The 99,082-nt window shown below is 74.9% G+C and carries 89 protein-coding genes, 1 tRNA gene, 1 pseudogene and 1 riboswitch (1 of these 92 cut by a window edge); of the genes and pseudogenes, 57 read left to right on the top strand and 34 right to left on the bottom strand.

Going from position 1 to position 99,082, the window contains the following annotated elements; all coding sequences use genetic code 11:
• Both ACZ5NJ_RS24640 and ACZ5NJ_RS24645 read left to right on the top strand, forming a co-directional pair.
• Positions 1–4, top strand: the end of a protein-coding gene (locus ACZ5NJ_RS24640; protein ID WP_468767355.1) for a beta-N-acetylhexosaminidase. Its footprint begins 1,628 nt before the window's first position; 4 of the gene's 1,632 nt are visible here — the last part of the coding sequence; the start codon falls outside the window, past its left edge; its stop codon occupies positions 2–4.
• Between the two features lie 165 nt (positions 5–169).
• Complete coding sequence (locus ACZ5NJ_RS24645; protein WP_468767356.1) at positions 170–769, top strand: hypothetical protein; 600 nt, start codon at positions 170–172, stop codon at positions 767–769.
• Between the two features lie 21 nt (positions 770–790).
• Here ACZ5NJ_RS24645 and ACZ5NJ_RS24650 read toward each other — a convergent pair whose 3' ends face one another.
• Positions 791–1,606 (bottom strand): endonuclease I family protein, encoded by an 816-nt coding sequence (locus ACZ5NJ_RS24650; RefSeq protein ID WP_468767357.1) that lies wholly within the window; start codon positions 1,604–1,606, stop codon positions 791–793.
• A gap of 217 nt (positions 1,607–1,823) precedes the next feature.
• Between ACZ5NJ_RS24650 and ACZ5NJ_RS24655 the strand changes: the two genes are divergently transcribed.
• Positions 1,824–2,390, top strand: a complete 567-nt coding sequence (locus tag ACZ5NJ_RS24655) for a DJ-1/PfpI family protein (RefSeq protein ID WP_468767358.1) — start codon at positions 1,824–1,826, stop codon at positions 2,388–2,390.
• Between the two features lie 75 nt (positions 2,391–2,465).
• On the opposite strand, the gene ACZ5NJ_RS24660 is transcribed toward ACZ5NJ_RS24655, so the two are convergent.
• Positions 2,466–3,278, bottom strand: coding sequence for a glutamate ABC transporter substrate-binding protein (locus tag ACZ5NJ_RS24660; protein ID WP_468767359.1), 813 nt, complete (start codon positions 3,276–3,278; stop codon positions 2,466–2,468).
• A 221-nt stretch (positions 3,279–3,499) separates the two neighbouring features.
• Between ACZ5NJ_RS24660 and ACZ5NJ_RS24665 the strand changes: the two genes are divergently transcribed.
• The 7 genes from ACZ5NJ_RS24665 to ACZ5NJ_RS24695 all read left to right on the top strand — a co-directional run bounded on the left by ACZ5NJ_RS24665 (position 3,500) and on the right by ACZ5NJ_RS24695 (position 10,924).
• Positions 3,500–4,603, top strand: coding sequence for a hypothetical protein (locus tag ACZ5NJ_RS24665; protein ID WP_468767360.1), 1,104 nt, complete (start codon positions 3,500–3,502; stop codon positions 4,601–4,603).
• Between the two features lie 75 nt (positions 4,604–4,678).
• A tRNA-Arg gene (locus ACZ5NJ_RS24670) sits at positions 4,679–4,751 on the top strand.
• 108 nt (positions 4,752–4,859) lie between these two features.
• On the top strand, positions 4,860–6,011 hold the full coding sequence (locus tag ACZ5NJ_RS24675) for a leucine-rich repeat domain-containing protein (protein ID WP_468767361.1): 1,152 nt from the start codon (positions 4,860–4,862) through the stop codon (positions 6,009–6,011).
• The gene (locus tag ACZ5NJ_RS24680) at positions 6,008–7,843 is read left to right on the top strand and encodes an ankyrin repeat domain-containing protein (RefSeq protein ID WP_468767362.1); all 1,836 of its coding nucleotides are present in this window, start codon (positions 6,008–6,010) and stop codon (positions 7,841–7,843) included. The genes ACZ5NJ_RS24675 and ACZ5NJ_RS24680 overlap by 4 nt, the downstream gene beginning before the upstream one ends.
• Positions 7,840–9,039 carry an AAA family ATPase gene (locus ACZ5NJ_RS24685; protein WP_468767363.1) on the top strand — a complete coding sequence of 400 codons (1,200 nt, stop codon included), beginning with the start codon at positions 7,840–7,842 and terminating at the stop codon, positions 9,037–9,039. Before ACZ5NJ_RS24680 ends, ACZ5NJ_RS24685 begins: the two co-directional genes overlap by 4 nt.
• A gap of 16 nt (positions 9,040–9,055) precedes the next feature.
• A complete protein-coding gene (locus ACZ5NJ_RS24690; RefSeq protein ID WP_468767364.1) occupies positions 9,056–10,261 on the top strand; it encodes a vWA domain-containing protein in 1,206 nt (401 codons plus the stop codon).
• 117 nt (positions 10,262–10,378) lie between these two features.
• The gene (locus ACZ5NJ_RS24695; protein ID WP_468767365.1) at positions 10,379–10,924 is read left to right on the top strand and encodes a TerD family protein; all 546 of its coding nucleotides are present in this window, start codon (positions 10,379–10,381) and stop codon (positions 10,922–10,924) included.
• Positions 10,925–11,146: 222 nt separating this feature from the next.
• On the opposite strand, the gene ACZ5NJ_RS24700 is transcribed toward ACZ5NJ_RS24695, so the two are convergent.
• Positions 11,147–11,776 carry a TetR/AcrR family transcriptional regulator gene (locus ACZ5NJ_RS24700; protein WP_395511828.1) on the bottom strand — a complete coding sequence of 210 codons (630 nt, stop codon included), beginning with the start codon at positions 11,774–11,776 and terminating at the stop codon, positions 11,147–11,149.
• A gap of 193 nt (positions 11,777–11,969) precedes the next feature.
• Here ACZ5NJ_RS24700 and ACZ5NJ_RS24705 point away from each other — a divergent pair, with 193 nt between their 5' ends.
• The 11 genes from ACZ5NJ_RS24705 to nadE all read left to right on the top strand — a co-directional run bounded on the left by ACZ5NJ_RS24705 (position 11,970) and on the right by nadE (position 22,385).
• Positions 11,970–12,920, top strand: a complete 951-nt coding sequence (locus tag ACZ5NJ_RS24705; protein ID WP_468767366.1) for a phosphatase PAP2 family protein — start codon at positions 11,970–11,972, stop codon at positions 12,918–12,920.
• Positions 12,917–13,792 carry a DMT family transporter gene (locus ACZ5NJ_RS24710; protein WP_468767367.1) on the top strand — a complete coding sequence of 292 codons (876 nt, stop codon included), beginning with the start codon at positions 12,917–12,919 and terminating at the stop codon, positions 13,790–13,792. The genes ACZ5NJ_RS24705 and ACZ5NJ_RS24710 overlap by 4 nt, the downstream gene beginning before the upstream one ends.
• 5 nt (positions 13,793–13,797) lie before the next feature.
• Positions 13,798–14,094, top strand: a complete 297-nt coding sequence (locus ACZ5NJ_RS24715) for a hypothetical protein (RefSeq protein WP_468767368.1) — start codon at positions 13,798–13,800, stop codon at positions 14,092–14,094.
• 69 nt (positions 14,095–14,163) lie between these two features.
• Positions 14,164–14,430, top strand: coding sequence for a GlsB/YeaQ/YmgE family stress response membrane protein (locus ACZ5NJ_RS24720; RefSeq protein WP_358893215.1), 267 nt, complete (start codon positions 14,164–14,166; stop codon positions 14,428–14,430).
• 72 nt (positions 14,431–14,502) lie between these two features.
• The gene (rraA, locus tag ACZ5NJ_RS24725) at positions 14,503–14,982 is read left to right on the top strand and encodes a ribonuclease E activity regulator RraA (protein ID WP_468767369.1); all 480 of its coding nucleotides are present in this window, start codon (positions 14,503–14,505) and stop codon (positions 14,980–14,982) included.
• Between the two features lie 77 nt (positions 14,983–15,059).
• Positions 15,060–16,706: a peptide-N4-asparagine amidase gene (locus tag ACZ5NJ_RS24730; RefSeq protein ID WP_468767370.1), complete on the top strand. Its 1,647-nt coding sequence runs from the start codon at positions 15,060–15,062 to the stop codon at positions 16,704–16,706.
• A 27-nt stretch (positions 16,707–16,733) separates the two neighbouring features.
• Positions 16,734–18,419: a serine/threonine-protein kinase gene (locus ACZ5NJ_RS24735; protein WP_468767371.1), complete on the top strand. Its 1,686-nt coding sequence runs from the start codon at positions 16,734–16,736 to the stop codon at positions 18,417–18,419.
• A 61-nt stretch (positions 18,420–18,480) separates the two neighbouring features.
• On the top strand, positions 18,481–19,392 hold the full coding sequence (locus ACZ5NJ_RS24740) for a phytoene/squalene synthase family protein (protein ID WP_468767372.1): 912 nt from the start codon (positions 18,481–18,483) through the stop codon (positions 19,390–19,392).
• Between the two features lie 70 nt (positions 19,393–19,462).
• Positions 19,463–20,806, top strand: coding sequence for a sensor histidine kinase (locus tag ACZ5NJ_RS24745; RefSeq protein ID WP_468767373.1), 1,344 nt, complete (start codon positions 19,463–19,465; stop codon positions 20,804–20,806).
• Positions 20,803–21,408: a response regulator gene (locus ACZ5NJ_RS24750; protein ID WP_468767374.1), complete on the top strand. Its 606-nt coding sequence runs from the start codon at positions 20,803–20,805 to the stop codon at positions 21,406–21,408. Before ACZ5NJ_RS24745 ends, ACZ5NJ_RS24750 begins: the two co-directional genes overlap by 4 nt.
• A gap of 128 nt (positions 21,409–21,536) precedes the next feature.
• The gene (nadE, locus tag ACZ5NJ_RS24755) at positions 21,537–22,385 is read left to right on the top strand and encodes an ammonia-dependent NAD(+) synthetase (RefSeq protein WP_468767375.1); all 849 of its coding nucleotides are present in this window, start codon (positions 21,537–21,539) and stop codon (positions 22,383–22,385) included.
• On the opposite strand, the gene ACZ5NJ_RS24760 is transcribed toward nadE, so the two are convergent.
• On the bottom strand, positions 22,379–23,143 hold the full coding sequence (locus ACZ5NJ_RS24760; protein ID WP_468767376.1) for a transglycosylase SLT domain-containing protein: 765 nt from the start codon (positions 23,141–23,143) through the stop codon (positions 22,379–22,381). The genes nadE and ACZ5NJ_RS24760 overlap by 7 nt on opposite strands.
• Positions 23,144–23,535: 392 nt before the next feature.
• The gene (locus tag ACZ5NJ_RS24765) at positions 23,536–24,543 is read right to left on the bottom strand and encodes a dihydrodipicolinate synthase family protein (RefSeq protein ID WP_468767377.1); all 1,008 of its coding nucleotides are present in this window, start codon (positions 24,541–24,543) and stop codon (positions 23,536–23,538) included.
• Between the two features lie 71 nt (positions 24,544–24,614).
• On the opposite strand from ACZ5NJ_RS24765, the gene ACZ5NJ_RS24770 reads away from it, so the two are divergent.
• The 7 genes from ACZ5NJ_RS24770 to ACZ5NJ_RS24800 all read left to right on the top strand — a co-directional run bounded on the left by ACZ5NJ_RS24770 (position 24,615) and on the right by ACZ5NJ_RS24800 (position 31,081).
• Positions 24,615–25,580, top strand: a complete 966-nt coding sequence (locus ACZ5NJ_RS24770; RefSeq protein WP_468767378.1) for a LysR family transcriptional regulator — start codon at positions 24,615–24,617, stop codon at positions 25,578–25,580.
• A gap of 73 nt (positions 25,581–25,653) precedes the next feature.
• Positions 25,654–26,739, top strand: a complete 1,086-nt coding sequence (locus ACZ5NJ_RS24775) for an S-(hydroxymethyl)mycothiol dehydrogenase (RefSeq protein ID WP_468767379.1) — start codon at positions 25,654–25,656, stop codon at positions 26,737–26,739.
• Positions 26,740–26,855: 116 nt separating this feature from the next.
• The gene (locus tag ACZ5NJ_RS24780; protein WP_468767380.1) at positions 26,856–28,166 is read left to right on the top strand and encodes an alpha/beta fold hydrolase; all 1,311 of its coding nucleotides are present in this window, start codon (positions 26,856–26,858) and stop codon (positions 28,164–28,166) included.
• Positions 28,167–28,223: 57 nt separating this feature from the next.
• Entirely contained in the window at positions 28,224–28,859 is a 636-nt protein-coding gene (locus ACZ5NJ_RS24785; RefSeq protein ID WP_468767381.1) for a VOC family protein, read from the top strand.
• 40 nt (positions 28,860–28,899) lie between these two features.
• The gene (locus tag ACZ5NJ_RS24790; protein WP_468767382.1) at positions 28,900–29,664 is read left to right on the top strand and encodes a PIG-L deacetylase family protein; all 765 of its coding nucleotides are present in this window, start codon (positions 28,900–28,902) and stop codon (positions 29,662–29,664) included.
• Between the two features lie 57 nt (positions 29,665–29,721).
• Complete coding sequence (locus ACZ5NJ_RS24795; RefSeq protein ID WP_468767383.1) at positions 29,722–30,555, top strand: enoyl-CoA hydratase/isomerase family protein; 834 nt, start codon at positions 29,722–29,724, stop codon at positions 30,553–30,555.
• A gap of 37 nt (positions 30,556–30,592) precedes the next feature.
• Positions 30,593–31,081, top strand: coding sequence for a ribosomal maturation YjgA family protein (locus ACZ5NJ_RS24800; protein ID WP_468767384.1), 489 nt, complete (start codon positions 30,593–30,595; stop codon positions 31,079–31,081).
• On the opposite strand, the gene ACZ5NJ_RS24805 is transcribed toward ACZ5NJ_RS24800, so the two are convergent.
• Positions 31,012–31,581, bottom strand: a complete 570-nt coding sequence (locus ACZ5NJ_RS24805; protein ID WP_468767385.1) for a MepB family protein — start codon at positions 31,579–31,581, stop codon at positions 31,012–31,014. The two genes, ACZ5NJ_RS24800 and ACZ5NJ_RS24805, sit on opposite strands and share 70 nt — an antisense overlap.
• Before the next feature lie 84 nt (positions 31,582–31,665).
• Here ACZ5NJ_RS24805 and ACZ5NJ_RS24810 point away from each other — a divergent pair.
• Positions 31,666–32,044 (top strand): annotated as a pseudogene (locus tag ACZ5NJ_RS24810) (transposase family protein); the annotation flags it as partial.
• Positions 32,045–32,063: 19 nt separating this feature from the next.
• Here ACZ5NJ_RS24810 and ACZ5NJ_RS24815 read toward each other — a convergent pair.
• From ACZ5NJ_RS24815 to ACZ5NJ_RS24825, 3 genes are all read right to left on the bottom strand, one after another.
• Positions 32,064–32,687 (bottom strand): SMI1/KNR4 family protein, encoded by a 624-nt coding sequence (locus tag ACZ5NJ_RS24815; protein ID WP_468767386.1) that lies wholly within the window; start codon positions 32,685–32,687, stop codon positions 32,064–32,066.
• 66 nt (positions 32,688–32,753) lie between these two features.
• Positions 32,754–33,653: an SDR family oxidoreductase gene (locus ACZ5NJ_RS24820; RefSeq protein WP_468767387.1), complete on the bottom strand. Its 900-nt coding sequence runs from the start codon at positions 33,651–33,653 to the stop codon at positions 32,754–32,756.
• 53 nt (positions 33,654–33,706) lie between these two features.
• The gene (locus ACZ5NJ_RS24825) at positions 33,707–34,858 is read right to left on the bottom strand and encodes a hypothetical protein (RefSeq protein WP_468767388.1); all 1,152 of its coding nucleotides are present in this window, start codon (positions 34,856–34,858) and stop codon (positions 33,707–33,709) included.
• A 269-nt stretch (positions 34,859–35,127) separates the two neighbouring features.
• On the opposite strand from ACZ5NJ_RS24825, the gene ACZ5NJ_RS24830 reads away from it, so the two are divergent.
• From ACZ5NJ_RS24830 to ACZ5NJ_RS24850, 5 genes are all read left to right on the top strand, one after another.
• Complete coding sequence (locus ACZ5NJ_RS24830) at positions 35,128–36,105, top strand: NADPH:quinone oxidoreductase family protein (RefSeq protein ID WP_468767389.1); 978 nt, start codon at positions 35,128–35,130, stop codon at positions 36,103–36,105.
• On the top strand, positions 36,102–37,292 hold the full coding sequence (locus ACZ5NJ_RS24835; RefSeq protein ID WP_468767390.1) for an acyl-CoA dehydrogenase family protein: 1,191 nt from the start codon (positions 36,102–36,104) through the stop codon (positions 37,290–37,292). Before ACZ5NJ_RS24830 ends, ACZ5NJ_RS24835 begins: the two co-directional genes overlap by 4 nt.
• A complete protein-coding gene (locus ACZ5NJ_RS24840; protein ID WP_468767391.1) occupies positions 37,289–38,437 on the top strand; it encodes an acyl-CoA dehydrogenase family protein in 1,149 nt (382 codons plus the stop codon). The genes ACZ5NJ_RS24835 and ACZ5NJ_RS24840 overlap by 4 nt, the downstream gene beginning before the upstream one ends.
• Before the next feature lie 159 nt (positions 38,438–38,596).
• Positions 38,597–38,965: a tyrosinase family oxidase copper chaperone gene (locus tag ACZ5NJ_RS24845; protein ID WP_468767392.1), complete on the top strand. Its 369-nt coding sequence runs from the start codon at positions 38,597–38,599 to the stop codon at positions 38,963–38,965.
• Positions 38,966–38,992: 27 nt separating this feature from the next.
• Complete coding sequence (locus ACZ5NJ_RS24850; protein ID WP_468767393.1) at positions 38,993–39,856, top strand: tyrosinase family protein; 864 nt, start codon at positions 38,993–38,995, stop codon at positions 39,854–39,856.
• A gap of 90 nt (positions 39,857–39,946) precedes the next feature.
• On the opposite strand, the gene ACZ5NJ_RS24855 is transcribed toward ACZ5NJ_RS24850, so the two are convergent.
• The gene (locus tag ACZ5NJ_RS24855) at positions 39,947–40,234 is read right to left on the bottom strand and encodes a chaplin (RefSeq protein WP_468767394.1); all 288 of its coding nucleotides are present in this window, start codon (positions 40,232–40,234) and stop codon (positions 39,947–39,949) included.
• 94 nt (positions 40,235–40,328) lie between these two features.
• Entirely contained in the window at positions 40,329–40,652 is a 324-nt protein-coding gene (locus ACZ5NJ_RS24860) for a hypothetical protein (RefSeq protein ID WP_468767395.1), read from the bottom strand.
• A 145-nt stretch (positions 40,653–40,797) separates the two neighbouring features.
• Between ACZ5NJ_RS24860 and ACZ5NJ_RS24865 the strand changes: the two genes are divergently transcribed.
• Positions 40,798–42,252, top strand: a complete 1,455-nt coding sequence (locus ACZ5NJ_RS24865) for a carboxylesterase/lipase family protein (protein ID WP_468767396.1) — start codon at positions 40,798–40,800, stop codon at positions 42,250–42,252.
• On the opposite strand, the gene ACZ5NJ_RS24870 is transcribed toward ACZ5NJ_RS24865, so the two are convergent.
• Positions 42,230–43,645: an alpha/beta hydrolase gene (locus ACZ5NJ_RS24870; RefSeq protein WP_468767397.1), complete on the bottom strand. Its 1,416-nt coding sequence runs from the start codon at positions 43,643–43,645 to the stop codon at positions 42,230–42,232. The genes ACZ5NJ_RS24865 and ACZ5NJ_RS24870 overlap by 23 nt on opposite strands.
• 275 nt (positions 43,646–43,920) lie before the next feature.
• Between ACZ5NJ_RS24870 and ACZ5NJ_RS24875 the strand changes: the two genes are divergently transcribed.
• From ACZ5NJ_RS24875 to ACZ5NJ_RS24885, 3 genes are read left to right on the top strand one after another with little or no spacing between them, the layout of a single operon-like run.
• Entirely contained in the window at positions 43,921–44,802 is an 882-nt protein-coding gene (locus ACZ5NJ_RS24875) for an alkaline phosphatase family protein (RefSeq protein ID WP_468767398.1), read from the top strand.
• Positions 44,803–44,804: 2 nt separating this feature from the next.
• On the top strand, positions 44,805–46,067 hold the full coding sequence (locus ACZ5NJ_RS24880) for an MFS transporter (RefSeq protein ID WP_468767399.1): 1,263 nt from the start codon (positions 44,805–44,807) through the stop codon (positions 46,065–46,067).
• 56 nt (positions 46,068–46,123) lie between these two features.
• A complete protein-coding gene (locus ACZ5NJ_RS24885; RefSeq protein ID WP_468767400.1) occupies positions 46,124–47,152 on the top strand; it encodes a TolB family protein in 1,029 nt (342 codons plus the stop codon).
• A gap of 96 nt (positions 47,153–47,248) precedes the next feature.
• Here the strand turns inward: ACZ5NJ_RS24885 and ACZ5NJ_RS24890 are convergent, their stop codons facing one another.
• Positions 47,249–47,935: a GNAT family N-acetyltransferase gene (locus ACZ5NJ_RS24890; RefSeq protein ID WP_468767401.1), complete on the bottom strand. Its 687-nt coding sequence runs from the start codon at positions 47,933–47,935 to the stop codon at positions 47,249–47,251.
• 698 nt (positions 47,936–48,633) lie between these two features.
• On the opposite strand from ACZ5NJ_RS24890, the gene ACZ5NJ_RS24895 reads away from it, so the two are divergent.
• Together ACZ5NJ_RS24895 and ACZ5NJ_RS24900 are read left to right on the top strand one after the other, a co-directional pair.
• Positions 48,634–49,887 (top strand): MFS transporter, encoded by a 1,254-nt coding sequence (locus ACZ5NJ_RS24895; RefSeq protein WP_468767402.1) that lies wholly within the window; start codon positions 48,634–48,636, stop codon positions 49,885–49,887.
• Between the two features lie 48 nt (positions 49,888–49,935).
• The gene (locus ACZ5NJ_RS24900) at positions 49,936–50,613 is read left to right on the top strand and encodes a (2Fe-2S)-binding protein (RefSeq protein WP_468767403.1); all 678 of its coding nucleotides are present in this window, start codon (positions 49,936–49,938) and stop codon (positions 50,611–50,613) included.
• A gap of 59 nt (positions 50,614–50,672) precedes the next feature.
• On the opposite strand, the gene ACZ5NJ_RS24905 is transcribed toward ACZ5NJ_RS24900, so the two are convergent.
• Both ACZ5NJ_RS24905 and ACZ5NJ_RS24910 read right to left on the bottom strand, forming a co-directional pair.
• The gene (locus ACZ5NJ_RS24905; RefSeq protein ID WP_468767404.1) at positions 50,673–52,442 is read right to left on the bottom strand and encodes a S8 family peptidase; all 1,770 of its coding nucleotides are present in this window, start codon (positions 52,440–52,442) and stop codon (positions 50,673–50,675) included.
• Positions 52,443–52,807: 365 nt separating this feature from the next.
• Entirely contained in the window at positions 52,808–54,166 is a 1,359-nt protein-coding gene (locus ACZ5NJ_RS24910) for a cation:dicarboxylate symporter family transporter (protein WP_468767405.1), read from the bottom strand.
• A gap of 155 nt (positions 54,167–54,321) precedes the next feature.
• Between ACZ5NJ_RS24910 and ACZ5NJ_RS24915 the strand changes: the two genes are divergently transcribed.
• Positions 54,322–55,956: a sensor histidine kinase gene (locus ACZ5NJ_RS24915; protein WP_468767444.1), complete on the top strand. Its 1,635-nt coding sequence runs from the start codon at positions 54,322–54,324 to the stop codon at positions 55,954–55,956.
• Entirely contained in the window at positions 55,953–56,654 is a 702-nt protein-coding gene (locus ACZ5NJ_RS24920; protein ID WP_468767406.1) for a response regulator, read from the top strand. The genes ACZ5NJ_RS24915 and ACZ5NJ_RS24920 overlap by 4 nt, the downstream gene beginning before the upstream one ends.
• On the opposite strand, the gene melC2 is transcribed toward ACZ5NJ_RS24920, so the two are convergent.
• The gene (melC2, locus tag ACZ5NJ_RS24925; RefSeq protein WP_468767407.1) at positions 56,609–57,457 is read right to left on the bottom strand and encodes a tyrosinase MelC2; all 849 of its coding nucleotides are present in this window, start codon (positions 57,455–57,457) and stop codon (positions 56,609–56,611) included. The two genes, ACZ5NJ_RS24920 and melC2, sit on opposite strands and share 46 nt — an antisense overlap.
• Positions 57,457–57,849, bottom strand: a complete 393-nt coding sequence (gene melC1 / locus ACZ5NJ_RS24930) for an apotyrosinase chaperone MelC1 (RefSeq protein WP_468767408.1) — start codon at positions 57,847–57,849, stop codon at positions 57,457–57,459. Before melC1 ends, melC2 begins: the two co-directional genes overlap by 1 nt.
• Before the next feature lie 297 nt (positions 57,850–58,146).
• On the opposite strand from melC1, the gene ACZ5NJ_RS24935 reads away from it, so the two are divergent.
• Positions 58,147–59,538: a glutamate decarboxylase gene (locus ACZ5NJ_RS24935; RefSeq protein WP_468767409.1), complete on the top strand. Its 1,392-nt coding sequence runs from the start codon at positions 58,147–58,149 to the stop codon at positions 59,536–59,538.
• Positions 59,539–59,584: 46 nt separating this feature from the next.
• On the opposite strand, the gene ACZ5NJ_RS24940 is transcribed toward ACZ5NJ_RS24935, so the two are convergent.
• Both ACZ5NJ_RS24940 and ACZ5NJ_RS24945 read right to left on the bottom strand, forming a co-directional pair.
• On the bottom strand, positions 59,585–62,029 hold the full coding sequence (locus ACZ5NJ_RS24940; protein ID WP_468767410.1) for a helicase associated domain-containing protein: 2,445 nt from the start codon (positions 62,027–62,029) through the stop codon (positions 59,585–59,587).
• Positions 62,030–62,124: 95 nt separating this feature from the next.
• Positions 62,125–63,789 carry a sigma-70 family RNA polymerase sigma factor gene (locus tag ACZ5NJ_RS24945; RefSeq protein WP_468767411.1) on the bottom strand — a complete coding sequence of 555 codons (1,665 nt, stop codon included), beginning with the start codon at positions 63,787–63,789 and terminating at the stop codon, positions 62,125–62,127.
• Between the two features lie 209 nt (positions 63,790–63,998).
• Here ACZ5NJ_RS24945 and ACZ5NJ_RS24950 point away from each other — a divergent pair, with 209 nt between their 5' ends.
• Positions 63,999–65,807, top strand: a complete 1,809-nt coding sequence (locus tag ACZ5NJ_RS24950) for a PfkB family carbohydrate kinase (protein WP_468767412.1) — start codon at positions 63,999–64,001, stop codon at positions 65,805–65,807.
• Here the strand turns inward: ACZ5NJ_RS24950 and ACZ5NJ_RS24955 are convergent.
• Positions 65,716–66,978 carry a serpin family protein gene (locus tag ACZ5NJ_RS24955; RefSeq protein WP_468767413.1) on the bottom strand — a complete coding sequence of 421 codons (1,263 nt, stop codon included), beginning with the start codon at positions 66,976–66,978 and terminating at the stop codon, positions 65,716–65,718. The two genes, ACZ5NJ_RS24950 and ACZ5NJ_RS24955, sit on opposite strands and share 92 nt — an antisense overlap.
• Positions 66,979–67,113: 135 nt before the next feature.
• On the opposite strand from ACZ5NJ_RS24955, the gene ACZ5NJ_RS24960 reads away from it, so the two are divergent.
• Positions 67,114–68,196, top strand: a complete 1,083-nt coding sequence (locus ACZ5NJ_RS24960) for an NAD(P)H-dependent amine dehydrogenase family protein (RefSeq protein WP_468767414.1) — start codon at positions 67,114–67,116, stop codon at positions 68,194–68,196.
• A complete protein-coding gene (locus tag ACZ5NJ_RS24965) occupies positions 68,193–68,672 on the top strand; it encodes a carboxymuconolactone decarboxylase family protein (RefSeq protein ID WP_468767415.1) in 480 nt (159 codons plus the stop codon). Before ACZ5NJ_RS24960 ends, ACZ5NJ_RS24965 begins: the two co-directional genes overlap by 4 nt.
• A 61-nt stretch (positions 68,673–68,733) precedes the next feature.
• On the opposite strand, the gene ACZ5NJ_RS24970 is transcribed toward ACZ5NJ_RS24965, so the two are convergent.
• Together ACZ5NJ_RS24970 and ACZ5NJ_RS24975 are read right to left on the bottom strand one after the other, a co-directional pair.
• Positions 68,734–70,389, bottom strand: a complete 1,656-nt coding sequence (locus ACZ5NJ_RS24970) for a GMC oxidoreductase (RefSeq protein WP_468767416.1) — start codon at positions 70,387–70,389, stop codon at positions 68,734–68,736.
• A 104-nt stretch (positions 70,390–70,493) separates the two neighbouring features.
• Positions 70,494–71,003, bottom strand: coding sequence for a DUF4352 domain-containing protein (locus tag ACZ5NJ_RS24975; protein WP_468767417.1), 510 nt, complete (start codon positions 71,001–71,003; stop codon positions 70,494–70,496).
• 96 nt (positions 71,004–71,099) lie between these two features.
• Positions 71,100–71,241, top strand: a riboswitch (cobalamin riboswitch).
• A 35-nt stretch (positions 71,242–71,276) separates the two neighbouring features.
• Here ACZ5NJ_RS24975 and ACZ5NJ_RS24980 point away from each other — a divergent pair.
• Genes ACZ5NJ_RS24980 through ACZ5NJ_RS24990 form a run of 3 tightly spaced genes read left to right on the top strand, consistent with a single transcriptional unit; the run spans position 71,277 to position 74,142 of the window.
• Positions 71,277–72,275, top strand: coding sequence for an ABC transporter substrate-binding protein (locus ACZ5NJ_RS24980; RefSeq protein ID WP_468767418.1), 999 nt, complete (start codon positions 71,277–71,279; stop codon positions 72,273–72,275).
• Positions 72,272–73,294 carry a FecCD family ABC transporter permease gene (locus ACZ5NJ_RS24985; protein WP_468767419.1) on the top strand — a complete coding sequence of 341 codons (1,023 nt, stop codon included), beginning with the start codon at positions 72,272–72,274 and terminating at the stop codon, positions 73,292–73,294. The genes ACZ5NJ_RS24980 and ACZ5NJ_RS24985 overlap by 4 nt, the downstream gene beginning before the upstream one ends.
• Entirely contained in the window at positions 73,291–74,142 is an 852-nt protein-coding gene (locus ACZ5NJ_RS24990; RefSeq protein WP_468767420.1) for an ABC transporter ATP-binding protein, read from the top strand. Before ACZ5NJ_RS24985 ends, ACZ5NJ_RS24990 begins: the two co-directional genes overlap by 4 nt.
• On the opposite strand, the gene ACZ5NJ_RS24995 is transcribed toward ACZ5NJ_RS24990, so the two are convergent.
• The 7 genes from ACZ5NJ_RS24995 to ACZ5NJ_RS25025 form a co-directional block, all read right to left on the bottom strand.
• A complete protein-coding gene (locus ACZ5NJ_RS24995; RefSeq protein ID WP_468767421.1) occupies positions 74,114–74,542 on the bottom strand; it encodes a MarR family winged helix-turn-helix transcriptional regulator in 429 nt (142 codons plus the stop codon). The genes ACZ5NJ_RS24990 and ACZ5NJ_RS24995 overlap by 29 nt on opposite strands.
• On the bottom strand, positions 74,542–74,958 hold the full coding sequence (locus ACZ5NJ_RS25000; protein WP_468767422.1) for an SRPBCC family protein: 417 nt from the start codon (positions 74,956–74,958) through the stop codon (positions 74,542–74,544). Before ACZ5NJ_RS25000 ends, ACZ5NJ_RS24995 begins: the two co-directional genes overlap by 1 nt.
• A gap of 158 nt (positions 74,959–75,116) precedes the next feature.
• On the bottom strand, positions 75,117–75,497 hold the full coding sequence (locus tag ACZ5NJ_RS25005; protein ID WP_468767423.1) for a VOC family protein: 381 nt from the start codon (positions 75,495–75,497) through the stop codon (positions 75,117–75,119).
• 135 nt (positions 75,498–75,632) lie between these two features.
• A complete protein-coding gene (locus ACZ5NJ_RS25010) occupies positions 75,633–77,246 on the bottom strand; it encodes a N,N-dimethylformamidase beta subunit family domain-containing protein (RefSeq protein ID WP_468767424.1) in 1,614 nt (537 codons plus the stop codon).
• Between the two features lie 101 nt (positions 77,247–77,347).
• Positions 77,348–78,187, bottom strand: a complete 840-nt coding sequence (locus ACZ5NJ_RS25015; RefSeq protein WP_468767425.1) for a sugar phosphate isomerase/epimerase family protein — start codon at positions 78,185–78,187, stop codon at positions 77,348–77,350.
• On the bottom strand, positions 78,184–79,344 hold the full coding sequence (locus ACZ5NJ_RS25020; RefSeq protein ID WP_468767426.1) for a DUF993 family protein: 1,161 nt from the start codon (positions 79,342–79,344) through the stop codon (positions 78,184–78,186). The genes ACZ5NJ_RS25015 and ACZ5NJ_RS25020 overlap by 4 nt, the downstream gene beginning before the upstream one ends.
• Positions 79,341–80,492: a Gfo/Idh/MocA family protein gene (locus tag ACZ5NJ_RS25025; RefSeq protein WP_468767427.1), complete on the bottom strand. Its 1,152-nt coding sequence runs from the start codon at positions 80,490–80,492 to the stop codon at positions 79,341–79,343. Before ACZ5NJ_RS25025 ends, ACZ5NJ_RS25020 begins: the two co-directional genes overlap by 4 nt.
• 207 nt (positions 80,493–80,699) lie before the next feature.
• Between ACZ5NJ_RS25025 and ACZ5NJ_RS25030 the strand changes: the two genes are divergently transcribed.
• Both ACZ5NJ_RS25030 and ACZ5NJ_RS25035 read left to right on the top strand, forming a co-directional pair.
• Entirely contained in the window at positions 80,700–81,776 is a 1,077-nt protein-coding gene (locus ACZ5NJ_RS25030) for a LacI family DNA-binding transcriptional regulator (protein WP_468767428.1), read from the top strand.
• Positions 81,773–82,573: a sugar phosphate isomerase/epimerase family protein gene (locus tag ACZ5NJ_RS25035; protein WP_468767429.1), complete on the top strand. Its 801-nt coding sequence runs from the start codon at positions 81,773–81,775 to the stop codon at positions 82,571–82,573. The genes ACZ5NJ_RS25030 and ACZ5NJ_RS25035 overlap by 4 nt, the downstream gene beginning before the upstream one ends.
• On the opposite strand, the gene ACZ5NJ_RS25040 is transcribed toward ACZ5NJ_RS25035, so the two are convergent.
• From ACZ5NJ_RS25040 to ACZ5NJ_RS25050, 3 genes are all read right to left on the bottom strand, one after another.
• Positions 82,561–83,547 carry a hydroxyacid dehydrogenase gene (locus ACZ5NJ_RS25040; RefSeq protein WP_468767445.1) on the bottom strand — a complete coding sequence of 329 codons (987 nt, stop codon included), beginning with the start codon at positions 83,545–83,547 and terminating at the stop codon, positions 82,561–82,563. The genes ACZ5NJ_RS25035 and ACZ5NJ_RS25040 overlap by 13 nt on opposite strands.
• 314 nt (positions 83,548–83,861) lie before the next feature.
• On the bottom strand, positions 83,862–87,065 hold the full coding sequence (locus tag ACZ5NJ_RS25045; protein ID WP_468767430.1) for an AfsR/SARP family transcriptional regulator: 3,204 nt from the start codon (positions 87,063–87,065) through the stop codon (positions 83,862–83,864).
• A 136-nt stretch (positions 87,066–87,201) separates the two neighbouring features.
• Positions 87,202–87,660, bottom strand: coding sequence for a hypothetical protein (locus ACZ5NJ_RS25050; RefSeq protein WP_468767431.1), 459 nt, complete (start codon positions 87,658–87,660; stop codon positions 87,202–87,204).
• Positions 87,661–88,415: 755 nt separating this feature from the next.
• Here ACZ5NJ_RS25050 and ACZ5NJ_RS25055 point away from each other — a divergent pair.
• The 4 genes from ACZ5NJ_RS25055 (at position 88,416) to ACZ5NJ_RS25070 (ending at position 92,772) form a co-directional block, all read left to right on the top strand.
• A complete protein-coding gene (locus ACZ5NJ_RS25055) occupies positions 88,416–89,396 on the top strand; it encodes a tetratricopeptide repeat protein (RefSeq protein WP_468767432.1) in 981 nt (326 codons plus the stop codon).
• Between the two features lie 97 nt (positions 89,397–89,493).
• A complete protein-coding gene (locus ACZ5NJ_RS25060) occupies positions 89,494–90,669 on the top strand; it encodes a UDP-N-acetylglucosamine--N-acetylmuramyl-(pentapeptide) pyrophosphoryl-undecaprenol N-acetylglucosamine transferase (protein ID WP_389611886.1) in 1,176 nt (391 codons plus the stop codon).
• Between the two features lie 184 nt (positions 90,670–90,853).
• Positions 90,854–91,804, top strand: coding sequence for an aldo/keto reductase (locus ACZ5NJ_RS25065; RefSeq protein WP_468767433.1), 951 nt, complete (start codon positions 90,854–90,856; stop codon positions 91,802–91,804).
• Positions 91,801–92,772: a D-2-hydroxyacid dehydrogenase family protein gene (locus tag ACZ5NJ_RS25070; protein WP_468767434.1), complete on the top strand. Its 972-nt coding sequence runs from the start codon at positions 91,801–91,803 to the stop codon at positions 92,770–92,772. The genes ACZ5NJ_RS25065 and ACZ5NJ_RS25070 overlap by 4 nt, the downstream gene beginning before the upstream one ends.
• 100 nt (positions 92,773–92,872) lie before the next feature.
• Here the strand turns inward: ACZ5NJ_RS25070 and ACZ5NJ_RS25075 are convergent, their stop codons facing one another.
• Together ACZ5NJ_RS25075 and ACZ5NJ_RS25080 are read right to left on the bottom strand one after the other, a co-directional pair.
• A complete protein-coding gene (locus tag ACZ5NJ_RS25075; RefSeq protein ID WP_468767435.1) occupies positions 92,873–93,754 on the bottom strand; it encodes an ABC transporter permease in 882 nt (293 codons plus the stop codon).
• The gene (locus ACZ5NJ_RS25080; protein ID WP_468767436.1) at positions 93,751–96,474 is read right to left on the bottom strand and encodes an alpha/beta fold hydrolase; all 2,724 of its coding nucleotides are present in this window, start codon (positions 96,472–96,474) and stop codon (positions 93,751–93,753) included. Before ACZ5NJ_RS25080 ends, ACZ5NJ_RS25075 begins: the two co-directional genes overlap by 4 nt.
• 242 nt (positions 96,475–96,716) lie before the next feature.
• Between ACZ5NJ_RS25080 and ACZ5NJ_RS25085 the strand changes: the two genes are divergently transcribed.
• The gene (locus ACZ5NJ_RS25085; protein ID WP_468767437.1) at positions 96,717–98,249 is read left to right on the top strand and encodes an ATP-dependent DNA ligase; all 1,533 of its coding nucleotides are present in this window, start codon (positions 96,717–96,719) and stop codon (positions 98,247–98,249) included.
• Between the two features lie 60 nt (positions 98,250–98,309).
• A complete protein-coding gene (locus ACZ5NJ_RS25090) occupies positions 98,310–98,969 on the top strand; it encodes a helix-turn-helix domain-containing protein (RefSeq protein ID WP_468767438.1) in 660 nt (219 codons plus the stop codon).
• Positions 98,970–99,082 lie beyond the last annotated feature (113 nt).

Genomic DNA, 99,082 nt, shown 5'->3' on the forward strand with positions numbered 1-99,082 from the left:
CTGACCGGCGACCGCCGGGCGAACGCCGGTGTCCGCCGCGCGGGGCGGAGGTCCGCACTCCGCAACAACGGGATCCCGGCCCGGTGACGAAGCGCCTCCGGCCGTCGCCCCGGCCGGTTCCCGGGGGTTACGGTGCGGCGACGCCGGAATCCGGGAGAGGGAGAAGACCATGAGAGCGGTACGGGGGCGGGCGGCCATGGCCGCCCTGGTGGTGTGCGGCGTGCTGGCGCTCACCGCCTGTCAGAACGGCGACGACCCGGCGGGGGCGCCGTCCGCGAAGCCCACCGCGCCCGCACCGCCCCCGCCCACCGCCTCCGCCACGGCCGCCGCGCCGGCCCCCTCGAAGACCGGCGCGGCGCCCAAGGCCTCGGCGACGGCCACCCCGGCGGGGAAGAAGCCCCCCGCCCCGGCCCCGCCGCCCGCGCCGACCTGCGGCGCCGACGGCAGGATGCCGGTCTCGCCCGACACGATCGCCGTCCACCGCTACACGCCCGAGGGCGGGATGACCAGTCTCATCGTCCAGCACGGCACGTACGGCTGCCCCGGGCGCTTCGAACCGTCGGGCCCGTGGACGTACATCCCGATCTCGGAGACCGCCAAGATCACCGCGACGGCGCCCATCCTGCCCTCGGAGGTGATGGGCAAGCCCATTTCCACCAGCGAGCTGACCGGCTGGCTGGACACCCACCCGGACAAGGGCCTGCCCTTCCGCTACCACCTGAACGCGGCGGGGGTCATCGACACCCTCAACGAGATCTACGTCAAGTAGCCGCCGCGCCCACCGGGGTTCCTACCAGATGGAGTTGACCCACTCCGGGTGGTCGATGAACGGGTTGCGGTTGTGCTGGTAGGTGTCGAAGATGACCTGGTTGCGCCGCTTCTCGAAGGCGTCCGGCGGGTCCATCTGGTTCCACTGCTTCAGCAGGCTGAGCCGGCCGAAGAGCGGGGCCGTGCCGTTGTTGACCTTGTCGTTCATCTCCAGGTCGGGGAAGCCGTCGCCGCCCTCGTAGCGCACGGCCATGTAGAGCAGCATGCGCGCGACGTCGCCCTTGACCGCGTCGCGCGGCTCGAAGGAGTCGGCGTCGGTGTAGCTGCCGGGCGCCTCGGCGACGGGGCTGCCGCCCATGTCGAAGTCCTTGTTGCCGCGGGTGCTGTTGACCGTGACGTCCTCGGGACGCAGGTGGTGCAGGTCGGTGCCCGGGCCGGTGGCGGTGCCGAAGTCGCCGTGGCTCTTGGCCCAGACGTGCTCGCGGTTCCAGTCGTCGACCCCGCCGCCGTTGGTGTTCTTGGACTGGGAGCGGCCCGAGTACACCAGGATGACGTTGTTCGGGTTGGCGGGGTCCTGGTCGGTGACCTTCAGCGCGTTCCACACGCCGTCGTACGTCACCGTCGACTGGTTCTTGATGATGTCGTGCAGCGCCGACTTCAGCGCGGCGCCGGTCTTGCCCGCGGCGGGCGCGTAGTAGTCGTCGACGCTGGTCGCGGCGGCCGCGGCGCGGGGAGCCGCCGCCGTCCGCTGGGGGCCCGCCGTGGCGGTGGCCGGTATGAGGAACAGCGCGGCGGCCGCGAGGCCGGCGGCCCAGGGGGCCGTACGGGAGATTCTCATGATGTGGGGGACACCTCTTCACAAGCACCGCCCCCGCCCTGGCAGTTGGCGGGGTGTCAGGTGGCAGGCCGAGGCTCACATTGTCATGTATCGAACAGGTTAAAACCATGTGTCGGGCGGGCTCGCCGAGGAGTTTGCCGCCGGACGGCCGTGGGCACGGTAGGCCATGCCCCGGACGGTCCCCACCGGCCGTCGACAGCGCCCCCTGGAGCAGCCCATGGCAGTGAAGATCCTCATCGTGACCGGCGACGCGGCGGAGTCCCTGGAGGTCCTCTACCCCTACCAGCGCCTCCAGGAGGAGGGGTACGAGGTCCACATCGCGGCCCCGTCGCGCAAGAAGCTCCGCTTCGTCGTGCACGACTTCGAGGAGGGCTTCGACACCTACACCGAGAAGCCCGGCTACACCTGGCCCGCCGACATCGCCTTCGCCGAGGTGGTCCCCGAGGAGTACGCGGCGGTGGTCGTGCCGGGCGGGCGGGCCCCCGAGTACCTGCGCAACGATCCCGAGGTGCGCCGGATCCTCGCCGCCTTCGCCGGGGCCGACAAGCCCATCGCCCAGATCTGCCACGGCCCGCTGATCACCGCCGCGAGCGGCTCCCTCGGCGGGCGCCGGGTGACGGCCTATCCGGCGCTGGAGCCCGACATGCGGGCCGCCGGGGCCGAGTTCCAGGACTCCGAGGCCGTCGTCGACGGCACCCTGGTCTCCGCCCGGGCCTGGCCCGACCACTCCGCCTGGATGCGGGAGTTCCTGACGGTGCTGCGCGCCAAGGCGCCGCTGGCATAGCGGCGTACGGGTGCGGCCGAGGGGCCCCGCCGGATCCGGCGGGGCCCCTCGGCGCGCGGCTGCGGGACGGCGGCGTCAGCTGCCCGTCGTGACGCGCGGGGCCGGCTCGTACTTGTAGTTCGCCTGGCCGAAGTTCTTCTTCACGGCCGCCTCCCAGGAGCCGTCCGAGACCATCTTGGTGAGCGCCGCGTTGATCTTCTTCTGGAGGTCGGAGGCGCCCTTCTTGAGACCGATGCCGTAGTTCTCGTTGCTCAGGTTCAGCCCGACCAGCTTGAACTTGCCCTCGTTGCCCTTGCGCGCCGCGTAGCCGGCGAGGATGGAGTTGTCGGTGGTCATGGCGTCGACCAGGTTGTCCTGGAGGGCGACCAGGCACTCCGAGTACCCGCCGAGCTCCAGCACGCTCGCCTTCGGGGCCAGATTTTTGCGCACGTTCTCGGCGGAGGTGGAGCCGGTCACCGAGCACAGCCGCTTGGTGTTGAGGTCCTCCGGCTTGGTGATCGTGTTGTCGTCGGCGCGGACCAGCAGGTCCTGGTGGGCGACGAAGTAGGGGCCGGCGAAGTCGACCTGCGCGCGGCGCTTGTCGTTGATCGTGTAGCTGGCCGCGACGAACTTGACCTCGTTGTACTGGATCAGCAGTTCCCGGTCGTTGCTGTAGACCTGCTTGAACTCGATCTCGTTCGCCTTGTACCCGAGCTCCTTGGCGACGTACGTGGCCACGTCGACGTCGAAGCCGGTGAACGTGCCGTCGGGCTCGCGCATGCCGATGCCCGGCTGGTCGAACTTGATGCCGACCGCGATTGGCTCCTTCTTGGCTTCGCCACCACAGCCGGAGGCGGTGGCGGCGAGGGCGATCACTGCGGCGACCGCACCGGCCTTGGGAACCTTCATGTGCTGCTCTTTCCTCGGGGAACGCGGATCCGCGCGGGGAGTGTCGCGGGAAACGTGGGGGGACGTGCGGAACCGCGGGGGCGCGAGGGCACGTGTATGAGGAAGCTAGGAAGGCGACGGGCGCAGCGTCACTAGATCTGAGGAAAACTTGAGGATAACGATCCGGTTCCGCCGGAGATCCTCCGGTGACGGCGTTCCGGCACGGAAGAAGGGGCCGGTGGATGGCGACGGGCGGAACGATCGGCGCGGCGCGGATCGAGGGGAACACCCTGCTGCTGGGCGACGGGGTGCGTATCAGGTTCATCCGGACATTGCGCCTCCCCGAATCGGGGACGCACGCACTGCCGCCGGGGCTGGGGGAGTTCCCGCTGCGCCGGGTCGAGGACTACCCGGACACCGTCCCCGCGGAGTGGCGGACCAGGGGCGGCGTGATGCTGCCGGTGTACCTGCGCGAGGCGATGTGGCTGGCCTTCGGCGGGTCGACGGAGCCGGCGGCGCTCCAGGTCGGCGTCGGCAAGGTGTGCGCCGTCTCCGGGAGGCCGTGGACGGGCCGGCTCGCGCGCGACCCGCAGAACTACGTGGTGCTGCCCCGCCAGCCCTGGCTCGACGGGATCAACTCGGGAGACGGGACGGTGCGCCAGTTCGTGGCCGTACCGCTCGGCCTCGGTGCCACCGTCGAGGGGCAGGTCACCGGTGCGGAGACCACGGGCGGGGTGCAGCTCCAGGCGTTCCCGCTGGAGCCCGGCGCCCTGGCCGCCTGGCGCGACGCGCAGCGGCTCCGGCCCCCGCGCCCCGGGTTCGGCGGCGCGGCGCCGGGCGCCTACGGCGCCGCCCCCGGCGCCCCCTCGGGGGGCTACGGGGGGCCGCCGCCCCCGCCGATGGCGATGGCCGCCCCCGGCGCCGCGCCGGCCGCGCCCGCCGCCCGGCGGCCCCCGGCCCCCGCGATGGGGCTCGGGGCCGGCGGGGCGATGCGCCAGGAGGTCTACCGGGACGACCGCCCGCTGTCGGCCTGGGCGGACACCCCGGCCGCGCGGGTCTTCGTCCACCTGGCGACCCCGCCCGAGTGGCGCCGCATCACCGGCGAGGACGCCCCGCCCTCACCCGTGGACCGGGCCGCCTACACCCGGGCCGGACTGCCCTGGTACGACTACTACGACGAAAGCGGAACCGACCTGCCGGCCGCGGACCCGCTCGCACGGGTGAAGCCCGTGGGCGACTGGCTGGGCGAGGACCACACGCCCTGGACGCCCCCGGCCCCGGGCCAGGTCACCCACCTGGGGAAGGCCCCGCGCCCCGGTGACCCGGTGCGGGACGGGGACTGGTAGCCGGCCGGCGCAGCGCCCGAGAGAATCAAACTGGTGATCGATTTCTGGCCACCCAGCCGCTATGATCACCGCAGCAAGGCCGTAGCGCAGAGGTCGTCGCGCCCAAGCATCGAGCTGGAGGACGTCGGTTCGAATCCGACCGGTCTTGCGTCTTCTTTCCCGCCGTGACGGCGCGGCGCCCCGCCGTGCCGTCACGGCGGTCGTACCCGATGTTGCTCGGTCGCCGGAAGCCGGCGAAGGAACCGGTGGAGTGGTGATGACACGGCCGACGCCCGTACGGTGCCCCGCGATCGAGCACCCTGACCTGCCGCTCGCCGACCCGGCGGCCCTGGACCCGCTGCTCGCCCGCCTCGCGCGGGAGCACCCTGTCGAGGCCGACGAGACCTTCCCCCTCGGCACCCTGCGCGCCGACGGCCGCGTCGACCTGTGCAAGCAGGGCCTCGGCCCCGCCGGCGCGGCGCGCCTGCTGCCCGCCGCCACCGCCTCCCCGCACGCCGCGCACCTGCTCCTCGGCACCAACTCCATCGCCGACGAAGGCGCCCGCACCCTCGCATCCGCCCTCACCGCGGCCGGCCCGGAGCACGGCCTGCACACCCTCTACCTCGGCTGCAACCGCATCGGCCCCGACGGCCTCCTCGCCCTCGCCGGAGCCCTCGCCGAGGACACGACCGTCCGCGCCCTCTGGCTCAAGCGGAACCCGCTCCACGAGGACGGCGCCCGCACCCTCGCGGCCCTGCTGCGCCGCAACACCGCGCTGCGCACCCTCGACCTGGTCAACACCGGCGTCACCACCGACGCCCTGCGCCACCTCCTGGACGCCCTGCGCACCCGCGAGACCCCGCTCGAACGCGTCTACCTCGGCGGCAACGGCCTCACCGCCGAAGCCGCCCCGCTGCTGGCCGCCCTGATCCGCGAGGCCGGCGTCCGCGAGCTGTACGTCCCCGCCAACCACCTCGGGGACGAGGGCGCCGCGGTCCTCGCGGCCGCCGCCGCCGAAGCCGGACCCGCCCGCCCGGTGCGCCTGGGCCTCGGCGGCAACGGCATCGGCGTGCCCGGAGCCCGCGCCCTGGCCGCCGCCCTCGGCGGGATCGAGTCCCTCGACCTCGGCCGGGTCATGTCCGAGCGCAGCCTCGGCTCCACCGGCAACGCCACCGGCGACGAAGGCGCGTACGCCCTGGCCGACGCGCTGCCCGGCAGCCCGCTGCGCCGCCTGGAACTGCGCCACACCGGCATCACCGGCCGCGGCGCCAAGCGCCTGCTGGCCGCACTGCCCGACGGCGGTCCCCTGGAGCACGTCGGCCTCGGCCCCGGCACCCCCCGCCGCCTCAAGCGCTCCTTCGCCGAACGGCTGCGCCCCGCCCGGCCCGGCCACCCCGACCTGCGCGCCATCGGCAGCGTGTACCGGTGAGCGCACGCGAGGACAACCGGCTCGCCGGCCTGCCGCCCGGCGCCCTGCCGGACGACGACGCCGCCGCCTGGCAGCGCGTGCGCCGCTACGCCGTGCCCCGCTGGATGATCGAGCGGGCCACCGCGCACCGCCTGGCCGGGGACTGGCGCGCCGCCTGCGCCGCCGCCGGCGTCGAGGTCGCCTTCGACCTGCCCGCGCTCGCCTCCGCGTACGGCACCGGCATCGCCGGCCGGGCGGAGGCCGACCTGCTGCACCTCGTCCCCGAGCTGCTGCGCTGGCACCTGCCCCGCGTCCTGGGCGGCCGCACCGTCCTCGCCCCCAACCGGCGCGTCCTCCTGGCCCGTTACGGCCGGGACGAGACCGCGCCCGTCCTGTACGCGACCACCCGCGCCATGGTGGACGGACCACAGCGGCTGCGGCTGCACTGCGCGCCGGTCGACCCGGCCCGCAAACGCCACGCCTATGCGCGCTGGGTCACCGAGGACTGGACCCTCGCCCCCTGGTTCTGGGACTCCCGGCACACCGCGGGCCTGCGCACCTGCGCCGGCCCCGCCGGCCGGCTCCCCTTCTTCCACGCCGACGGCACCCCGCTCGGCGCCGACGCGCTGCCCTGCGCCGAACCCGCCGCCGGCGACCGCGCCGCCCGCACCGAATGGGCCGCCGAGCTCCACCGGCGCGGCGACCTGCCGGAGGCCTTCGCCACGGCCGGGATCGAGCTGGACCTCTCGCCCTTCGAGCGGCGCGGCCGCCTCTACCCCACCCACGAGGCCCGGGAGGCGCTGGAGTCCGTCCCGCTGGAGCCGGTCCGGCTCGCCGACGGGTACCGCCGCCTGGCCGCGGCCGGCGCGGGGGAGCGGTTCCGCTTCGACCCGCACTGGCGGGCCCGCCTGCTCCTGGAGCCGGCGGCGGGCGGCGGGCTGCGGCTGCGGGTCGTCGACCCCGAGTCGGTGAGGGACGTCCCCCGGCTGCCCGAGTACGCCTGGCAGCCGCTGCCCGACCCGTACCTCGTGCGCTCCGGCCGGACCGCCCCGCACGCCCTGCACCCGCTCGTCGCCGACGCGCTGTTCCCCGGAGCCGGCCCGGCCGAGGGGCCGCCCGGCCCCGCCGCGCCACGGCCCGTCCGGGTGCGCTGCTTCGGCGCATGGCACGAGGTCGGCTCGCGGGGCGGCGTACTCGAACTCCCGCACACCGCCGAGGAGCAGCGGCGCGAGCGCGCCCTGCGCGCCTTCGGCGGCGCCGTCGCCGGCTGCTTCGCCGTCCAGGAGGCCTGGACCGGCGGCGAGGGCCGACTCCCGCGCGCCCTGCGCGCCGAGCGGCGCGAGCTGTTCGAACGCGTCCAGCACGGCGACACCCCCGGGGTGCTCGCGCTGCTCGACGCGGGCCTCGACCCCCGGGTGCGCAACGGCCGCGGCCAGGGCCTGCTGCACCTGCTGCCCTTCGTCCGCCACGAGGAGCTGCTGCCCCGGCTGCTGGAGGCCGGACTCGACCTGGAGCAGAAGGACGACGCCGATCGCACGCCGCTCCAGTGCGCCGTCCAGAACGGCGGGACCGCCGCCCTGGTCCGCGCGCTCCTGGCGGCCGGCGCCCGCACCGACGTGGTCGACGAGCTGGACCTGTCGCTGGCCCAGGTGGTGCGCCGCTACAAGCGCGGCGACCTCTCCTTCCTCAAGCAGCTGGTGGAGGAACGCCACCCCGACCTCGGCTCCGGCGAGTACGAGGAGTTCATGGACGAGCGCGAGGAGTGGGAAGAGGAGCAGGACTACGACGACGACGGCTACGCGGCCATCGGCGACCCCACGGGTCCCGTCGGCGGCGGGGCAGGGGAGGCATGACCACCGCACCGGCGGGGCCCGCGCCCGCGCTGGCGGCCGCCGACGCCCTCGGCGCCCGCCTGGGCGCGACCCGCACCGAGCCCGCGGCCAACCCCCAACTGGAGGCCCTGGCCCTGGCGGTGACGGCCAATCAGCCCGTCCTGCTGTGGGGCGAGCCCGGCATCGGCAAGTCCGCCGGCATGGAGCGGCTCGCGGCCGCCCTCGGGGTCCGGCTGGAGACCGTCATCGCCAGCGTCCACGAACCCTCGGACTTCTCTGGCCTGCCCGTCGTCGGCGACGACCCCGCCACCACCGGCGTGCCCATGGCGCCGCCGGACTGGGCGGTGCGCCTGGCCCGCACCGGACACGGACTGCTGTTCTTCGACGAACTGTCCTCCGCCCCGCCCGCCGTCCAGGCCGCGCTGCTGCGCGTGGTCCTCGAACGCCGCGTCGGAAGCCTCGGACTGCCCCCGTCCGTACGGATCGTCGCCGCGGCCAACCCGCCCTCCAGCGCGGCCGACGGCTGGCACCTCAGCCCGCCGCTCGCCAACCGCTTCGTCCACCTCGACTGGACCCACGACGCCCGCACGGTCACCCGCGGCATGGCCGGCGTCTGGCCCGAGACGGCCCTGCCCGTGGTCGACCCCGCCCGGGCCGCCGGCGCGGCCGCCCGCGCCCGCGGCGTGGTCTCCGGCTTCCTCACCGCCCGCCCCGGCCTGGTCCACCACATGCCGGACGACGCCGAGGGCCGCGGCCGGGCCTGGCCCTCCCCGCGCACCTGGGAGATGGCGCTGCGCCTGCTGGCCACCGGATACGCGTCCGGCGCGGGCCGGGAGGCGCTGTCCGCCGCGCTCACCGGGGCCGTCGGCGACGGCGCGGGCCTGGAGCTGCTGGCCTACCTGGAGAACCTCGACCTGCCCGACCCGGAGAAGGTACTGGCCGACCCCGACGCCTTCGCCCTCCCCCAGCGCGGGGACCGCCAGCTGGCCTTCCTCATCGCGGTGGTGGCCGCCGTCCGGGCCGACTGCACCCGGCCCCGCTGGGAGGCCGGCTGGACGGTGCTCGCCAAGGCCGTCGACGCGGGCGTGCCCGACGTGGCCGCCCGGGCCGCCGCCGACCTGGCCGCGATGCGCGATCCGTCCTGGCCCGTACCCGCCGGGATCGACGCCTTCGTGGAACTGCTCCAGCTGGCCGGGGCCCTCCCCGGCGCCCGCTGACGGGCGGTCCGCACCGGTGGACCGCCCCCTGGACCGGGCCAAGCTGCTCGCCGCCCGCTACGCGGCCGCCGAGGCACGGCCCTACCTGGCCTCCGCCCTGTACGCGCTGACCGTCGTCCCCTCCCCGGGGCCGGCGGGGGTGCGCACGATGGGCGTCGACCGGCACTGGCGCTGCTACGTCGCGCCCGAGTTCGTCGACCGGACCCCCGTCCCCGAGCTCGCCGGGGTGTGGATCCACGAGGTGGCCCACCTGCTGCGCGACCACCACGGCCGGGCCGACCGGCTCCCCGCCGCCGACCAGCGCGATCCGCTGCGGACCAACATCGCCCAGGACTGCGAGATCAACGACGACCTCCTCGCCGACGGGCTGCGGCTGCCCGAGGGCCGGATGGAGCCGCGCCGTTTCGGCCTCCCCGCGGGCGGCCTGTTCGAGAGCTACCTGCCCGGCATCCCGCGCACGCCCCCGCACGCGCACGTGGACTGCGGCTCCGGCGCGCACGGCGTGCCGGCGCCCTGGGAACTCGGCGGCTGCGACGGCACCGCTCGCATCGGCCCGGTCGAGGCGGAGGCCCTGCGCCGGACCACCGCCCAGGCCGTGCGCGCCCACCGGCGCACCCGGGGCCGGGGCAGTGTCCCGGCCGGCTGGGAACGCTGGGCGGAGCAGGTCCTGCAGCCCGTCGTGGACTGGCGGCGAGCCCTGACGGGGGCGGTACGGGAGGCCGCGGCCTGGGCGGCCGGTGCGGTGGACTACACCTACCGCCGCCCCTCGCGGCGCACCCCCGCCCTGGGCGGCCGCGTGGTGCTGCCGAGCCTGCGCCGGCCGCTGCCGCGGGTCGCGATCGTCGTCGACACCTCCGGCTCGATGGGGGACGAGGAGCTCGGCGCCGCGCTCGGCGAGGTGACCGGGGTGCTGCGGGAGGTCGGCGTCGGCGGGAACCGGGTCGCGGTGCTGGCCTGCGACGCCGACGTCCAGGCCGTGAACCGGGTGACCAGCGCCCGGGAGGTGACCCTGGCCGGGGGCGGGGGCACCGACATGCGGGTGGGCATCGCGGCGGCGCTGGCCGCGCCGGAGCCCCCGGGCATCGTCGTGGTCCTGACCGACGGGTACACCCCCTGGCCGGAGGCCGCCCCGCCGTGCCGGGTGATCGCCGCGCTGATCGGAGCGGACGCGCCGCAGCCGCCGGCCTGGGTCGAGACCGTACGGGTGCCCCCGGCGGGCTGACCGGGGAACTGGCCGGTTGTGTGCGGTGGCCCGCCCGGTGATCACCCGCGCGTGGCAGCATGGCCGGCTGGACGCGGAAGACACGGCCCACGGTGGCCGAGCGAGGGGGGCGGTCCGGTGACCGGAGTACGCAAGAGCCTGGCCAAGGTGGAGATAGCGCTGCGCTGGGACCCCAGTCCCGCCGGGACGCCCCCGCACGACCTGGACCTCGTCGCCGGCGTCTTCGGGGCCGACGACCCGTACGGCGAGCCCGTGTACCTCGTGCACTTCGGCAGCCGCGCCCCCGACGGCACGATCACCCTCGACCGGGACAGCCGCAACGGGCAGGGCTTCGGCTGGGACGAGGTGATGACCCTCGAACTGGACCGGCTGGCACCCGCGCTGGGCCGGGTCGTGGTCGGCGTGGTGATCCAGGACCCGGGTCCGGCGGGCGCGCCCGGCCGCACGGTGTTCTCCTCCGTCGCGGGGACCGGCCTGCGCATCCGCGAGGGCCACACCGACCTCGCCGCCCACGACTTCGGCGGGCTCGCCGGCGCCACGGCCGCCACCGTCGCCGTGTTCGTCCGGGACGGGGAGGGCGGCTGGTCCCTGGACGCCCGGGCCCACGGCGTCGACGCGGACCCGCAGGAGTACACCCGGCTGATGGGCGCGGCCCGGGACTGACGCGGGCCCGGAGTGAGGCGGCCCGGGACTGACGCGGCCTGGGACTGACGCGGTGCGGACGGTCGCGGGCCGCCGTCGGGGTGGTGGTCCGGACCGGACGGGGCGGCGGTCCCCCCTGCTCGGGAGGGCCGCCGACCCGTCCGGGTGGCGCGCTGCCGCCGTCCCCACGAGGCAGCGCGAAGCGGGTCGCCGTCCGGTCATCGTGAACGGCGGCCCACCGGTTCAGGTGGCCGGTCGGTCTCCCGGCCCGATGCCCAGGGCGGGCAGCAGGGCCGCGTCGACGAACCGGACCAGGTAGTCGGCGTCCGCGTAACGGCCCTCCAGCACCGGCCGGATCCGCAGGACGCCCATCAGCTGCGCCGGCAGGAACTCCACGGCCGGATGGTCCGCGGCGATCTCGCCGCGCGCCACGGCCCGCGCCACGATCGCGCCGAAGGCCGCCAGCTCGGGCTCGACCAGCGCCTCGCGCAGCGCGCGCTGGAGTTCCTCGTCACTGAGCACGGCGTTGCCGAGGGCCTGGGTGAGGCGGGTGTCGCGCCCGGAGGTGCCGGCCGCGATCCGGGCGGCCTCGCGCAGGTCCTCCGCCAGGTTCCCGGTGTCCACGTCGGCCAGCGTCCGCTCGCCGCGCCGCGCCCGGCTCGCGCGCAGGGCGGCGGCGACCAGCTGGGGCTTGGTCTTCCACTGCCGGTAGAGCGTCGACTTGCCGCAGCAGGCCCGCGCGGCCACGCCCTCCATGGTCAGGGCCTCGTACCCGTGCTCGCGCAGCTGGTCCAGGACGGCGTCGTAGAACTCCTGCTCGCGCTCCGGGCTGATCTTGGAGCGGCGCGCGGCGGTCTGCGGCGTGGACGTCATGGCGTGCGGCTCTCCTCGTGAGCTCACGGGCGGTGGGTCGTGCTCCCGAGTGTAAGGCCCCCGGAGCTTATCGCTACACCATCGTATCGATACGCGAATGTATCGATACACTGGTGTGTCGATCGGAAACGGTCCGACCGAAGCGACCGAAGCGACCGAAAGCCGCTCCACCCGAAAGAAGTGAGACCGGGGGATGACGTCCCACACCACACCCGGCCGGCCACCCGCCCCCGCGGGCGCGGCCCGGCGCCGGCTCATACGCGAGCTGCTGCTCGTCGCGGGCCTGTTCGCCGTGTACAAGGCGGGCCGGCTGCTCTCGACGGGCCGCACCGAAGAGGCCCACCACAACGCCGCCCGGGTCTGGGACGCCGAACGCGTCCTGCACCTGCCCGGCGAAGGGGCCGTACAGCGGCTGCTGCTCCACTCGGACGCAGCCGTCCACGCCGCGAACACCTACTACGCGGCCGTGCACTTCCCCGCGACCGTGCTGTTCCTGGTCTGGCTGTACCTGCGCCGCCCCGGGCACTACCTGTGGACCCGCCGGGTGCTCGCCGTGCTCACCGGCGCCGCCCTCGCCCTGCACCTGTCCTTCCCCCTCGCGCCGCCCCGGATGCTGGAGGCCGCGCACCTGGTGGACACCGGCCAGGTCTACGGTCCGACCGTCTACCGGGCCGCCCCGGCCGCCGACACCATGGCCAACCAGTTCGCCGCGATGCCCTCGCTGCACTTCGGCTGGGCGCTGATGCTGGCTCTCGGGATGATCGCCGCGACCCGCTCCCGGTGGCGGGCCCTGTGGCTGCTCCACCCCCTCGCCACGCTGCTGGTGGTCGTGGGCACCGCGAACCACTACTGGGTCGACGCGATCGTGGCGGCCCTGCTCCTGGGCGCGGCCCTCCTGGTCGTCCCCCGCCCGGCGGCCTCCGCCGCGCCCGACCGCCCCGCGGTTCCGGCGCCGACCACCGGCGCGGTACCGCCCCTCCCGCACCCCCGCCGAACCCCGGACCCGGCCGCCGCTTCCGTCCCGGCCCCGGTCCCGGCCGCCGCTCCCGCCCCGAAGCCGAAGCCGAAGCCGAAGCCGGTCGCCGCGGGCGGCCCGGGCAGGCCCGCCGTGCCCCGGCCCGCCGCCGCCGGAGGCGAGCGGTGAACGCCACCCTGCTCGCCGTCGCGCTCTGCCTCGCCTCCGCCGTCACCTACGCGGCCGCCGCCGTCGCCCAGGAGCGGCTCGCCCGCCGGGCCGTCGCCCGCAGCGCCCGCGACCTGCTCGGCAACGGCGCCTGGTGGTGGTCGGCAGGGCTGAACGCCGCCGCCGCGCTGCTGCACGCCGCCGCCCTGCGCTACGGCCCGCTCACCCTGGTCCAGCCCCTCGGCGCGCTCACCCTCGTCGCCGCCGTCCCGCTGGGCGCGCGCGGCGCCGGCCGGCGGGTCGCCGCCACCGAGTGGCGGGGCACCCTCGCCACCGTCGCCGGGCTCGGCCTGCTGCTGCTCCCCGCCTCCGGCCCGGCCCCCGACGACACCCTCAGCGTCGCCGAGGCCCTCACCGTCTCCGGAGCCACCCTGGCCGTGATCGCCCTGCTCACCGCCCGCAAGGACCCCGGCCCGGGCCTGCGCCACGCCACCGCCTCCGGCCTGGCCTCCGCCGTCGCCTCCGCCCTGACCCAGACCGTCGCCGTCGCGGGCGGCCGGGGCGGCTCCCTGCTCAGCGCCCGGGTGGTCACCGTCGCGCTGCTCGTCGTGGTCTTCGCGGTCGGCGGCATGCTGCTCTCGCAGCGGGCCTACCGGGGCGGCCTCGGGGCCCCGCTCGCCGTGGTCAACCTCGCCAACCCGCTCGCCGCCGCCGTCATCGGCATGGTCCTGCTCGGCGAACGCCTCCAGGGCGGGGCCCTGGGCGTCGTCCTCGCCGTCGCCGGGGCCCTCGCCGCGGCCCGGGGGGTGCTCCTGCTGACCCGGACCGCGCCGCCCGGATCCGTCCCGAGCGGCGAAAGCCACCCCGTACCGGCCGGCCACGTGACAGCATGACCGCCATGGCCGACCGCTCGTACCTCTCCCTGTGGTCCAGGAACTCCGTGCTGTCCATCGGCTCCGTGGGCTCGGTGCTCTCCGTCGGCTCGGTGGGCAGCGTGCTGTCCATCGGCTCCCTCGGCTCCGCCCTCTCCGCCGGATCGGCGGCCTCCTGGCTGAGCGCCGGCTCCGCCTTCTCGGCCCGCTCCGCCCTCTCCCTCTTCTCCTACCGCTCCCGCGGCGGCCTCGCGGTGGCCGGAATCGGCGCCGTGACGGCCGCCGCCCTGGCCACCGCACTGCGGCGAACCCGCCACGGCTGAGAACCGCCGGGCCGCCGCGCGCGTCCTCCCCACCGTAGAGACGCGGACCAACGAGCGGAGTGAACTTCCATGGGCATCATCGGCTGGATCGTCCTGGGCCTGCTGGCCGGAGGCATCGCCAAGATCCTGCTGCCCGGCCGGGACCCCGGGGGCCTCATCGGCACCACCCTCATCGGCGTCGCCGGCGCCTTCATCGGCGGCTGGCTCTCCGCCAAGTTCCTGGACCGCCCCATCCAGAACCACTTCTTCGACCTCGCCACCTGGGGCTCCGCCATCGCGGGCTCCCTCGTCCTGCTCATCGGCTACCGCATCCTCTTCGGCAACTCCCGCGACTGAGCCCCGAGTACCCGCCGCCTACGCTGGGCCGTGCACGGTGCGACGTACGAGATGCGAGGAGCCCACAGCCAGATGAGCGTCACCCCCACCCCCACCGCCGACCTCTACGACGAGCACGGCGAGAGCCTCGGCATCTGCACCACCGCCTTCCGCCCCCTCGGCGGCCGCCGGCTCTTCGCCGGGCCGGTGCGCACCGTCCGCTGCCACGAGGACAACGCCCTGCTGCGCGAACTCCTCCACACCCCCGGCGAAGGCGCCGTCCTCGTCATCGACGGCGGCGGCTCGCTGCGCACCGCCCTCGTCGGCGACCTCATCGCCGGCGCCGCCGAGCGCTCCGGCTGGGCCGGACTGATCGTCAACGGGGCCGTCCGCGACAGCGTCGCCCTCGGCGGTCTCGACCTCGGCGTCCAGGCACTCGGCACCTGCCCCCGCAAGAGCGGGAAGACCGGCGCGGGCGCCGTCGACGAGCCCGTCACCATCGGCGGGGTCACCTTCCGGCCCGGCGACACCGTCCACGTGGACGACGACGGCGTCGTGGTCCTGCCGGCCTGAGCCGTAGGCGAGATCGCGCCAGACCGGGAGCACCGGCCCTGGCGGACGGCGCCGGGGTGGCGCTTCACTGCGGGCCCATGAGACGACACAGGATCATGGGCCTGCTCGGCGCGCTCACCCTCGCCGCGGGCACCCTGGCCGGCGCCGCGGGACCCGCGGCGGCCGCCCCCGCCCCGGCCCCGGCCCGCGCGGCCGCGGACACCCCGCCCGCCGAGTTCGGCACCGACTGGCACGACCCCCTCACCCCCGCCCCGCCCGTCGCGCACCCCGACACCACCTCCTGCCGCGTCACCCTCGCCGAGGCGCAGTTCCGCGACTTCACCCCCTACCGCGGCGACTACACCCCACCCACCGGCTGCGGCCGCGCCGACTGGGCGAGCGTGGTGCTGCGCCTCGACGGCAAGGTCAAGGGCCGCCAGTACGACCGCCTCGGCCACCTCGCCGTGGGCGGAGTGGAGATCCTGAGCACCTCCACCCCCGAACCCTCGCCCGAGGGCATCGCATGGTCCGTGGAGAAGGACGTCACCCGCTACCGGGACACCCTCAGCCGCCCGCAGCCCGTCGAGATGCTCATCGGCAACGTCGTCGACGACACCTACACCGGGGTCATCGACGTCAAGGTCACCCTGACCTTCTACGCCGCCGAGGGCCGCACCCGCCCCGCCCCCGCCCCCGACCGGGTCCTCCCGCTCACCACCCCCGCCGTCACCACCCCGCGCAACACCGAGCGGATCCTCGCCGAGGTCTACGCCACCGGCTCCGGCGGCGGCTGCGAGGAGTTCTGGTACCTGACCGTCCCCGACGCCGCCCCCTACTCCTGCAAGGCCGCCGACGGCCCCTACCGCGAGGTCCGCGTCTCCGTCGACGGACAGCTCGCCGGGCTCGCCGCACCCTTCCCGACCGTCTGGACCGGCGGCTGGTCCAACCCCTTCCTCTGGTACGTCACCCCCGGCCCGCGCGCCTTCGACGTCCAGCCCGTCGTCTACGACCTCACCCCCTACGCCGGCCTCCTCAACGACGGCCGCCCGCACCGCGTCGAGGTGGCCGTCGCCGGGGTCCCGGCCGGCCAGAGCGGCTGGAGCACCCCCGCCAACCTGCTGCTCTGGCAGGACCGGGGCCGGGGGGTCGTCACCGGGGCGCTGACCCGCCACGAGGAGACGGCCCCCACCGGATCCTCCCGCTGGACACCCGCCGCCCCCGGCGGCGAACACCGCCTCGACACCGACGGCGCGCACCGCCTCACCGTCGCCGGATACCTCGACACCTCGCACGGCCGCGTCACCACCACCGTCACCCGGGCCGTGGACCACACCTCGGCCCACCGCTGGACGGACGGCGAGAACCGCGACGCCCTCACCGCCACCTGGAACGACGAGGAGAGCGTCACCCGGGGCGCCGCCACCACCCGCACCACCCGGACCTACACCATGGACGGCGAGACCACCCTCGGCGCCGGCGACCGGCTGCGCACCGTCCTCTCCCTGGGCGACCGCGCCGACACCGTCACCCTGCGCGGCGGCCACCGGACCGGCCGGACCCTCCTCGACGACCGGTACACGGGCGACGCCTCGTACACGGCGAACGTCCCGCGCGAGCAGCGGCACGCGGTCGGCACCACCACCGCCCGCTACCAGCTGTACGGGGCGCCGATCGCCGGCGGATGTTACGACCGTACGGTGTCCACCGCCCAGGGCGCCCTCACGGCGGACCGCCGCCGCTGCTGACGGTGGCGCCCTCTACGATGACCGGCCATGGACACGAGTGAGGCCGGCAGACGGCTGGTCGACGGCCGTTTCGAACTGATCGCGCCCCTGGGCGCCGGAGGCATGGGAACGGTGTGGCGCGCCCGCGACATCGCCCTGCACCGCGAGGTCGCCCTCAAGGAGGTGCGCCCGCCGGACCCGGCCTCCGAGGCGGCCAACCCCGGGCTCTCCGACCAGATGCGCGAGCGCGCCGTGCGCGAGGCCCGGGCGTTGGCCCGCCTCGCGCACCCCGGCGTGGTGACGATCCACCACATCGTCGAGCCCGCGCCCGGGACCGACGGCCACCCGTGGATCGTGATGGAACTGGTCAAGGGCGGCTCCCTGCACGACCGGCTGGCCGAAGGCCCCCTGCCCGTCGCCGACGTGCTGCGGCTCGGGCTCGACGTCCTGTCGGCGCTGCGGGCCGCGCACGCCGAGGGCGTCCTCCACCGGGACGTGAAACCGGCCAACGTGCTGCTGCGGCCCGACGGCGCCGCCGTCCTGACCGACTTCGGCATCGCCGCCCTCGGCGGGGCCACCGCCCTCACCTCCACCGGCGTGCTGATCGGCTCGCCCGAGTACATCGCCCCCGAGCGGGCGCGCGGCGAGGAGGGGCTCGCCGCCTCCGACCTGTGGTCGCTCGGCATGATGCTGTACGTGGCCGCCGAGGGCACCCACCCGCTGCGCCGGGCCACCAGCCTCGCCACCGTCGTCGCCGTCCTCGACGACCCCATCCCGGCCCCGGTGCGCTCCGGCCCGCTGGGCCCCGTCCTGCAACGGCTGCTCGTACGGGACCCGGCCGTGCGGCCCGACGGGGCCGAACTGGAAGCGCTGCTCCGCGCCGCGAGCGCCGCTCCCGGCGGCTCCGCCCCGGTGCTCCCGCCGGCCTACGGGCCGCCCCTGCCCCCGGTGTCCGCCGCGCCCCCGACGTCCGACACCCGGCCCTTCGTCCCGGGCGGCGGCAACCCGTACGACCGCACCGCACCCGTCCCCGCGGCCGGCCCGCGCCGCCGCCGGCCCCTCCTGATCGGCGCCCTGCTCGCGGTGGCCCTCGCCGGCGGCGCCGTCGGCCTGGTCCAGGCGCTGCCCGACACGGGCTCCGGCTCCGCCGGCACGCACGCCAAGGGCGCCACGGCCGGGGCCGCCACGACCGGAGCCGCACCCGGAGCCACACCCGGCTCCACCGGCCGCGCGGCCGCCCCGGGCACCACCGCGTCCCGGCCGCAGGGCAGCCCCGCCGCCGCGGCCAAGGGCAGCCTGCTCACCCCCGACAACGTCCGCACCGCGATCGCGGCGTTCAAGCAGCAGACCGGGACCACCTCCTTCGTCGAGATGACCGTCTACGAGGGGTACGTGCTCGCCTCCATCCCCACCGCCGCCGGCGCCGGGACCTACGACCGCTACGAGTACCGCGACGGCCAGGTCAAGCGCGACGGCCCGGGCGGCACGATCGACGAGGCCGCGCCCCTCATCGACATGGCGGGCGTGAAGTGGGACGCCCTGCCCGGCCTCCTCGACAAGGCCCAGCAGGAACTCGGCGTGACCAAGCCGACCTCGCGCTACGTCATCGTCGAGCCCTGGCTGTTCGACGGCACCGCCGCCTCCATGCGGCCCTACCTCAGCGACGAGTACGGCCGGGGCGGCTACCTCTACGCCGACACCCAGGGCAACGTGAAGAAGGTCTACCGCTCCTGACATCGTGTCCCGTACCACCCCGTCCGGTACGCGGACACGTCTCCAGGGAGCGGACCCCACCATGCCCAGCTGGCGCACCACCCTCACCCGGGCCGGCATCACCGGCCGCGGGCTGCGCGACGACTACACCCGGGCCGCCCGCGGGGTCCTGCGCCGCGACCCCGCGCGCTTCGTCACCCTGCGCCTGCTGGCCGCGCCGCCCCTGGTGCCCTGGCTCGCGGCGGGCCTGGCCTTCATGAACCTCGTCGACGACGTCGCCGAGACGGGCACCCCGCGGCAGCGGGCCGCCGGCCTCGCCGAGCTCGCGACCCGCACCACCGCGGCCCTGGAGGGCGGCGGCGGTGCCGACCCGGTGCTGCGCGCCTACGCCCACGCGGTCCGCTCCCGGGGCCTGCCCGCCCACTGGGTCACCCGCTTCCTCGACGGCGCGGCCACCGCCGAGGCCGGCTTCGACGGCTTCGGCACCGAGGACGACTTCCAGGGCTACCTCGACGCCTACGCCTGGCCCGGGGTCCTGGTCTTCACCGGGCTCCAGTACCCGGGCGGGCCCGACCCCGACCAGGCCGCCGCCTGGCGCACCTTCGTGGACGCCGCCCAGCGCGTCGACTTCCTCGCGGACCTCGCCGGCGACCTCGCCGAGGGCCGACTCTGCATCCCGCGCGCCCGGCTCGCCGAGCACTCCGTCACCCGCGCCGACCTCGAAGCGGCCCGCGACACCCCGGCCGTACGGGCCCTCCTGGCCGACCAGTGCCGGCGCGCCCGTACCGCCCTCGACGCCGCCGACGACGGCATCCTCGACCGCACCGAACCCGGGCTGCGCCCCGTGGTCGCCGCCATGACGGAGCTCATGGGACACCAGCTCGCCGCCGTCGAGCGGGCCGGCGCGGGCGTCCTGCGCAAGGACGTCGGCTACGGCCTGGCGGCCCCGGCCGGGACCCTGCTGCGCGCCCTCCGCAGCCGCCGCTCGATATGACATTCGTACTGGTCGAGGCCGTACGGGCGGCTCTGCCGACGCCCCCGTACCGGTCCCTATCGTGGTGGTCATGACAGAGCAGCAGACCTCCGCACCCCCGCTCCGGCGGGACGGCGCGGGAGCCGACGGGGGAACGGGGACGGACATGCGGGACACGTGCGGGAGCGCGGACGGCGCGAAGGCCGAGCGGCAGGACCGCAAGGCGGAGCGGCAGGACCGCAAGGCGCAGTGGCAGGCCCGCAAGGCCGAGTGGCGGGCCGCCGAGAAGGCCCGCAAGGCGCGCGGCGAGGCCCCCGACTACGGCAGCGGCCCCATGGGGCCGCCGAACGCCTTCACCCTGCTGCCCTGGCTGCTCCTGGGCATGGGCGCCATCTCCAACATCGTCCACGGCGAGACCCCGAACCCGTGGATCGGCGCCCTCGGCCTGCTGCTCTTCAACTCCTTCTACGTCACCCTGGTGTTCCGGGCCTTCGACAAGCGGGCCCGGCAGTCGGCCACCACGCGCTGGTGCCTGGTCGCGCTCGGCGCCGTCACCTGCGCCATGGCCGCCGGGTACGGCGACAGCTGGCTGCTGTTCTTCCCGCTGCTGGGCCTGGCCACCGGTGCGGTGGTCCGGGGCCGCAGGCTCGCCCAGGTGATGTTCGGCATCAGCGCCCTCGCCGGGGTGATCGGCGGGCTGCGGGAGGGCTGGGACGCCATCGGCATCGTCTACGGGACCTTCCTGTCGGGCATGGTCACCGCCGCGATCCTCGCCCTGGCCGAGACGGTGCGTGAACTGCGCGACACCCGGCAGGAACTGGCACGTGCCGCGGTGGACCAGGAGCGGCTGCGCTTCTCCCGCGACCTGCACGACCTGCTCGGCCACACCCTGTCGGTGATCGTGGTGAAGTCGGAGGCGGCCCGGCGCATCGCCCCCCGGGACATGGAGGCCGCCCTCGGGCAGGTCCGTGACATCGAGACCGTCGGCCGCCAGGCCCTCACCGAGATCCGGGAGGCCGTCACCGGCTACCGCGAAGCCAGCCTGGCCTCCGAACTCGACCGCGCCCGGGGCGCGTTGACCGCCGCGGGCATCGAGCCCCTGGTCCGCCAGTCCGGGCCGCCGCTGCCCCCGCAGGCCGCCGCCCTGCTGGGCTGGGTGGTCCGCGAGGCCGCCACCAACGCGGTCCGCCACAGCGGCGCCACCAGCTGCGAGATCGAGGTGCGCGGCGGGGCGGAACGGGTCCGGCTGGTGATCACCGACGACGGCCACGGCGTAGGCTCGACCCCGCCGGGCAGCGGACTGACCGGCCTCGGAGAACGCCTCGCGGCCGCCGGCGGCACGCTGACCAGCGGGCCCGTCCCGGGCGGGGGCTTCCGGGTCAGTGCCGAACTCCCGGTGGAGACGGCCGCGGAAGGCGACGAGGGCAACGGATGATCAGGCTGCTGCTGGCGGAGGACCAGGGCATGATGCGCGGGGCCCTGGCCCTGCTGCTCGGGCTGGAGGAGGACATCGAGGTCGTGGCGCAGGTGGCCGCCGGGGACGAGATCGTGCCCGCCGCCCTCGACGCCCGGCCCGACGTGGCCCTCCTCGACATCGAACTCCCGGGCCGCAGCGGCCTCGACGCCGCCGCCGAGCTGCGCACGGCCCTCCCCGGCTGCCGGGTGCTGATCCTCACCACCTTCGGCCGCCCCGGCTACCTGCGCCGGGCCATGGAGGCGGGGGCCGCGGGGTTCCTCGTCAAGGACGGGCCGGTGGAGGAGCTGGCCGCCGCGGTCCGCCGGGTCCTGGCGGGGGAGACCGTGATCGACCCCTCGCTCGCCGCCGCCGCGCTCAGCGCCGGGCCGAACCCGCTGACCCCGCGCGAGGCCGACGTGCTGAACGCGGCCGCCGACGGGGCCACGGTCGCCGACATCGCGGCCCGGGTGCACCTGTCGGAGTCGACCGTGCGCAACTACCTCTCGGCGGCCATCGGCAAGACCGGCACCCGCAACCGTATGGAGGCCGTCCGCGCGGCCCGCCGTCAGGGCTGGCTCTGAGGCACGGCGGGGCCGCCGGGGCGCCGTCGCCGCTGGGTAGGGTGGGGGCGACAGCACACCGTCGAACGCAACGCGACGCCCGCCGACAGCGCGGACGGCGCGGAGACCGCCGAGAACGAGGAGCAGACGTGAGCGAGCCGGCGTCCATCGCCCTGCAGCAGGAGATCGCCCGGGAACTGGAGGTCGCCGAGACCTTCGACGCCGAGCGGGAGATCGAGCGCCGGGTGGCCTTCCTCGCCGAGCGGCTCACCTCCACCGGTCTGCGCTCCCTCGTGCTGGGCATCAGCGGCGGGGTGGACTCCACCACCGCCGGCCGGCTGTGCCAGCTCGCCGTCGAGCGGGCCCGCGAGGCCGGGCACGAGGCGCGGTTCTACGCGATGCGGCTGCCCTACGGGGTCCAGGCCGACGAGCACGACGCCCGGCTCGCCCTCTCCTTCATCCGCGCCGACCAGGTCCTGACCGTGGACGTGAAGCCGGCGAGCGACGCCGCCCTGGAGGCGGCGCGGGCCGCCGGCGTGGAGTTCCGCGACGCCCACCACCAGGACTTCGTCCACGGCAACATCAAGGCCCGGCAGCGGATGATCGCCCAGTACGCGGTGGCCGGCGCCCACGACGGCCTGGTGGTCGGCACCGACCACGCCGCCGAGGCGGTCTCCGGCTTCTTCACCAAGTTCGGCGACGGAGCGGCCGACCTGGTCCCGCTGACCGGCCTGACCAAGCGCCGGGTCCGCGCGGTCGCGGACGCCCTGGGCGCGCCCGCCGAACTGGTGTGGAAGGTCCCGACCGCGGACCTGGAGACCCTCGACCCGGGCAAGGCCGACGAGGACGCCCTCGGGGTCACCTACGACGACATCGACGACTTCCTGGAGGGCAAGCCGGTCGACGCGCGGGCCTTCGAGACGATCGTCCGCCGCTACCGGCTCACCGACCACAAGCGCCGGCTGCCGATCGCCCCGGGCCACCTCCCGGCTCAGTAGGCGCCGTTGACGTTGTCGATCGAGCCGTAGCGGGCGGCCGCGTAATTGCAGGCGGCCGTGATGTTCGCGACGGGGTCGTAGGAGTCCATCGCCGTGCCCGGCACGTGGTAGGCGCGGAACGTCGGGTCGATGACCTGGAGCAGCCCCTTGGAGGGAATGCCGGCCGCGGCGTTGGAGTCCCAGTTGTTGATGGCGAGGGGATTGCCGGAGGACTCCCGCATCACGTTGCGGTGGATTCCGTTGTAGCTGCCGGGAATCCCGTGCCGGGCCATGATGTCCAGCGACTGGCGGATCCAGCCGTCCAGGTTGTTCGCGTACGTCTTCACGGCGGCGGGCGCGGCGGCGGGCTTGGCGGCGAGCGCGGTGGCCCGGGCGGCGGCGGCCTTGGCCGCCCCGCCCAGGGTGAGCTTGAGGCCCGGGCGGATGACGGAGGGGTTGCCGCCGATGACCGTGCGGTTGGCCTCGTAGAGGGCCTGCCAGCCGCCGCTCACGGAATGCTCCGCCGCGATCTTCGCCAGCGTGTCGCCCCCGACCACCGAATAGATCACGGGGGCCGCCGCCGGCTGGGCGGCGGGCTTGGCGGCGGGGAGGGGCAGGGTGCTCGCGGCGGGCGCCGCGGCCGGCTGTGCGACGGCCGCGCCGGCCGTGGTCGCGCCGATCAGGGGGAGGGCGAGGGCCGCTCCGCCCGTGCCGGCGAAGGCCAGCTTTCGGGCGATCTTGTGCTGCTTCGGCCGGCGGTGCTTACCCGATGCGGGCATGGCGCATTTCCTCACGTGCGGGTGCGGGGAAGTCCCGGAGGCGGCCGGATTCGGCAGTCGGCCACCGGGAATGAAGGTGACCGTAGGCGAGCGCGCGGGGGCCGACAAGACGCGAATTCCACCCGGAGATCGACTTCCCGCGCACCGCCCGCCAAACGACCTTGAAAAACTTCTCGGGAAATCCGGGTTTCCCTTTCCGGGAAAAGGGAATCGACCCTTCCGGGGAAATTGATGTTGGCCCGGCGGGTGTGGCTCACATCACGACTCCTGCGGGCCCTCCGCCCTCGTTCCCAATACGGGCAATTCGCGGGCCGATGCCGCCGATTGGGGCGACCTGCGCGAGACTCTGAAATACCCTCAAACGCGGATGAAACGGGCGCGCTCCGGTGAGGTCAGAGCGCGGCCAGTTCCTTCAGGGCGGCCGCCACCGCCCCTTCGGACGCCGGAAGCACCGGAAGCCGTACGTCCGGCGTGGGGATCCGCCCCCGCGCGTGCAGCACGCCCTTGACCACCGCCGGGTTCGGCTCGGCGAACAGGGACGCCGACAGCCGCGCCAGCCCGTGGCCCAGCTCCCGGGCCCGTGCCGCGTCGCCCTCCCGCCAGGCCCCGGCCAGCTCCACGAACCGCTCCGTCGCCAGGTGCGCCGAGGCGAGGATCCCGCCCGCGGCGCCGAGCGCCAGCAGCGGGGACACGTACACGTCGTCGCCCGCCAGCACCGCGCACCCGTCCGGCAGGTCGCCCAGCAGCGCCACCGTCTCCTGGTCGATCCCGCCGGCCGCGTACTTCACCCCGGCCACCCCGGGCAGCGAGCCCAGCTCCCGCAGCGCGACGGCGTCCAGGGGCTGCCCCGTCCGGTACGGGATGTGATACACGATCAGCGGCACCGGGCTCACCGAGGCCAGCCGCGCGAAGTGGGCCAGCACCCCCGCCGCCCCCGGCCGCACGAACGGGGGCACGGTCACCAACGCCGCCACCGCCTCCGGCCGGCGCGTCAGCCGGGCCAGCGAGGCCTCCGCCGCCCGGGCCGAACCCGCTCCGGCCCCCACCGTGAGCGGCGCGCCCCGCTCCCGGCAGACCCGGGCGCAGACCTCGGTGACCAGATCGCGTTCGTCCTCCTCCAGGGCGGCCGCCTCGGCGGTGGTGCCCAGGGCGACGAGCCCGGCGGCGCCCGCGTCGAGCACCTCGTGCGCGAGGGCCTCCAGCGCGCCGGCGGCGACGTCCCCGCCGCGGGTGAAGGGGGTGACGAGCGGGACGTGGATCCCGCCGAGACGCGGCCCCGCCCTCCGGCCGGCCGTGCGCGGGCCGTACTGCTCCCCGTACTGCTCCCCGTACTGCTCCGCGTGCCGCTCCGTGTGCCGGTCTGTGTACCGCTCCGTGTACCGCTCCGTGTCCTGTCGCATGACCAAGAGCCTCGCCCGCCCCGAGCGCCGAATCCAGTTCACGTTCCTTACGTGATCCGTAAGCTGAGCCGATGCTCGACGTACGCCGCCTGCGGCTCCTGCGCGAACTCGCCCGCCGCGGCACCATCGCCGCCGTGGCCGAGGCCCTCGCCTACAGCCCCTCCGCCGTCTCCCAGCAGCTGGCCGTCCTGGAGCGGGAGGCCGGACTGCCGCTGCTGGAGCGCACCGGCCGCCGCGTCCGCCTCACCCCGGCCGCCCAGAACCTGGTCGGGCACGCCGAGGCGGTCCTGGAGCGGCTCGAACAGGCCGACGCCGAGCTCGCCGAGGCCCGCAGCGGACTCGCCGGGGTGCTGCGCGTCGGGGCCTTCCCCACGGCGACCCGCGCCCTCGTCCCCGCCGCCCTGGTCCACCTGGCCCGGCGCCACCCGGCGCTGGAGCCGATGGTCCACGAGACCGACCCGGCGGCGGTCGCGCACGCGCTGCGGGCCGGGGAGCTGGACGTGGCCCTGGTCCACGAGTACGACTTCGTCCCCGTGCCCGCCGAGCCGGGGCTGGCCACCCGCCCGCTGTACGGGGAGGCGATGTACCTGGCCGCCCCCGCGGCGGGGCCGGGACCGGCGGACGGACCGGAGACCGTACCGGCCGCGGGCTCCGCCGCCGGCCCCGAACAGGGCCCGGCCCTGCGCGCCCACCGGGACGCGCCCTGGATCACCGCCACCCCCGGCACCCTCTGCCACACCATGACCCTGCGGGCCTGCCAGGCCGCCGGGTTCACCCCGCGCGTGCGGCACCGCATCGACGAGTTCGCCACCGTCCTCGCGCTGGTCGCCGCCGGCCAGGGCGTGGCCCTCGTCCCCCAGCTCGGGGTGGCCGGCCCTCCCGACCCCGCCGTCACCCTGACCCGCCTCCCCATGGAACGCCGCACCAAGATCGCCTTCCGCAGCGGGGCCGGCGCACACCCCGCCGTGGCCGCCTTCGCCGCCTCGCTCCGGGCCTGCGTACCACCGGATCCGGCCGTACCGCGCGCCGGGGCGTGACACAACTCCCGTACCGTGCGCCGTCCGTGTACGTTCGGTGATCCAGACCGATCCGATCAGAACGGGGTACGACGTGACACATCGCGTACGAGGAGTCATCGCGCGGAGCAAGGGCGCACCGGTGGAGACGACCACGATCCTCGTGCCCGACCCGGGCCCGGGCGAGGCCCTGGTCAAAGTCCAGGCCTGCGGGGTCTGTCACACCGACCTGCACTACCGCGAGGGCGGCATCAACGACGCGTTCCCCTTCCTCCTCGGCCACGAGGCGGCCGGCGTGGTCGAGTCCGTCGGCCCCGACGTCACCTCCGTCGCCCCCGGCGACTTCGTGGTCCTCAACTGGCGCGCCGTGTGCGGCGCCTGCCGGGCCTGCAAGCGCGGCCGCCCCTGGTACTGCTTCGCCACCCACAACGCCACCCAGCCCATGACCCTGGAGGACGGCACCCCGCTCTCCCCGGCCCTGGGCATCGGCGCCTTCGCGGAGAAGACCCTCGTCGCCGCCGGCCAGTGCACCAAGGTCGACCCGGCCGCCTCGCCCGCCGCCGCGGGGCTCCTCGGCTGCGGGGTGATGGCCGGCCTCGGCGCCGCCCTGAACACCGGCAACGTCGGGCGCGGCGACTCGGTCGCCGTCATCGGTTGCGGGGGCGTGGGCAACGCGGCCGTCGCCGGCGCCCGGCTGGCCGGCGCCTCGAAGATCATCGCCGTGGACCTGGACGACCGGAAGCTGGAGTGGGCGCGCGGACTCGGCGCCACCCACACCGTCAACGGGCGTACACAGGACGTGGTCAAGGCGATCCAGGAGCTGACCGGCGGCAACGGCGCGGACGTGGTCGTCGAGGCCGTCGGCCGCCCCGAGACCTACCGGCAGGCCTTCTACGCCCGCGACCTGGCCGGCACCGTCGTGCTGGTCGGCGTGCCGACGCCGGAGATGAAGCTCGAACTCCCGCTCCTCGACGTCTTCGGCCGCGGCGGCGCCCTCAAGTCCTCCTGGTACGGCGACTGCCTGCCCGAGCGCGACTTCCCGCTCCTGATCGACCTCTACCTCCAGGGCCGGCTCGACCTCGACGCCTTCGTCTCCGAGACCATCCCGCTCGACGGGGTCGAGGAGGCCTTCGCCCGCATGGAACGCGGCGAGGTCCTGCGCTCGGTCGTCGAGTTCTGACCCGGTGACGGCGGGGGCGGTTCCGTAGACTCGCCCGGACCACACCCCCGCCCGCCCCGGCCGCGACCCCGGCCGGGCTCCGGCGGGGGCCCGCACCCACACCCCAGGGGCCGTCCTTGAGCAGCCGCCGCAGCCACAGCTACCGCCAGCCCGGTGTCGTCCTCACCGACCACCACTTCACCGTGCCGCTCGACCACGCGCGCCCCGACGGGGAACACATCGAGCTGTACGCCCGCGAGGCCGTGGCGGCCGGCAAGGACCCCGAGCGGCTGCCTTGGCTGCTCTACCTGGAGGGCGGCCCCGGCTTCGGCGCACGGCGCTTCACCGGCCGGCAGGCCTGGCTGGAACGGGCCCTCGCCGACTACCGCGTCCTGCTCCTCGACCAGCGCGGCACCGGCCGCTCCACCCCGGCCAACCGCCAGACCCTGCCCCTGCGCGGCACCCCCGAGCAGCAGGCCGAGTACCTCGCCCACTTCCGGGCCGACTCCATCGTCCGCGACGCCGAGACCGTCCGCCGCACCCTGACCGGCGGCGCCCCCTGGACCGTCCTCGGCCAGAGCTTCGGCGGGTTCTGCACCACCCACTACCTCTCCACCGCCCCCGAGGGCCTCACCGCCGCCCTGATCACCGGCGGCCTGCCCTCCCTCGACGCCCCCGCGACCCAGGTCTACGAGGCCGCGTACCCGCGCGTCGAACGCAAGAACCTCGCCCACTACGCCCGCTACCCCATGGACGTGGAACGCGCCCGCCGCATCGCCGCCCACCTCGCCGAGCGGCCCGCCGAACTCCCGGGCGGCCACCGGCTCACCACCGAGGCCTTCCAGTCCCTCGGCCTGCTCCTCGGCACCGGCGACGGCAGCCACCAGCTCCACTACCTCCTCGAAGACGCCTTCGTCACCACCCCGGCCGGACCCGCCCTCTCGGACGCCTTCCTCGAAGCGGTCCGCTCCCACCTCTCCTTCGCCGGCCACCCCCTCTACGCCCTGCTCCACGAGGCCATCTACGCCCAGGACCCCGCCGCCCCCACCGGCTGGGCCGCCGAACGGGTCCGCGCCGCCCACCCGCGCTTCGACGCCGCGAAGACCCTCGGCGGCGACGGCCCCCTCATGTTCACCGGCGAGACCATCCACCCCTGGCACTTCACCACCGACCCCGCCCTGGTCCCGCTGCGCGACACCGCCGAACTCCTCGCGGCCCGCACCGGCTGGCAGCCCCTCTACGACCCCGCGCGGCTGGCCGCGAACGAGGTCCCGGTGGCGGCCGCGGTCTACCACGACGACATGTACGTGGACACCGACCACTCCCTGCGCACCGCCCGCACGATCCGCGGCCTGCGCACCTGGGTGACGGACGAGTACGAACACGACGGCGTCCGCGCGGGCGGCCCCCACGTCCTGGACCGCCTCCTGACTCTCCTCGACGACTAGAGGCGGCGGCGGGCGTGGCGTCGTGATGTGTGCGGGCCGCCGGGTGATGATGGCGCGGTGCGACTTGATCACGTGTCCTATGCGGTGGCCCGCGACAGCTTCGCCTCGACCGTCCAGTGGATCGGATCCGCCCTCGGCGCCGGGTTCGTCGACGGCGGCGTGCACCCGCGCTTCGGCACCCGCAATTTCATCCTCCCGCTGAGCGGCGGCACCTACGTCGAGGTCGTCACCACGCTCGACCACCCCGCCGCCGACCGCGCGCCCTTCGGCCAGGCGGTCGCCCGCCGCGCCGCCGAGGGCGGCGGCTGGCTCGGTTGGGTGGTCTCCGTCGACGACATCTCCCCGGTCGAGGACCGCCTCGGCCGCACCTCGGCCGAGGGGCACCGCGTCCGCCCCGACGGGTTCGACCTGAGGTGGAAGCAGATCGGCCTGCTGGAGCTGCTGGAGGACCCGCAACTGCCCTACTTCCTCCAGTGGCTGGTCCCCGACGAGGAGCGCCCGAGCGCCGACCCGCGCACCTCCACCACCATCCACGGGGTCTCCCTCGCCGGCGACGCCGCCTCCATCGCCGAATTCCTCGGCGAGCCGGCCGACCACCCCCTCGACCAGATCGACGTCACCTGGGTCGAGGACGAGGAACCGGGCCTGGTCTCCGTCGAGTTCGCCACCGCCCACGGCCCGGTCACGATCTGACCCCCCGCCCCCGGCGGTCCCATCGCCTAGGGTGCGAGGCATGACCGAACAAGCTGATCAGCAGGCGCCCTTGCAGCCGATGCCGGCCGACTGGTGGCGCGCGCTCGCGGTGGTCGCCCACCCCGACGACCTGGAGTACGGCTGCGCGGCGGCCATCGCCCACTGGACCGACGGCGGCCGCGAGGTCGCCTACGTGCTCGCCACCCGAGGCGAGGCCGGCATCGACGGGGTCGACCCCGACGCGTGCGCCCCGCTGCGCGAGGCCGAGCAGCGCGCCAGCGCGGCCGTCGTCGGGGTCTCCACGGTGGAGTTCCTCGGCCATCGCGACGGCGTCATCGAGTACGGGCCGGCCCTGCGCCGGGACATCGCGGCGGCCATCCGGCGCCACCGCCCCGAGCTGGTGATCACGCTCAACCACCGGGACACCTGGGGCGGAGCGGAGGGCGGCGGGAACTGGAACAGCCCCGACCACAAGGCCGTCGGCCGGGCCGTCCTGGACGCCGCCGGCGACGCCGGCAACCGGTGGATCTTCCCCGAGCTCATCTCCGAGCAGGGCCTGGAGCCCTGGGACGGGGTGCGCTGGGTCGCGGTGTCGGGCACCACCACGCCCACCCACGCCGTCGAGGCGGGGCCCGGGCTGGAGCGCGCCGTGCACTCCCTGCTGGAGCACAAGGCGTACATCGCGGCGCTGACCGACCAGGACCCGCAGGAGTACGTCCGCGCCTTCCTGACCGGCAACGTCCAGCAGGCGGCGGCCCGGTTCGGCGGGGTTCCGGCGGTCGCGTTCGAGGTCTTCCCCCGCTGACCGCGGCCGCCTAACCTGACGGACTGTCAGCCAGGGGTCGTCGGGGGGCGGTAGACGGTGATCGACACGATCGGCACGGACATCGGCGAGGGGGAGGAACGCCTCCGGCTGGAGGTGGAGGACGGGATCGCGGTCCTCACCCTCTGTCGCCCCGACCGGCTCAACGGCTGGAGCTGGGAGTCCACCCGCCAGCTGGGCCTCCTCGCCGACCGGATCCGCTTCGACCCGGCGGTGCGCGCGGTCCTGCTGCGGGCGGAGGGTCGGGCCTTCTGCGCGGGCATCGACGTGACCGCCCCCGGCGGCGCCATCACGGGGGACTCCACGGCCCAGCGGACCCGGAACTACTACGAGGGCATCCGCTGGGTCCACGAGCGCTTCGCGGTCCTCTCCCGCCTCCCCCAGCCCGTCGTCGCCGCCGTCCAGGGCTACTGCCTGGGCTTCGGCTTCGAGCTGGCCCTGATGGCGGACATCCGGGTGGCCGCCGAGGACGCCGTCTTCGCCCTGCCCGAGGCGCAGCTGGGGGTGGCGGTGGACGCCGGCGGTGACCTGCGCATCGCCCGGGAGGCGGGCGCGGGCTGGGCCAAGCTGCTGGCCCTGACCGGCCGCCGGATCGACGCCGCGACCGCCGAGCGGCTGGGCCTGGTCCAGTCGGTGGTACCGGTGGCCGAGCTGGACACCGCTGCCGGGGCCCTGGCGGCGGAGATCGCCGCGAACGCCCCGCTCGCCGTCCAGGGCATCAAGCGGGCGGTCGACGCCTACGCCGACGCAGCCCTCCCGGCGGCCCTCGACCGGGTCGCCCTGACCGCCGCCCTGACCCTGTCCTCCGAGGACGCCCACGAGGGCTACACCGCCAAGGCCACCCACCGCCCCCCACACTTCAGGGGCGCCTAGCCCGTCTCCCGGTCTGGGCATCCGGCACCATGACCCGATGGCCTCCACACCGCCCACGGACCCCGACCGCGCGACGCCCGCACCCGCCCGGCCGGCCCGCACCCGCGCGGCGGCGGTGGCGGCCGCGGCGCTGACCGTCGTCGCGGGGCTGGGGCTCAGGGCGGTGGCGGTGGGGGAGGTGGCCAAGTACGGCGGCGACGCGCTGTACACCGTCCTGCTGCTGACGCTCGTCGTCGCGGCCGCCCCGCGGCTGTCGCCCGCGCGGGCCGCCGCGCTCGCGCTCGCCGCCGGCTGGGCGGTCGAGTTCCTCCAGCTCGGCCCGGTGCCCGCGGAGCTCTCCCGGCGCAGCACCCTCGCCCGGCTCGTGCTCGGATCCACCTTCAACCCGCCCGACCTGGCCTGGTACGCGGTCGGCGCCGCCGCGGGCTGGCTGGTCCACTCCACGCTGCGACGGCCCTATGGGTGGTACAGCTCCTGGGCGCGGGCGGAATCGATGGGTCGGTCCTGGGGCAGGTGTAGGAAGTAGTCCAGCTGCCACGCCTGCGCAGTGCCGGCTTGGCGGTTGGTGGTGGTCACCCAGGGCGGGTAGACGCGGAAGGCTCGTTTCCCACCGGAGCCGTCTGCTGATGCGACACCGTGTTGGCAGAGCGCGTCCATGGGAAAGACGAACTGGCCGAAGTGATGATGGTCGCAGGTGCTGACGACGAAGAGGTCGACGGGGTCGGTGGCGTCGAAAGGCTGGATGGGCCCGCCCGGGGACCTCTTCCATACGGTGACGAACTGGCCGACCTTGGTCGGGGTCGTCTTGGCAGCGCGGAATCGGATGGCGAGTCCGTCAAGGGTGAAGGCGTGGGCGGCGTATGCGGCACTCTCGGTTTCTGGGGCCGGCTGCGAGCAGGTGAACCCGCAGGGGTCGTAGACGAGCGCTTTCGCCGCCAGGAGATCTCTGTGGGCTGGGGTGGTGTCCGACCACGGTGTGAATCCGGTGGGGTGGAGATCGGGTGAGTGCCCGCGGTTCGTCGCCATTCGTTCACCCTGTCACGAATGCCTTCGGAGCGGTGGCTGAGGTTCGTGGACTCCCGCTTGGGTGAGATGTTCGACAACCATTGGATCGTCGACTCCACGCCGGTGGAATGCGGTCGCTCGCGTCCTACCGTGAAGCGGTCGGACATGGCCGGCTGGGCCGGATACGGGTACTGCGCCAGCCACAGCCGGTTCTTCTGGGGCCTGCGCCTGTTCCTGGTATGCACCCCGGCCGGGATGCCCATCCTGTGGGCTCTTGCCAACCCGAAGATCAGTGCGACAGCTGATCGAGTCGGTCAACGACACCCTCAAGGGCCAGCTCGACCTGGAACAGCACGGCGGCCGGACCTTCGAAGGCGTCGCGGTCCGCGTCGACCAGCGCGTTCTCGCGATGGCCGCCGCGATCTGGCACGACCACAGGACCGGCCAGCCGGTCACACGCTCCCTCATCGCCTACGACCACTGATCACATCGGAATGACTCGTCTAGGGGGTCTCCGTCCGGCGCAGGTCGCGGAAGCTCCTGTGTTCGGCCAGCATCAGCTCCGCGAAGGAGTCGTGGCGCCGTGGTCCGTATCCGCTCCATGCGGAGTACCGGTACGCGGCCCACTCGCCGTCGCCGTTCACGTCTCCGGGGTCGAGGAGCAGCCAGGTCTGGTCCCCCGTCAGGGATATCTGCACCGCGCGGTTCCAGCGGGCGCTCTCGTACTCCGCCCCCTCGTCACCGTCTTCGGCCGCGCCCTCCCCGTCGTCCTCGTCGTCCTCGTCCTCCTCGTCGAGGTCCGCCTCCAGGTCCTCCCGCTCCCACATCGTGAGGTCCTCAAGGAGGGAGGGCGTCAGTTCCCGGACCGGCCCGACCCGCGCCGCGGGTGCGAGCAGTTCCACGAACTCCCCGGCCCACCGCCACCCGTCGGTGATCTCAAGGAACGAGCGGTAGGAGGGCGGCAGCGGGGCCCCGAGCCGGGCTTCGAGCGCGGCGATGCGCTCCGGCGGGGCCGGATCGAAGCCCAGCCAGCCGAGTGCCGGCTCCGAGGGCTCCTCGGCCCGCCGCGCGGCGTCGCGCTCGGCGCTCCAGGTGCGCAGGAAGGGTTCCCAAGCGTGGATCTTCATGCTCCCGATGGTGCCGCACCCCACTGACAACGCCCGCGCCGGGGGCCGTGGCCGGGATTTCCCCGCTCACGGAGTGAACGGGCCGCGCCCCAGTTGCTCGCGCACCGGCACCACCTCCGGCTGGACCAGCGCCCGCCGCTGCCAGTTCGCCCCGTCTACCACCAGCGTGTGGCCGGTGATGAAGGCGGCGTAGGGCGAAGCCAGGAAGGTCGCGGCCCACCCCAGCTCGCGGGGCGCCCCCACCCGCAGCGCGGGCTGGCGGCCGTCCTTGTCGTCCGGCGCGGCGCGCTCCAGCCCGTCCCGGATGTCGCCGGTCATGTCGGCGTGCGGGAACAGCCCGGGTACGAGGCCGTTGATCCGGATCCCGTACGGGCCCCACTCCACGGCGAGGGTCTCCACCAGGTTCTTCACCCCGGCCTTCGCGGCCGCGCTGTGGGCGAAGCCGGGCCCGCCGGTCCAGGCGTACGAGGCGCCGATGCTGACGATCGCCCCCGGTGTGCCGGCGGCGAGGTGGCGGCGGCCGAACTCCCGGGTCATGAACCAGGTGCCGGTGAGGGTGGTGTCCACCACCGCCCGCCAGGCGTTGGGGGAGAGGTCCTCGGCGGGGCAGGGGAAGTTGGCCGCCGCGTTGTTGACCAGCACGTCCGGCGGTCCGGCCGCGGCCGCCGCGGCGTCGAAGACCTCCGCGACCCGCTCGGGGTCGCGGATGTCGCAGACGGCGGCCGCCACCCGGCCCGCGCCGGGCACGGCCGCCAGCTCCTCCCGGGCCGCGGCGAGCGGTCCGGCGCGCCGGCCGGCGATCACCAGGTCGGCGCCGAGCCGCGCGAACTCGGCGGCGATGGCCTTGCCCAGCCCGGTGCCGCCGCCCGTCACCAGCACCACCTGCCCCCCGTACGTGCCGGGGGGCAGGGCGGCCGCGCCGAGCGGCGGGGGCGCGGGCAGCCCGCGCCGGGTCTCGTCGGTCATGGGGCATCGATAGCGCGTGGGGGCTCGGATCGCCAGGCCCGCGCGCCGGGCGGCTACCGGGGCAGGTACGCCTGCCGCGTGGCGCAGGTCCAGATCACCGGCTTCAGCGTGCCGGCCGCGTTGACGGCCACGCCGCCGACCCGGCCGTCGTCGGCGACCGACGAGGCGGCACTGGCCTGGTTCGCCGTCAGCCGGGGCAGGGCGAGCACCGGTCCCGTACCCGGCCACAGCTGTGCCTGGTCGGGGAGGGTCTGCTCGTCCGGGTGGAACTTGGCGGTGCCCACCGACACGCCGGTGGTCGGGCTGATCGCCTCCAGGGTGCCGTAGGGGTGGGTCTTCAGCACGCCGGGGACGCCGATGGGGCCGGGGTGGGGCGGGGCCCAGACCAGCGGCTGGTACCGGTACGCCATGCCGTTCCAGTCGTAGCCCACGACGCGGCCGCTCTCGTCGATGTCCTGGACGTGGCTCTCGTTCGCGCTGCTGGCCAGGGCCTGGGCCGGGCCGCCCGCCGCGGGCCAGAGCACCGGGTAGGTCCCCTCCTGGTGCTCGCCCGTCTCCGGGACCTCGTAGTCCTCGCGGGCCATGCCGAGGACGTCGCCCTTGTCGTTGATGCCGGTCACGAACTCGATCCGGGTCCCGGGGGCGGCGCCCGCCGGAACGGGCAGGTCGCGGACCTTCAGGCCGTCCTTCCAGACGGAGCCCCGGCCCGCCCGGGTGGCCGAGACGACGTACCCGGCGTCGTTGACGTCGGCGTCGGCGGACAGGAAGTCGCTCCCGGGCAGCCGGGTGACCGCGGCGTCGCCCGCCCGGTAGGTGAAGAGGTGGCCGTCGGCGCCGAGGACGGCGCCCACCATCAGCCCGCTCTTGTTCACGGCGAGCACGGCGCCCGAGGCGTTGGCGTCGGGCAGCGGGACCTTGTGGAGCCGGGTGCCGGTCCAGTAGGCCGGCCTGCCGCCGGAGAGGCCGACGGACAGGTTGCCGGTGCCGAGGCCGAGGACCCCCTCGGCCTGCGGGCCGCCCCCCTGGTAGCCGCCGGTCCCGGCCGAGCCGAGCACCTGGATGCGGGGCGTGCAGCCGGTGGCCGCCGTGGCCGGCCCGGCCGCGGTGACGACGCCGGCCAGGACGAGGGCGGCGGACGCCGCGGCGGTGGCGCGGCGCGTGCGGGTGCGCGTATGGGTGCGCGTGCGGGTGCGCGTGCTGTTCATGGTGGTGTTCCCCCCGTGGTGGGTGCCCATGGGGCGGCCGGAGCCCCACGGTGCGTCATATGCCCCGGAAAAGGGGCGGGTTGATGCTATCTCCCGGTACTCCTGTTCACCCCTCGTTCGTACGTGTGAAGGCGGAGCGGAGGGCCGGTCCCCGCCCGGCAGGGGCGGCGTCCGCGGTCCGGCCCGTTCCGCGAAGGGTTCCCAAGGCGTCAAGCGACCGCTTAGTATGCCGCCGAGCGTGGTTCCTCGACGGCGGCTGGAGGCCCCGGATGCAGGCTTGGCGAGTACACACGACCGGAGAGCCCCGCGAGGCCATGCGCCTCGAAGAGGTCCCCGAACCGGTACCCGGCGAGGGCGAGGTCAGACTCAGGGTGCTCGCCGCGAACGTGAACTTCCCCGACGCGCTCCTCGCCCGGGGCCAGTACCAGATCCGGCCCCCGCTGCCCTTCACCCCCGGAGTCGAGGTCTGCGGCGAGACCGCGGACGGCCGGCGCGTCATCGCCAACCCGAGCCTGCCCCACGGCGGATTCGCCGAGTACGTGACCGCCCCCGCGCGCGCCCTCCTCCCCGCCCCCGACGCCCTCGACGACGCCGAGGCCGCGGCCCTGCACATCGGCTACCAGACCGGCTGGTTCGGCCTGCACCGCAGGGCGCGGATCCGGAGCGGGGAGACCCTCCTCGTGCACGCCGCCGCGGGCGGGGTCGGCAGCGCCGCCGTCCAGCTCGGCAAGGCCGCCGGGGCCACCGTCATCGGGGTCGTCGGCGGCAAGGCCAAGGCCCGCACCGCCGAGGAGCTCGGCTGCGACCTCGTCATCGACCGCACCGCCGAGGACCTCGTCGCGCGCGTCAAGGAGTTCACCGGCGGCCGCGGCGCCGACGTCGTCTACGACCCCGTCGGCGGCGAGGCCTACACCGCCTCCGCCAAGTGCGTGGCCTTCGAGGGCCGCATCGTGGTCGTCGGCTTCGCCGGCGGCACCGTACCCGCCCCCGCCCTCAACCACGCCCTGGTGAAGAACTACTCGATCCTCGGCCTGCACTGGGGGCTGTACGCCGCCAAGGACCCCGCCGCCGTCCTCGCCTGCCACACCGAACTCACCCGCCTCGCCGCCGAGGGCACGGTCAAGCCCCTGGTCAGCGAACGGGTCCCGCTCGCCGGAGCCGCCGACGCCGTCCAGCGCGTCGCCGACGGCACCACCACCGGCCGGCTGGTCGTCGTACCGTCCCTGCCGGACGGCGGCGCCCGATGACCCCCACCGCCGAGGACCTGCTCGCCCGCACCCGGGACCTGCTCGCCGCCCACCCGCCCGGAACCACCGCCCCCGCCGAGTTCCTGCGCGCCCGCTTCGACGCCGGACTCGCCTGGGTCCACTACCCCGTGGGCCTCGGCGGGCTCGGCGCCCCCCGCACCCTCCAGGCCGTCGTCGACGCCGAGCTGGAGGCCGCCGGGGCCCCCGACAACGACCCGCGCCGGATCGGCATCGGCCTGGGCATGGCGGCGCCCACGATCCTCGCCTACGGCACCGAGGAGCAGAAGCGCCGCTTCCTGCGCCCGCTGTGGCTGGGGGAGGAGGTCTGGTGCCAGCTCTTCAGCGAGCCCGGAGCCGGCTCCGACCTGGCCGCCCTCGCCACCCGCGCCGTCCTCGACGAGGAAGCCGGCACCTGGGTGGTCGACGGCCAGAAGGTGTGGACCTCCAGCGCCCACACCGCCCGCTGGGCCATCCTCATCGCCCGCACCGACCCCACCCTCCCCAAACACCGGGGCATCACCTACTTCCTGTGCGACATGCACGCCCCCGGCGTCGAGGTCCGCCCGCTGCGCCAGATCACCGGCGAGGCCGAGTTCAACGAGGTCTTCCTCACCGGGGTCCGCATCCCCGACGCCCACCGCCTCGGCGAGGTCGGCGAGGGCTGGGCCGTCGCCCGCACCACCCTGATGAACGAACGCGTCTCCATCGGCGGCATGCGCCTGCCGCGCGAGGGCGGCATGATCGCCCCCGTCGCCGCGGCCTGGCGCGAACGCCCCGAGCTGCGCACCCACGCCCTGCACCAGCGGCTGCTCGGCCTCTGGGTCGAGGCCGAGGTCGCCCGCCTCACCGGCGAACGGCTGCGCCAGCAGCTCGCGGCCGGCCAGCCGGGCCCCGAGGGCAGCGGGATGAAGCTGACCTTCGCCCGTCTCAACCAGGAGATCAGCGGCCTGGAGGTGGAACTCCTCGGCGAGGAGGGCCTCCTGTACGAGGACTGGACGATGCGCCGCCCCGACATCGTCGACTTCACCGGCCGCGACGCCGGATACCGCTACCTGCGCGCCAAGGGCAACAGCATCGAGGGCGGCACCAGCGAGATCCTCCTCAACATCGTCGCCGAACGCGTCCTCGGACTGCCCGCCGAGCCGCGCGACGACAAGGACACCCCCTGGAAGGACCTCGCCCGATGACCGCACGCCCGCCGCGGCCGGGCCACCCGGCCCCCCGCGCCCCCATCGACCTGCTCTACTCCGACACCGAGGAGGAACTCCGCGCGGCCGTACGGTCCCTGCTCGCCGACCGCTGCGACCCCGCGTCCGTCCTCGCCCGGGCGGAGACCGGCCGCCCCCACGACCCGGAGCTGTGGCGCACCCTGGCCGCGGAGATCGGCGCCGCCGGACTGCTCGTCCCCGAGAAGCTGGGCGGGGCGGGCGCCGGCCACCGGGAGGCCGCCGTGGTCCTGGAGGAGCTGGGCCGGGCCGTGGCCCCCGTCCCGTACCTGACCGGCTCCGTCCTCGCGACGGAGATCCTGCTCGCCTGCGCCTGCGACAGCCCCGAAGCGGCCGAGCTGCTACGGGAGGTCGCGGCCGGCCGGCTCGTCTGCGTCCCCGCCCTCCCCCTCACCCAGGCCCCCGGCGCGCCCCTGCCGGCGCTGCTCCACGACGCCGGCGGCGGGGTGCTCAGCGGTACCGTCACCTCCGTCGCCGACGCGGTGGCCGCCGATGTCCTGCTCGTCCTCGCCGACACCGGGCTCCACGCGGTCCCCGCCGACCGCGCCGTCCTGCACCCGGTGGTCCCCCTGGACCTGACCCGCCCGCCGGCCGCCGTCACCCTCGACGCGGCCGCCGGAACCCGCCTGGCGGACCCCGCCACCGCGCGGGCGGCCGTCGCCGGGGCCCTGCTGTCCGGCGCGGGCCTGCTGGCCTCGGAGCAGCTCGGGCTGGCCGAGTGGTGCCTCACCGAAACCGTCGGGTACCTGCGCGGGCGCCACCAGTTCAACCGCCCCGTCGGCTCCTTCCAGGCACTCAAGCACCGCCTGGCCCAGCTGTGGCTGGACGTGGCCTCCGCCCGGGCGGCCGCCCGCGCCGCCGCCGACGCCCTCGCGACGGGCGCCCCCGACGCGCCCCTGACGGTGGCCGTCGCCCAGGCCCACTGTTCCGGGGTCGCGGTCCGCGCGGCCGAGGAGTGCGTCCAGCTGCACGGCGGCATCGGCATGACCTGGGAACACCCCGCGCACCTCTACCTCAAGCGGGCCAAGGCCGATTCGCTCGCGCTCGGCACCGCGGGCCACCACCGCGGCCTGGTGGCCGACTTCGCGGAACTCCCGGCTCCGTAGCGCCTCATACGCCGGCCGGGCTGGATTCCGCGCAGCGGCATTCCAGCCCGGCCGGCGTATGAGCGCACCGGGCGCGCAGCGGACCCGTCACGCACAGGTGACCTCCCCCCGCCACTCGGCGTTAGACCGCGTACGCGGACCACCGAGCGAGGGAGACCCATGCACGCCAGCGCCAGCGCCACCCGCACCCGCCGCGCGTTCCTCCGTACCGTGTTCGGCGGCGCCGCCCTCGCCGGTACGGCCGCCGCGCTGGCCCCGGTCCTGCGCGCCCGCCGCCCCCGGCAGACGCTCGGCCCGGCGCCGCTCACCGAGGAGACCTACCGCGGCCGGCACATCAGCGTCGACCCCGTCGCGGCGGTGGTGCACATCGACGGCCGGCCCCTGCACGTCATGCGCCGCGCCGACGGCAGCTACCTCAGCGCGGTCAACCACTTCCAGTCCTACGGGACCCCGCTGGAGCTCGCCCGCGCCGCCGTCGACGAACTCGGCACCACCCAACTGGCCTTGGCCGCCCCGCACCACGGCTGACGGCCGGGAACCAGGAGGACCCCCGCGGTGTACACCCGGCACAACCAGAAGAACCTCACCGGCGCGCAGAAGAAGAAGTTCACGGCCGCGCTGCTGGAACTCAAGCGCAACGGCACCTACGACGAGTTCGTGCGCACCCACGGCACCTACTTCGTGCCGGACCGGGACCGGAAGCTGCGCGTGGGGCACATGTCCCCGTCGTTCTTCCCATGGCACCGCGGCTACCTGCTGGAGTTCGAGAAGCGCCTGCGGGACCTCGACCCCACCCTCTCCATCCCCTACTGGGACTGGACCGCCGACTCCAGCCCCGTCTCCTCCCTCTGGGCCGACGACTTCCTCGGCGGCACCGGCCGGGAGGGCGACCTCCAGGTGACGACGGGCCCCTTCGCCTACGACCGGGGGAACTGGACGATCACCGTCGGTGTCAGCGAGGCCCCGTTCCTCACGCGCAACCTCGGCCGGCCGGCCAGCCCGATCTCCCTGCCGACCGCCGCCGAACTCCAGTGGGCGATCGACGACCCCGTCTACGACTCCTCGCCCTGGAACTCCACCACCGAGGGCGGCGGCTTCCGCAACAAGCTGGAGGGCTGGGCCGCGCCCAAGAGCGAGCGCTGGCGCAACCACAACAAGGTCCACCAGTGGATCGGCGGCCACATGACGGGCGCCACCTCGCCCAACGACCCCGCGTTCTGGCTGCACCACGCCTTCGTGGACCTGATCTGGGACCGCTGGCAGCAGCGCCACCCCGGCTCCGGCTACCTGCCGGCCGCCCCCCTGCCGCCCGGCGACCTCCAGCGCGGCCGGGTGATCTCCCTGGACGAGCCGATGCCCCCGTGGGACATCACCCCCCGCGAGATGCTCGGGCACGCCGGGATCTACCGATACGACTGACCGCCGCGCCCCTCCGGTGGCGGCCCCGCGTACGGAAAGGGCCCCCGCCGGACGGCGGGGGCCCTTCAGCCGGTCGGGCGCAGGAGGCGGTCAGCCGCCGTAGCTGCCACCCTCGGTGTGGTGGTGGTCGCCACCGCCGGAGGCGTTGACGCAGGTGTTGCCGAAGGCCGGGTTCAGCAGGGCGATCACGTTGACGGTGTTGCCGCACACGTTGACCGGGATGTGAACCGGAACCTGAACGACGTTGCCCGACAGGACACCGGGGGAGCCGACCGCCGCACCGTGCGCTCCGGCATCGGCGACGGCCAGACCGGCGCCGGCGGCCATGGTGCTACCGGCGACAGCGGTGATGGCGAATGCCTTCGCGATACGCGACATCAAGATCTCCTCGTGAGATGTGGGCGCCGCATCCTCTGCGGCATTTGACATGGCATACAACGCGGGGAGGCCCGAGTGGTCACGGGCCTTACGCCTACCCGGGGACGGAAAAACGGACGGAGGCGAAGGAGGGCCGGACCTGGGCCACCGCGGCCGGCCGCATGACCGCCACCACCGGCCCCTTGCAGTGCGGTTCGCGGTACAGGAAGGCGTTCAGCCGCGTGTGGTTCGTGACCGCGCGGCCGCTGCCGCCCTCCGCCTCCACGCAGCCCTTCGGAGAGGTCACGCCGTGGACGCGGTCGTCCTGGCCGACGTACTGGAATCCGGGCCCGGCGGCCTGCGCCGGGCCGGCCGCCGCGGACAGCAGGGCGCCCAGCGCCAGGACGGCCGCGGCGGGGGTGATGAGGTTCGCTCGCATGCCGGTCCAACCCGGCGCGCCCGGGAACCGGTCACGCCTTGTCACTCTTCGGGCGGGTGTGCGACCGTGCTCGCAACGCCCGGAAGCGGAACCGGGCCGTAGCGAGGCCCGCGGCGCGGACCGGGGCCGGCCGAGGAGAGTGCGCATGAGCACAGCGGGCGGCGTCCACCGGCCCCGGGCGGGCACCGGGCACGGGGTCGTGGAGGGCCGTTGGGAGGCCGGCGGCACCGCTGTCTTCCGGGGCGTCCCGTACGCCGCCCCGCCCACCGGCGCGCTGCGCTTCGCCGCCCCGCGGCCCCCGGACGCCTGGAACGGGGTGCGCGACGCCGGGGCGTTCGGGCCGACCGCGCCCAAGGTGCCCTACCCGCCCGCCTTCGCCGCCCTGCTGTCCGATCCGGAGATCCCCGGCGAGGACTGCCTCACCCTCAACGTCTGGACCCCGGATCCGGCCCCGGGGGCCCGGCTGCCGGTGATGGTCTGGATCCACGGCGGAGCCCACACCCGGGGTTCGGCCGCCGTCCCCGTCTACGACGGCTCCGCCTTCGCCCGCGACGGGGTCGTGCTCGTCTCCCTCAACTTCCGTCTCGGGGTGCTCGGCTACGGGCTCTTCCCCGACGCCCCCGCCAACCGGGGCCTCCTCGACCAGATCGCCGCCCTGGAATGGGTCCGGGACAACATCGCCGCCTTCGGCGGGGACCCCGCCCGCGTCACCGTCTTCGGCGAGTCGGCCGGTGCCATCAGCATCGGCGCCCTGCTCGCGGCGCCCCGCGCCGCGGGCCTCTTCGCCCGGGCCGTCCTGCAGAGCGGGGCCCCCGAGGCGCTGCCGCGCGACCAGGTCCGCACCATGGTCCGGCGGATGGCCGCCCGGCTCCGGGTGCCCGCCACCGCCCGGGCCTTCGCCGAGGTGGACCTGCCCGCCCTGCTCCGCGCCCAGGAGGCCGCGATGCGCCGGTCCTCCCCGGTGCTCGGCGGCCCGGCCTTCGGGCTGGTCATCGATCCGGACACGCTCCCCGTCGACCCGCTGGAGGCCGCCGCGGCCTCGGACGTGCCGCTGCTGATGGGCTGGACCGCCCAGGAGCACCGGCTGTGGCTCGCGCCGACCGGCGGGTCGCGGCTGCTGGACCGGCTCGGCCCGGTGGCGGTGGCGTACGGCCGGCTGCGGGGCGGCAAGGACCGGGCCGCCGTACGGGCGCTGCGCGCCGTGCTGCCGGAGGTCTCCCCGGCCGACCTCGCCGGGCACCTGGTCACCGACCGGCTGCTGCGCGACCCCCTGCGCCGGATCGCCGGGGCCCGGCGGGCGGCCCCGAGCCACCTCTACGAGTTCCGCTGGCCCAGCGGCGTACCCGGTCTCGGCGCCTGCCACGCGCTGGAGCTGGGCTTCGTCTTCGACACCCTCGGCCGGCCGGAGTCCGCCTGGCTGGCCGGCCCGGACGCCCCGCAGGGCCTGGCCGACGAGATGCACGGGGCCTGGGTCGCCTTCGCCACCACCGGCGACCCCGGCTGGGCGGCCTGGAACGGCAACGGCCCGCCGAAGGTGTTCGACGGGCCGGAGCCGGAGGCAGTGCGTGCGGAGGCTGTTACTCCACTGGTCCTTCCATGACCTTGCTGATGAACTCGATGGGACCTTCACCCATGTTCGGCACATAGGTCTTGGCGTTGTGCTGGCCGCCCGGGATCACCCTGAGACTGGTGTGGATGGGTCCCTTGGTATAGGTGGCGACGAACTTCTGCACGTCCGGGAGCGTCTTCTTGTTGCTCTCGTTGTCGCCGACCTGGAAGGCCAGGTAGACGTCCGGGCCCTTCTTGTCGATGAGCTGCTTGGCGAGCAGCTCCGGGTTGTTCTCGGCCTTCTCCTTGTCGTGCCCCGCCCACAGGGGGGAGTCCGGGACGATGTCCGGTCCGGAGCAGATGGCGGCCTTGAACTTCTCGGGGTACTTCAGCACGGCCTTGAGGCTCGCGAAGCCGCCGGTGGAGGAGCCCATGTAGGCCCAGCCGTCACGCGACTTGATGGTGCGGAAGTTCTCCTTCATCAGGTTCGGGACGTCCTCGGTCAGCCAGGTGCCCATCTTGGGCTGGTCCGGGATGTCGGAACCGTCCCAGTAGATGGCCTTGGGCTCGTCCGGCTGCGGGTTGAGCACCGGCATGGCGAGGATGAAGGGCTTGCTCTTGCCCTCCTCGTACCACTTGCTGATGCTCGACTGGAGCTTGAGGTCCGTGCCCATCCAGTAGTTGACCGGGAAGCCGGCGCCGCCGGGGAGGGCGATCATGACCGGGAAGCCGCTCTTGGCGAACTTGGGGTCGTTGTACTCCTTCGGAGCCCAGACCCACACCTTGCCCTTGAAGCCGGACTTCTTGCCGTCCAGCTCGGTGACCGCGACCTTGGTGCCGTCCGAGAGGGTCGAGGCGTTCTTGAACTGGGCCGTCGGGTTCGTCGGCATCAGCGCCTTGGAGTTCGGCGCCTGCTTCCCCCCGCCCGCTTCGCCGCCCTGGGGCTTGCCGAAGGACACGGCCTCGCCCTTGTCGGTGAACGGCGGTATGTCGAAGTACGCCATCACCCCGGCGCCGATGCCCGCGAGGGCCAGTACCGTGACGCCCGCGAGGATCCACTTCTTCGCCTTGGACTTGCGGCGCGGCGGCTCCTCCTCGTAGGGAGGCTCGTACCGGTCGTACTGCTGCTGGTCGTAGCGCTGCTGCTCGTACTGCTGCTGCTCGAAGCGGGGCTGCTGCTGGGTCGGCGCCTCGTACCCGTACTGGTCCTGCCCGTACGGGGGGCGGCCGCCCTGGTGCGGCTGTCCCTGCTGCGGGCCGCCGTATCCGGGGCCCTGCGGCTGTCCGCCCTGCGGGGGCCGGCCGTAGGGCGGCTGCGGGCGGCCGCCGCCCTGGGGCGCATACTGCGGTCGGCCCTGCTGCTGGCCGTAGGGCGGGCGCGGCGGCGGGTTCTGACCTTCCGGCCTGTACGGCGGCTGGTACTGGCCGTCGGGTGAGTACGACATGTGCGGTGGCTCTCCGGCTGTTGCTGGCCCCGTCGCGGGGAGGACTGCTTCCGTTCGAATGATGAACGATAGTGCCTCGGGGTTCCCTATTTTTCCTTTTCTTGACGGTCCAGGGGGTAGGGCATTGCCCGGCCCCCGGAGGGCGCGCGGAGTTCCCCTGCTGTTACCCGACTGTCCCTGGCCCATGCACATGCCCCTGGGTATGGTGCCTCCGCGCCGCCGCCCCAGACCCCAGACCTTCCCCCATGTGCCCGGAGGTACATCCCGTGTTTGGCATGACCATTTCACGGCCTCGCCGCAAGACCGCCCTCACCACCGCCTTCGGCGTCACCGCCGCCGGCGCCGCCCTCTGGGCGGGCCTCGGGACCGCCCAGCCCGCGCACGCCGCGGGCCTGCCCGCCCCCGACCACACCGTCGTCGTGGTCTTCGAGAACCACGCCTACAACCAGGTCATCGGCAGCTCCAGCGCCCCCTACATCAACTCCCTGAAGGCCGGGGGTGCCAACCTCACCCAGTCGTTCGGCATCACCCACCCCAGCCAGCCCAACTACATGCAGCTCTTCTCGGGCTCCAACCAGGGCGTCACGGACGACAGCTGTTACACCCCCGGCTTCAGCTCCGCCCCCAACCTGGCCTCCGAGCTGATAGCCGCCGGCAAGAGCTGGGGCAGCTACAACGAGACCCTCCCCAGCCAGGGCTCCACCACCTGCTCCAGCGGCAAGTACGCCCGCAAGCACAACCCCTGGTTCGCCTTCTCCAACGTGCCCACCGGCACCGCGAAGACGATGACCCAGTTCCCGGCGGACTTCACCACCCTGCCCCAGGTGTCCTTCGTCGTGCCGAACCTGTGCAGTGACATGCACGACTGCTCCGTCGGCACCGGCGACACCTGGCTCAAGAACAACCTCAAGGCCTACGCGGACTGGGCGAAGACCCACAACAGCCTCCTCGTCGTCACCTTCGACGAGGACAACCGGCTCGCCGGCAACCAGATCCCGACCGTGCTCTACGGCCAGCCCGTCACCCCGGGCGCCACCTCGGCCACCACCTACAACCACTACGACATGCTGCGGACCCTGGAGGGCCTGGCCGGGCTGACCACCCACGCCGGGAACGCCGCCACCGCCAAGGACATCACGGGGATCTGGGCTTCCTGACCATGTACGTCGCGGACAGTCGCGGTACCCCCGCGCCCGCCGTGGCGCCCGAGACACCGGCCGCCGCCCCGGACCCCCGTCCGGGGCGGCGCGCCGCCCTCGCCCCCACGGTGCTCGCCCTGGGCACGGTCAGCCTGATCACCGACGTCTCCTCCGAGATGGTCACGGCCGTGCTCCCGCTCTACCTCGTCGCCGGACTCGGACTCACCCCGCTCGGCTTCGGCCTCCTCGACGGGGTCTACAACGGCGTCAGCGCCCTGGTCCGCCTCACCGGCGGCCACCTCGGCGACCGCCTCGGCCGCCACAAGGCGCTCGCCGGCATCGGCTACGGCCTCTCCGCCCTCTGCAAGCCGCTGCTGCTGCTCGCCCACACCCTGCCCGCCATCGGCGCCGTCCTCGCCCTCGACCGCACCGGCAAGGGACTGCGCACCGCCCCCCGCGACGCGCTGATCTCCCTGGCCGCCGCCCCCGAGGACCGCGGCCGGGCCTTCGGCGTGCACCGGGCCATGGACACCGCCGGCGCACTGATCGGGCCGCTCCTGGCTTTCCTGATCCTGCGCGGCGCGGCCGACGGCTACGACGCCGTCTTCACCGTCAGCGCCTGCGTGGCCGCGCTCGGCGTCCTGGTGCTGGTGCTCTTCGTACCGGGCCGCCGCACCGAGCCCGCCCCCGACGCGGCCCCGGTCTCCCTGCGGGGCTCCCTCGGCCTGCTGCGCCGACGGGACCTGCGCCGCACCGCCCTGTGCGCGCTGCTGCTCGGCCTGTGCACCGTCAGCGACGCCTTCGTCTTCCTGCTCCTGCAGAAGGCGACCGGGATAGCCGACCGCTGGTTCGCGCTGCTGCCGCTCGGCACCGCCGGAGCCTTCTTCCTGCTCGCGATGCCGCTCGGCCGCCTCGCCGACCGCGTCGGCCGCCGCCGCGTCTTCCTCGGCGGGCACGTCGCGCTGCTGCTCGCGTACGGACTGCTCCTGACCGGAGCGCAGCACCCCGCCCTGCCCTACGCGGTCCTCCTGCTGCACGGCGCCTTCTACGCGGCCACCGACGGCGTGCTCATGGCCGAGGCAGCCGGAGCCGTCCCCGAGGAGCACCGCGGCGGCGGCCTCGCCCTCGTCCAGACCGGCCAGGCGCTCGCCCGGTTCGCCGCCTCCCTCGGCTTCGGCGCCGCCTGGACCGTCTGGGGCGCCCGGCCCGCGCTCGCCGTGGCCGCCGTCCTGCTCGCCGTCGCCGTGGCCGGCTGCGCCCGGCTGAAGCCCGACGGCCCCTGAACCCGGCCGCCACCCGCACCACCGCATCCCCCCACGAGAAGGACCGAAGACCCCACATGACCCTCCAGCGCCGGATCCTGATCCTGGTCACCGCCGTCGTCCTGCTCGCCGCCGTCGGCGTGATCGCCGTGGTCCGCGCCGGGTCCCGGGCCGACGAGAAGGACCAGGCCCGGCCCGGCGGCCCGCAGATCACCCCCGGCGCGGTCTCCCTCGCCCCCGGCGACGGGGGCCGGCGGATGGTCTTCCGGAACATGGCCTGGGGCCCGCACCGCGACGAGCTCACCTCCGTGGCGGCGGCGGCTCCGGACGGCCCCCGCACCTCCTCCGGGGTGAAGTGCCTGCGCTTCCACGCGGCCGCCGGCACCGCGATCTGCCTCCGGTCCGACAAGGGCGGGGTCCAGGAGAGCTACCGGGCGGTCGTCCTCGACGCCGGCCTGAAGGAGGTCGCCTCCCGCCCCCTCGCCGGGATCCCCACCCGGGCCCGGGTCTCGCCGGGCGGGCACCTGGTGGCCTGGACGGTCTTCGTCGGCGGGGACTCGTACGCGGGCACGAACTTCTCCACCCGCACCTCCCTGCTCGACCTGCGCACCGGGAAGTACGACGCCTCCCTGGAGGACTTCACGGTCCTCATGGACGGCAGGACCTACCGGAGCGCCGACGTCAACTTCTGGGGGGTCACCTTCGCCGCCGACGAGAAGACCTTCTACGCGACCCTCGCCACCGGCGGCCGCACCCACCTGGTCCGCGGCGACCTCGGCGCGCGCACGGTGACCGTCCTGCGCGAGAACCTGGAGTGCCCCTCGCTCTCCCCGGACGGCACCCGGCTCGTCTTCAAGAAGCGGGTGCCCGGCCTGCCCGAGGACGCCCCCTGGCGGCTGTACGTCCTGGACCTGGCCTCGATGGACGAGACCCCGCTCGCCGAGGGGCGCAGCGTGGACGACCAGGTGGTGTGGACCGACGACCGGACCGTCGTCTACTCCCTGCCCGGGGACTTCGGCGCGGACCTGTACTCCGTGCCGGCCGACGGCAGCGGCGCCGCGACCCGGGTGACGGCCTCGGCCCTCGCCCCGGCCTTCCTCGGCTGAGCGGCCGGGGGAGGGGCGGGACGAGGGCCGGGAGTCCCGCGGCGCGGGGTGCGCCGCGGGACGGTGGATCCGGGCGGGCGGGTGCCCGCAGGACCGTTACGCCGGAATCAGCGTCTTGCGCCTGCGCCTGCGCGGCGCCGCCGCCGACATGCGCAGCTCGATGATCGAGCGGACCGTGGGCCACTCCTCGTCGAGGATCGAGTAGAAGGCCGTGCTGCGCACCGCCCCGTCCAGCCCCCGCGAATGGGCCCGGCGGACCCCCTCGCAGGTGAAGCCGAGACGTTCCATCGCGGCCCGCGAGCGCCCGTTGCGGGCGTCGGCGCGCAGCGAGATGCGGCGCACGCCCCAGGTCTCGAAGGCGTGGCGCAGCATGAGCAGCTTGGCCTCGGTGTTGATGCCGGTCCCCTGGGCGGCCGGGGACAGCCAGGTGTTCCCGATCTCGGCCGCGTCCGGGATGGCCGTCGCCGGATCCCCGAAGGGCACCCCCGGGACGGCGGGCCAGACGAGCGGGCCCTGCCAGTAGTCGAGTTCCAGGAACCGGGTCGACCCGACCACCCGCCCGTCAGAGGCTCTGACCACGGCGAACGCAAGGGATCGACCCGCTGCCTGATCGGCGAGGGCACGGTCGATGTACTCGTGGGACGCCTGCAACCCGTGCGGCACGGGAGTGAAGGCGTAAGTCGTACGATCCTCGGCCCCGGCCGCGGCCAGGGCCTCGGTGTGGTGGGGGGCGAGGGGCTCAAGCCGCACGGAGCGGCCGGCGAGGAGTACGGGTACGGGCACGGAGCCTTCGGTCCTTCTGGGCGGTGGGGTGGTTGCACAGTCTGCGTTTCTGACGTCACCCCCCGCGCAAAACGCGGGTGAAAGGCAACGGGCTGTCAGGTGAACGCGAGTGGCTCAATGTAGCCCCTCAGGGTCCTCTCATGAACCCCCTATTTGGCAATGGCGCAAAGTGTGTTTTCGATGACTTTGGTCCGACGCCCGAGGAGCCCTTGATCCCGGTCCCCGGACACCCGTCCAGCCGCTCGGAGCGAGCCTCCCCGACGGTGGCGCCGACCGTGGCCGACGCCCAGGACACCCCCTCTGACCTGCGAGGATGCGAGGAGGATCCGGCGGCGGAGGAAAAGCCCCCGCCGGCGGCCCCGCCCGGCGCTCCGGCCGGGCCCCTCCGGGCCCCGGGTCTCGAACAGCCGGTCGTCGGGGGAGCGCCCGCGGACGGGCGGACCGGGGGTGGCTCAGGGCAGGGGGGCGGACCCCGCCGGAAGACCGCCGGGCGGCTTCTCGCGGAGGGAACGGGTCCGTGTGCCGGAGGAGTCATTGACACGATGCTGGCGTCCCGCCGGGCCACCGGCCAGCCGGAGGCAGCCGCCCGGGTCAGCGCCACGCCGTGCGGCGCCGGCCCGGGCGTCCTCGAAGTGGCCCATGTGACAGACCGCCCACCGGCCCACCCCGGCGGGCCGTTTCGGTGATCCAATGGACCGGTGACGATACGGTTCCTGCCCGCGCCCGGAGCGCCCCGCCGCCTGGCCGCTGCCCAGCTGAGCAACTCCGTCGGCGACGGCGCCTACTACGTGTGCTCCGCGCTCTACTTCACCCGCGTGGTGGGCCTCTCGCCCGCCCAGATCGGCCTCGGCCTGACCCTCGCCTGGGCGGTCGGCTCGGTCGCCGGAGTGCCGCTGGGCGCCCTCGCCGACCGGCGCGGCCCCCGCGGCACCTCCGTGCTGCTGGCGCTGGCCACCGCCGCGTCGGTGGCCTCCTTCCTGTTCATCCGGTCCTTCCCGGCCTTCCTGTGCGCCGTGGTCCTCTACGCCGTCTCCCAGTGCGGGCTCGCCGCCGCCCGCCAGGCCCTCCTCGCCGGGCTGGTGACCCCGCAGGAGCGCACGGGCGTACTGGCCCATCTCCAGTCGACCCTCAACGCCGGGCTGGCGCTGGGCGCGGCCCTCGGCGGCCTCGCCCTCGGCGCCGGCACCGAGCGGGCCTACCTCGTGGTGTTCGCCCTGGACGCGGTGAGCTTCCTGGTCTGCGCCGCCGTCCTGCGCGGGCTGCCCCCGGTCGAGCCCGCCCCCGGCCGCGCGGCGGGGGAGCCGCGGCTGGCGGTGCTGCGCGACCGCCCGTACGCCCTGGTCACGCTGCTCAACGCGGTCCTGCTGCTGCGGATGCCGCTGCTGAGCCTGGCCATCCCGCTGTGGATCGCCGAGCGCACCCAGGCCCCGGGCTGGCTGGTGTCGGCGCTGTTCGTGCTCAACACCCTCGCCGTGATGCTGTTCCAGGTGCGCCTGGCCCGGCCCGTCACCGACCTGGACAGCGCCGGGCGGGCCCTGCGGCTCTCCGGTGTGGTCATGGCCCTGTCCTGCGCGGTGTTCGCCGTCTCGGCCCTGCCGTCCTCGGGGTGGGCGGCGGCCGCTCTGCTGGTGGCCGGCGCCGCGCTCCAGGCCGACGCCGAGATGCGGCAGTCGGCCGGCTCCTGGCAGATCGGCTTCTCGCTGGCCCCCGCCGAGCGGATCGGCCAGTACCAGGGGTTCTTCGGCACCGGGGTCCCCGTCGCCCGCACCCTGGGCCCGCTGCTGCTGACCGCGCTGCTCCTGCTGTGGGGGATCCCCGGCTGGCTGCTGCTCGGCGGGCTGCTGCTGGCCGCCTCGTTCGCCATGGGCCCGGCCGCCCGGTGGGCCGAGGCCAAGGCCCGGGGCGAGGGCGGCCGGGCGCCCGCCGACGCGGCCTCGCCCGGGCTCTCCTGACCCCTCCCGGGGGCCGGGGCCCGCACAGGCCCCTGCGATCATGCGGGGATGGACTTCGAGGACGTACTGGCCGGGCTGGCCGCCGTCGGCCCCTTCTTCACCGTCCCGTACGGGCAGGAGCCGCCCGGACCGGGCTTCCGGCCGCTGACGGAGCTCTACGGGGAGCACCTCGGCCCCTACGTCGCCGAGGTGGGCCGGCGGATCGGCACCGGTCCGGACCGGGTGGCGGCCTCGACCGCGCAGTTCGGGATCGTCTCGCGGCTCTGGTCGCTGGGCCTCGGCTGCGCCGCCCTGGGGGGTCGGGTGCCGGACCTGGCCCCCGACCGGGTGTGGTGGCACCTGCCCGAAGCCGGCTCGCTCCGGCTGTGGCTGCCCGCCCCGGCCTCCGTCCTGCCCGCGGAGGCGCTCGGGGAGACCGTGCTGGGGAACCTGGCGGTGCTGGACTCCGCGCTGCGGCGGGGGTACGGGGTCTCGGAGCGGGTGCTGCGCGGCAACGCCGCCTCCGGGCTCGTCGGGTCCCTGCGCGTCCTGCTCGACCGGGTGCCGGGGGAGAGGGCCGTCGAGCTGGCCGCGGGCCTGCTGGCCGAGGGCGGGGCCCTGGCGGGCACGGGGGAGTTCGTCCACGAGGAGGGCCTCGGGGTGGCCTTCGTACGGCGCAGCTGCTGCCTCTACTACAAGGTGCCCGGCGGCGGCCTGTGCGGGGACTGCGTCCTGCGGACCCGGTGACGCGAACGGGGGCCGCCGGGAAGAGGTCTCTCCCCGACGGCCCCCGCCTCCGGTCCCGACTAGAAGGTCAGGTTCCAGGAGTCGATCTTGCCGGTGTCGCCGCCGGCGTTGTCGTTCACCCGCAGCTTCCAGGTGCCGTTGGCGACCTCGGAGGAGGCGTCGACGGTGTAGGTCTGGTTGATGTTGTCCGTGCTGCCGCCGGCCCGGTTGTGGACCGTGTACACCGTGCCGTCGGGGGCGACCAGGTCGACCTTCAGGTCACCGATGTAGGTGTGGACGATGTTCACGCCGACCTTGAGGGTGGCCGGGGCGTTGCCCGTCACACCGCTGACGGTGATCGGGCTCTCCACCGTGCTGTTGTCGTTGATCGCGAAGTCCGCGGTGTTCTCGAAGTACTTGCCCGCGGGCGGGGTGGCGCCGACCGCCTTCAGGGCGTCGACCTGGCCCTCGCCGAAGAAGGAGTTGTTGGCCGTCGTACCGGTGCAGCGGCCGTCCGCCGGGCAGGCGATGTCGTTGGCCTGGGTGGCCAGCTTGTCGCGGATCTGCGCCGGGGTGATGCCCGGGTTGGCGCTCGCGATCAGCGCGGCGACGCCCACCACGTGCGGGGTGGCCATCGAGGTGCCGCTCTTGGTGCCGTACTTGCCGCCGGGCAGGGTGGAGTAGACGTCCTGGCCGGGGGCCGCGACGTCGATGACGCCCTGGCCGAAGTTGGAGAACGAGGCCTTGGTGGTGCCGGTGCCGTTCGCCGCGACCGTCACCACGCCCGGGAGCTCGGTCGGGATGTCCAGGCAGGCGTTGGTGATGGTGCGGGTGACCGGCGTCGAGTCGTTGGGGCTCGCCGTGTCGGTGCTCTTGTGGGCGAGGTCGTAGTTCTCGTTGCCCGCCGCGGCGACCTGGAGCGAGCCCTTGCCCTCGGCGTACTCCTGGGCGCGCTTGACGCCCTCGATGATGGCGGCCTGGTCGATGTTGTCGGGGCAGTTGAACTGCCACGGGTCGGTGTAGTAGCTGTTGTTGGTGACCTTGAAGCCGTGGTCACCGGCCCACACGAACCCGCAGATGGTGTTCTCGGCGAAGAAGAACGAGTTGCCCGGCTCCGCGACGCGGACGGCGGAGATCTTCACGCCCGGGGCCACGCCGACGACGCCCTTGCCGTTCTTGGCGGCGGCGATGGTGCCCGCGACGTGGGTGCCGTGCGTGTCGACGTCACGCCAGGCGCCGGTGCGGGTGTCGGGCTTGCCATAGGCGCAGGAGACCGAGTCCGCCGCGTTGAAGTTCGGCGCCAGGTCCTGGTGCTGGTCGTCCACACCGGTGTCCAGGATGCCGACCTTGACCGACGCGGAACCGGGGTTGACGGCCCAGGCCTGGTCGGCCTTGATCTGCGTCATGTCGGCCCGCGCCGGCTCGCCCGCCGGGGTGCTGGCCTGCGCCGGGTTGGCGGGCAGCGCCGGGTTGTAGGCGTCGGCGGGCACGTCCGAGGTACGGGTCGCGCCGACCTGCTGGACTCCGCTGACGCCGCGCATCGTGGCGGCGAAGGAGGCCGAGGAGGAGTGGGCGACGACGACGCCGATCTGGTCGAAGTACGAGAAGACCGTGCCGCCGTTGGCGGTGACGGCCGAACGCACCGCCGAGCTGTCGCCCGGGGCGGTGATCACGAGGTAGGCACGGGTGCCGGCAACCCAGGTCGCACTCTGGGAAGAAGCCGGGGCCGAGGCCTTGGGGGCCTTGGGGGCCACCGCGACGGCGGAGCCCGAGGGGCCGACGGGAGCGGTGCCGGCGAGTGCGGCGGGAGCTCCGAAGGTGAGGGCGGCGCCGAGGGCGGCAGCCACCACCAGGGCACGTCGAGGTCGACTGGATATGTGGGGTATCAAAACGTCCTCCGATGACCCGGAAGGTGCTGGTGGCACCTACCGGGCCGTACGAAACGAGTGGTGGACGCAAGATGTCAGACGCGCGGCCCCGTAGGGAAGTACCTTTTGCAGCGCTCGACTTGAGACGCGCTGGCCGAAACCCGACGGTGGCGGGCCGGTGTGGGCGTTCCACGCCCCTTCGCCGGACTTGCGCGGCTCCGGCGGTTGTGCCGGAACCTGTCCGGATCCGGCCCGGCGCCCCGAGGAGGAGGGGCGCCGGGCCGGTGCCGGCCGGGCTGGGCACCGTGGGGGCGAGCCCTGCCCGGCCGGTTCGCGGGGTGCGCCGGTCAGACCGGCACACCGTCCTTGGGGCCCGCGGAGGGCCCGGGGAGCGGAGCGGCGGGGGCCGGGGCGTGGCCGTCGTCCACGAGCACGGACTCGTCGAAGGGGAGCCGTCCCGCGAGGACTTCGGCGGCGCGCTCGTGGTCGAACTCCTTGGTCCACGTCCCGATGAGGACCGTCGCGACCGCGTTCCCCGCGAAGTTCGTCAGCGCCCGCGCCTCGCTCATGAAGCGGTCGATGCCCACGATCAGGCCGACGCCGTCGACCAGTTCCGGCCGGTGCGACTGGAGCCCGCCGGCCAGGGTGGCCAGTCCGGCCCCGGTGACCCCGGCCGCGCCCTTCGAGGCCACGATCATGAACAGCAGCAGCGAGATCTGCTCGCCCAGGGCCAGCGGTTTGCCCATGGCCTCCGCCACGAAGAGCGAGGACATCGTCAGGTAGATGGCCGTGCCGTCGAGGTTGAAGGAGTAGCCCGTCGGCACCGTGATGCCGGTGACCGGCCGGGAGACGCCCAGGTGTTCCATCTTCGCGATCAGCCGCGGCAGCGCCGACTCCGAGGAGGAGGTGGACAGGATCAGCAGGAACTCGCGCCCCAGGTAGCGCAGCAGCGCGAAGACGCTCACGCCCGAGCACAGGCGCAGCAGCGTGCCCAGCACCACGACGACGAAGATCAGGCAGGTGGTGTAGAAGCCGATCATGATCACGGCCAGGGACTTCAGCGCGTCGATCCCGGTCGCCCCGACCACCGCGGCGATCGCCCCGAACGCGCCCACCGGCGCCGCCCACATGATCATCGCCAGTACCCGGAACACCAGCTTCTGCACGTGCCCGATCCCGCGCAGCACCGGCTCGCCCGCCGGCCCCATCGCCTGGAGCGCGAACCCGCACAGCAGCGCCACCAGCAGCGTCTGGAGCACCTGCCCGCCGGTGAACGCCGACACCAGCGTGGTCGGGATGATCCCCAGCAGGAACTCCGGCGTGCTCTGTGCCCCGCCCGCCTTGGCCTGGGCCTCGCCCGCGTGCCGGGCGGCCTCCGTCAGGTGGAGCCCGCTGCCGGGCTCCAGCAGGTTTCCGACGACGAGCCCGATGGCCAGGGCCACCGTGGACATGACCATGAAGTAGCCGAGGGCCAGGCCGCCCACGGCGCCCACCTTGGCGGCCTTGCGGACCGAGCCGATCCCCAGCACGATCGTGCAGAAGATCACGGGCGAGATCATCATCTTGATGAGGTTGACGAAGCCGGTGCCCAGCGGCTTCAGCTCGACCGCGGTACCGGGCGCGGCGAAGCCGACGGCGATGCCGAGCAGCACCGCGGCGATCACCGCGATGTAGAGGTAATGGGTTCGGTCGCGTCTGGCGGCCACGTCGCCTCCTGGTGGTGAATGCGTTCCGGGAGACCATCGCCCACCCTGTGACCCCGGTCACCCTTGCGTTCATTGAGTTCACGGCCCGGTGCACACTGAGCGCCATGTTCCGCTTCGCCCGTCCGCCCCGGAGCCTCGCCGGCCAGCTGTTCGCCATGCAGGTGCTGCTCGTCGCCCTCGTCGTCGCCGGCTGCGCGGTCTTCGCCTACGCGGCCGCCCGCGGCCAGGCCGAGGACGCCGCCCGGCGCCAGGCCGGGGCCGTGGCCCGGGCCGTCGCCGACTCACCGTCCGTGCGCGAGGCGGTACGGGACGCGGCCCGCGCGGGGAAGGACCCCTCGGCCGCCCTCCAGCCGTACGCGGAACGGGTCCGGGCGGACTCGGAGGTGGACTTCGTGACGATCATGGCCCCCGACGGCCGCCGCTGGACCCACCCCGACCCGCGGCGCATCGGGGAGCGCTACCTCGGCAACACCGCCCGGGCGCTGCGCGGCGACACCTTCAGCGAGACCTACACCGGCACCCTCGGCCCGTCCATCCGCGTGGTCACCCCGCTCACCGGGCCGGACGGCGCCGTCGTCGGACTGGTCAGCGCCGGGATCACCGTCCGCGCCATCAGCGCCCGGCTCGCGCAGCAGCTGACCGCCCTGGCCTGGGTCGCGGCCGGGGCGCTGGCCCTGGGCGGCGCGGGCACGTACGTGGTCAACGCCCGGCTGCGCCGCCACACGCACGGACTGGACGCCGCCGGGCTGAGCCGCATGTACGACTACCACCAGGCGGCCCTGCACGGGGTCCGCGAGGGGCTGCTGCTCCTCGACGGCCGGCGCAGGATCACCCTGATCAACGACGCGGGCCGCGAACTCCTGGGCCTGTCCGGGGAGGTGACCGGCACGGGCGCGGACCGTCTCGGGCTGCCCGCCCCGCTCACCGGGGCCCTCCTCGCCGACCGGCCGCGGGTCGACGAGGTGCACCTGACGGCGGAGCGGGTGCTCGTGGTCAACAGCGCGCCGGTCGCCGGCGGCGGCCGCCGCGGCACGGTGGTCACCCTGCGCGACCACACCGAACTCCAGGCCCTCACCGGGGAACTGGACCACGAGCGCGGCTTCACCCAGGCCCTGCGCTCCCAGGCCCACGAGGCGGCCAACCGGCTGCACACCGTGGTCTCCCTGATCGAGCTGGGCCGCAGCGGGGAAGCGGTGGAGTTCGCGACCGCCGAACTCGAACTCGCGCAGGCCCTGACCGACGAGGTGGTCGCCGGCGTCGGCGAGCCGGTGCTCGTCGCCCTGCTGCTCGGCAAGGCCGCCCAGGCGCACGAGCGGGGCATCGAGCTGCACGTCACCCCGGACAGCGGAGCGATCGACGCCGGGCCGGGACTGCCGCCCGCCCGGGACCTCGTCACCGTCCTCGGCAACCTCGTCGACAACGCCCTCGACGCCCTCACCGGCGTACCGGGCGGCCGGATCGCCGTCACCGTGCGCCGGGACGCCGGCGCGCTGCTGCTGCGGGTCGCGGACAACGGGCCGGGGCTGCCGGAGGGGGTGGACGTCTTCCGGCGCGGCTGGTCCGGCAAGGGAGAGGGGCGGGGCCTGGGCCTGGCCCTGGTCCGCCAGGTGGCCCACCGGCACGGCGGCACGGTGGAGGCCGGCGACACCCCGGCGGGCGGTGCGGCGTTCACGGCCCGCCTGCCACTGCCTCCGGCGGACGGAGCGCGGCCGGCCGGCACGCCGGAGCCGGCCGCTCCCGCGGGGGAGTGCCGCTCGCCCGGTACGCCCGCCGCAGGCGGTGCCGCGTGAGCGCGCCCGTGCGGGTCCTCGTCGTCGAGGACGACCCCGTCGCAGCCGACGCGCACGCGCTCTACGTGGGGCGGGTGCCCGGGTTCACCGCCGTGGCGGCCGTGCACACCCTCGCCGACGCCACCCGGGTGCTGGAGCGCACCCGGATCGACCTGCTGCTGCTCGACCTCACCCTGCCCGACGGCAACGGACTGCGCTTCGCCCGCGGCCTGCGGGCCTCCGGCCATCCGGCCGACGTGATCGCGGTGACCTCGGCCCGGGACCTGGCCGTGGTCCGCGAGAGCGTCTCCCTGGGCGTCGTCCAGTACGTGCTGAAGCCCTTCGCCTTCCCCACCCTGCGCGAACGGCTGCTGCGCTACGCCGAGTTCCGGGCGGCGGCCGGCGAGGCCGTGGGCCAGGACGACGTGGACCGGGCCCTCGCCGCGCTGCGGTCGCCCGCCGCGGCCCAGCTCCCCAAAGGGCTCAGCGCCCCGACCCTGGACCGGGTCGCGGCGCTGTTGCGGGAGGCCCCCGAGGGGCTGACCGCGGCGGGTGCGGCCGGGGCGGCCGGGATCTCGCGGATCACCGCCCGCCGGTACCTGGAGCACCTGGTGGACACCGGCCGCGCGGACCGGGCCCCCCGGTACGGCCAGGTCGGCCGCCCCGAGCTGCACTACCGCTGGCGGGCGGCGGAGGCGGGCTCGGTGTCGAAGGCGTAGAACTTCCGGTGGTCGAGCATGTCCGCCGGGGTCACATCGTTCCAGGGGCGCATGGTGTCGCGCAGGTCGACGACGTTCGGGGTGCCGGCGGCCGGCAGGTACGGCGAGTTCGGGTTCTTCGCCTGCCAGTCGGACCACAGCTTGTCCACGAAGGCGTGGTGCATCCAGAACACGGGGTCGTTCGGGGAGACGCCGGTGCCCATCTGGCCGCCGACCCACACGTGCACCCGGTTGTGCAGGTTGGCGCCGCGCCAGCCCTCCAGGTGGTTGCGGAAGCCGTTGGAGGAGCTGTTCCACGGGGCCATGTCGTAGACCGGCATCGCGAGCACCGCGTCGACCTCGGCCCGCGTCGGCAGCTGGGCGACGCCCTCGCCGAGCGCCCGCCGCAGGTAGGCGCGGCCGTCCACGCGGACCGAGATCTCCCACTTGCCCGTCGCGTAGGCGAACGGGCCGTCCATCACCTGTCCGTCGCGGGCCCGGCCGGTGCCGCCGAGGAAGTCGGCGGCCCAGAGGGAGGAGCGGGTGGTGCGGTCCGCGGTCCAGTCCCAATATGGGATCGAAACGCTCTTGTCCACCGCCTGAAGAGCCGCTTCGAACTCCAGCAGAAACCGGCGGTGCCAGGGGAGGAAAGAGGGGGAGCGGTGGCCGACGCGGTCACCCGAGTCGGTGTCGCCCATGATGAACCCGTTGTGGGTGGTGACGAAGCGGTCGTAGCGGCCGGTGCGCTTCAGTTCGAGCAGCGCGTTGGTGAAGGCGCGCTTCTCCTCGGCGGTCAGCGTGGCCTGGTTCTTGCGCACGGTCATCACATGCCGCCCATCTGCATCGGGGCCAGCTGGGAGCCCTGGAGCTCGCGCACGGCGGCCCGTGCCAGCGAGGCCGGGTCCGGATACGTCTCGTAGTGGTTGACCACGCTGATCCAGGTGCCGTCGGCGTTCTGCATGACGTGCAGCTCGCGGCCGTCGATCCGGACGGAGGGCGTGCCGGCGCCGCCGTGGTGGCCGCCGTGGTGTCCGCCGCCCGAGGCGGGGGATATCTGGATGCGGCGGCCCATGTAGACCTCGTCGACGGTGCCGGCCGGGGTGGCGGCGGCCCGCGAGTCGGTGGCGGCGGCGTGCGCGGTGGCGCCCGCGATGCCGAGGACGGTGAGAGCGCCGGCGGCGGTGCCCAGGGCCTGCCGGCGGGTGATCTTGTTCATGGCCGAAGAACTACCAGCGTCCGCACGGCAGTTGGCAGGAATCCGGACATGGACGGATAAGTTCTATGTAGAACAAATTAAATGATCTTCCCGTCCGGACCGGCTCCAGTGGTCGGAACGGGAAGATCTGCGGCACTGATACTACCCGGCGGTAATTTTTGCGGTCCGACGGTAGGTATGTGGACGGCGTCACTCTCCGGAGTCGGCTGGAAGCGGTGCCGGAATCCGCCATTCCCGATCGGTCCTCAAGGGTCCTTGAAGTCTGTTTTGCCAGGAATGAGCCCCTATAGTCCGCATATGGCTCTTCATCAGACGAAGGACACGCGCGCCGAGGACGCCGACACGGACGTCTTCGCCTCCGCCCTGAGCGGCCAGATCCTCCCCAAGTACCGGATGCCCGAGGACCACTCCTCCTCCGAGGTGGTCTACTCGCTCCTGCACAACGAGCTCCTCCTCGACGGCAACGCCGCTCAGAACCTGGCCACCTTCTGCACCACCTGGTCGGACGACGGCGTGCACCGGCTGATGAACGAGTGCCTCGACAAGAACATGATCGACAAGGACGAGTACCCGCAGACCGCCGAGATCGAGGCCCGCTGCGTCAACATCCTGGCCGACCTCTGGAACGCCCCGGCCGGCGCCACCGGCACCGGCTGCTCCACCACCGGCTCCAGCGAGGCCGCCATGCTGGGCGGACTCGCCCTCAAATGGCGCTGGCGGGCCCGCCGCACCGCCGAGGGCAAGCCCGCGGACCGCCCCAACCTGGTCTGCGGGCCCGTCCAGATCTGCTGGGAGAAGTTCGCCCGCTACTTCGACGTCGAGCTCCGCCAGGTCCCCCTGGAACCCGGCGCCACCGGGCTGCGCCCCCACCAGCTGGCCGCGCACGTGGACGAGAACACCATCGGCGTCGTCGCCATCCTCGGCGTCACCTACACCTGCGACTACGAACCGGTCGCCGAGCTCGCCGCCGCCCTCGACCGGATCCAGGAGGAGCACGGCTGGGACGTCCCCGTCCACGTCGACGCCGCCAGCGGGGGATTCGTCGCCCCCTTCCTCCACCCCGACGTGGTCTGGGACTTCCGGCTGCCGCGCGTGGCCTCGATCAACACCTCCGGCCACAAGTACGGGCTCGCACCGCTCGGCGTCGGCTGGATCGTCTGGCGCACCGCCGACCTGCTGCCCGCCGAACTCGTCTTCGACGTCGACTACCTGGGCGGCGACATGCCCACCTTCGCCCTCAACTTCTCCCGTCCCGGCGGCGAGGTCATCGCCCAGTACTACCTCTTCCTGCGCCTGGGCCGGGGCGGCTACCGCCGCGTCCAGCAGGCCTGCGCCGACACCGCCCAGTACCTGGCCCGCGAGATCGGGGGCCTCGGCCCCTTCACCCTGCTCTACGACGGCCGGGGCGCCCTGCCCGCCGTCTCCTACACCCTCGCCGACCCGGGCGGGGCCGGCTTCAGCCTCTACGACCTCTCCGACCGGCTGCGGATGCGCGGCTGGCAGGTGCCCTCGTACCCGCTCCCGGCCGACCGCGAGGAGACCGTCGTCCAGCGCGTCCTGATCCGGCACGGAGTGACGCGCGACCAGATCGCCCTGCTGGTCGAGGACCTGCGCCGGGCCGTGGCCCACCTGCGCGCCGTCCCGCAGCTCGTCCCGGCCACCCCGAGCCGCTCGGGCTTCCACCACTGAGGGCGCGCCCACCACTGAGGGCGCGCCCACCGCAGACGGGCGGCCCTCAGCCCGACGACGCCGGCCAGCGCATCCCCAGCGCCGTCAGCGCGGCCGCCCGCTCCGGGGCCAGCCCCGCCGCCCGGGCGCGCTGGTTGGCGATCCACGACCCCAGCCGCAGCTCCCGCCCGCCGACCCGCTCCACATGCGTGCGCGGCACCCTCAGGTGCCCCTCGCGGGCGTGGAACTGCCGGGCCGCCTCCAGATGTCCGGCCCAGGCGTCGGCATGGCTGCGCCGCGGCGGCGGCCGCTCCTCCTCCGCCGCCGGGGCCAGCCCCAGCGCGTGTTCCAGCAGCCACCGCTGCGCCCAGGTCAGCCGGTCCCAGCCGAGGCGCTGGGCCCGTACCCACGCCCCCAGGTCCTCGCCCTGCACCACCACCCGCCCCGGCCCGGACGGCACCGCGCCGCCCGCCGCCAGATGCGCCCGGGTCAGCAGGAAGCCCCGCTGCCAGCCGATGTCCCAGGCCGGGCACCACGCCGGGTCGATCTCCTCCAGCGCCTCCCGCCGCTCCTGCGGCAGCGCGCCCGGCCCCTCCCGGCGCGCGGCGGCCCGGTTGTTCTTCATCCACACCCCGACCGGCACGCCGTGCCAGGTGGCGTCCACCGGCGGCAGGAGATGGCCGTGCTCCGCGGCCCAGGCGCGGGCCGCCGCGAGCCCCTCCTCGAAGGCCACGTCGAAATGGCTCCACACCATGCCGAGTTCGTCCAGCTCCCGCGTCCGTTCCCGGCCCAGCGCGCCCCGCCGGTACGTGCGCCGCGCGTCCGCGATCCACTGGCCCAGCGGGAAGCCCGCCAGGGCGGCCGGCCACTCCTCGCGGTCCGCCGGCACCCGGTACGCGAACGGCACCTTCAGGTCCCCGGCCGTCGCGGCGTAGATCCGGGCCGCCTCCGCCCCCCGCCGCCACCGCGTGTGCTCCGGGTTGAGCACCCGCAGCCGGATGAACGCCGCCAGCAGCGCCGGGTCGCGGGGCGTGGAGAAGCTCAGCAGCGCCCGCGCCCCCGCGCCGGGACCCGACCGCGTCGCGGCCGCCGCCGGGGCCTTTGCCGCCGCGCTCGGGGCCTGGGGCTGCGCCAGGTCCTCCACCAGCCGCGCGTCGTGCGCCCGCAGCGCCTCCAGCAGTCGCGCGAGGTCCCCGTACGCCCGCGAGGTCAGCATCGACTCCGGCGACTCGCCCGGCCCCAGCAGCACCGGCACCACCAGCGAGGCGACCTTCCCCTCACCCGGCCGGATCCGCAGCGCCCGGCCGACCGCCTGCACCAGGTCCGGCATGGAACCGCGGACGTCGGCCCAGAAGACCGAGTCGCACTCCTTGGTGTCCACCCCCTCGCCCAGTACCCGGACGCTGCCCAGGAACGCCTTGTCCGCCACCCGGTCCGCGGCGAACGCCTCCAGCACCCGCCGCCGGTGCGCCGCCGTGTGCTGCCCGCACAGCCAGTCCGCCCACACCGTGCGCGGATACGCCGGCTGCGGGCTCCGGCTCGCCGTCCGCAGCCGGGCCGCGACCGCGGGCAGGCCCGCGGCGAACGCCTCGGCCTCCTTCGTCAGGTGGTGGAACACCAGCGTCCGCCGGAAGCCCTGGTCCGCCGCCGCCTTCACCAGCGCCGCCTGGAGCGCCGCGAGCCGCATCCCGCGCACCCGGTCCGAGCGGCCGTCGGCCCCCAGCAGCACCGCCGACTGGAACCCGGGGTCGCTGACGTCCACGCACACCACCCGGTAGGGGGCGCAGATGCCCCGGTCGATGGCCTCGGAGAGCGACAGGGTGTGGCAGCGGGAGCCGAACGGTCCCTGCGGATCGTCCTCCATCGACGCGACCAGCTCACCCCGCCCCCGGGGCTCGCGGCCGCCGTCCCCCTCCTCTTCCTCCTCCACGTCCTCGCCGTCGCGCCACACCCGGGGCGTGGCCGTCATGTACAGCCGGCGCAGGGACGGGATCCGGGCGTTGTCGTGCACGACCGCCCAGGGCTTGCCGATCCGCCCGGAGGTCCGGTGCGCCTCGTCGACCACCACCAGGTCCCAGGGCGGCAGCCCCGCCAGGTGCGCCCGTTCGATGGTGCCCAGGCCCAGCGAGGCGTACGTGGCGAACACCGTCACCCGTTCCACCGGCAGCGCGCCCCAGCGGGCCAGGATGCGCGGATCCGTGGTGGTCGGCACCCCCACGTCCTCGCCGCGCAGCGAGCACACCGCCAGGGCCCGACCGGTGCGGCCGCCCTCCCGCCAGACGGCGACGGTCTGCACGAGCAGGTCCAGGGAGGGCACCAGGACGAGCACCCGTCCGGCCCGCAGCTCCTCGGAGGAGCCCACGGCGACCAGGGACTTCCCCGACCCGGTCGCCATGATCACCTGGGTCCGCAGGCCCCCCGGGGGCACCAGGCCGCCGGCGGGCAGCTGGAGGGCGCGCACGACGGCGTCGACGGCCTCGCGCTGATGGGGCCGCAGCTCCTTCCTCGGCACGCACCTCACCCCGCCCGCTCTGATCTGCTCTTCGGTCTCCAGTCCCTATCTTGCCCGGATTCTGAGTCGAAGAGGAGGACGCGCGGCGGGCCGCGTCACATGCGGGCCCCGAAGTTCTGCGTCCACCAGGGCCCGCCGGCGCCCGGGTGCATGCCCACGCCGATGTCCTTGAAGGAGCAGTTGAGGATGTTCGCCCGATGACCCGGGCTCTTCATCCAGGAGTCCATCACGTCCTGCGCGGTCTGCTGCCCCCTGGCGATGTTCTCCCCGTACGTGGACCAGCGGTAGCCGGCGGCCGTCGTACGGTCGCCCGGGTCCGCGCCGTCGGGGTTGGTGTGGTCGAAGAAGCCCCGCCGCGCCATGTCGTCGGAGTGTCCCTGCGCGGCCCTGTCCAGCTGCGCGTCCTCCTTGAGCGGGCCGCAGCCGGCCGCGGCGCGCTCGGAGTTGACCAGGGCGATCACCTGCCCGACCACCCCCGCCGGAGCGGGCGCGGGGGCGGGCGGCGCCGGCTTCGGCGCGCTGCTCCGGGTCGGCGTGGGCGCCGGGTCCGCGGCCTTGGAACTCGTGGACGGCGACGGGGAGGCAGAAGCGGAGGCCGAGGCCGAAGGGGAGGGCGAGGCCGAACCGGAAGGGGAGGTGGAGGGGGAGCCCGAGGGCTGCGGCGAGGCCGTGTCGGGAGCGGAGAGCGCGGCCAGCGGCGAGGCGGGGGCGCCGCCCGCCTCGGCGCCCCGCTCGCCGGGGGTGGTCGTCAGGTAGACCAGGCCGCCGCCCGCCACGCAGGCGGCGATCACCGCACCGCCGATGGCGCGGCGGCGGTTCTGGCGCCGCTTGCGCTGCGCCCCACGGCTGCCGGACGGGTCGACGGGACCGGTGTCCCCGCCCTTGCGCCGGGCCGCCCGGCCCGGGCCGGACACCACCGGGCTCAGCTGCGTCGCCGCGTCGGCGAAGGCCACGGGGGCGGTGTTCGCGGTCACGGCGGCCCGCACGCCCGCCGTCAGCGCCGCCGCCACCGGGACCAGCGCCAGCCCGGCCAGCAGGCCCTCCGCCGGCATCAGACCGTTCCACAGACCGGAGCAGCGCAGGCACTCGCGGGCGTGCCGGGCTATGCGCTTGCGCCACAGCGGCGACGGCCGGCCGTCCCAGGTGCCCGTCATCGCACGGATCTGCTCGCACGGCGGCTGCGCCTCCAGGGCCCGCTCCACCACCCGCGCCGACTCCAGCTGCGCCTTCATCCGCTGCACCCGCACCGCCGTGTGCTGCGGGGTCAGTTCCAGCGCCGATGCCACATCGGCGCGGGTCAGCTCACCGGCGCACTCCAGCCACCACAGCGACAGCAGCGCCCGGTCGTCGGGCTCCAGCCAGCGGGTCGCGCGGGCCGTCTCCCGGCGCTGCCCCGACAGCTGGAGCCGGACCACCGTCAGGTCGGCGAAGTCGGCGCCGGGATCGGCCATGTCCTGGGCCGCGTCCAGGCCGCCGGCGTCCGGGGCGCCGCTGCGGGACTGCCAGTGCGCCCGTATCCGGTTCATCGTGATCGCCACCAGCCAGGACCGGAAGTTCTCGTCCGCCCGCAGGGTGCCCAGGCCGTCGAGCGCCCGCAGCATGGTGTCCTGCACCACGTCGTCCACGTCGACGGAACCGTTCAGGGCCCGGCCGACGATGTTGTAGACGAGCGGGAGGTGGGTACCGACCAGCTCGTCCTGCGCGCGGGGATCGCCCGCGCGGGCCGCTGCCACCAGCTCTGCCGTGTGCTGTGTACTCATGTGAACTTCCCTGTCCGTACCGGCGGTCGATGATGTCCGACAACTGGGAGACCGTCGAGGGGGACCCCGATAACACTTATCGGAAGAAGTTTTTATCCGAAGGGGATTCTCCGGCGCGGACCGGGCCCGGGATTGTAAGGTCTGGACCAATAAGTTCCCGTGCACGATGCCGAGTTCCCCCCGGGGGGACCGCCCGGGAGGGGCCGCCCGTGTCCTTGCGTCCGTACGAAGTGCTGGCCGCCCAGCGCCTGCTCCCGGTGCTGCGCAGCGGCGACGCGGACGGGGCGGTCCGGGCCACCGTCGCCCTCCTCGCCGCGGGCTGCCGCGCCGTGGAGCTGACCACCACCACACCCGGCTGGGCCGGCGCCGTGGCACGCACCGCCGCTCTGTCCGACGCGCTGGGCCGGCCGGCGCTGATCGGCACGGGCACCGTCACCACCGCGGCCGACGCCGAGGCGGCCCTCGACGCGGGCGCGGGCTTCCTGGTGTCCCCGTACCCGGCCCCCGAGGTGCGCGAGGTCGCCGAACGGCGCGGGGCGGCCTTCCTGGAGGGCGGTTTCACCCCCGGCGAGATCGCCGCCGCCGTCCGGCGCTCGGGTGCCGCGAAGGTCTTCCCGGCGCACGTGGGCGGCCCGGCGTTCCTGCGCTCCCTGCGGGCGGTCCTCCCCGGCGCCGTCCTGATCCCCACGGGCGGCATCGCGCCCCGCGAGGTCCGCGACTGGCTCGCGGCGGGCGCGACCGCGGTCGGCATCGGCAGCGGTCTCCCGGCCGACCCGGCCGAACTGTCGGCCCTGTTCACCTCCCTGAGGACCACCCCGGTCGCCTCCGTCCTGACGACCACCCCGGCCGCCGCCGGCGCCTGCGCCCCGCCCACCCGACCGCCCGCCCGCCCGGGCCGAAAACCCGCCCGCGACACTCCCGGGACCGTCCGGGCCGGGCGGGGAGCGCTGGGCGTGGCCGCGTTGACGGCCGGCGGGTCGTACGACGTCCTCGTGCTCGGCGAGGTGCTCGTCGAGATCCACGCCGAGACCCCGCTGCGCGCCGCCGCCGACGGGACCGCGGCCCGGATCTCCTACTCCGGCGACGCCCTCAACGCCGCCGCCGCGGCGGCCGCGGCCGGCGCCCGTACCGCCCTGCTCGCGGTCGTCGGGGAGGACGAGCTGAGCGTCCCGCTGCTGCGCCGGGCCGCCGACCTGGGCGTGGACGTCTCCCACGTCCACCGCGCCCCGCACCCCAACGGCGCCTACCTGCTCAGCGCGGACACCGGCGGCGAGCGCGAGTTCGTCTACTGGCGCACGCGCAGCGCCGGCTCCACCCTCTCCCCGGCCCACGTCGAGGCCTGGCGGCCCCTGCTGACCGGCGCCGGGGCGCTGATCACCGGCGGGATCGCCGGGGCGCTCTCCCCCTCCAGCCGCGCGGCGGTGCTCGCCGCCGCCCGGACGGTCCACGGGGCCGGGGGCCACGTCACGTACGACCCCAACTTCCGCCCCCGGCTGACCGGACGGGACGAGGCCCGTTCCCTGCTGGCGGCGATGGCCCCGCTGACCGGCCTGCTCAAGACCTCCTGCCCCGCCGACGCCCTCGCCCTGGTCGACACCGCCGACCCGCGCACGGCGGCCGCCCGCTACCGCGCCCTCGGCGCCCGCGCCGTCGCCGTCACCGCCGGGGCGGACCGGCTGCTCCTGGACGAGGGCACCCGGGCGGCCCACCACCCCGTCCCCGTCAACCCGGACCCCGTCGACGCGACCGGCGCCGGGGACTGCTTCACCGGGACCGCCACCGCCCGGCTCGCCCTCGGCGACCCGCTCCCGGAGGCGGTGGCCCACGGCGTCGCGGCGGCCTCGCTGTCGGTGTCGGGCCGCGGGGGCACCGGCCGCGTCCCCGCCTTCGCGGAGACGGCGGCCCTGGCCGCCACGCTGGCGCCGCCTACTCCTCTTCCTCCCCGTCCTCTTCCTCCTCCCGCAGCTTCTCCTCCAGGGTCTTCTCCGGCGGCTCCTCGTACGCGAGCGGATCGCTGACCCAGCCCGCCGCCAGGACCAGCCGCGAGGTGCGGTGCACGGCCAGGAAACCGAAGGGGCGGTCGAAGGCCACGCCGGTGTGGCGGACGCGGTAGCGGACCGGGGGCGGCATGGCGCTGCCCGGTGCCATCGCGACGGCCGTCACCGCGGCGGCCTCGAAGCCCTCCGCCTCGAAGCGCGCCATCGCCGACTGCCGGGCCGAACCGATGGCCAGGGGTGCGGAGCTGACGCCGGGGAAGTGACCGCGGCCGTCGTCGCACGCCGTCTCCAGGCCGAACAGGCCGGCCCGCTCCAGCAGATCGTGCTCGGCCCGCACCTCGAAGGCGGGCGTCCTGACGACGAGCCGGGGCCCGGGCGACAGGGCGAGCACGGTGGCGACGGTCAGTCCGGGCCCGGGGCGGCCCTCCGGGAGCAGGCTCGCGGGGGTGACGGGCCGGGCACGGGTGACGGCCTCGATCCCGGTGGTGAGGACGGCGCCGGGCCCGGCGCCGGGCTCCCCCAGCACGAGGTGGACGTCCACCCCCGTGTCCCCGACCACCTCCAACAGGGTCACCGCCCCGGCCGGCCCCTCGGCCACCCCGGCCCGGTCCGGCAGGGCCGTGCTGCGGTGGAGCATCCGCAGGACGCGTCCGGCCCAGGGGCCCGCGTCCGCCCCGCCGCGCGCCTCCCTGAACGGCTGGACCCACCTCGTCCTCAGCGCCAGGGCCGAAGCCAGCACCAGCCGCGTCCCGTCCGGCCCCTCCGCCAGCGGGACCGGCATCCGCTTGACCAGCCCGCCGGTCTCCCGGTCGGCCCACGCGTCCAGCGCCTGGTGATCGGCCTCCGCGCTGCCGCTCAGGGTGGCGTGGCCCCCCGGCGCGAGCCGGTCCAGCCAGGCCGCCTCCAGCGGCAGGTCCGCCCGGGTCCACAGGCCCGTCGCCGCCCGCAGCCCCCGTACGCCGTCCAGCGCGGCCAGCAGCTCCCGCGCGGCCTCCGCGGCCCGGTCGGCCGGCAGGCCCAGGGCTTCCGCCAGCTCCGCCCGGGCCGGGCCCGCCGCCCCGTCCGCGAGCGGGGCGAGCAGCGGCCAGACCCCGGCCGCCGTGAAGACCGTACCGGCGTCACCGCCGTGGGCCGCGGCCCAGCGCGCCGTCAGCCGGTTGACCGCCCGTACCGTCGAGTTCCTCATGCTCATGCCGGGCGAGGCTACGGGGCGGGCAGGGCCTCTGCCGAATCCTTTCTCCGCACCCGGAGTTCCGGATCCGGACCGGTCCGAAAAACATCCTCCGCGCCCCTGGGTTCCTCCACGCCCCGTCGCTACCCTCCGCGCATGATTCCCACGGTGGTCTGGGGCACGGGCAACGTAGGCCGCGCGGCGATCCGCGCCGTCGAGGCCCACCCGGCGCTCGCACTCACGGCAGTGATCGTCCACAACCCCGCCAAGGTCGGCCGCGACGCGGGCGAACTCGCCGGGCTCGACCGCCGGCTGGGGGTGGCCGCGACCGACGACATCGCAGCGGTCCTCGCCGCCCGCCCCGCCGCCGTCGTCTACGCGGCCTCCGGCGACGTCCGCCCCGACGACGCCCTCGCCGACATCACCCGCGCCATCGCGGCGGGCGCGGCCGTCGTCAGCCCGGCCCTCTACCCCCTCTACGACCACCGCAGCGCCCCGCCGGAGTTCCGCGACCCGGTCCTCGCCGCGATAGCGGAGGGCGGCGGCTCGCTCTTCGCCTCCGGCGTCGACCCCGGCTGGGGCAACGACGTGCTGCCGCTCCTGCTCAGCGGACTGGGCACCACCGTGGACGCGATCCGCTGCCAGGAGATCTTCGACTACTCCACCTACGACCAGCCGGACTCCGTCCGCGACCTGGTCGGTATGGGCCGGCCCATGGACCAGGAGCCGATGATGCTCATGCCCTCGGTGCCGACCATGGTGTGGGGCGGCCAGATCCGCATGATGGCCCGCGCCCTCGGCGTCGAACTCGACGACATCCGCGAGACCTCCGACCGGCGCGCCCTCGACGCCACCGTCACCACCCCCACCATGGGCGAGTTCGAGGCCGGCACCCAGGGCGCCATCCGCTTCGAGGTCCAGGGCATCGTCGCAGGCGAGCCCCGCATCGTCATCGAACACGTCACCCGCATCCACGCCTCCTGCGCCCCCGACTGGCCCTCCCCGCCCGACGGCGGAGCCGGCGCCCACCGGGTCGTCATCGAGGGAAGCCCGCGCATCGAGGTCACCGTCGAGGCCACCGACGAGGGCGGGAACCGCTCGGCGGGCGGCAACGCCACCGCCGTCGGCCGGCTGGTCGGCGCCATCGACTGGCTGGTGGAGGCGGAACCCGGGCTCTACGACGCCCTCGACGTCCCGCTGCGCCCCGCAGTCGGCAAACTGGGAAGGAAACAGCCATGAGGATCGACGTCCCGGACGGTCGGCACCCCATCGAGTACGTGTGGGGCGACCTGGTCCCCGGCATCGGCATGGCCGCCGCCAACTTCTCCCTGTCGGTGTACGCCCACACCACCCTGGGCCTGCGCGAGTTCGAGGCCGCCCGGCTGCGCATCGCGCAGATCAACGGATGTGTCTTCTGCCTGGACTGGCGCACCGACCGGGACGGGGAGAAGGTCGAGGAGGACTTCGCCGACGCGGTCACCGAGTGGCGCACCACCGAGGCCTTCGACGACCGCACCCGTCTCGCCGCCGAATACGCCGAGCGCTACGCCCTGGACCACCACCACCTCGACGAGGAGTTCTGGGAGCGGATGACCGCGCACTACACGCAGGTGGAGATCGTGGAGCTGAGCATGAGCATCGGCTCGTGGCTCGCCTTCGGCCGCCTCAACCACGTCCTGGGCCTCGACAGCGTCTGTGTGCTGCCGGGGAGCTGAACGGTGCCGGGGCCGGCCCGGGCGCGCGCTGCGTCCGGCCGGCCCCGGTGACCGTCCGCCCTCAGAGGTCCGTGGCGATGATCTTCTCTATGTTCCGCTCGGCCAGAGCCGTGATCGTCACGAACGGGTTGACGCTGGTGTTGCCGGGGATCAGCGCCCCGTCGATGACGTACAGGCCCGGGTGGCCGTGCAGCCGGCCGTAGTTGTCGGTGGCCTTGCCCAGCACCGCGCCGCCGAGCGGGTGGTACGTGAGGTGGTCGCCCCAGACCTTGTTGGTGCCGAAGAGGTCGCTGCGGTAGATCGTCCCCTCCTTCGCGTTGATCTTGTCGAAGATGGTCTTCGCCATGTCGATCGACGGCTGCTTCCAGGCGGTCTGCCAGTTCAGCTCGACCTTGCCCGTCGCCGCGTTCCAGGTGAACTGGGCGCGGTTGGGGTTCTTGGTGATGGAGAGGTAGAAGGAGGCGTAGGTCTCGATGCCGGTCGGAAGCGGGGCCACCTCGGCGAAGGCGCCGCCCGCGTCCCAGTTGTCGATGCCCCCGCAGGGGATGGACGCCTGCACCTTGCCCGTCGGGTCCCACAGGTGGTTCGCCCGGCCGCACATGACGTTGCCGTTGTCGCCCCAGCCCTTGCCGATCTCGTCGTTGAGCAGCGGCAGCGCCCCGGTGGCCTTCAGCCGGACCAGCAGCTTGCTGGTGCCGACGCTGCCGGCGGCGAAGAACACCCGGTCGGCGGTGACGCTCTTGACGGCGACCACGTCGCCGGAGGTGTTCAGCTCCTCCATGGCGACCGTGTAGCCGCCACCGTCCGAGGGGGAGACGGTGGTGACGCGGTGCAGGGGGGAGATGGCCACCTTGCCGGTCGCCCGCGCGGTGGCGAGGTAGGTCTTCTGGAGGGACTTCTTGCCGGCGTTGTTGCCGTAGAGGATCTCCCCGTCCACGGCGGACTTGGGGACGGTTCCGGCCACCTCCTGCTTCATGTAGTCCCAGTCGTAGACGTCGGGCACGAAGACGAAGGGGAAGCCGGAGCGCTGGGCGTGCCTGCGGCCCACGCGGGCGAACTGGTAGCAGTCCACCGTCTCGAACCAGTCGGGGTCGACGAGGCCCACCCCGAGGCCGGCGTTGGCCCGGGGGTAGTAGGTGGAGTACATCTCGTCGGGGTCCACCGTGGGGAGGATCGCGGCGAAGTTCTGCCGCTTGGGGGTCACCGCCATACCGCCGTTGACGAGCGAGCCGCCGCCGACGCCGCGGCCCTGGTAGACGATGATCCCGCCCATCTCCTCGGCGTCGAGGATGCCCGTGTACTTCGGGACGTCCTTGTCGATGGGGAAGCCGAGGAAGTTGCTCAGCGGCGCCTTCGTGCGGGTGCGCAGCCAGAAGGAGCGGTAGTCGGGCTTGGTGGTGTTGGCGAAGATCTTGCCGTCGGTGCCCGGGGTGTCCCAGGCCATGCCCATCTCGACCATGTGGACGTCGACGCCGGCCTGGGCGAGCCGCAACGCGGCGACCGAGCCGCCGTAACCGGTGCCGATGACGAGGGCCGGGACACGGGTCCCGGACGCGAGGGGGGCGTGCGCGACGGTGGAGCCGGTGGCGGGATTCGCGCGGGCGGCGCTGGTGTTGACGGAAAGCGCCATGGCTCCCAGAAGAGAACCGGTTCCAGCGATGAATCCGCGCCGGGAGACACCCTTGGACACCTTGCTGTGCAGGGACTTGTCACTCATGTGGCGTTCCTCACTCTCGATGGAGTGGGAACAAGTTCTACTGTCGAGTGCCTGCTAAGTCACTAGATGCGTCGAGATAATTTCCGGCCGGTTTCCGCAGGGCCTCAGGACAGGCTCCAGTGCGCGACGTCGTCTCCGAGCCCGGAGTCCAGTGCGAACTGCACCGCCGCCGGGCGGGCTTCCCGCGGCAGCCGGAAGACGACGTAGCCCGCGGCCGACCGGCCCGGGGCGAGGGTGAGGGTGTCGGGAAGGGCCGGGCCCGCGTCCGTGGCATCCCCGAGACCGGTGAACCGCCGCCCTGTGGTGTCCAGGAGGTGCGCGGACGGGGCGGGGGAGTCCTCGTACGGCACGGTCCCCGTGTTCTCCAGGCGCAGCTCCACGGCGACCAGCCGGTCGGCCCCGGGCGCCGGCGCCGGGCCCGCGGGGTCGACGACCCGGGTGAGGGTGACGTCGAGGCGCTCCCCGGGCCGGTCACCGTCGAGGGAGACGGTCTCGCCGGAGCCGCCGGTGCCCGCGCCGAGCAGCAGCGCCGCGAGGAGGGGAGCCAGGAGGAGACGGGCGGCCTTGGCCGCGCGCCCCGGACCCGCGTGGCCCGTGTGGCTGCCGTGACGCATGACCGACCTCCTCCACCCCCCTCGCCGCCCACGATCCTCCGTACGGGCCGGTCCCGCCACCGGCGGCGTTCGAGGGCCTTCATGGGGCAAACACCGCATCTGGCAGACTTGGCCGCATTGTCCCGGGCGGTGCAGGACAGGAAACCGGTGCGAATCCGGTGCGGTCCCGCCACTGTGACCGGCGGCCCCTTGCACGGGGCCCCGGGAGTCAGACACTGACGCGCCGCCTCTTCACTTCGACCGGGGACGAGGATCCCCCGGAGAGGCCTCACCATGCCGCGTTTCCGCGCAGCCCTGCGCCCGCTCCCCGCGCTCGCGCTCCTGACGACACTGACGACCCTGACCGCGTGCGCCGGTCCGTCCGGGGCGGGAGGGTCCGCTCCCGGCGCGCACGCGGCGCCCGGGTTCCCGTACACCGTCACCAACTGCGGTGTCGCCACCACCTACCAGGCCCCGCCCCGACGCGCCGTCACCATGAACCAGCACGCCACCGAGATGCTGCTCGCCCTCGGCCTGCAGGACCGGATGGCGGGCACGGCGTACCTCGACGACTCCGTCCTCCCGGCCTACCGGAGCGCCTACGCGGGCATCAAGGTCCTCGCGAAGGAGTACCCCTCGAAGGAGGTCCTCCTCGGCGCCGACCCGGACTTCGTGTACGGCGGCTACTCCAGCGCCTTCGACAAGGGGCAGGGCCGCGACCGGGAGGGGCTGGCCGCGTCCGGCATCGGCTCCCGGCTCAGCGTCGAGTACTGCACCCCGGGCCGGGTCGGGCTCGCGCAGCTGAAGACCGAGATCACCGAGGTCGCCCGGACCTTCGGCGTGCCCGAGCGCGGCACGGCCCTGATCGAGGAGGAGCAGCGCCGGATCGACGCCGTCACCGCGCGGGTCAAGGACCGGGCCCGCCCGGCCGTCTTCGTCTACGACTCGGGCGAGGGCTCCGCCTTCACCTCCGGGGGCAACGGCATCGGCAACGAGATCGTCTCCCTCGCCGGGGGGACGAACGTCTTCGCCGACCTCGACGCCACCTTCGGCGACGTGTCGTGGGAGAAGGTCATCGAGCGCGGGCCCGAGGTCGTCCTCATCTACGACTACGGCGGCACCACCGTGGAGACCAAGAAGCAGCGCCTGTTGAACGATCCGGCACTGGCGGAGGTTCCCGCGGTGAAGAACCGGCGGTTCGTCGTGCTCCCGCTCTCCTCGGCCGTCCTCGGCGTGCGCGTCGCCGACGCCGTGGAGTCCCTGGGCCGCCAGTTGCACCCCGACGCCGCGTGACCGGCCGCCGTCGCACCGCGGCCGTACTGGTGCTGCTGGCGGCCGCGCTGGCGGGCTCGGCGGTGGCGGGGCTGGCGCTGGGGCCCGTGCGCATCGGTCCCGGACAGGTGCTCGACGCCCTGTCGGGCGGGCCCGGGCGTCGCGGAGCCTTCGCTTCCATCGTGTGGGACGTCCGGATGCCGCGGGTGCTGCTCGGGGCCGTGGTCGGCGCCGGCCTCGCGGTCGCGGGCGCCGTGCTCCAGGCCCTCGTCCGCAACGCGCTCGCGGACCCCTTCCTGCTGGGGGCCTCCTCGGGCGCCTCGGCGGGGGCCGTGCTGGTCATCGTGCTGGGCGTGGGGGCGGGCGGCGCCGTCGGGCTCCCGCTGGCCGCCTTCGCCGGCTCCCTCGCCGCGCTCGTCGCCGTCTACGCGCTGGCCCGGCGCGGCGGCACCATGACCACGGGCCGGCTGATCCTGGCCGGGGTGGCCGTGCAGTACGTGCTGTCCGCTCTGACCAGCCTGGTGCTCGTGCTGGCCGCCCATCCGGACCAGATGCGGTCCGTGCTGTTCTGGACCCTCGGCGGCCTGGGCGGGGCCCGCTGGCACGAACTCGCCCTGCCGGCCGCCGCGCTGCTGGCCGGAACCGCTCTGCTCGTCGCCCTCGCACGCCCGCTGGACCTGCTGCTCGCCGGGGAGGAGGGGGCGCGGACCCTCGGCCTGGACACCGGCCGCTTCCGGGCCGCCGTCTTCGTCCTCGCCTCCCTCGTGATCGGGGTGCTCGTGGCCTACAGCGGGGCGATCGGTTTTGTCGGGCTGATGGTTCCGCACGCCGCCCGCATGGTGGTGGGGGCCGGGCACCGGGCGCTGCTGCCCGTCTGCGCGCTCGCCGGGGCGGTGTTCCTGACCCTGGCCGACCTGCTGGCCCGCACGGCGGCCGCGCCCGAGGAGATACCCGTCGGGGTGGTCACCGCGCTGGTGGGCGGCCCGTTCTTCCTGTGGATGCTGCGCAGGTCCACCCGGAGCGAGGGGGTGGCCGGATGACGGGCCGTCCGGCGGAACTCGCGGTCGAGGCCCTGCGTTACGCGGTCGACGGGCGCACGCTGCTGGACGGCGTCGGCCTCGCCGCCCGGCCGGGCGAGACGGTCGGGGTCGTCGGGCCGAACGGCAGCGGCAAGACGACCCTGCTGCGCTGCGTCTACGGCACCCTGCAGCCCACCGCAGGCCGGGTGCTGCTCGACGGGGCCGATGCCGCCGCGCTGGGCGTCAAGGAGCGCGCCCGGCGGGTGGCGGTGGTCCCGCAGGACGCGGCGGGCACCTTCGGGCTGACGGTCCGCGAGGTCGTGTCCATGGGCCGCAGCCCGCACAAGCGGTTCTGGGAGCAGGACGGTCCGGACGACCGCCGGCGCGTCGCCGACGCCTTGGAAGGCGTCGGCGCCTCCGCCTTCGCCGGGCGCCGCTTCGACGGGCTCTCGGGCGGTGAGCGCCAGCGTGCGCTCGTCGCCCGCGCCCTCGTGCAGGAGCCCGGGCTGCTGGCGCTGGACGAGCCGACGAACCACCTGGACATCCGCTGTCAGCTGGAGGTCCTGGGCCTGGTCCGGCGGCTTCCCGTGACGAGCCTGCTCGTGCTGCACGACCTCAACCTGGCCGCGTCCTTCTGCGACCGGCTGTACGTGCTGTCCGGCGGCCGGGTGGTGGCGCAGGGGGCGCCGCGGGACGTGCTCACGGAGCAACTGCTGGCGGAGGTCTACGGGGTCCGCGCCCATGTCGCCGTCCATCCCGCGACGGGCGCTGCGAACATCGTGTACCTCCCGGACCGGCCCGCCGGCGGGGACCCGGCGGCCGGCGGAGGGCTGCCGGCCGTCAGGCCTCCGGCTGGGCCAGCCGCCTGAGCAGGGGGACCGCGTCGTCGAGGGGGACCGTGCGGAAGAACCGCGCGTCGGCCTCCTCGACGGCGGCCACGGCGCGGGGTGCCAGCTCGGCCCCGGCGGCGGTGACGCGCAGCCGCTTGGCGCGGGTGTCGGCCGGGTCGACCTCGCGCTCGACGAGCCCCTTCTGTTCCAAGGCGCGCAGCACCTGGGAGGTCATCTTGACGTCCGTGCCGGCCTGGCGCGCCAGGGCCAGCTGGTTGGGGTGCTCGCCCTGGCCGTTGAGCCACCAGGCACAGGCCAGCAGGACGAACTGGACGTGGGTGAGGCCGAGCGGGGTCAGTGCCGCCGAGACCTCCCGCTGCCAGCGCAGGGTGGCGTGCCAGAGGAGGAAGCCGGGGCTCTCGCCGGGGCTGAGGGCCATCAGCGCGCCGCCGACTCCGCCAGCGCGGCCATGGTCTCGGGCCAGTCGGCGGTGATGCCCGGGCCGATCTCGGCGCCGGCCTCGTCCGCTCCGTCGCCGGTGATCTCCATCCGGTAGGTGATGCGGACCGGGCCGTCGGGGGTGGGGTCGATCCGGTGGACCGTCCGCAGGAGCAGCCCGCCGAACCGGGCCTCGTCGACGAAGAGCGCGTCCTCGACGGCCTCGGCGACGACCAGCGGTACCGGGTCCTCGCCGGGCGGCGTCATCGTGATGCGGGCTCCGGCGGCGAAGGGGCCGTCGATCTCGATGCGCTCGATGCCGGGATTCCAGTCACCCCAGTTCTCGACGTCGGCCCAGAGGCGCCAGATCGCCGAGGGGTCGGCGCCGGTCTCGATGCTGTGCTCGTACGTCCACATGACGCGTTCTCCTCTGTCGCCGGGTTGTTCATCTGCTCGCAGATTATCTGTGTGCAGACTATCTGTCCAGGGTTCCGCGCCGCCGGGGGTGCCCGGGGGAGGGGGAGGGTGCGCGAAGGGCCCGCCGCACGGTGCGCGGCGGGCCCCTCGGTTGCTCATCAGCCGCCGTACGGGCGGGTGATGATCTCCATGGCATGGCCGGCGGGGTCGAGGAAGTAGACCCCGCGCCCGCCGTCGTTGTGGTTGATCTCGCCCGGGTGCTTGCGGTGCGGATCGGCGAAGTACTCGATGCCGCCCGCCCGGATCTTCTCGAAGGCGGAGTCGAACTCCTCCTCCGAGATGAGGAACGCGTAGTGCTGCGGGGTGATGGACTCGAACGGGATGGTGGCGAAGTCCAGGGTCACCCCGTTGCCGGTCTCCACCGGGATGAACGGGCCCCACTCCGGGCCGACTTCGAGACCGAGGATGTGTGCCAGGAACGTGGCGGACTCCCGGTTGTCACGGGAGTGGACGATCGTGTGGTTCAACTGCACGGACATGTGTGAATGCCTCCACAAGGCATGTCACGGCACCTCCATGCCTCACCCGGTCGGTGACCGGCACGCGATGCCGTCGCCCTGATCCTAGGCACCCCGGCCGTGCCCGGTCCACCGGAATTCGGGTGCCCGGAGGCCTCACGAACCCCCGTACACCGCCTTGACGTTGTCCTGCGCCGGGTGCGTCCGGCCGGCCGGGCCGGCGGCGAACACGCGCAGCAGGTTCTCCGTCACCCGGGTGGTCAGCGCACCGGCACGGGCGTCCAGGCCGTGATGGGCTCCGCTGCGCCCGTCACCGGTCGCGTCGAGCGCCTCGACCCAGCGCATCGTGCCGGTCGCGAAGACCCCGGCCCCGCTCGGCACCGTGTGGTACGCCGTGTCCTGGTGACTCGGCCGGCCCTCGCAGACCACGGGGGAGTGGGCCAGAATCTCGATCGGACGCGGCGTCGGGAACCCCGTGTTCACCTTGTCGTACTCCACCCCGACCAGGTGCGCGAAGCTGTCGCCGGCCTTCACGCCCGTCCCCTCGAACAGCCAGTGGCCCGGGTTCGTCACCACGTACGGGGCGTCCACCGGATAGCCGTCGTAGATCACCCCGAGCAGCGAGCTCTCCGGGTCGGCCCCCGGCGGCGAGCGGAAGTCGACCGTCGCCGGATGCCCCCGCTTGAAGCCGGGGTCCTGGTCGTAGGAGGACTTGTAGCAGACCACCGTACGGTCCGGGCCCAGCTCGGAGGGCTCCAGCCGGATCCGGCGGAAGCAGCAGTTCGCCCCCAGTACCGCGATGTTGCTGCCCGCGTCCCGCGCCGCCGTGACGTGCGCGCGCTGCTCCGGGGACCAGTACTCGTCGTGGCCGAGGGACAGCACCGCCGCCGCCCCCTCCAGCAGGTGCCGCTCACGTGCCACGTCGGTGGTCGTGGCGTACGCGAGGGGTATCCCGAGCCGCTCGGCGAGCGCGACCAGCGGAGCCTCGTAGACCAGGAACAGACCCGCCCCGTCGTCGTACTCGTACGGCCGGTCGAAGGTCACGGACAGCGAACGCGAGGCGTAGCCGCCGCTCGGGCCGTCGTAGCTGCCATAGCCGCCCCACCGGTTGTACGCCTGCCAGGTCGCCACGGCGTTGACGACCACCGTCCGGCCCGCCGCGGCCGCCGAGCGGACGGTCAGCGGCGCGAACCGCTGCCCCTCCCCGCCCTGCGCGTCGAGCCGCAGCAGGTAGCAGCCCTCCGGCCAGCCCTTGGTGTCCACCGTGGCGGTACGCGGCCACCGGGTGCGCACCATACGGGTGGCGGCGTCCACCGTGTGCTCGGGCTGGCGGACCCCGGGCAGCGCCTCGGAGCGCCACACCAGCCGGGCGCGCGCCCCGCCGTACCAGCCCATCCGGTACGCGGAGACCGTGAACCGCGGCGCGGTGGTGGACACGTGCAGCCCGAACGACTCCCCGGGGAGCACGCTGACCCGGTCCGTGAAGCCCTCGATCGCACGCGCCGGGCCGGCCTTGACCACCCGCCAGTCGGCGTTGCCGGGCCGGGCGTTCTCGGCCTTCACGTCGAAGCCGGCCCGGTCGCCGGGCGCCGCCGGCGACTCCTTGCCCGCAGCCTTCCCCTTCAGCGCCGCCCCGCTCTCGCCGGGCCCGCCGCCCGCGCAGCCGGCGACCGAGCCCAGCCCCGCGGCGGTGGCCGCGCCCGTCGCGAGGGCGAGGAACCGCCGCCTGCCCGCGCCCCCGGCGCCCCCGGGTATGTGCTCCTGATCCATGAGGGCACGCTACGTCACCCCCCGCCCCCTCGCTCCACCACCACCGGCGGTCCGTCCCCGCATGTTCCCCGCTCCGATCCCTGCCGCTCCCGCGGTCCGGGTCATTCGACGTGCTCCCGGTAGCGGGCGATCACCTCCCCCAGTACCTCGCTGCCGTCCCGTGCCCACAGGCCCGGATGGAAGATCTCCACCTCCACCGGCCCCCGGTAGCCGGCCCCGTCGGCCAGCTCCCGGAAGGCCCGCAGGTCGACGCACCCGTCGCCGAGCTGTCCCCGGCCCAGAAGCACGCCCTCGGGAAGCGGGGTCACCCAGTCGGCCAGCTGCACGGCCGTGATCCGCCCGCCCGCACCGGCCCGGCCGAGATCGGCGGCCAGCCGTTCGTCCCACCACAGGTGGTAGGAGTCGGCCACCACCCCGACCTGCTCCACCGGGAACTGTTCGGCGATGTCCAGGGCCTGCCCCAGCGTGGACACCACGCAGCGGTCCGCCGCGAACATCGGATGCAGCGGCTCGATGCCCAGGCGCACCCCGTGGCCGGCGGCCCACGGCGCCAGGTCCCCCAGGAGCCCGGTGATCCGCCGCCGGGCCTCCGCCAGGTCCCGCTCGCCGGCCGCCAGTCCGCCCGAGACCAGGACCAGGACGTCCGCACCCAGCTCCGCCGCCTCCTCGACCGCCCGCCGGTTGTCCTCCAGGGCGGCCGCCCGGCCCGCCCGGTCGGCGGCGGTGAAGAACCCGCCCCGGCACAGCGAACTGACCCGCAGCCCTGCGGCGGCGACCAGCCGAGCCGTCTCCCGCACCCCGAACCCGCGCACCGGCTCCCGCCACAGCCCCACCGCCCCCACTCCGGCGGCCCCGCACCCGTCCACCAGCTCGGGCACCGACCACTGCCGCACCGTCTCCTGGTTCAGGCTGAACCGCGCCGGAGCCGCCGCCCGGTTCACGCCTCCACCCCCCGATCCGCGAGGAGCCGGCCCATCCGGTCCGCGGCGCGTTCCGGGTCGGGGAACAGGCCCAGCAGGTCGGCCAGTGCGTAGGCCCGCGCCAGATGCGGGAGCGAGCGGGCCGACTCCAGCCCGGCCAGCAGGGTGAAGTGCTCCTGGTACCCCGCCAGCCAGGCCAGCAGGACCACACCCGTCTTGTACAGCGGGGTCGGCGGCGCGAACAGGTGCCGCGCCAGGGCGACCGTCGGGTCCAGCAGGGCCCGGAAACCGCCGGGATCCTCCCGGTCGAGGGCGAGGGCCGCCCGCGCCGCCAGCGGGGCGATCGGATCGAAGATCCCCAGCAGGGCGTCGCTGGCCAGCTCCCCGTCCCCGGCGATCAGCTCCGGATAGTGGAGGTCGTCGCCCGTGTAGCACCGTACGCCCGCCGGCAGGCGCCGTCTGAGGTCCTCCTCCCGGTCCGCGTCCAGCAGCGAGACCTTGACGCCGTCCACCTTCCGCGGATGCTCGTCGACGATCTTCACCAGGACGTCGGCGGCCTCGTCCAGGTCGTCGTGGCCCCAGTACCCGGCGAGCTCGGGGTCGAAGACCGGACCCAGCCAGTGCAGCACCACGGGCCGTGCGCTCTGGCGCAGCAGCGTTCCGTACACCTCCCGGTAGTCCTCGGGCCCACGGGCCGCCGAGGCCAGCCGGCGCGAGGCCATCAGCACCGCTCCCGCCCCGCAGTCCTCGACGTGGGCCAGCTGTTCCTCGTACGCGGCGGTGATCGCCGCCAGTGAGTGCACCCGGTCCGGAGCCAGCTGGTCGGTGCCCGCGCCGCAGACGAGCCGGCCGCCCACCGTCCGGGCCTCCCGGGCCGACCGGCGGATCAGCTCCGCCGCGTCCGGCCAGCCCAGGCCCGCGCCCCGCTGCGCCGTGTCCATGGCCTCGGCGACGCCGAGCCCCCACTCCCACAGGCGGTGCCGGAAGCCCAGGGTGGCCTCCCAGTCGACCACCGGCCCGCTCACGCCCGGTCCGGCGGCCGGGGCCGCGGCCACATGGGCGGCGGCGTAGAAGGTGCGGCTGCGGGCCGGTCCGCAGCCGAACGGTGCGAGCGGCGAGTCCGAGGGCCGGTGCACGCGGAAGCCCCCGTCCGCGCAGGGAAGCCGGATCGCCTTCACAGGGTCACCTCCGGCACGGGAAGCCGCCGACCCTCGGCGCAGGAGCGCAGGCCGAGGGAGGCGAGCTGTACGCCCCGGGCCCCCGCGAGGAGGTCCCACCGCCAGGGCTCGTCCCGGACGACATGGCGCAGGAAGAGCTCCCACTGGGCCTTGAAGCCGTTGGCCACCGGCCCGTCGTAGGGTACCTCCTGCCACTGGGCGCGGAACGGGTCGGCCGACGGCACGTCCGGATCCCACACCGGTCTCGGCGTGCTCGCACGGTGCTGGATCCGGCAGTTGCGCAGGCCCGCGACGGCCGAGCCGTGTGTCCCGTCCACCTGGAACTCCACCAGCTCGTCGCGGTGCACCCGGACCGTCCAGGAGGAGTTGATCTGGGCGACGGCGCCGCCCTCCAGCTCGAAGATCCCGTACGCGGCGTCCTCCGCCGTCGCCTCGTAGGGTGTGCCCTCCTCGTCCCACCGGCGGCCGACGTGGGTGCGGGTCAGGGCCTGCACGCTGCGGACGGGGCCGAACAGCTCGTGCAGCAGGTAGTCCCAGTGCGGGAACATGTCGGCGACGATGCCACCGCCGTCCTGTGCCCGGTAGTTCCAGGAGGGGCGCTGGGCCGGCTGCCGGTCCCCTTCGAAGACCCAGTAGCCGAACTCCCCGCGGATGGACAGCACCTCGCCGAAGAACCCGCTCTCGGTCAGCCGCCTCAGCTTCAGCAGGCCCGGCAGGAACAGCTTGTCCTGCACCACGCCGTGCTTGACCCCCGCGGCCGCCGCCTGCCGGGCCAGGGCCAGGGCGGACGGGAAGTCCAGCGCGGTCGGCTTCTCGCAGTAGACGTGCTTTCCGGCCGCCACCGCCCGCCGCAGGGCCCCCTCGCGGGCGCCGGTCACCTGGGCGTCGAAGTAGACCTCCACCTCCGGATCGGCCAGGACGGCCGTCAGGTCGGTGCTGACGTGCTCCAGGCCGTGCCGTTCGGCGATGGTCCGCAGGGCCGCCTCGCGGCGCCCCACCAGCACCGGCTCCGGCCACACCACCGTGCCGTCGCCCAGGTCCAGCCCGCCCTGCTCGCGCAGGGCGAGGACGGACCGGACCAGATGCTGGCGGTAGCCCATCCGCCCGGTCACGCCGTTCATCGCGATCCTGATCGTCCTGCGTTCCATGATGGCTTCCCCTCCGGTCCTGGTGGCAGCGTCTGCGAAAAGCGATGGGAAGCGCTTTCTGTCGATCAGGCTAGGCCTCTCGATCCACGTCATTCAATTACCCGTTCGGGTGATAGAAAGCGCTTTCTGCATCAGGCATCATGGGGACCGGACGCCAGATCGGACGACGGCCCGCGGCACGGCGGGCCACAGGGGGAGGGGATCTCGATGGCAGTGACGCTCGCGGAGGTCGCGGTCCGCGCGGGGGTATCGCCCGCCACGGTCTCGCGCGTACTGAACGGCGGATATCCGGTGGCCGGCGGCACCCGGACCCGGGTCGAGCGGGCCGTGGAGGAACTCGGCTACGTCGCCAACGCCTCCGCCCGCGCACTCGCGGGCGCCGCCTCCGAGCTCGTGGGAATCCTGGTGCACGACATCGCCGACGCCTACTTCGGCGTCCTCACCGGCTCCCTCCAGGGGGCCCTCGACCCCGCCAGAGAGCGGGAGGCGCGGCGCCTGGCCGTCGTCTGCAACACCCAGGGCGCACCCGCGGCCGAGAGCGCCTACCTCGCCCTGCTCGAAGGCCAGCGCGCCGGAGGCGTCGTCCTCGCCGGCGCGGCCGTGGAGGACCCGGAGCACACCGCCGCACTCGCCGCCCGGATCGCCCGCATGGCCGCCTCCGGCACCAGGGTCGTGCTGTGCGGGCGCCCGCCCGTTCCGGTACCCGCCGCACTGCCCGTCGCCACCGTCGTGTTCGACGAACGAGGGGGCGCCTTCCGCCTCGCCGAACACCTCCTGGGGCTCGGTCACCGGCGGATCGCCCACATCGCCGGCCCGCCCGGGCTGAGCACCACCCGTGAGCGCCTCGCCGGACACCGGGAGGCCCTGCGGCGGCACGACCCGGCCCTGCCCGAAGCCTGCGCCGCGCTCACCGTCCACGCCGGTTCCGAGCGCTCCGCCGGCTATGACGCCACCCGCGAACTGCTGCGCAGGGGAGAGCCCTTCACGGCAGTCGCCGCGGCCAACGACACGGCCGCCGCGGGTGTCGCCGCCGCACTGCGCGAGGCGGGGCTGCGCATACCCGAAGACGTCTCGGTCGCCGGCTTCGACGACCTGCCGTTCAGCCAGGACACCGCCCCCGCCCTCACCACCGTCCGGGTGCCGCTGCGCGAGGCGGGCGTCCTCGCCGCCCAGCTGGTGACGGGCCGCCGGGCCCTGCCCCCGGGAGGCATCACCACCCTGCCCACCGAACTCATGGTGCGCGGCTCCACCGCACCGCCCCCGGCCGCGAGGAGGTCGCCATGAGGTTCGCCGTCTCCACCCTCGGCCTGCCGGGCACACCGCTCGCCCGCAGCGCGGCGCTGGCCGCCGGCCACGGCTACGACGGCCTCGAACTGCGCGCCCACCCCGAGGAACCCCTGCATCCGGGAAGCCCGCCCGGGGACCGGGCCGCCGGGCTCAGAGCCGTCACCCGGGCGGGGGTCGGCGTCCTCGGCGTCGCGGGCTACACCAGGGTCGCGGCGCCCGGTCCCGACGGGCCCGTCCTCGACGAGCTCCGGTCCCTGGTCCGGCTCGCCGCCGACCTCGAAGCCCCGTACGTCCGGGTCTTCCCCGGCGGGAGCGGCCTGCCCGGGGCGGAAGCCGACGCCAACGCGGTGCGCCGCCTGCGCGAAGCCGCCCCCGACGCGCAGCGCAACGGGGTGCGGATCCTGCTGGAGACGCACGACTCGCACCGTACGGCCGCGGCCGCCGCCCGGGTGCTCGACGCCGTCGGCCACCCGGCGGCGGGCGCCCTGTGGGACGTACTGCACACCTGGCTGGGCGGTGAACGGCCCGCCGAGTCGAGACGGCTCCTGGGCCCGCACCTGGGCTACGTCCAGGTCAAGGACGTGGCATCGGCAGACGACCTCACGCCCGTCGGGCTGGGCGCGGGAGTGCTGCCCCTCGCCGGGGCGGTGGCCGGGACACCGGCCGACGGGTGGCTGTGCTGGGAGTACGAGAAACGCTGGTACCCCGAGGCGGCCGAGCTGGCGGGCCCCCGGCTCCGGCGGGGGCGCGAACACCTGGAAGGGCTGGTGGTCCATGGCGATCAGGCCGAGTAGGCCAGGCGGCCCGGATCCACCGGGTACCGGAAGCCGACGCCCCGTGCGTAGCGCTCCAGCTCCTCGATCGCCGTGGCCGCCAGCCGGTCCAGCTCTCCGCCCAGTGAACCCGCCACATGGGGGGTGAGCAGGACGTTCGGCAGGTCGTACAGCGGGGAGCCGGCGGGCAGCACCTCCGGCTCGGTGTGGTCGAGCACGGCGTGCAGCCGCCCGGCGACCAGCTCCCGCGTCAGCGCCGCCGTGTCGACCAGGGAACCGCGCGCCGTGTTGACCAGCGTGGCGCCGTCCGGCATCAGGGCCAGCCGGGGGGCGTCGAGCAGGCGACGGGTCCCGGGGAGCTCCGGGGCGTGCAGGCTCACCACGTGGCTGCGGCCCAGCAGTTCGTCCAGGCCGCAGGGCTCGCCGCCGAGGGAGGCGAGCTCGGCGGGGTCGGCGTACGGGTCGTGTACGAGAACCCGCAGGTCGAACGGCCGAAGCAGCTCCAGCACGCGCCGGCCGACCAGGGAGGCGCCGACGAGTCCGACGGTCCGCCGGTAGTTGCCCACCGCCGGATAGCGGCGCAGCGGGTCGACGGGCCCGCGTGCGGCCCGGTAGGCGTGGGCGGCCTCCAGGACCCGCTTGTTGGCGAACAGGATCGCGGCCAGCGTGTACTCGGCGACGGGGAGGGCGTTGGCGGCGGCCGCGCTGGAGACCAGCAGACCGCGTTCCCAGCAGGCCTCGGTGACATGGCGCTTGACGCTCCCGGCGGCGTGTACGACGGCACGCAGCCGGGGCATCCGGTGCAGGGCGTCCGCGTCCAGCACCGGGCAGCCCCAGCCGGTGAACAGCACCTCGGCGCGGGCGAGCCGGGCGCCGAGGACCGGGTCGCCCCCGGCGAAGTCGGTGAGCAGCAGGTCGGTGTCCACGTCGGCGACCCGGACCAGTGCGGCCAGGGCCCGGTCGCCGAGGACGGCCGCCCGGGTGTCCGGACTCATGGCGAGCACCGTGGCGGGCCGGGCCTGGGCGGTGGATCTGGTCACGCGGGCGCCTCCTGCGGTGCAACCCGGCCGCCCGAAGGAGGCCTCTGGAGCCGACGGCTCTCGATACGGCAGCACGGTGGACGGCACGATGTTCACAGAGTCCGGCCCGCCGGCGAGCGGCGACACGTGACCGGGACCCCGGTTCACCCTCCGGCCCACCACGGGCCCGGAAGACGGTGGCGGCGTGGACGGCGGGCTCGGAGACGGCACCAGGCTGCCGGCAGGGGCAGGGGCAGGGGCAGGGGCAGGGGCAGGGGCAGGGGCAGGGGTCAGGGGGTGAGGGTGGTGTGGGTCAGCTCGGGCCAGGGGGCCGCCGCGCCCTGCCGGGACGCTTCGCCGAACCCGGCGTCGCCGAGGGCGCGGCGCGCGGTGCGCTCGATACGGGCCGCGTCCGGGTGCGAGCGGTCCCGTAGCCCCCGTACGCCGGTGCTCGCCGCGAGCAGCCGCGCCGCCTGCGCGTTATCGCCCTGCCGCAGCGCCAGGTCCGCGACCCCCACCAGCACCTGGGCGATCAGCGGGGCGTGCCCCGCCCCGGCCGCCGCCGCACAGGCCGCCGCGTGGTGGGCGCGCGCCTCGCCGAGGTCGGCTGCCAGGTAGCCGAGCAGATCGTGCGTCACCGCGAGGACGTTGCCCTGCAGCGCCTCGCCGCCCAGCAGGGACGTCGCGACGCCCAGGTGCCGCCGCGCTTCCTCCGCCTCGCCGCCCCACCGGGCGAGTTCCGCCCGAGCGAGGGCCAGTTCGGCCAGGGCGTCCGGCCAGGTGACCCGCTCCGCGTACCGCTGCGCCTCGGCGAGGGCGGCGGCGCAGGCGTCCCCGTCGCCCCGCAGCCAGTACAGCTGCGCCTGCCGGGACCGCATCCGGATGACGTCCTCGACCGCCCCGACCTCGGTGACGACCGCGATCGCCTGCTCCAGGTGCTCGCACGCCCCGGCGAACCCGCCGCGCACGGCGATCCGCTCCGCCAGCTCCGTCTGCGCGAACGAGATCCCGAACCGTTCGCCGAGCGCCCGGAACTCGGCGAGCGCCGTCTCCAGGTATGCGTCCGCCTCGCGCCCCTGGTGGCCCAGCATGATCCGCATCTTGCCCAGGTGCAGCCGGCCCAGCGCCCGCACCCAGGGGTCCTCGCTGTCGAGCAGCGGTTCGAACGCCGGCAGGAAGGCGTCCGGCGCCTCCAGCATGCGCTCCAGCGCGGTGACCAGCCCCAGCAGCGGGTTGCGGCGCCGGCTGCGCAGGCTGAACCGGTACGCCTCGTGGATCCACTCCGCGGCCTGGTGCTCGTCGCCCCGCCCGGCGCTCGCGAACAGCACGACCAGCGCGTACGCGGCGGCCCGTACGTCGTCGGCCACCTCACCCGGTGTTCCGACGGCCGCGGTGATCAGCTCCATCCCCTCGGTCCGGTGCCCGCTGAGCCACCAGTACCAGCCGGCGGCCGCCGCGAGCCGCATCGCGGGCTCCGCCTCGCCCGCCGCGAGCGCCCCACGCATCGCGGAGCCGATGTTGTCGTGCTCGGCGCCGAGCACCGCCAGCCACTCCAGCTGCTCGGCACGGCGCAGATGGGGCTCGGCGGTCTCGGCGAGCCCGGTGAAATGGGCCAGGTGCGCCCGGCGCGCCCGCTCCGCCTCCCCGGCCTCGACGAGCCGGTGCGCGGCGTACTCCTTGATGGTGCCCAGCATCCGGTAGCGCGGGGCGCCGCCGCCCTCCGCGCGCAGCAGCGACTTCTCGGTCAGGGCGGTCAGCAGTTCGAGTACCTCGCCCTCCTCGACGCCACCCTCCGAACCGTCCGAACCACCGGCGCCGTCCGGGCCGCCGGCGCCGTCCGCGCAGACCCGTTCGGCGGCCTCCAGGCTCGCCCCGCCGGAGAACACCGAGAGCCGGCGCAACACCGTCCGCTCGGCCCCGCTGAGCAGCTCCCAGCTCCAGTCGACCACCGCGCGCAGCGTCTTGTGCCGGGGCAGGGCGGTGCGGCTGCCGCTGGTCAGCAGCCGGAACCGGTCGTCGAGCCGGTGGGCGAGCTGGTCGACGGTCATCGTCCGCAGCCGGGCCGCGGCCAGTTCGATCGCCAGCGGCATCCCGTCCAGCGCCCGGCACACGCGCCCCATCACCGCCAGCGTCCGCGCGTCGGTGCCCTCCCCGGCCGCGAGGTCCCGCCGCACCGCCCCGGCCCGGTCGCGCAGCAGCCGGACGGCCGGCGAGGACGCGAGCTCGGTGGGGCCCGCGTCGCCGCGCGGCAGGGCCAGCGGCTCGACCGGCCACAGGGCCTCACCGGTGATGCCGAGCGGTTCCCGGCTCGTCGCCAGGATCCGCAGCCGCCGGCACTCGCCGAGCACCCGGTGGGCGAAGACCGCGGCCGACTCGATGACGTGCTCGCAGTTGTCGAGGATGAGCAGCGCCTCGCGCTCCCGGACCGCCGCGATGAGCCGGTCCGTCAGCTCGGCGTTCGGAGCCCCGCCGAGCAGGGCGTCCCGCAGGCCCAGCCCGTCGAGGGCCGACTGCGCCACGTCGCCGCCGTCCGCGCCGATGGCGGCCAGCTCCACCAGCCAGGCCCCGTCCGGCAGGTCGTCGAGCAGGGTGCGCGCGGTCTCGGCGGCCAGCCGGGTCTTCCCCGCGCCGCCCGGTCCGATCACGGTGGTGAGCCGGTGTTCCGCCAACAGGCCCCGGACGGCGGCGACATCCGCGTCCCGGCCGACGAAGCTGGTGAGTTCGGCGCGCAGGTTGGTCCTGCGGACCTCCTCGCGCCGTCCCAGTTCGCCGCGCAGCAGCGCCGTGTGCACGGCGGACAGCTCGGGCGACGGGTCGGCGCCCAGGGTGTCGGCCAGGGCCTCCCGCGCCCGCTGGAACACCTGGAGCGCCTCGCTGTCGCGGCCGGCCGCGACGAGGGCCCGCATCAGCGCGGCGACGAGCCGCTCCCGCACCGGGTGCGCGGCCACCAGGTCGGCCAGCTCCGTGACCACCTCCGCACCCCGCCCGAGGGCGACGTCCGCCTCGGCCCGGCTCTCGGCCGCGGTCAGGCGCAGCCCCTCGAACCGTACGACCGCCGCGTCCAGCGCGGCGCTGTCCGGCAGGCCGACGTCCTGGAGGGCCGCGCCGCGCCACAGCCCGAGGGCCTCGCGCAGCAGCCGTACCCGCCCGGAGACGTCCTCGGTACGCGCCTGGCCGGCGGCGACGAGCCGCTCGAAGCGCACGGCGTCGACGGCGTCGGGCTCCACCGCCAGCCGGTAGCCGTCCGTCAGCCCCTCGATCACCCCGCCGGGCAGCAGCTTGCGCAGCCGGGACACCAGGCGCTGGAGGGCGTTGGCCGCGTCGGCGGGCGGGTGCTCCCCCCAGATCCAGTCGACCAGCACCGTCCTGGGGACCACGCGTCCCGGCCTGAGCGCGAGGGCGACCAGCAGCCCGCGCAACCGCGCACCCGGCACGTCGACCGGACGGCCGTCCTCCGTGCGCACCTCCAGTGGACCCAGCATCCCGATCTGCACCCGCCGATTCTGTCACGGGGGCGCGACGTGCACCGACGGGTCAACTCCCGCTCACCGGAAGGCAACCGGGCGCGGGGCGCGGGGCGCGGGCCCGGGCCACGCCGGTGGCCCGTTCCGGCGCCCGGTGGGTCCGGCCTTACGTGGCGCGGGAGTTGCGCAGGAGCCAGGGAGTGGGGTGGGGGGAGGTGACGAGCTCCTTGTAGGCCGTGTCCCCGGGCAGTGGGACGACCAGCCACAGGCCGGGAGGGAAGAAGCGGCCCTTGGTGTGGGCGAGGCCTCCGTAGACCGAGCGGAGGAAGGCGGGGACCGCGTCGCGCGGGACGTCGTGGAACTCGACGTGGTCCACCGTGATCTTCGCGTCGCCCTCCGGATGGAGGCGGACGCCGACCTCGGGCGTGCCGTCCAGTTCCACGAACGCCTCGTGCGGCAGCGAGCCGTCGGGGTCGAGGGAGGTGAAGGGGTCGGCGGCGGTGCGGCGTGAGGTCCGGTCGGTGCCGATGTCGTCGGTGACCGTCACCGTCCGCCGGTACTCCTCCGCGATCTCGCGTATCGCGCGGACGGCGGACTCGGTCGTCGGGAGATGAGGGGGCTTCATGCGTTGATCATGGTCCATGGGGGCTGGGCACGGCCGAGCCGGGGCGCCGTGATGCCGGGTCGCGCCGACGGACGGCCGGGAGGTGGCCCGGGCACGCGCGGGCGCTCATCGGCAGACGGCGTTCGACGGCCGACTCCCGGACGTTGGTGAACCACGCGGACGGCCGCACCGCCGTTCCCGGCCACCGCGGGTCGTACCCCGAGGGCCCGCCGTCCGGGGACGGGGCCTCGGCGGGTCCCGCGGACGGCCGCCTCCACGTCCGCGCCGTCCGGGTGGACCGGCCCGCCGAAGCAGGCTGAGACCCCCGCTCGGCCGTGGCAGGGCGGCCACGTACGGCCACCGGCGCTCCGGCCGCGTCCGGTGCGGCGCCTCGTACACCAGGTCGTACCGCCGGCCGGGGCGCAGCTCCCCGCACGCCGCCCGGGCGGTCCGCACCGTCGCCGGCACGTGTCCGCGCAGCTCGGCCGGCATGGCCCCGCCGGGCGCCGTCGCGGTGACGGCGATGCCCCGGCCCGCGCACCCACGGGTCGCCTCGCCGGTCCGGGCGCCGATCCCGGGGCGGTGCGGACCGGCCGCCCCCGCGTACGCGGTGACCAGGTCGACGAGCGCGTCCGGGCAGCCGGGAGGGAACCCCTCGCAGGCGGCGGCCCTGGCCCCGCAGCCGCGTGCGCGACCGGACACGCCGGGCATCCCGGCAGGTCCCCGACGGCGGGAGGCCTGCCGGGCCCGCTCCGGCGACCCCTTACGATCCTGCGATGACCTCGAACCGGACGGCAGCCGCCGGGGTGGCGCTCGCCCGCGTGCTGGGGCACTGCGGGGGCAGCCCGGCAGCGGCCCTGCACCACCTGGGCGGCGCGATCGCCTCCGCGCCCCAGGACCCCGAGCCGTACGCGGCGCTCGCCGAACTGTGGGAGGAGCGGCGCGCCGACCTGGCCGGGCTCCTCCAGGGCGCCGACTCCCTGCGGACGGTACTGGCGCACGCCTACGTGGCCTTCCTGGAGGGGGGCATGGACGGGGCGGTGACGGCGCTGGGCTCCGTCACCGGCGCGCGACCCGCCATCGCGTGGGCCAGGGCCCCCTGGTTCGGCGACGCCCGGTTCCTCGGGGCGGTGGGGGCGGAGGCGCTCGCCGAAGCCGTCATGCGGACGATGGACCACGGCCACGCCCTGGACGGCGAGGCCACCAGGGAGGCGCTCGGTCCCTGGTTCGGAGCCATCGAGACGGTGTGCGCGCGCGAGCCGCTTCCGGAGGCCATGGCCAGGATGGCGATCTTCCTGCGGGCGTGCGGTCTGACGGACGCCTCGCTCGCCCTCTGCGACCGGGCGGACTCCGTCGAGCCGGTCATGCTGACGGAGGTCGTACGGGCGGGCACCTGGCGCCGGCTGGGCGACCCCGACCGCACGGCGGAGGCGTTCGAGCGCGCCCTGCTCCTCGGCCCCGGCAACTGGTCGCTGTACCTCGACCTGGCCGACGTACGCGCCGATCAGGGCGACTTCGCCACCGCCGTCCGGCTCGTGGAGCGGGGGCTGGACCACGAGCCGGCCGAGGTCACGCTGCGCGCGGCCGCGGCCGCGTACCGCACCCGCCTCACGGGCCGCGCCGACGACCTGTGCGAACTCATGGCCCTGGCGGCGGCCGTGCCGGACGCCGGGTACCGGCGGCTGCTGATCGACCGCGCGTGCGCCGGCCCCGGCCTGCCGGCCGGGCTCCTGGCCGAGGCCCGGCGGCAGGCCTGACGCGGCGCTGCGCCCGGCCGGCCCGGGCGCAGCCCCCGGTCCGGGGGCGGGCGGCCCCGGAGGGAGGTGTTCCCGTAGGGACAGTAGGGTGGGCCGGGTGAACCTTTCTTCCGCGCTTCCGCGTTCCTTTCGGCTGCTCGTCACGGGTGGGGGGACCGGTGGTCACACCTACCCCGCCCTGACCGCGATCCGTACCCTCCAGGGCCGACTCGCGGCCGCCGGCGGCACGCTCGACGTGTTGTGGATCGGGACCGCCGACGGCCTGGAGGCGCGGGTCGCGCCGGCCGAGGGGATCGCGTTCAAGACCGTCGCCACGGGCAAGATCCGCCGCTCGGCGAACCCGCTGAAGATGCTGTCCGCCGCCAACATGAAGGACATGGCGCGCGTCCCGCTCGGCGTGGCCCAGGCGCGCACGATCGTGTCCGAGTTCGAGCCCGACGTCGTCCTGGCCACCGGCGGCTACGTCGCCGTCCCCGCCGGGCTGGCGGCCCGCCTGTGCAAGCGGCCGCTGGTGCTGCACGAGCAGACCGTGCGCCTCGGCCTCGCCAACCGCAAGCTGGCCGGGTCCGCGACGCGCATCGCCGTGTCCTCGGAGTCCTCGCTCCCGCTGCTCCCGGCCGAGGTGCGCGAGCGCGCCGTCGTCACCGGCAACCCGGTCCGCCCCGAGGTGCTCTCCGGGCACCCCGACAAGGCCGTGCACGCGCTGAACCTCGTCGGCTTCGACCGCCGCCTGCCGACCGTCTACGTCACCGGCGGCGCGCAGGGCGCCCAGCAGATCAACGGCGTGGTGCGCGAGGTGCTCCCGTGGCTGCTGAGCCACGCGAACGTGATCCACCAGTGCGGCCCCGCCAACGTCGACGAGCTCCGCTTCGCCGCGGCCGGACTGGACCCCGTCCTGGCGGGCCGCTACCACGTGACCGGCTTCGTCGGACCGGAGCTGCCCGACGTGCTGGCGCTCGCCGACATCGTGATCTCCCGCTCCGGCGCGGGGACCCTGGCCGAGCTGACCGCGCTGGGCAAGCCCGCGGTGTTCGTCCCGCTGGCCACCTCGGCCGGCAACGAGCAGGCGCACAACGCCCAGTACCTGGCCGACGCCGGTGCGGCCGTCGCCCTGCTCGGCGAGGTCACCGCGCACGGCCTCGCCGAGGCGGTCGGCCCGCTGCTCACCGATGCCGGCCGCCGGGCCCAGATGGCCGAGCGGGCCCGGGCGTACGGGCGGCCGGACGCCGCCGAACGGCTCGTGGACGTGCTGCTGGCCGCCGCCAACGGCTGATCCGGGACACGCTCGGAGGGACCCGTGTGGAGGGCGTCGCCGGCACCGGGCCGGCGGCGCCCTTTGTTTCGATACACGGTGTTCACGCACCGAGGGCCGCGATGCCGTGTTCCCCGACCGGACGGTATGCCTAGACTGACCGCTCGCCGATCATGCAACCGCTGAGTGTGGAGGACGGTCCGTCATGCGCTATCTCCCCCTGGGAAGTTCAGGCCTGCTCGTCTCCGCCGTGGGCCTCGGGTGCAACAACTTCGGGGGCCGCCTCGACCTCCAGGCCACCCGGGCCGTCGTCGACGCCGCCCTCGACTCCGGGATCACCCTCCTGGACACCGCCGACATCTACGGCGGCCAGGGCGGCTCCGAGCGCCACCTCGGCCAGGTCCTCAAGGGCCGCCGCGACCAGGTCGTCCTCGCCACCAAGTTCGGCTACGACGGCGTCGACATGGGCTACGGCCCCGCCGCCGGCTCCCGCGGCGGCCGCGCCTACATCCGGCGCGCCGTCGAGGAGTCCCTGCGCCGGCTGGAGACCGACCACATCGACCTCCTCCAGCTCCACAGCCCCGACCCCGCCACCCCGATCGCCGAAACCCTCGCCGCGCTCAGCGAGCTCGTCGCCGAGGGCAAGGTCCGCTATATCGGTCACTCCAACCTCAGCGGCTGGCAGCTGGCCGAAGCCGCCCACACCGCCCGCGAGACCGGCGCGGTGCCCTTCGTGTCGGCACAGAACGAATGGTCGCTGCTGGAGCGGTCGGCCGAACGCGAACTCGTCCCCGCCGCCCGCCACTACGGCCTCGGCGTCCTCCCGTACTTCCCCCTCGCCAACGGCCTGCTCACGGGCAAGATCCGCCGGGGTGCGCCCGTCCCGTCCGGCTCCCGCCTCGAAGGCCGCGACTCCTACCTCACCGACGAGCGCCTCGACACCGTCGAGGCCCTGGCCGCGATCGCCGAGAAGCACGACCGCACCGTGCTGGAGCTCGCCATCGGCTGGCTCTCCGCCCAGCCCGGCTGCGCCTCCGTCATCGCCGGCGCCACCTCCGCCGAGCAGGTGCGCGCCAACGCGGCCGCCGGCGCCCGGCCGCTGGAGCCGGAACTGCTGGCCGAGATCGACGCGGTCGCGCAGGCCCACGCCGTATGAGCACCACCCCGCTGCGCTGCGCGGTGCTCGACGACTTCCAGGGCGCTGCCACGGCGCTCGCGGACTGGTCGCCGGTCACCGCGCGGGGCGTCGAGGTGGTCTCCTACCCCGACCACCTCGCCGACGAGGACGCACTCGCCGCCCGCCTGGCCGGCTACGACATCCTCGTCACGCTGCGCGAGCGCGTCCCGTTCCCCGCGAGCCTGCTGGAGCGGCTGCCCCGCCTCAAGCTGCTCGTGGCCAGCGGCATGCGCAACTCCGTCATCGACTACGCCGCCGCCGGGCGCGCCGGGGTGACGGTGTGCGGCACCGCCAGCTCCTCCACCCCGCCCGTCGAGCTCACCTGGGCCCTGCTGCTCGGCCTCGCGCGCGGCATCGTCACGGAGAACACCGCCCTGCGCGAGGGCGGACCCTGGCAGCAGACGGTCGGCGCCGACCTGCACGGCCGCCGCCTGGGCCTGCTGGGCCTCGGCAAGACGGGCAGCCGGGTGGCCCGCATCGGGCTCGCCTTCGGCATGGAGGTGACGGCCTGGAGCCGGAACCTGACCGAGGAACGGGCCGAAGCGGAGGGCGTCGCACTCGCCCCGTCCAAGGAGGCGCTGCTCGCGGACAGCGACTTCGTCTCCGTCCACCTCGCCCTCGGCGAACGCACCCGGGGCCTCATCGGCGCCGCCGAGCTGGCGCTGATGCGGCCGGGCGCCTACCTGGTCAACACCTCCCGGTCCGCGATCGTGGACCAGGAGGCGCTGCTCGACGCCCTGCGCGCGGGCCGCATCGCGGGAGCCGGACTCGACGTCTTCGACACCGAGCCGCTGCCCGCCGGCCACCCGCTGCGCACCGCCCCGAACCTCCTCGCCACCCCGCACCTCGGATATGTCACCCGGGCCAACTACGCCACGTACTACGGCCAGGCGGTCGAGGACGTCCTGGCCTTCCTCGACGGCGCCCCCGTACGCGTCCTGCCCTGAGGCCCCTGAGGCCCCTGAGGCGCACCGGACGCACCGCACGCGCCGAGGGCCCTCCCCGCGACGGCCGGGAGGGCCCTCGGCCCGGGTGCGCGACGCAGCCTCAGGACACGATGTCCTTGCGGGAGAAGCCCCGGAACGCGAGGGCGAACAGCACCACCGCGTACGACGCCGACACCACCGCCCCCTTGGCCATCCCGCCCCACTCCAGCTGCGGCTGCAGGGCGTCCACCCAGGCGAACTGCCAGTGCGCGGGCAGGAACTCCCGCCACGACCCGAGCGCGGTGACCGCGTCCAGCACGTTCCCCACGATCGTCAGCCCGACCGCCCCGCCGACCGCGCCCAGCGGCGCGTCCGTCCGCGTCGACAGCCAGAACGCCAGCCCGGCCGTGACCAGCTGCGACACGAACACGAAGGCCACCGCCAGCGCCAGCCTCGCCGCGGTGTCCGCGGCGGGCAGCGCCCCGCCCGCGGGCAGCTTCAGCGGTCCCCACCCGTACGCGGCGGTGCCCGCGGCCAGCGCCACCACCGGCAGCAGCACGATGGCGGCGAGGCTGAACCCCAGCGCCACCACCAGCTTGCTCCACAGCAGCCGGGCCCGGGGCACCGGCGAGGCCAGCAGGTAGCGGAGCGAGGACCAGCTCGCCTCCGAGGCGACGGTGTCCCCGCAGAACAGCGCCACCGGCACCACCAGCAGGAAGCCGGCCGACACGAAAAGGCAGGTCGCGGCGAAGTTCGCGCCGGAGGCCGTGGCGGTGTCGATGAAGCTGACCCGGCCGTCGTTGCCGCCCCGCCCGTTGTCCGCCCCGCCCACCGCGAAGGCGATGATCATGACGAACGGCAGGGCGGCCAGCACCCCGCCCATCACCAGCGTCCGCCGCCGGCGCCACTGCCGCAGCGCCTCCACGCGCAGCGGCAGCGTCCGTCCCGGCCGGTAGCCGGGCGCGGTCTCCCCGGCGGTCGCCGAGGCCCGTACGGCGCTCATGCCGCACCTCCGATCAGGGTCAGGAAGGCGTCCTCCAGCCGGCGGTGCGGCCCCACCGCCCTCACCGGCAGCTCCAGCCGCACGAGTTCGGCGATCAGCGCGGCGGGCGTCGCGCCGTCGAGCCGTACGAGGAGCCCCTCGTCGGCGGGGACCACGGAGGCGACGCCCTCCAGCGCCGCGACCTTCCCCACGGCCGCCTCGTCCACCGGCTCCGCCAGCGCCACCAGCAGGGTGTCCCCGCCGCCGGTGATCTCGGCGACCGGACCGGCCTGCACCAGCCGCCCGCGGTCCATGACCACCAGGTGGGTGCAGGACTGCTCCACCTCCGACAGCAGGTGGCTGGAGACGATCACCGTCCGCCCGCCGGCGGCGTAGCGGATCATCACGTCTCGCATCTCCCTGATCTGCGGCGGGTCCAGACCGTTCGTCGGCTCGTCGAGGATCAGCAGGTCCGGCAGCCCCAGCATGGCCTGCGCGATGGCCAGGCGCTGGCGCATGCCCTGCGAGTACGTGCGCACCGCGCGCTCCAGGGCGTCGCCGAGCCCGGCGATCTCCAGGGCCTCGGCCAGGTGCGCGTCCTCGACGGGACGGCCGGTGGCCTGCCAGTACAGCTCCAGGTTGGCCCGTCCGCTCAGGTGCGGCAGGAAGCCGGCGCCCTCCACGAAGGCCCCGACCCGCGACAGCACCGGGGCCCCGGGCCGGATCGCTTGCCCGAACACCCGGACCTCCCCGGCGTCCGGCGCGATCAGCCCCATCAGCATCCGCAGGGTCGTCGTCTTGCCGGCCCCGTTGGGCCCCAGCAGGCCCAGCACCTGGCCCCGTTCCACCCGGAAGGACAGGTCCCGCACGGCGTACCGGTCCCGGGCCTTCGCATAGCGCTTCGTCAGCCCGGTGATGTCGAGCGGTACCCCGGCCAGCGCCGGATCGGGCGCGGCCGCCGGGCGCGCGCCCGGGCGGCGGACCCCGAGCAGCGCGGCGGCCAGCGCCAGCGCGCCCAGCGGCAGCCACCAGATCCAGCCGGGCAGCCCGGCGGTGGCGGTCCGCACCCCGTCCGCGACCGGCACCCGCAGCGGTTCGCGCACCGAGACGGTGTACGAGGCCGGCTCGGCCGGAGAGGCGTAGCCCAGGTCGGTGGCCGCGACCACCAGCCGCAGCCGGTGCCCGGCCTGGAAGGCGTGGTCGACGGCCGGGAGCCGCAGCGGCACGCTCCGGCCCTGCCCGGCGTCCGTCACCCGCACGGGGGCCACGAGCTGGCTCGGCAGCACCTGCTGGCGCCCGTCGGGCCCCACGTCGTACAGCTTGCCGAACAGCACGGCCGAGCCGTCGGCGGCCGTCGACCTCACGTTCAGGGTGACGGTCGGCGTCCCGGTGACCCGGACCTCGGCGGCCAGCGGCTCCGACTCGAAGCGGGCGTTCTGCCCGGGGAAGTCCAGCGAGAACCCGGCCCCGAGGGACGCGAGCTGCCCGCCGATCCCGGGCAGCGCCGACAGGGCGGGTGGCGCGCCGCCGGCCGGGTTCGCGAAGGTCTGCTCCCGCCCGGCCAGGGGATACGCACGCGGATCGGACACCAGCCCGGGGTAGCGGTCGGCGCTCGCACCGCGCACCATGACGCGCCCGTCGGTGGAGTCGATGCCGCCGGTGCGCGAGACCCGGAAGGCCGGACCGGTGCCGGCCTCGCCGTCCTCCTTGAGGTAGCGGTCGAACCAGGCCGTCACCCGGGTCTCGATCCGCCCGGACTCGCGCATGCCGCCGTCGTGCCCGCCGGCCGCCCAGTCCACGGCGACGGGGGCGCCGTTCGCGGCGATGGCCTTCGCCATGGCGTCGGCCTGGTCCAGCGGGAACAGGGAGTCGTCCTGCCCCTGCACGATCAGCGCCGGCACCTTGATGCGGTCGCCCACGGCCGAGGGGCTGCGCCGCTCCAGCAGCTCGCGCGCCTCGGCGTCGGGTTTGCCGGCCACCGCGACGCGCTCGTACATGGCGCACAGCTGCGCCTCGAACCGGCCGCAGCCCGGGGCCGGGGGCGCCGGGGCCTCCTGGGGTCCCGCGGCGCCGGCCGGGCGGCCGCCCTGCTGGAGGCCGTCCCCCGCCCCGCCGGTGAAGAAGATCCCGGCCCAGAGCTTCTTGAACACGCCCTGGGGGAAGAGGGCGTCGGCGAGGTTCCAGTACGTGATCTGCGGGGCGATCGCGTCCACCCGCCGGTCGTACCCGGCGGCCAGCAGCGCCACGGCCCCGCCGTAGGAGGCGCCGGCCACGCCCACGCGCGGGTCGCCGTCGGCGTCGAGGCGCACCTCGGGGCGGCGGGCCAGCCAGTCGATGAGCGCGGAGACGTCCTTGACCTCGTGCTCGGGGTCGTTCAGCCCGATCCGGCCGCCCGAGCGGCCGAATCCGCGGGCCGACCAGGTCATGACGGCGTACCCGTCGCGGGCCAGGCGCTCGGCCTGGGCGCGGACGTCGTCCTTGCTGCCGCCGAAGCCGTGGCCGAGGAGGACGGCCGGACGGCGGTCCGTGGCGTCCCCGGCCGTGAAGAAGGAGGTGTCGATGTCGGCGGAACCGTTTCCGTCCGTGCCGGGCATCCGCAGGACCTGGTCCTGGCGGTGCACGGCCGGTCCGTCACCGGAGGCGGCCGCGGCCGTCCAGGTTCCGGCACCCGCGAGGACCGCGAGTGCGGCGGCGCCGGCGAGCAGGCGGTCCCGGGGCCGCCGGGGCAGTCGGAGCTTCATGGAGGAACCCTACGGCCCGGGATCGCCCGCCCCGAGCTCCCTCAGGGGGAGCCCCGCCCCTCCTTCAGGACCACCCGCACGCCCCCGCGTACCGCACCCGCGGTATCCGACCCCGAAACGGAGCCCCGTGACGACGCCCCGGGACCCGGCCCGGCGCACCCTGCGGCCGGGTGGCCACGGCCGGGTTCCCCGTGCCGGGGTTCGGGCTGCGGGGTGGGGCGGGTGGCGGCAGGATGGGGCGCATGTTGCTGGCCGAGGTGGCGCGCGTGTCGCGGGAGGTGGCCGGGAGTTCCGCACGGTCGCGGAAGACCGCCCTGCTCGCGGAGCTCTTCGCCGCCGCGCCCGCCGACGAGGCCGGGCTGGTCATCGCCTACCTCTCCGGCCGTCTTCCGCAGGGCCGCCCGGGTGTCGGCTGGCGCACCCTCGGCCAGGACGCCGGTCCCGCCCCGACGCCCACCCTGACCGTGCGGGACGTCGACGCGGCGGTGGCCGAGCTGGCCGCCGTCTCCGGCCCGGGGGCGCAGGCCGAGCGGCGCCGGATCGTGGCCGGCCTCCTGGGCGCCGCCACCGAGCCCGAGCAGAGGTTCCTGCGCAGCCTGCTCTCCGGGGAGGTGCGCCAGGGCGCGCTGGACGCGGTGGCCCTGGAGGGGGTGGCCGCCGCCGCCGGGGTCCCGGCCGCCGCGCTGCGCCGGGCGGTCATGCTGGACGGCTCGCTGCCCCGGGTGGCGGCGGCGGTGCTGGCCGAGGGGGCCGCGGCGCTGAGCGGCGTGGCCCTGCGCGTCGGGCAGCCCGTCCAGCCCATGCTGGCCGGGACCGCCCGCTCGCTGGAGGACGCGCTGCGGGCGCTGGGGCCGTGCGCGGTGGAGGAGAAGCTCGACGGGATCCGGGTCCAGGTCCACCGTGAGGGCCCGGACGTCCACGTGTACACCCGCTCCCTCGACGAGATCACCGGCCGGCTGCCCGAGGTCGTCGGGCTGGCCCTGGGCCTGACGGCGGAGCGGTTCATCCTCGACGGGGAGGTCATCGGGCACGACGCCGCCGGGCGGCCGGTCCCGTTCCAGGAGATCGCGAGCCGCGTCGGCTCCCGGGTGGACGTGGACGCCGCCCGGCGGACTCTGCCCGTCAGCGCGTTCTTCTTCGACGTGCTCGCCCTCGGCGACCGGGTCCTGCTGGACCTGCCGGTCCGTGACCGGTACGCGGCCCTGTCCGGCCTGGTCCCCGAGTCCGCCCGGGTCCGCCGGCTGGCGGTGGAGGACCCGGACGGGCAGGCGGAGCAGGCGCGGGGGTTCTGGGCCGAGTCCCTGCGGAGGGGGCACGAGGGGGTCATGGCCAAGGCCCTCGACTCTCCGTACGCGGCGGGGCGGCGCGGCAAACAGTGGCTGAAGGTCAAACCCGTGCACACCCTGGACCTGGTCGTCCTCGCCGCCGAGTGGGGCCACGGCCGCCGCACCGGCCTGCTGTCCAACCTGCACCTGGGCGCCCGTGCCGCCGACGGGGGCTTCGCCATGCTCGGCAAGACCTTCAAGGGCCTCACCGACGAGATGCTGCGCTGGCAGACGGAGCGGCTGCGCGAGCTGGCGGTCGAGGACGACGGCCACACCGTGCGGGTCCGGCCGGAGCTGGTCGTCGAGATCGCCTACGACGGCCTCCAGCGCTCCCCGCGCTACCCGGCCGGGGTCGCCCTGCGCTTCGCCCGGGTCCTGCGGCACCGCCCCGACAAGGGGCCGGACGAGGCCGACACGGTGGACACGGTGCTGGAACAGCACCGCGGATGACCTTTTGCCTCAGAGGCAAGGGAGATTGCCAGCGGGGCAAGACTCTGGCTCAATCGGGGCATGACCCCCCGTCCCGAGGAACCCCCGGACACCGAGGCCGCGGAGGCCGCCGAAGCGGTCGAGGCGGCCGTGGCCGAAGAGCTGCCCGCCGTCGCCCCGCAGCTGCGCGAGCTGCGCCGGCGCGCCGGACTCACCCTGGAGGCCGCCGCCGCCCGGGCCCGCCTCTCGCCCGCGCACCTGTCGCGGCTGGAGACCGGCCGGCGCCAGCCCTCGCTGCCGCTGCTGCTGGGGCTCGCCCGCACCTACGGCACGACCGTCTCCGAGCTGCTCGGCGAGACCCCGGCCGTCGCCGATCCCATCGTACGGGCCGGCGGCCCCGGCGCCCGCGAGGCCGACGGCTGGACGTACTGGCAGGCCGGCGGCTCAGGGCGGGGCATGCAGGCCCTGCGCGTGCACGTCCCGCAGGGGCGCGGCCAGGGTGAGCTGGTCCGCGTCCATCCCGGGGAGGAGTGGCTGTACGTGCTCGGCGGGCGGCTGCGGCTGCACCTGGGGGAGGCCGAGCACCTGCTGGAGCCGGGCGACAGCGCGCACTTCGACTCCCTGACCCCGCACCGGATCGGCGCGGCCGGTCCCGGCGGGGCGGAGCTGCTGTTCGTCCACACCCTGCTGCAGAGCAGCCTCGCCGGGGTCTGCCTCGGCGCCGCCGCCCGGCACCACTAGGCCGTCTCTTCCGGATCTTGCTCCCCCAGCTACCGCTGGGAGGTGCCCCCAGACCCGCGCCGCCCGGCACCGCACCTCGCCGCCTTGGCGGGGCACCAAGTACGTCCAGTACG

Source organism: Streptomyces sp. NPDC032091, from assembly GCF_055580265.1.

Bases quoted from the DNA above. Each gene is read 5' to 3' on its own strand.
- ACZ5NJ_RS24645 (WP_468767356.1), top strand. From the start codon at position 170: ATGAGAGCGGTACGGGGGCGGGCGGCCATGGCCGCCCTGGTGGTGTGC.
- ACZ5NJ_RS24650 (WP_468767357.1), bottom strand. From the start codon at position 1,606: ATGAGAATCTCCCGTACGGCCCCCTGGGCCGCCGGCCTCGCGGCCGCC.
- ACZ5NJ_RS24655 (WP_468767358.1), top strand. From the start codon at position 1,824: ATGGCAGTGAAGATCCTCATCGTGACCGGCGACGCGGCGGAGTCCCTG.
- ACZ5NJ_RS24660 (WP_468767359.1), bottom strand. From the start codon at position 3,278: ATGAAGGTTCCCAAGGCCGGTGCGGTCGCCGCAGTGATCGCCCTCGCC.
- ACZ5NJ_RS24665 (WP_468767360.1), top strand. From the start codon at position 3,500: ATGGCGACGGGCGGAACGATCGGCGCGGCGCGGATCGAGGGGAACACC.
- ACZ5NJ_RS24675 (WP_468767361.1), top strand. From the start codon at position 4,860: ATGACACGGCCGACGCCCGTACGGTGCCCCGCGATCGAGCACCCTGAC.
- ACZ5NJ_RS24685 (WP_468767363.1), top strand. From the start codon at position 7,840: ATGACCACCGCACCGGCGGGGCCCGCGCCCGCGCTGGCGGCCGCCGAC.
- ACZ5NJ_RS24700 (WP_395511828.1), bottom strand. From the start codon at position 11,776: ATGACGTCCACGCCGCAGACCGCCGCGCGCCGCTCCAAGATCAGCCCG.
- ACZ5NJ_RS24705 (WP_468767366.1), top strand. From the start codon at position 11,970: ATGACGTCCCACACCACACCCGGCCGGCCACCCGCCCCCGCGGGCGCG.
- ACZ5NJ_RS24715 (WP_468767368.1), top strand. From the start codon at position 13,798: ATGGCCGACCGCTCGTACCTCTCCCTGTGGTCCAGGAACTCCGTGCTG.
- ACZ5NJ_RS24720 (WP_358893215.1), top strand. From the start codon at position 14,164: ATGGGCATCATCGGCTGGATCGTCCTGGGCCTGCTGGCCGGAGGCATC.
- rraA (WP_468767369.1), top strand. From the start codon at position 14,503: ATGAGCGTCACCCCCACCCCCACCGCCGACCTCTACGACGAGCACGGC.
- ACZ5NJ_RS24730 (WP_468767370.1), top strand. From the start codon at position 15,060: ATGAGACGACACAGGATCATGGGCCTGCTCGGCGCGCTCACCCTCGCC.
- ACZ5NJ_RS24735 (WP_468767371.1), top strand. From the start codon at position 16,734: ATGGACACGAGTGAGGCCGGCAGACGGCTGGTCGACGGCCGTTTCGAA.
- ACZ5NJ_RS24740 (WP_468767372.1), top strand. From the start codon at position 18,481: ATGCCCAGCTGGCGCACCACCCTCACCCGGGCCGGCATCACCGGCCGC.
- ACZ5NJ_RS24745 (WP_468767373.1), top strand. From the start codon at position 19,463: ATGACAGAGCAGCAGACCTCCGCACCCCCGCTCCGGCGGGACGGCGCG.
- ACZ5NJ_RS24750 (WP_468767374.1), top strand. From the start codon at position 20,803: ATGATCAGGCTGCTGCTGGCGGAGGACCAGGGCATGATGCGCGGGGCC.
- ACZ5NJ_RS24760 (WP_468767376.1), bottom strand. From the start codon at position 23,143: ATGCCCGCATCGGGTAAGCACCGCCGGCCGAAGCAGCACAAGATCGCC.
- ACZ5NJ_RS24765 (WP_468767377.1), bottom strand. From the start codon at position 24,543: ATGCGACAGGACACGGAGCGGTACACGGAGCGGTACACAGACCGGCAC.
- ACZ5NJ_RS24770 (WP_468767378.1), top strand. From the start codon at position 24,615: ATGCTCGACGTACGCCGCCTGCGGCTCCTGCGCGAACTCGCCCGCCGC.
- ACZ5NJ_RS24790 (WP_468767382.1), top strand. From the start codon at position 28,900: ATGACCGAACAAGCTGATCAGCAGGCGCCCTTGCAGCCGATGCCGGCC.
- ACZ5NJ_RS24800 (WP_468767384.1), top strand. From the start codon at position 30,593: ATGGCCTCCACACCGCCCACGGACCCCGACCGCGCGACGCCCGCACCC.
- ACZ5NJ_RS24805 (WP_468767385.1), bottom strand. From the start codon at position 31,581: ATGGCGACGAACCGCGGGCACTCACCCGATCTCCACCCCACCGGATTC.
- ACZ5NJ_RS24815 (WP_468767386.1), bottom strand. From the start codon at position 32,687: ATGAAGATCCACGCTTGGGAACCCTTCCTGCGCACCTGGAGCGCCGAG.
- ACZ5NJ_RS24820 (WP_468767387.1), bottom strand. From the start codon at position 33,653: ATGACCGACGAGACCCGGCGCGGGCTGCCCGCGCCCCCGCCGCTCGGC.
- ACZ5NJ_RS24825 (WP_468767388.1), bottom strand. From the start codon at position 34,858: ATGAACAGCACGCGCACCCGCACGCGCACCCATACGCGCACCCGCACG.
- ACZ5NJ_RS24830 (WP_468767389.1), top strand. From the start codon at position 35,128: ATGCAGGCTTGGCGAGTACACACGACCGGAGAGCCCCGCGAGGCCATG.
- ACZ5NJ_RS24835 (WP_468767390.1), top strand. From the start codon at position 36,102: ATGACCCCCACCGCCGAGGACCTGCTCGCCCGCACCCGGGACCTGCTC.
- ACZ5NJ_RS24840 (WP_468767391.1), top strand. From the start codon at position 37,289: ATGACCGCACGCCCGCCGCGGCCGGGCCACCCGGCCCCCCGCGCCCCC.
- ACZ5NJ_RS24845 (WP_468767392.1), top strand. From the start codon at position 38,597: ATGCACGCCAGCGCCAGCGCCACCCGCACCCGCCGCGCGTTCCTCCGT.
- ACZ5NJ_RS24855 (WP_468767394.1), bottom strand. From the start codon at position 40,234: ATGTCGCGTATCGCGAAGGCATTCGCCATCACCGCTGTCGCCGGTAGC.
- ACZ5NJ_RS24860 (WP_468767395.1), bottom strand. From the start codon at position 40,652: ATGCGAGCGAACCTCATCACCCCCGCCGCGGCCGTCCTGGCGCTGGGC.
- ACZ5NJ_RS24865 (WP_468767396.1), top strand. From the start codon at position 40,798: ATGAGCACAGCGGGCGGCGTCCACCGGCCCCGGGCGGGCACCGGGCAC.
- ACZ5NJ_RS24870 (WP_468767397.1), bottom strand. From the start codon at position 43,645: ATGTCGTACTCACCCGACGGCCAGTACCAGCCGCCGTACAGGCCGGAA.
- ACZ5NJ_RS24875 (WP_468767398.1), top strand. From the start codon at position 43,921: ATGACCATTTCACGGCCTCGCCGCAAGACCGCCCTCACCACCGCCTTC.
- ACZ5NJ_RS24880 (WP_468767399.1), top strand. From the start codon at position 44,805: ATGTACGTCGCGGACAGTCGCGGTACCCCCGCGCCCGCCGTGGCGCCC.
- ACZ5NJ_RS24885 (WP_468767400.1), top strand. From the start codon at position 46,124: ATGACCCTCCAGCGCCGGATCCTGATCCTGGTCACCGCCGTCGTCCTG.
- ACZ5NJ_RS24900 (WP_468767403.1), top strand. From the start codon at position 49,936: ATGGACTTCGAGGACGTACTGGCCGGGCTGGCCGCCGTCGGCCCCTTC.
- ACZ5NJ_RS24915 (WP_468767444.1), top strand. From the start codon at position 54,322: ATGCAGGTGCTGCTCGTCGCCCTCGTCGTCGCCGGCTGCGCGGTCTTC.
- melC2 (WP_468767407.1), bottom strand. From the start codon at position 57,457: ATGACCGTGCGCAAGAACCAGGCCACGCTGACCGCCGAGGAGAAGCGC.
- melC1 (WP_468767408.1), bottom strand. From the start codon at position 57,849: ATGAACAAGATCACCCGCCGGCAGGCCCTGGGCACCGCCGCCGGCGCT.
- ACZ5NJ_RS24935 (WP_468767409.1), top strand. From the start codon at position 58,147: ATGGCTCTTCATCAGACGAAGGACACGCGCGCCGAGGACGCCGACACG.
- ACZ5NJ_RS24945 (WP_468767411.1), bottom strand. From the start codon at position 63,789: ATGAGTACACAGCACACGGCAGAGCTGGTGGCAGCGGCCCGCGCGGGC.
- ACZ5NJ_RS24955 (WP_468767413.1), bottom strand. From the start codon at position 66,978: ATGAGCATGAGGAACTCGACGGTACGGGCGGTCAACCGGCTGACGGCG.
- ACZ5NJ_RS24960 (WP_468767414.1), top strand. From the start codon at position 67,114: ATGATTCCCACGGTGGTCTGGGGCACGGGCAACGTAGGCCGCGCGGCG.
- ACZ5NJ_RS24965 (WP_468767415.1), top strand. From the start codon at position 68,193: ATGAGGATCGACGTCCCGGACGGTCGGCACCCCATCGAGTACGTGTGG.
- ACZ5NJ_RS24970 (WP_468767416.1), bottom strand. From the start codon at position 70,389: ATGAGTGACAAGTCCCTGCACAGCAAGGTGTCCAAGGGTGTCTCCCGG.
- ACZ5NJ_RS24975 (WP_468767417.1), bottom strand. From the start codon at position 71,003: ATGCGTCACGGCAGCCACACGGGCCACGCGGGTCCGGGGCGCGCGGCC.
- ACZ5NJ_RS24980 (WP_468767418.1), top strand. From the start codon at position 71,277: ATGCCGCGTTTCCGCGCAGCCCTGCGCCCGCTCCCCGCGCTCGCGCTC.
- ACZ5NJ_RS24990 (WP_468767420.1), top strand. From the start codon at position 73,291: ATGACGGGCCGTCCGGCGGAACTCGCGGTCGAGGCCCTGCGTTACGCG.
- ACZ5NJ_RS24995 (WP_468767421.1), bottom strand. From the start codon at position 74,542: ATGGCCCTCAGCCCCGGCGAGAGCCCCGGCTTCCTCCTCTGGCACGCC.
- ACZ5NJ_RS25000 (WP_468767422.1), bottom strand. From the start codon at position 74,958: ATGTGGACGTACGAGCACAGCATCGAGACCGGCGCCGACCCCTCGGCG.
- ACZ5NJ_RS25005 (WP_468767423.1), bottom strand. From the start codon at position 75,497: ATGTCCGTGCAGTTGAACCACACGATCGTCCACTCCCGTGACAACCGG.
- ACZ5NJ_RS25010 (WP_468767424.1), bottom strand. From the start codon at position 77,246: ATGGATCAGGAGCACATACCCGGGGGCGCCGGGGGCGCGGGCAGGCGG.
- ACZ5NJ_RS25025 (WP_468767427.1), bottom strand. From the start codon at position 80,492: ATGGAACGCAGGACGATCAGGATCGCGATGAACGGCGTGACCGGGCGG.
- ACZ5NJ_RS25030 (WP_468767428.1), top strand. From the start codon at position 80,700: ATGGCAGTGACGCTCGCGGAGGTCGCGGTCCGCGCGGGGGTATCGCCC.
- ACZ5NJ_RS25035 (WP_468767429.1), top strand. From the start codon at position 81,773: ATGAGGTTCGCCGTCTCCACCCTCGGCCTGCCGGGCACACCGCTCGCC.
- ACZ5NJ_RS25040 (WP_468767445.1), bottom strand. From the start codon at position 83,547: ATGAGTCCGGACACCCGGGCGGCCGTCCTCGGCGACCGGGCCCTGGCC.
- ACZ5NJ_RS25050 (WP_468767431.1), bottom strand. From the start codon at position 87,660: ATGAAGCCCCCTCATCTCCCGACGACCGAGTCCGCCGTCCGCGCGATA.
- ACZ5NJ_RS25055 (WP_468767432.1), top strand. From the start codon at position 88,416: ATGACCTCGAACCGGACGGCAGCCGCCGGGGTGGCGCTCGCCCGCGTG.
- ACZ5NJ_RS25065 (WP_468767433.1), top strand. From the start codon at position 90,854: ATGCGCTATCTCCCCCTGGGAAGTTCAGGCCTGCTCGTCTCCGCCGTG.
- ACZ5NJ_RS25070 (WP_468767434.1), top strand. From the start codon at position 91,801: ATGAGCACCACCCCGCTGCGCTGCGCGGTGCTCGACGACTTCCAGGGC.
- ACZ5NJ_RS25075 (WP_468767435.1), bottom strand. From the start codon at position 93,754: ATGAGCGCCGTACGGGCCTCGGCGACCGCCGGGGAGACCGCGCCCGGC.
- ACZ5NJ_RS25080 (WP_468767436.1), bottom strand. From the start codon at position 96,474: ATGAAGCTCCGACTGCCCCGGCGGCCCCGGGACCGCCTGCTCGCCGGC.
- ACZ5NJ_RS25085 (WP_468767437.1), top strand. From the start codon at position 96,717: ATGTTGCTGGCCGAGGTGGCGCGCGTGTCGCGGGAGGTGGCCGGGAGT.
- ACZ5NJ_RS25090 (WP_468767438.1), top strand. From the start codon at position 98,310: ATGACCCCCCGTCCCGAGGAACCCCCGGACACCGAGGCCGCGGAGGCC.